This is a genomic window from Stutzerimonas stutzeri (genome assembly GCF_024448715.1).
In the GTDB taxonomy this organism is placed as follows: Bacteria; Pseudomonadota; Gammaproteobacteria; order Pseudomonadales; family Pseudomonadaceae; genus Stutzerimonas; species Stutzerimonas stutzeri_AR.
This window is the reverse complement of record NZ_JAMOHZ010000004.1, coordinates 56,142-169,664: the sequence shown is the minus strand read 5'-3', so window position 1 is coordinate 169,664 and position 113,523 is coordinate 56,142. Positions and strand designations below refer to the sequence as shown.

Genomic DNA, 113,523 nt, shown 5'->3' with positions numbered 1-113,523 from the left:
ACGCCTTAACGCCAATCGCGACGACCTGCTACTGATCTCCCAGGTGCCAGCGGATATGGACCTGGAGTTTCTGCCTTTTCTGGATAACGCAATCATCGCCGTCGCCCCGCCCAGTCATCCGCTGTGCCAGAGGCAACAGCTATGCCTGCAGGACCTTACCGCGTGGCCACTACTGATACGCGAGCCTGGCTCAGGTACTCGGCGCGCTGCCGAACAGTATTGCGACCAGAAGCGCGCGCACTTCCCGCAGACCATGGAGCTGGGTTCGCTGGAAGCCCAGCGCGAAGGCGTGCTTGCCGGTCTGGGGCTGGCACTGCTACCCCGACATGCCGTGCTGCGCGAGTTGGAAAGCGGCGCACTTCACGAGCTCGCGGTCGAAGAACTGCCGCTGATGCGCAGTTGGTGCCTGGTGCATCCTCGTGGCAAATACCTGTCTCCCGTGGCGCAGACCTTCTTCGCTTTCACCCGTAGCGAGCGGCAACGCATCAATGACTTGGAGCGTCAATTCAGCGGGGCCGGCCAGCCCTGAACGTGCGTGAGGCGATCATCAGCGGTCAGTTCGCGGAAAGCGAGCCGGTGCGCCAAGACGATATGGCACGCCTGTTCAACGTCAGCGAGATCCCGGTATGCGAGGCACTCAAGCGCCTGGAAGCCACAGCAGGCGCTCAACGGCGCCATGCTGGCGTTCGGTGGCCATAAGGGCTCAGCGTGAGCGGACGCTGCACGACGGCGTGGACAATCCGATGCGCTGCATGCCGACCTCGTGGCGCTATTGAAACAATCCGCATGAGCCGTTGCAGGGCGCGGTGTTGATCAAACCGGTGCGCGGCCGTTAGCGACACTCAGCCGAGGACGGCAGTAGCGGGCTGGCCACCATAAGGTCAGGGAACTCCATCAGTTGCGCATGCAATTGCCGTTGCTCGTCATAACTCTCGATCGCGCGGCGGAAGTACATGCGGCGCTCGTCCTGCTGTTTGCGGCGGGCACGGGCATCGAGATTGACGTAGTTGTGCTGGGCCATGCTGTTCTCCCGAGAAAGGTACTGGGAGGTTCAGCATCGACGCTCTGGGTGACGCTATGGCGTCAGGCTGATGACGCTGCGATGACGATCAACGTGGCGCAGCGAAGGCGCTCAATCTTCGTGAGGTTTCACCGATTTGGGTGACAGACGCAAGCTGCGCAGGCTGCGCTTAACGCTTTTGAGGTGATTTACCAGACTCGGCCCACGCGCCATGGCGACGCCCATCGCCAGCACGTCGATCACCACCAGATGGGCGATACGCGAGGTCAACGGGGTGTAGATTTCAGTATCTTCCTGGACGTCGATGGCCAGGTTGATAGTCGCGAGTTCCGCCAGCGGTGTCTGGCTTGGGCATAGCGTGATCAGCGTAGCGCCCGATTCGCGCACCACGTTGGCGGTTATCAGCAGATCCTTGGAGCGGCCCGACTGGGAAATGCAGATCGCCACGTCGGTAGGTTTCAGCGTGACCGCCGACATCGCCTGCATGTGCGGATCGGAATAGGCCGCCGCGCTGAGTAGCAGACGGAAGAACTTGTGCTGTGCGTCGGTCGCCACCGCGCCGGATGCACCGAATCCATAAAACTCCACCCGCTCGGCCTTGGCCATCGCCGCGACGGCGCGCTCCAGGGCATCCGAGTCCAGCCGTTCGCGCACTTCCATCAGGGTATGCAGGGTCGTGTCGAAGATTTTCAGCGCGAAATCGGTGATCGAATCATTTTCGCTGATGGCGAACTGGCCGAAGCTGGCACCGGCGGCGAGACTCTGCGCCAGCTTCAGTTTGAGATCCTGAAACCCCAGGCAACCAATGGCGCGACAGAAGCGCACGATAGTCGGCTCGCTGACACCAACTACGTGGGCCAGGTCGGCCATGGAGCTGTGCATCACGGCAGCTGGATCGAGGAGCACATGGTCGGCGACTTTTAGCTCCGACTTGCGTAGCGAACTTCTCGATTGAGCGATGTGTTGCAGCAGGTTCACGTTCCGGACTCGCTATGATCAATAGCTGGCAAGAGTGGTCGAACGCTGCGGGTGCGCTCGCATCCGTCTTGCCGGCTGGCTGTAGTGGGCTTGTAGTTATACTACATGGCTCGCCGCATCGCCCACCTTTGAGTCTGTTCACCTTCTAGGAGTGACGCTGTGTCCATTTCCTGCGACATGCTGGTATTTGGCGGTACCGGCGATCTGGCGCTACGCAAACTCATCCCCGCGCTGTATCACCTGCACCGCGAAGGCCGACTGCACGAAGACGTTCGCATCCTCGCCCTCGCTCGTCAGGATATCGATCGCAATGCCTACCTGACCTTGGTCGAGCGCCACTGCCGTGCCGAAGTCGCACGAAGCGATTTCGAAGCTACCGTCTGGCAGGCGTTCAGCCAGCGTCTCGATTACTTCGCCATGGATGCGGTCCAGCGCGGCGAATTTGTCCGTTTGGCGCACCACCTCGGCCAGGCTGAAGGACGCGTGCGGGTGCATTACCTGGCAACCGCACCCAATCTGTTCGAACCCATCGCCTCGAACCTGGAAAGCGCAGGACTCGCCGGCGAGAACGCACGCATCGTGTTGGAAAAGCCCATCGGCCATTCGCTGGATTCGGCGCTGGAGATCAACGAAGCGATAGGCGCGATATTCCCCGAGTCTCGGATCTATCGGATCGACCATTACCTGGGCAAGGAAACCGTGCAGAACCTCATGGCGCTGCGCTTCGCTAACGCACTGTTCGAACCGATCTGGCGCAGCAGCCATATCGACCACGTGCAGATCACCGTCGCCGAGACGCTCGGTGTGGAGAATCGCGGCAGCTACTACGACCACGCCGGCGCCATGCGCGACATGCTGCAGAATCATCTGTTGCAGCTGCTCTGCCTGGTGGCGATGGAGGCACCGGTGCGCTTCGATGCCAAGTCGGTGCGCGGCGAGAAGGTCAAAGTGCTGGAGGCGCTCAAGCCGATCACCGGCAACGACGTACAGGACAAGACCGTGCGCGGCCAGTACGGCGCCGGGCAGATTGGCGGCCATGATGTACAGGCGTATTACTTCGAGAACGACGTCGACAATGACAGCGACACCGAAACCTTCGTTGCGGTGAAGGCCGAAATCGATAACTGGCGCTGGGCCGGTGTGCCCTTTTACCTACGCACCGGCAAACGCATGGCGAAGAAACGCTCGGAGATCATCATCTACTTCAAGTCGGTGCCGCACATGCTGTTCCAGAAGGGCGAAACCAATCGCCTGGTGATAAGCCTGCAACCGGAAGAGAGTATCAGCTTGCAGTTGATGGCCAAGGCACCCGGCAAGGGCATGCAGCTGGAGTCTGTGGAGCTGGACCTGAACCTGGCACACGCATTCAATCGTACGCGCCGCTGGGAGGCCTACGAGCGGCTGCTGCTGGACGTAATCGAAGGCGATTCGACGCTGTTCATGCGCCGCGACGAGGTAGAGGCGGCCTGGAACTGGGTCGACCCGATCCTGCGCGGCTGGCAGAGCCATTACCGCAAACCACGACCTTATCCGGCCGGAACCGATGGCCCGGAACAGGCACGTCAGCTGATCGAACATCAAGGTCGCCAGTGGTGGCGCTGAGCCATCCGCATGCAGCCAATCGCGGCGCCCGAGGCGGATTCCTTGTGACCGAGCTAGAGCGGCTCGTACCAAGTAGATCCAACTAACGCATCGGGCGCCCAACAACTAATCGACGAACTTCACAACATCGCAGCTCAATTGCCCTGCCATAAAAATTTCACCGACTGGCATGAAGTCGCTATCTCCACGAAACGGATTGCCTATATCTGCCGACGATATCGGCCACAGAAGCCGTTAGTTCTGCCGCTCCATTAGCGCGTATTTCAGACGTAACTTCCGTTACTTCAACTGGCAGCGAGACGGGCTGCGATCCGCCGCCGAACCGGTGAACTCAAAACCTGCCAGAAGCCCCATTCCATCAGGGTTTACCTATTTATGGCCGCTTCCAGCTGCTCTTCGAATGGGTTCGAATCCACCTGTTTCACTGCGCTAATTACTTGGCTCTTGATCCCGTCGAGACTGGGATGGATATGTAGTCGAAATCACGGCGAGATTCAGCGCATGACGAGATAGTTCAACTCTCACGATAAACGGCGAACTTCGGGGATATCAGCGGCGAATCACTGCCTATGATCGGCGACTTGGGTTGAGAATTATTTTTCGATGTGTTTATTCTAATAAAGGATTTCAATCAACAACCCCAAAGGACTTGTTTTGAGTGTTCCTACCGTAACGCTCCGTCGCCCAACCGACGGCGACGGTTATCCCCTCCATGAGCTGGTAGCGCGCTGCCAACCTCTGGATACCAATTCGGTGTATTGCAACCTTCTGCAATGTTCCGATTTCGCCGATACCTCCATTGCCGCCGTCGATGCGGATGGCCATTTGGTAGGTTTCATTTCCGGTTACTGCCCGCCTTCCCGCCCGGACGCTCTGTTCGTTTGGCAGGTCGCGGTAGACGCCTCGATGCGCGGCCAGGGTCTGGCTCTGCGCATGCTGATGGCCCTGATCACACGGGCCGCCAGAGAACAGGGCGTGCGTTACCTGGAAACCACCATCTCGCCGGACAACGGAGCATCACAGGCGCTATTCAAGAAGGCCTTCGCCAAGCTCGAGGTCGACTACAGCACCCGCACCTTGTTCGCTCGCGCCGAACATTTCGCCGGCAAGCACGAAGACGAAGTGCTTTACCGCGCCGGCCCGTTCGCTGCACCTAATTCAGAAGAAGAACTTGAGGAAAACGCATGAAAACTTTCGAACTGCACGAATCTGGCGTTCGCAGCTACTGCCGCTCCTTTCCAGTGGTCTTCAAGCAGGCTCGTGGCGCTGAATTGATCACCCGCGAAGGCAAGCACTACATCGACTTCCTCGCCGGTGCCGGCACGCTCAACTACGGCCACAACCATCCGGTGCTCAAGCAGGCGCTGCTCGACTACATCACCGCCGACGGAATCACCCATGGCCTGGACATGTATTCCGAGGCGAAGGAGAACTTCCTCTCCACCTTCGATCGGCTGATTCTCAAGCCGCGCAACATGGACTACGTCATGCAGTTCACCGGCCCGACCGGCACCAACGCGGTGGAAGCCGCGCTGAAGCTGGCGCGCAAGGTGACGGGCCGCAACAACATCATCAGCTTCACCAATGGCTTCCACGGCTGCAGCATCGGCGCCCTGGCAGCGACCGGTAACAAGCACCACCGCGGTGCTGCCGGCGTACCGCTGACCGATGTCAGCCGCATGCCCTACGCCAATTATTTCGGCGACAAGGTCAACACCATCGCAATGATGGACAAGTTGCTGACCGACCCGTCCAGTGGCGTCGACAAGCCAGCAGCGGTAATCGTCGAAGTGGTCCAGGGTGAAGGCGGTCTGAACGCGGCGTCGGCCGAGTGGGTCCGCAAGCTGGAAAAACTCTGCCGCAAGCACGAAATGCTACTGATCATCGACGATATCCAGGCTGGCTGCGGTCGTACCGGCAGCTTCTTCAGCTTCGAAGAGATGGGCATCAAGCCGGACATGATCACCCTGTCCAAGTCGCTGTCGGGCTACGGTCTGCCGTTCGCCATGGTGCTGCTGCGCAAAGAGCTGGACCAGTGGAAGCCGGGCGAGCACAACGGCACCTTCCGCGGCAACAACCACGCCTTCGTCACTGCCGCCGCCGCCATCGAGCACTTCTGGAGCAATGACGAGTTCGCCAACAGCGTCAAAGCCAAGGGCAAGCGCATCGCCGACGGTATGAACAAGATCGTCCGCCGCTACGGCCCAGACTCGCTGTTCGTCAAAGGCCGCGGAATGATGATCGGCATCAGCTGCCCCGATGGCGACACCGCGGCCGCCATTTGCCGCCACGCCTTCGAAAACGGCCTGGTCATCGAAACCAGCGGCGCCCACAGCGAAGTGGTCAAGTGTCTCTGCCCGCTGATCATCAGCGAAGAGCAGATCGACAAGGCCATGAGCATCCTGGACAAGGCCTTTGCCGCCGTGATGTCCGATCAGGACACCAATCAAGCAGCTTCGTGAGGATTTGAAAAATGATCGTACGTACCCTGGCTGAATGCGAGCAATCCAACCGCAAGATCAAGACAGAGACCTGGGACAGCACCCGCCTGTTGCTCAAGGACGACAAGATGGGTTTCTCGTTCCACATCACCACCATCTACGCCAACACCGAGACGCATATCCACTACCAGAATCATCTGGAGTCGGTGTATTGCATCAGCGGCAACGGCGAGGTCGAGACCATTGCCGACGGCAAGATCTACAAGATCGAGCCCGGCACCCTGTACATCCTCGACAAGCACGACGAGCACCTGCTGCGCGGCGGCACGGAGGACATGAAGATGGCCTGCGTCTTCAACCCGCCGCTCAACGGCAAGGAAGTGCACGACGAAAGCGGCGTCTACCCGCTGGAGGCTGAAACAGTCGCTTGATCTGAGCGAGAACGCAGGGCGGGTTGCACTCGCCCTGCATTGCAGAGGAATTGAAAGGAGACCCTAACGTGAACCCCGTGCAAGCCGACCTGTACCCTTCGCGCCAGCACGACGAACCCAGCTGGCAGGAGCGTCTGGATCCGGTTGTCTACCACACCGATCTAGCCAAAGCTCCGATCGCACCGGACCTGATCGAGCGCTTCGAGCGCGACGGTTATCTGGTCATCCCCAACCTCTTCAGTGCCGAGGAAGTCGCGCTGTTTCGCGACGAGCTCGAACGTATGCGCCAGGACCCGGCCGTCGCCGAGTCCGGTAAGACCATCAAGGAACCCGACAGCGGCGCGATCCGCTCGGTGTTCGCCATCCACAAGGACAACGACCTGTTCGCCCGCATCGCTGCGGACGAAAGGACCGCAGGCATCGCCCGCTTCATCCTCGGCGGGGACATCTATGTGCATCAGTCGCGGATGAACTTCAAGCCCGGCTTTACCGGCAAAGAGTTCTACTGGCACTCGGATTTCGAGACCTGGCACGTCGAAGACGGGCTGCCTCGCATGCGCACCTTGAGTTGCTCGATCCTGCTCACCGACAACAAGCCGCACAACGGCCCGCTGATGCTGGTCCCTGGTTCGCACAAGCATTTCATCCGTTGCGTCGGCGCGACGCCGGAGAACCACTACGAGAAATCCCTGCGCAAGCAGGAGTTGGGCGTGCCGGATCACGACAGCCTCACCGAGCTAGCCGATCGTTACGGAATCGACACGGCCACCGGCCCGGCAGGCAGCGTAGTGTTCTTCGACTGCAACACGATTCACGGTTCGAACAGCAACATCACGCCCAGCGCACGCAGCAATCTGTTCTATGTCTACAACAGTGTAGATAATGCCGCGCAGGCCCCGTTCTGTGGGCTTTCGCCCCGCCCGGCGTTTGTCGCCGAACGCGAGCGTTTCGAGCCGTTGCAGCTCCAGAAACAGAAGTATCTCTGACGTACCCGATCAGGCCCGACTACCGGGCCTGATCTTTGTTGGCGGCCAGATGGCGGCCCAGGGATGAAAATTCACCCCCAAGACGGGAAGTTGAATCGATGCATACCGTAGAAAAGATCGGCGGCACATCCATGAGCCGCTTCGAAGAATTGCTGAACAACATCTTCATCGGCCAACGCGAAGGCGATGCGCTTTATCAGCGCGTCTTCGTCGTGTCGGCCTACAGCGGCATGACCAACCTGCTGCTGGAACACAAGAAGACCGGTGAGCCCGGCGTCTACCAGCGCTTCGCCGACGCCCGCAATGAAGGCGCCTGGCTCGACGCGCTGGAAACCGTCCGTACGCGCATGGTCAGCAAGAATGCCGAACTGTTCGCCAGCGAGTTCGAGCTGCGCGCCGCCAACCAGTTCATCAACTCGCGCATCGACGACGCGCGCGAGTGCATGAGCAGCCTGCAGCGCCTCTGCGCCTATGGTCATTTCCAGCTCGACGAGCACCTGATGAAGGTTCGCGAAATGCTCGCCTCCCTCGGCGAAGCACACAGCGCGTTCAACTCGGTATTGGCGCTCAAGCACCGTGGCGTCAACGCTAAGATGGTCGACCTCACCGGCTGGCACCGCGACGCACCGCTGCCCTTCGAGGAAATGGTCCGCCACAGCTTCGCCGAGGTGGATCTAAGCCGCGAGCTGGTGGTCGCCACCGGTTATACGCACTGCAGCGAAGGCCTGATGAATACCTTCGACCGCGGCTACAGCGAGATCACTTTTGCCCAGATTGCTGCTGCAACCGGCGCCCGCGAGGCGATCATCCATAAGGAGTTTCACCTCTCCAGTGCCGATCCGAATCTGGTCGGTGCCGATAAGGTGGTCACCATTGGCCGCACCAACTATGACGTGGCCGACCAGCTGTCGAACCTGGGCATGGAAGCGATCCATCCGCGCGCGGCCAAAACGCTGCGTCGCGCCGGCATCGAGCTGCGCATCAAGAACGCCTTCGAGCCGGACCACGCCGGCACGCTCATCAGCCAGGACTACAAGAGCGAGCGGCCCTGCGTCGAGATCATCGCCGGGCGCAAGGACGTCTTCGGCATCGAGGTGTTCGACCAGGACATGCTCGGCGACGTCGGCTACGACATTGAGATCAGCAAACTGCTCAAGCAGCTGCGCCTCTATGTCGTCAACAAGGACTCCGACGCCAACAGCATCACTTACTATGCTTCCGGCTCGCGCAAGCTGATCAACCGCGCCGCGCGGCTGATCGAGGAAAAGTATCCGGCCGCGGAAGTGACCGTGCACAACGTCGCCATCGTTTCGGCGATCGGCTCCGACCTCAAGGTCAAGGGCATTCTCGCCAAGACCGTGGCCGCGCTGGCCGGCGCTGGCATCAGCATCCAGGCCGTGCACCAGTCGATCCGCCAGGTGGAGATGCAGTGTGTGGTCAACGAGGAAGACTACGATGACGCCGTCGCCGCGCTGCATCGCGCGCTGATCGAGCCGGAAAACCATGGCGATGTGATTGCCGCGGCATAACCCGACTCGCTTTGCCAATCCCGCACCGGCAAAGAGGTGCCCGGCCTCCTCGCCGGGCGCCATTCAATCAGTGACCGTGGCCAAGAATGAAGCGGCTGATCTGTGACAAGGCGATGATGTGAGCGGCGGCGCCACGGGCGATGGCTTCCTTCGGCATGCCGAACACCACGCAGCTGGCCTCATCTTGCGCGGCCGTCAGCGCGCCGGCTTCGCGCATTTCGAGAAGCCCTCGCGCACCGTCGTCACCCATGCCGGTCATGATCACGCCAATGGCATTCTTGCCCGCTTCCCGCGCTACCGAGCGAAACAACACATCGACCGAAGGCTTGTGCCGATTAACCGGGGGGCCATCCTGGATGGTCACGTGGTACTGAGCACCACTGCGCTTGAGTTGCATATGGCGCCCGCCCGGCGCAATCAGCACTCTGCCGGGCCGCACCCGATCGCTGTTAGCCGCCTCATTGACCTCGCAGCGACAAAGGCGGTTGAGCCGGTCGGCAAAAGCGGCTGTGAATTTCTCCGGCATATGCTGAACGACCACGATGCCAGGGCAATCCTCCGGCAGGCTCGTCAGCACGGTCTGCAACGCTTGGATGCCGCCGGTCGAAGTACCCAGCGCGATAACGCTCTCGGTCGTCTTGGCCATCGCTCGCTGAGCGACAGGGGCAGTTGCAACGGCAAGCTCCGCCGCCCGTACCGGCGCCGAACTCACCCGCGCGCGCGCCGCCGCTTTGACGGCACGGATCAAGGCGGCGGACGACTCGTTGAGAAAATCCTTCAGCCCAATCTTGGGCTTGGTGATGATTTCCACCGCGCCGGCAGCCAGCGCATCTACACTGGTTTGCGCGCCCTTTTCAGTCAGCGTCGAGCAGATCACCACCGGCGTGGGGCGTTCGCTCATGATTTTCTTCAGGAAGGTGATGCCGTCCATGCGTGGCATTTCGACGTCGAGAAGGATCACGTCCGGCCACTGCGTTTGCATTTTTTGCAGCGCGAACAGTGGATCGGATGCCGAGCCGATGACTTCGATCGACTGGTCCTGCCCCAGCACTGCGGCGACCACTTGGCGGACCACTGCCGAGTCATCGACGATGAAGACACTGATTTTTTTACTCACGGCTGTATCCCTTGTTGCGACGGGGCTAATTAGCGCATCGCGTTGACGTGACGGACCCAGACGTTGCCGCTGGCGATGTCGAAAATGACATTTCGATAACCCACCCCGCCCAAGCTCTCAGAAGTGATATGCAGTCCGTGCGCCGCGATCAAGCTGCGTATTGCTTCAATGTTGCGGCCTGCTACCGTTCGTTCTCGATGTTTATAGTTGGCAAACATATCGCCACCGCCAAATAGCTTGACCTCGTATTGCTCGGGTCGGGTGCCCAGCTTTTTTGCCTCTCGGAGCATCAGCTCAAGCGCCTCATCGGCATATTTGCCACTAAGCGTCTGCTCGGCTCGACGCCTCCTGTATGGCAGCATGTAATGACACATCCCACCGAACCGTCGCTCCCGATGCCATAGAACGATGGACACGCAGGAGCCGAGCGTCGTGCGAATGCAAAAATTTTCATCAGCGAATTCGTATTCGCCAGGATGGATGAACAGGTCAATTGCCAAAGTCGTAAATCAAGTCGGCTTGCGGTAGATCGAAGGTCGCACCGCCTCAAGCCCGTCCGCGATGCCATTCAGGCTTTCAGAATGACCAATGAAGAGGTGGCCGCCGGGCTTGAGCAAACCAACAACGCGGCGCACGATCTGGGCCTTGGTCTCCTGCGAAAAGTAGATCATGACGTTGCGCAGGAATATCACATCGAACTGCTCGAGTTTCGGAAGGCTCGTATTCAGGTTGATCTGGCGAAACTCCAAGCGCTCCCGCAAACCCCTTCCCACAAGGAAGGTTCCAACCTGGCTTCCCTTGCCCTTGAGGCAGTACCGCTCCAGCGACGCGCGCGGAATGCCTTCGGTGCGCGCCATGCCGTAGTGACCGCTACGCGCCTTGGCCAGGACATGCGTATTGAGATCCGAACCCATCACCGACCAGCCGTCGCCACCGAACGCGTCGGCCAACACCATCGCGACGCTGTACGCCTCCTCGCCACTCGAGCAGGCCGCGCTCCAGACGCGAAAAGTGCGCCCACTCGCGTGGGCTGGCAGGATCTTTTCGCGCAGGTAATCAAAATGCTTGGGCTCGCGAAAGAAATAGGTTTCGTTGGTGGTCAGCAAGTCGATCGCCCATTGCCACTCTTCTGAATCCTGGCCCAGCAAATCGTAATAAGCCCTGAAGCTCGGACAATCATGCGCCTTGAGGCGCTTGGACAGCCTGCCGTTGACCAGTGCCTTTTTTGAAGGCGCCAAGGTCACCCCGGCCTCGTTGAACATCAATTGCTGGAACAGCCGGAATTCCGAGTCGCTGATGGAAAAAAGGCCACGCCCCGCAACGGCTGCCTCACTCACGGCCGCCCTCCCGGTCGGCCAGGTCCGACAACGCTGCCATCTCTTCGACCGCGAGCACCTTGTCGACATTGAGCAGAATCACGAACCGCCCGCTGACCTTGCCCATGCCGCTGATGAAATCGGCCCGAATCCTGGCGCCGAAGGCCGGCGCCGGCTCGATTTCCGATTGGGGGATATCCAGCACTTCCGAAACTGCATCAACCACGACCCCGAGCTCCTGCTGCGCCCCTTCGTGCTCGATCTCAACGATCACGACGCAGGTGCGCCGATGGATATCGCTGACTCCGCGGCCGAAGCGCGCGGACAGATCAATCACCGGTACCACGCTGCCCCTCAGATTGATCACGCCTCTGACGAAGCGCGGCATCATCGGTACGGTCGTGACATTGCCGTACTCGATGATTTCACGCACCCGCTGGATACCCACCGCGAACATCTCGTCGGCAAGCAGGAAGGTCAGATACTGCTGATCGGCAGCCGCTGCACGCTGCGGCTGCTCGACCTTAGTCAATTCGCTCATAGCCTCCTCCTAGAAGCGCTCGAATTCGGCTTCGTCCGGCTCAGCGACGAGCTTTTTCTTCATTTGCGCGCTGGCGCTCGCTTTGACCAAACCAGTGGAACCCTTTTTGGTCGCAGCGGCCCGAGCCGCCTTCGCGGACCCGGAGGCCGCCTGGCTTTCCAGCTTGAAGAAGCTCATCAGATCCTGCAGTTGCTCAGCCTGGGCACTCATTTCCTCTGCGGTCGCCGAAAGCTCTTCGGAAGAGGACGCGTTCTGCTGCGTCAGTTGGTTGAGCTGTTCCATGGCGTCGTTGATCTGGCCCACGCCGGAGGACTGCTCTTCAGAACCGGCAGAAATTTCCTGCACTAGATCAGCGGCTTTCTTGATCGACGGCACGATGGTGCCCAGCAATTGGCCTGCCTTCTCTGCAAGTTCCACGGACGAGCCGGCGACTTCACCGATCTCGCGCGCGGCCACCTGCGAACGCTCGGCCAGCTTACGGACTTCCGCGGCGACCACCGCAAAGCCCTTGCCGTGCTCGCCGGCGCGCGCCGCTTCGATCGCCGCGTTGAGCGCCAACAGATTGGTCTGGTAGGCGATGTCGTCGATGATCGAGATCTTGGCGGCGATGTTTCTCATCGCTGCCACGGTTTTCTCCACTGCTTCGCCGCCTTCGACGGCGTCTTTCGAGGCCTTGGTGGCGATACCGTCGGTAACTTTGGCGTTTTCGGTGTTCTGCTGGATCGAGGCGGTCATCTGCTCCATCGAGGCGGACGTTTCCTCGACCGAGGCGGCCTGTTCGCTGGATGCTTGCGAAAGACCCTGGCTGGTCGCACTTACTTCTTCAGAAGCGGAGGCCAGGCTGTCAGCGGCGGAGCGGACTTCACCGATGGTCTGGGTCAGCCGGTCGACCATGCTCTGCATCGCAAGCAGCAGCTGGCCGGTTTCGTCCTTCGATGTCGCATCGAGTTTCACCGTCATGTCGCCCTCGGCCAGGCGGTCGGCCGCGTCTACCGCTACCCTGAGCGGACGGGTGATGCTGCGGGTGACTACCCAGGCGGAAAGCACAGCAATCAAAAGAGCACCGGCACCCAGCATGATCATCAGCATCCAGCTGCTGGCATAGCTTTCGGCCGCCGCCTCGCCAGCCTCGTCCATCTGGCCCGCCTGGTATTCCAGCAGTGCATCGACAGCGCCGAAGTAACTGTTCTGCGTAGCCCGCAGGGACCCGGTTAGTACATTCACCGCCGCATCCCTCAAGCCCTGATTGGCATAGCCAAGCAGCTCGTCCTGGGCCGCTTCATACGCTTCACGCGCCTGCGCGATATCCGCGGATAACCGCTGGCCTTCGTCGCTTTCGAGACTCTTCTGGAGCTCGTCCAGGTCCTCTTTGATCTGGACCCGCTGCCGTTTGAGCCGTTCTAGCTCCTCTGCCACGTCACTGCCAGTGAGCAACAGCACGTTACGAATGGCGCGGGCCGATTCGTTGAGGTTGTTCTTGATTGAGTTGGCGACTTCCGTCTTGGGGTAACGGTCGTCGATCACGGTCCTGAGACCGCTGTTCAGCGAACCGAGCGAGCTGAGCCCGACGACGATGATGGTTATCAACAAGGTGATCACCAAGCCGAAGCCCAGCCCCATTTTCATGCCGATTTTCAGATTCTTAAGCACGTTTATTTACCCCATGACCGGACAGCACTGTCCGAAGTGACCGATTTGTACCGTTCGCCCACGAACTGGGCCGAGCGGGTTTCCTGTTCCACTGCCCGCTGTACAAGCGCGGGCACATCGAGAATCAGCGCCACCTCACCACTACCTAGAATGGTGGAGCCGCTAATACCGCTTAAATTGGCGAAGAGCCGCCCGAGAGGTTTGATTACCGTCTGGTATTCACCCAGTAACGCATCCACGATCAGCCCCGCCTTGTGGCCGCCATAACTCACCACCACGATGTTCTCGCGGCGCCCAACTTGCCCATCAAGATCGAAGTAATCGCGTAAGCGAATGAAGGGCAGCACCTCGCCGCGCAGGTTGATGAAGCTGCACTGACGTGTTTCCTTGTGTTGCTCTGCGGTGAGCTCTACGCACTCGACCACGCTTTTGAGCGGCACCACATAGCTCGCATCGCCCACTCCGATGAGAAAGCCATCGATGATGGCGAGGGTCAGCGGCAGGCGGATGCGCAGCGTCGTGCCGCGACCCTCCACTGACTCGACATCCACGGTGCCCCGGAGCGCTTCGATGTTGCGCTTCACCACATCCATGCCCACGCCGCGGCCGGAAAGGTTGGTGACCGCATCGGCTGTGGAGAAGCCTGGTTCGAAAATGAGCTGGAAGATCTCGGCTTCCGTGAGGCCATCGGTACTCTGGATGACGCCGCGCTCCAGCGCTTTGGCCAAAATCTTTCCACGGTTGAGTCCGCCACCATCGTCGCCAACTTCGATGACGATGCTGCCGGCCTCGTGATAGGCGTTGAGCCGCACAGTTCCTTGGCTGGGCTTACCCGAGAGTGATCGTCGGTCGGCCGACTCGATGCCGTGGTCCATGGCGTTGCGTACCAGATGCATGAGCGGATCGGCGATCTTTTCCACCACGGTCTTGTCGAGCTCGGTATCCGCGCCGCTGATTTCCAGCCGGATGTCCTTGCCCAACTCTTGGGACACATCCCGCACCACTCGCTGGAAGCGCTGGAACGTCTCGCCAATGGGCACCATCCGAAGCTCCAGCGAGCCGTCCCGAATCTCCTCGACCAAGCCCGTAACCACAGCCACGGCTTCCTGAGTGGGGGTATCGCCGTTGCGCTGGGCGCAAAGCCCGGCGGCAGCGCTGGCGATAACGAGTTCGCCGACCAGGTTGATCAACGCATCCAGCTTGTCCGCCTGCACCCGAATGTATTGGCTCGCCTGCGCCCGCGTTTCACGGGCCTGTTGCTGCTTGCCCAGTGCGACGCTCAATACCTCAGGCGATACGGCGCCGTTTTCCACGAGCACCTGGCCAATGCGTGGAGCATCTTCGGCAGGAGCGTCGGCCGCTTGCTGGCATGCCAAGCCCGCGTCGAGTTCGGCACGGGTCAGCGCGCCGCTCGCCACAAGTATCTCGCCGAGCCGGGCGTCGTTTTCCGGCAACTGCTGGATCAGCGTTATATAGCGCTCTGCCTCGCTGCCCGGCGGGAGAATACGAAGCTGGCAGTCCTCTCGCACAAACTCGAACACCGCCTCGATCGCAGCTTTATCGGTATCGGCCCTGAGGTCGATTTCGAAGCCCAGGTAGCAGCTCTCGGCATCCATATCATCGGCGGATGGCAGCGCATCGGCTAGCGTGGCGACACTGACGATGTCGCCGAGTGTGCCTAGATAGCGGATGAACCCCATCGGATCCATGCCATGGCGCAGCACGTCTGGGCCGAAGCGCACGGAGATATGCCAGAGGTCAATGCCGCCGCCGCTTCGGGCTGAAGCGACCGCGACAGCCGTGTCATTCACCGCAGGAACAGGCGCGTCCGCTTCCTGATAGTCGGCGAGCGTGAGCAGCAGGATATGGCCCTCGGCTGCCAACGCGGGAGGGACACTGTCGGCATCACAGTCGATGAGCGACGCGATGTGATCACGTGACTTGAGCAGCAGTGCCGCCAGATCCTGATCGAGCGTGATCTCCCCTTCACGCAGTCGGTCGAGCACGTTCTCCACCACGTGGGTGAACGCCACCACGTGATCGAGCGCGAAAAGCCCGGCCGAGCCTTTGATGGTGTGCACGCAGCGAAACAGCGCGTTGAGTTGTTCCGAGTCCTGAGCACCGGCCTCGATTTCAAGCAGGTAGCGCTCCATGTCCTCGAGCATTTCACGGCTCTCGGCGAGGAACGTACTGAAAACGTCATCCAGGTTCATCGGAATTCTCTTTTTTCTGCGGGCATGAACACCGGATCACCGAAGTCAGGCGCGAGGTTGAGAAGCATCAGGGCCTCCAACACAGCTTCGCTGTGATTGACGTAGAACAGCCGACCACCCGCCCGTGCCGCCTCACGTTTGGCGAGCAGCAGGAGCTGAACACCGGCGGTATCCACCTCGCTCACCTGCGCGAGATCGATTTCCTGATCGACGCCGGCCGTGGCGATTGCAAGCAACCGAGGCTTGAGCTCTGCGGCATGGAACACACAGAGCTCACCGGCGAGGCTCGAGCGCCCCTCACCCATGACGCTGATTTCGCAGCTCATGGTCAGGGCATGATCAGTTTGGAGACCGCAGCGAGCATCTGCTGCGGCTGGAAGGGTTTTACCACCCAAGCCTTGGCACCCGCGGCTTGGCCTTGGGCCTTCTTGCCCTCGGCCGATTCGGTGGTGAGCATGATGACGGGCGTGAACTTGTATTCCGGCCTTGTCTTGACCTGCTTGAGGAACGTGATGCCGTCCATTACCGGCATGTTCACATCCGAAATAATCAAATGGACCCGTTGACCGGTGAGCTTGTTGAGCGCGTTCTGTCCGTCCGTCGCTTCGATAACGTCATAACCCGCGCCTTTCAAGGCGATCCCGACGACCTGCCTGATGGATGCCGAGTCATCGACGATGAGTATTGTCTTGGCCATGCCACTTCCACCTTATTAACAGTTATTCAAGCTTGCGCTTGGGATGCCTAGAAAAACGTAATGCCGTCCGTATCGTCGTCGGCGGTCTTGCCACTGTGAGCGCTGTGCTCGTCCGCCATGGCGTAGGAGTTTTCGATCTCCGCGAGCAATGCCTCGACATCCACTGCGCTGGGCTCGATATCCGGAGCCGCCTGGGTGCGAAGGGCATGCGTGGCACTGCCGATGTTGTCGCGCACATGGCACAGAATCTGGCTGGTGCGGTCCTGGAACTGGAGGGCCACCAGCGCCTGGCTCACTCCGGCCTGAATTTGCGCGTTGGTTTCCTGCAGGTGCTGACCCGAGCTGGCAAGGCCTTCGGCCATGTGGCGGAACTCCTCCAGGACCTGGCTGATGGCGCTCTCGGAAAGCTGCACCGATTGGTCGCGCGCTTCGGCTTCGAGGGCTGCATCGCAGGTGCTGCGGATGGCCTCGTTGATGGCGGCGATCTTGACGCCGATGTTTTTGCCGGTCTCGCCGGAGCGGCGCGACAGCTCGCGCACTTCGGTCGCCACTACCGCAAATCCCCGCCCTTGCTCACCGGCGCGCGCCGCCTCGATCGAAGCGTTGAGCGCCAGCAGGTTGGTTTGCGACGCAACAGCCGCTACATCGCCGGCCATATTGTTGAGCTCGTCGATGAATGAGTTCAGATGCTGGATCTGCTCGAGCTGCGCTTGCTTTTCGGTCAGCGCGGTTTTGAGTGCTTGCACTACATTCAGCAAGCGCTCTTCGCTACGTTCGAACAGCGCGCCCATGCCGCGCTCGTCAACTGCCATACCGGAGAAGAGCTGCGTGGCCTGGTCAAGCTCGACGCTCATCCGCGCAAACTGCCCGGAGAGCTCAACGACCGAATCCTCGGTTTGGCTGCGGGCATTCTCGATCTGCCGCTCCCAGACTGGAAACAGACGCTCGGCGAAACCCGAAAGAGTTGGACGGTACAAGCGATTCAAAGCGTCCTGAACCGCATCGATGCTTTGCTGCTGGGATTGCGCAGCACTTGCGAGCAGGCGCTGGACACGGTGTTTTTTCCGCTCGGCCACGACTGCGACCAACCCTAGGAAGGCAGATACAGGAGCGGCAACGACAAGAGGAGCGGTAACGAACAGCACGCCCGAGCCTACGCATGCGCCCGCATAAGGAGATATCAGCCAGGACCCGGCCCGACTCGCCAACATAGGTCTTTTCGCCTTCAACGAGCCAAACGGCGGGGACACATCTAGTTGGCTGGCGCGATAAGAATATGGCTTGCCCTGAGCGGGACGCCCGAGTTTCTCAGTCATAATTCCTCGATTGCTGAGAGGGTGAATACCGAGCCAAGCAGCTCGCCAAAACCCTTAGCGGCAATGCAGCCTAAAACATTAAGAAATATTGGCGCCATTTGTCTGACTCTATGGCGCGCCGATCATCAGAATTGATAGATAAGCTGAAGCACAGCGTGAGTGCGATAACGGATAGGCTTTTCAAGCCAACGTACCGGTAGCCGCATCATTCGGGCGACCGGCCTGCACCCTTCTCGTTGGATAACCGACGTCGCTGTATCTGCAGATGCGCCTCATGGCTCATGCCTTGCACGCCAGATAGGCCAAGCGATTGGGCTCGAGCCCGCCAAAGATTATCGACGTAGCGCACCTGGTGCAGGCGTAACAGCTTGTGATCGCCTCAGTAGTTCGCCATCGACTGACGGGGCGAAGTAATCGCCAAGAACCGCTCCGCGGAAGGTGGGCCGGGCGGCGTTCCGCGTAGGTAGGGTGGGCTTCAGCCCACCGCTTGCTCGCAAACACAGCCCTATCGACGCCTCGCCTGGCCTGTTGTCAGCCGGCTCATCTCTGGTGGGCTGAAGCCCACCCTACAAGGCTTGCTCGCAAGCACAGCCTCATCAACGCCTCGCCTGGGCTGGCGCTCGCCGGCTTCGGTAGCTGGTGGGCTAAAGCCCACCCTACAAACTGAAGCGCACCCTACAAGGTAGTCAGCCTTGCTATTCGCTAGCGAACAGCTTTACGAATTCCTCGGCCGGCACTGGACGACTGATCAGGTAGCCCTGTATCTCATCGCACAGATGCGCTTGGAGGAAATCCCTCTGCGCCTGCGTCTCGACGCCTTCGGCCACCACCTTCAACTCCAGGCTATGGACCATGGCGATGATGGCCCGAACGATCGCCGAGTCTTCGCCGGCCTGGTCCAGCTCAGAAATGAACGAGCGGTCGATCTTGACGAAATCCACCGGGAAGCGCTTCAGGTAGCTGAGCGATGAGTAACCGGTGCCGAAATCGTCGATGGCCAGTTTTACGCCCAGCGCGCGCAGCTGATGACTGATATTGATGGCATTATCGATGTCGTCGAGCAGCTGGCTCTCGGTCAATTCCAGCTCGAGCATATCCGCTGGCAACCCGGTTTCTTCCAGCACCTGACGCACCAGGCTGACGAAGTTACCCTGGCGCAGCTGCTTCGCCGACAGATTCACCGACACCCGGATCGCCGCCAGCCCATCCTGCTGCCACTGACGCGCCTGCAAGCAAGCCTGACGCAGCACGAACTCACCCAGCGGGATGATCAGTCCGGTCTCTTCGGCCAACGCAATGAACTGACCCGGCGCCAGCAAACCCTGCTGCGGGTGGTGCCAGCGCACCAACGCCTCGGCGGCATCCAGGCGACCATCCGCCATGTTCAACCGCGGCTGGTAAAAGACCTCCAGGTGCCCCTCCTCAAGCGCCCGGCGCAGCTGGTTTTCCAGCTTGAGATTTTCCAGGCTGGAGGCCTGCAAGCGCTCGGTGAAGAACTGCAAGGTACTACCGCCCAGGTGTTTTGCATGCTGCATCGCCATGTTCGCCTGCAGCAGCAGGGATGTGGCTTCACGCGCATTGTCGGGCATCAGGCTCACACCGATGGAAGCACTGACCACCAGTTCCTGGCCATCGACAAGCACCGGCTTGCTGATGCGCGATAGCAGGCGGCTGCCGCTATGCGCCAGCGTCGACAGGCTGCCATAGCTCTCAAGCACCACCACGAACTCATCGCCGGACAGGCGCGCAATGGTGTCGGCGTTGGAAAACGTATGCGACAGACGACGGGATATCTCGCGCAGCAACTGATCGGCCGCCTCGTGTCCCAGGCTCTGGTTCAGCACCTTAAAGCGGTCAAGGTCGATATAGAGGACCGCCAACCCGCGGCTGCTGTTGCGCGCCCGTTCGCAGGCAATATGCAGGCGCGTCTTGAGCAGGCTGCGATTGGCCAGCCCGGTGAGTTCGTCGAAGTGCGTCAGGTAGCGCAGGCGCTCCTCCACCTGACGCCGAACGCTGAGGTCGGAGACGAACGCCACGACGTGGCTGACGTTGCCCTGGGGATCGCGGACTACACGCAGTTGTGCCCATTGCGGGTAGACCTCGCCGTTCTTGCGGGTCTCGACCAGCTCGCCCTGCCAGATCCCGTCCCGCAACAGACCGTCGCGAATCGACGCGTATTGCTGGCGGCTGTCCTCGGAACTGGCCAACCGCGCCACGCTATGCCCGATGAGCTCTTCGCGGGTATAACCTGACAACGCACAGCAGGCGTCGTTGACCGCCAGCAGGCGAAACTCGGCATCCAGGATCGCCATGCCCTCACCCGCCGCATCGAATACCGTCGCCGCCAGGCGCTGCTGCTCGTCCTGCCGATGAGTCTCGCTGATATCACGACGAGTGCCGATCATCCGCAGCGCGCGCCCGCTGGCGTCGCGCTGAATGACGCGCCCGCGATCTTCGATCCAGACGTAGGAGCCGTCGGTCTGTATCGCTCGATAACGAACCGTATAGAGGTCAGTCTCGCCCTTGAGGTGGGCGATCACGTCCATGCGCACCCGCTGCAAGTCGTCCGGGTGGACTTCGGACCGCTGCCGATCGATCAGGCGCAACCGGCCGTTCTTACCGATACCGAAAATTACCTCCATGCGTGAATGATGGACCTCGTCATGCTCTAGGTCCCAGTCCCATAGGCCCAGCTCGCTGGCTTCGAGCGCCAAGGTCAGCCGCGTCTCGCTTTCGCGTAGCTCCACGGTGCGCTCGGCCACTCGCTGCTCGAGCCCGTCGAAAGCTTCGCGCAGTTGGCCTTCAGCATGCCGCCGCTGCTCGACTTCGCGTGCCAGTTCGCCGTTCAACAGGGCCGCCTCGCTGCGCATGTTCTGCAGCCGCTTGATCAGTTGCTGGTTGTGAAAACGCTGTTGCAGGCTTGCAGTCAGCAGGCGATTGGTCTGCCAGGCGATCATGCTGAGGGTCAGCAGAACGATCACCGTCAGCACGCCCCAGCCCTGCTGCTGCGCCTGATCACTGCTCAATAGCACAAACGCGGCCGGTAACAGACTGGGTAAGGCAAGCGCGAGGAAGGCGCGAAACGAAACGCCGCTGGTCACGCAGCCAGCGACGATCACTGAGCCGGTCGCACCGAAAAGCAGGGTTTGCTGGACGAAATCGTCGCTAGGCACTAGCGCGACGATCGCATAGCCGAGTGTGATAGCCGTGACGGCGTTGCCGAGCACAAACGCGCGGAGCCAATACGGACGCTGCTGATCCCCGGTATCGGCCTTACAGAATGAGTTCGCCTGTTGCAGCCGCAACAGCGTCAGTAGCAGCGTCCAACCTGACCACAGCGCCAGATTCAGCACTGGCGCCTTGCCCCAGAGAAGCGCGACGAATACCAGACTGGCGAGAATCATCAATATCAGCGATATCTGGGAACCCTGATAGAGCAACCGCGTACGCTCGGTCCGTTGGTCGATCTCCGCAAGGTTAATAGCGGCTTGGTCCTCCTTGGCCAATGGCGCCGATTGGGTTGCCTGGGCGAAATTGATCATTGATGCGTTCTTGTTAGGTCTGGAAGGCGTCTTCTGGCACCGGTCGATGATGGCACGCTGCTAGCCTTCGGTAACAGCCCGCTCCGACCAACGAACGAGAACGGCCGCGCAACCGCGTTACAAAGCACCGTGTAGAGCCGTCAGCCCGCTGCGCATCCGTCTGGTATGTTCAAACCCACCGGCAACCCGTTCGAGACGATGCCGCATCGGCGCCCGTCCGTTGTACGAGCGAGCCATCCGGGTTTGCGGATAGAATAGCGCTCATGCATGACGATCTCTCCCTCCTCCTGAATTCTCTCAACGACGCTCAGCGCCAGGCCGTGGCCGCGCCGCTGGGTCGCCAACTTGTGCTTGCCGGTGCCGGCTCGGGCAAAACCCGCGTGCTGGTGCACCGCATCGCCTGGCTACACCAAGTGGAACGCGCCTCGCTGCATTCGATTCTGTCGGTGACCTTCACCAACAAGGCCGCCGCCGAGATGCGCCAGCGTATCGAACAGCTGATGCAGGTCAACCCGCAGGGCATGTGGGTCGGCACCTTCCACGGCTTGGCGCACCGCCTGCTTCGCGCGCATTGGCAGGAAGCCAAGCTGGCGCAGAATTTTCAGATCCTCGACTCCGACGACCAACAACGGCTGGTCAAGCGGGTAATCCGCGAACTGGGCCTCGACGAGCAGCGCTGGCCGGCGCGCCAGGCCCAATGGTGGATCAACGGGCAGAAGGACGAGGGCCTGCGTCCACGGCATATCCAGGCCAGCGGCGATCTGTTTCTGGCTACCATGCTGAGCATCTATGAAGCCTACGAGGCTGCCTGTGCGCGTGCCGGCGTGATCGACTTTTCCGAGCTGCTGCTGCGCGCGCTGGATTTGTGGCGCGACAACCCAGGCCTGCTTGATCACTACCAGCGGCGCTTCCGCCACATTCTGGTCGACGAGTTCCAGGATACCAACGCCGTGCAATACGCCTGGCTGCGATTCCTCGCCAAGGGCGGCGAAAGCCTGATGGTGGTGGGTGACGACGACCAGTCGATCTACGGCTGGCGCGGCGCGCGGGTTGAGAACCTGCATCAGTTCAGCGAAGACTTCCGCGACGCCGAAACCATCCGCCTGGAACAGAACTACCGCTCCACCGCCTGCATCCTCAAGGCCGCCAACGCCCTGATCGCCAACAACCAGGGCCGCCTCGGCAAGGAACTCTGGACCGAGGGTTGCGAGGGCGAGCCGATCAGTCTCTATGCCGCATTTAACGAACACGACGAAGCACGCTACGTCGTCGAAAGCATCGAGAGCGCGATCAAGAAGGAAGGCCTCGCACGCAGCGAGATCGCCATTCTCTACCGCTCCAACGCCCAGTCGCGGGTGCTGGAAGAAGCGCTGCTACGCGAGCGGATTCCCTATCGTATCTACGGCGGCCAACGCTTCTTCGAGCGCGCCGAGATCAAGAACGCCATGGCGTACCTGCGCCTGATCCAGACTCGCGACAACGACGCGGCGCTGGAGCGGGTGATCAACGTGCCCGCGCGCGGCATCGGAGAGAAGACCGTGGAATGCCTGCGTCAGCTGGCCCGCCAGCAGGAAACTTCGATGTGGGCGGCGCTGCATCAGGCAGTCGGTACCAAGGTGGTTTCTGGCCGCGCGGCCAGTGCGCTGAACGCCTTCGTCGAGTTGATCGACACCCTGGCGTTGAAAGTCGAAGGCATGCAGTTGCACAACATGGCGCAGCTGGTCATCGAGCAATCCGGGCTGCTCGCCTATCACCGCGACGAGAAGGGCGAAAAAGCCCAAGCAAGGGTGGAAAACCTTGAGGAACTGGTCTCCGCCGCACGCGCCTTCGACAATTACAGCGAAGGCGAAGAAGACGAGCAGACGCCACTGGCCGCCTTCCTCGACCACGCCTCGCTGGAGGCTGGCGAGCAGCAGGCCGGCGATCACGAAGACAGCGTGCAGCTGATGACGCTGCACAGTGCGAAGGGTCTGGAGTTTCCGCTGGTATTCCTGGTCGGCATGGAAGAAGGCCTGTTCCCGCACAAGATGAGCCTGGAAGAATCCGGCCGTCTCGAGGAAGAACGCCGCCTGGCCTACGTAGGCATCACTCGCGCCATGCAACAGCTGATCATCACCTACGCTGAGACCCGGCGGTTATACGGCACCGAGACCTACAACAAGATCTCGCGCTTCGTTCGCGAACTGCCGCCGGCGCTGGTCAGCGAAGTGCGCCTGAGCAACACCGTCAGTCGCAGCTTCAACAGCCGCGGTATGGGCGGCGGCTCGATATTCGACGGCGCCAACGTGCCGGAAACGCCGTTCAACCTCGGTCAGCGCGTCCGCCATTCACTGTTCGGTGAGGGCACCATCCTCAATTTCGAGGGCTCCGGTGCTCAAGCCCGTGTGCAGGTGAACTTCGAGGATGAAGGGAGCAAGTGGTTGATGCTCAGTTATGCCAAACTCGAAGCGCTATGACGTATACGTCAACCTGTATCGATACTAATAAAATTCGCCAAAGGAAATAGCCACTCATGAAACGCCGTCACTTGTTTGGTGCCGCCGCTGCCCTGCTTGCATCGCTCAGCCTCGCAGGCTGCAACGACGAGAAGAAAGTCGAACCCACCGCTGAGCCGAAGGCCGCAGCCAGCGAAGCACCCAAGACCTACGACTGGAAGATGGTCACCGCCTGGCCGAAGAACTATCCGGGCCTGGGCACAGCCGCCCAGCGCCTGGCCGACCGCGTCAGCGCCATGAGTGACGGTCGCCTGACCATCAAGGTTTATGCCGCTGGCGAACTGGTGCCGGCGCTGGAGGTATTCGACGCCGTCTCGCGCGGCACGGCCGAACTCGGCCACGGTGCGGCGTACTACTGGAAAGGCAAGGTCCCCACGGCACAGTTCTTCACATCAGTTCCGTTCGGTCTGTCGACCAGCGAAATGAACGCCTGGCTGACCCGCGGCGACGGGCAGAAATTCTGGGACGAAGCCTACGCCCCCTACGGCGTCAAACCCATGGTTGTGGGCAACACCGGCATGCAAATGGGCGGCTGGTTCAACAAGGAGATCAACTCGCTGCAAGACCTTCAAGGCTTGAAGATCCGCACGCCCGGCCTGGGTGGCGAAGTGCTGAGTCGGCTCGGTGCAACGACCGTCAACATGCCGGGTGGCGAGGTCTTCACTGCGCTGCAGACCGGTGCGATCGATGCTACCGACTGGGTCAGCCCGTACAACGATCTCGCCTTCGGCCTGCACAAGGCAGCGAAGTATTACTACTACCCCGGCTGGCAGGAGCCCCAAGCCGTGCTGGAACTTCTGGTCAATCAGAAGGCCCTCGACAGCCTGCCGGACGATCTGCGCGCGATCCTCACCGAAGCCGCCCTCGCCGCCAGCCGCGACATGATCGACGACTACGTCTACAACAACGCCATGGCGCTCGATCAGCTCAAGCAGCAAGGCACCCAGCTGAGGCGTTTCCCCGATGAGGTGCTGGCCGCCATGCACGAGCAGTCCGATGTAGTACTCGGCGAACTGGCTGCACAGAGCGAGCTGAATGGCCGCATTTGGGCCTCGATGAAAGCGTTCCAGGCCCAGGTCAAACCGATGCATGAGATCTCAGAGAAAGAGCTGTACAACTGGCGCTGAGCCAGAGGACCCTCCCGAAGCTTGCCGGCCCTTTGCCGGCAAGCGCAACGAAGCAAAAGCCGGAAACACTCTGCAGCTGGCGCGCGCGGATCGGGCCGTGCAACATCACACCGTATTTTTCATCCAAACCGGGACTACCAAATGCAACGTGTGCTTAGCATCTTCATGGCGCTGTGTATCGGCCTGACTCTCAGTCTCGACGCCAACGCCAAGCGCTTCGGCGGCGGCAAAAGCTTCGGCTCGGCGCCCAGCCATCAGACCCGTCAGGCGCCACAACAGACCCAGGCTGCGCCGAATCAGGCTGGCCGTCAGACTCCGGCCGCCGCCAGCGGCGCCTCGCGCTGGCTCGGCCCGCTGGCCGGTCTCGCCGCCGGCGGTTTGCTCGCCTCCATGTTCATGGGCGATGGCTTTGAGGGCATCCAGTTCATGGATATCCTGATTTTCGGCCTGATCGCCTTTCTACTGTTCCGCTTCCTCGCCGCACGCCGCCGTCAGCAGCAGCCGGCCGTTGCAGGACATGCGCCGATGCAGCGTGAAATGCCAAAGCAGCAGTCGATCTTCGGCGGCAGCGCCGCTCCGGCAGCTACGGCTCCAGTGATCAATGCGCCCGCCTGGTTCAATGAACAGAGTTTCGTTGGCGCTGCGCGCGAGCATTTCATGTCCCTGCAGCAGCACTGGGACGCCAACGAAATGGACAAGATCGCTGAGTTCGTCACGCCGCAGCTGTTCGAGTTCCTCAAGCGTGAGCGTGCCGAGATTGGCGACGCCTACCAGTCCACCTACATCGATGATCTGCAGATCCAGCTCGATGGCGTGGATGATCAGGCCGAGAAGACCATCGCCACCCTGACTTTCGTCGGCGTGTCGAAGAATTCGCGCTTCGATCAGGGCGAGCCCTTCAGCGAAAGCTGGCGCATGGAGCGAGCCCAAGGCGAAAACCAGCCATGGCTGGTGGCGGGAATCCGTCAAAACGCCTGACACGCGCAGAGGTAACTCAAAACCCGGGCTTGTCCGGGTTTTTCTTTTTCGACAGAAGAACGATTGAATGACGATGCCCGCGTTAGTCGGAGGACAAGTCGTTACTTAGAAGGCCCCTTTGAAACGTCCCATGGGGAGGCCCTGAGTCAGTATCCGCCTTGGCCGCGGCCCGGCTGTATGGGCGTTTCAGCGGATGATGTTGGACGCTCTCCTTCGGGCGAAGCCTTCGCTTGTTGGCAGTCAAAGCTGAACCCTGTGAAGAATTAAGCGTCTCATGCTGCTCGCGAAATACTAAAAAGAACGGAGTCCTGCGTGTCAGGCAACCTTGCAACAGGGCCCAGCGCCGGCGGTACGACCCGCGCTCCCACCGCCACCTCCGCACCGAATCTCCAGCCGGTTCGCCAACCATGAGCAGCGTTCGCCTGCCCTCGGTCGATCGTTTGTTGCGCGCACCCGCTTGCGAGCCCTTGCATCAGCGCTACGGCCGCGAAGCCTTGCTCGGCACCCTGCGCGATCTGCTCGACGAGCTGCGTGAACCTGCGCGGCACGGGCAGCTGGCTGCGCTTGAATTGTCCGACGCGGTGCTAGCCGGCCGCGCTGGCGAACGGCTGGCCAGTCAACATCGCAGCCGCGTACGGCGGGTGTTCAACCTCACCGGCACGGTGCTGCATACCAATCTCGGCCGCGCGCTGTTGCCTGAAGAAGCCATCGAGGCAATCACCCTGGCGGCACGCTACCCGCTGAATCTGGAATTCGACCTGAACAGCGGCAAGCGCGGTGACCGCGACGACTTGATCGAAGGTCTGCTGCGCGAATTGACCAGTGCCGAGGCCGTTACCGTGGTCAACAACAACGCCGCCGCCGTGTTGCTGGCGCTCAATAGCCTCGGTGCACGCAAGGAAGGCATCATTTCTCGCGGTGAATTGATCGAGATCGGGGGCGCTTTTCGTATCCCGGACATCATGGCGCGCGCCAGCGTGAAGCTGCATGAGGTGGGCACTACCAATCGCACCCACGCCAAGGATTACGAATCCGCCATCGGCCCGCGCAGCGGCTTGCTGATGCGCGTGCATACGAGCAATTACAGCGTGCAGGGCTTTACCGCCAGCGTCGCCACCGCCGAACTTGCAGCCATTGCTCATAGCCACGATCTGCCACTGCTCGAAGACCTTGGCAGCGGCAGTCTCGTTGACCTGTCGCAGTGGGGCCTGCCCAAGGAACCCACCGTGCAGGACGCGCTGCGCGACGGCGCCGACATCGTCACCTTCAGTGGCGACAAGCTGCTCGGTGGACCACAGGCAGGGCTGATTGTTGGTCGCCGCGAACTGATCCAGAAGATCAAGAAGAACCCACTCAAGCGCGCCCTGCGGGTAGACAAACTGACCTTGGCGGCGCTGGAAGCGGTGCTCAATCTCTATCGTGATCCCGACCGTCTCGGCGAACGCCTGACCAGCCTGCGCCTGCTCAGCCGCCCGCAGAGCGAAATCCGACAGCAGGCCGCGCGGATCGCGCCGGCGCTGGCTGCCGTGCTTGATGAAACCTGGCAGGTCGCCGTTACCGACGCGCTGGGCATGATCGGCAGCGGCGCGCAGCCGGTGGCCCGGCTACCTAGCGCCGCGTTGTGTATTCGTCCGCAACAGCCCAAGCGGCTGCGCGGCCGTAGCTTGCGCAACCTTGAAGAAGCACTGCGCGGCCTGCCGATCCCGATTCTCGGGCGCGTAGCGGATGATGCCCTCTGGCTCGATCTGCGCCAGCTGGACGACGAGCCGGCATTCCTCGAACAGCTGCCGCACCTGCAACGGGAGCTGGCGACATGATCATCGGCACCGCCGGCCATATCGATCATGGCAAAACCGCGCTGCTCAAGGCCCTGACCGGGCAGGACGGCGATCGCCGCCGCGAAGAGCGCTTGCGCGGCATCACTATCGACCTCGGCTACCTCTATGCCTCGATCGGCGAGCGCGATCTCACCGGCTTCATCGACGTGCCCGGCCATGAGCGTTTTGTGCACAACATGCTCGCCGGCGCCTGCGGCATCGATTGCGTGTTGTTGGTGATCGCCGCGGACGACGGTGTGATGCCGCAGACCCGAGAGCACCTGGCGATTGTCGAGTTGCTGGGCATTCGCCGCGCGCTGGTAGCGCTGACCAAGATCGACCGGGTCGAGCCCACACGCGCAGATGAAGTTCGTCGGCAAATCGAAGCACTGCTGACACCCGGCCCGCTAGCCGGCGCGCCTATCTTCCCGGTGTCGAGCACGACTGGCGAAGGTATCGAGGCGCTTCGCGCCGCGTTGATCGAGCAGACGGCAGGTGAGCAAAAGCGCAGCGAAGACGGTTATTTCCGCCTGGCTATCGACCGGGCATTCAGCGTCACCGGCTCCGGCGTGGTAGTCACCGGAACCGCTTTCGCCGGCCAGGTGCGAGTTGGCGATGAACTGACCCTGAGCCCCACCGGACGTAGCGTTCGAGTGCGCGGCTTACACGCGCAGAACCGGGAGGCCCAAGCGGCGCGCGCGGGCCAGCGCGTCGCCCTGAATCTCGCGGGCGAGCGCTTGGCGGTGGCGCAGATCAGCCGCGGCGACTGGTTGCTGGAACCCGCTCTGCAGGCCTCAACCCGGCGCATCGATATCGAGTTCACGCTGTTGCCCAGCGAGGCTCGCGAGCTGCGGCACTGGACGCCCGTTCACATCCATCTGGGTGCACAGGACGTCACCGGCCGCATCGCCTTGCTGGAAGGCGAATGCCTGGCACCCGGCGGGCATGTGCATGCGCAATTGCTGCTCAACGCGCCGGCCCACGCCGTGCACGGCGATCGCGTGGTCCTGCGTGACCAGTCCGCTCAGCGCACGCTGGGCGGCGGTCGAGTGCTCGATCCCTTCGCCCCGCCCCGCAATCGGCACCGCCAGGCGCGCCTGGCTCAGCTGCGGGCACTGGGCGGCGATACGCTGGAAGACATCCTTCCTGCTCTACTGCCGAGCGCCATCAATGGTTTGGAACCGACGCTGCTGGCGCGACAATTCAACCGCCCGAGGGAAACCTGGCGCCTGCCGGACGAGGCGCTGGAAGTCGCCACCCGGCTCGGCCCACGACTGTTCGACCGTGGCGTCTGGGATTATCTGGAGCAAAGCCTGGTAGCCGCACTGCAGCGCTTCCATGAAGAGCAACCGGATGAGCTCGGCCCGGATCGGGATCGTCTGCGCCGCTACGCCCTGCCCCAGCTGGAGCGGCCGGTCTTCATCGCCCTGCTGGAACAGACGCTGGCGGCCGGCACGGTGGAAGCCAGCGGCCCCTGGCTGCACTTACCCGGGCACCGGGTACGGCTGAGTGACGACGAAGAGGCATTGAAGGCACGGTTGTGGCCGCTGCTCAGTTCAGGCCGTTTCGATCCACCCTGGGTGCGTGATCTGGCGCGGGACCTGGAGATCGCCGAAGACCAGGTACGCAATCTGATGCGCAAGCTGGCGCGCATCGGAGCCTTGCAGCAAGTCGTCAAAGACCTGTTCTATCCCGACTCGACCATCCGCCAACTGGCCGATCAGATACTGCTGATAGAACAGCAATCTGGAGTAATCCGCGCCGCCGCTTTCCGCGACCAGATTCAGCTGGGGCGCAAGCGCAGCATTCAATTATTGGAACACTTTGACCGCATCGGCCTTACTCGGCGCTTCGGCAACGAGCGCAAGATCCGGCCGGACAGCGCTCTGGCCTTGGAGGCTGAGTTCAGGTAGGCCGCTAACGATATCTTCTGGCTAGACATTCAACCCGTTCGGAAGACATCTGGAAGGCAATCGCACCCGGTGGTGCGGCCGGGCTTCAAACCCGGTTGGGGACGGCAGCCGTTCCTGGGTGGGTTCGACTCCCACTGCCTTCCGCCATTTTCCCTTCTGCAAGCCCAGGCTACTTATAGGCATGCTCCAGCTCATCAATAAACAAGCGCAGCCTTGTCGGCTTCTTGCTCTAGGTCGTACGCGGTAGTCCAGATCAATATCCTTGCTGGCTAGCGTTCTCGGAATCACTGGCTTTTGCTTCATCCGCGAGCGGTCCGTTCATGCAAATTCGAATTAATCGGCATCGGCCGAGCCGCGAGCCGGCGCAGATGCAACGTAACGACGCCTATCAGTGACGGCTCGATGCGCTGTGGATGGCTCGCCGCTATACACCTGATAAAGAAAACCAATCATTCGGACACCTATAGATACAAATTCTTGGTCTAGCCTAACCAGCACGCGTTAATAGGAGATCGAGCATGTTGGCAACTCTGCTTCCGGCCCTGCGAAAATTGGACTTGCCGTTGCGCCTGCGCTTGTGGGACGGCACCGAGATGGACATCGGACCCGATCCCAGCGTAACGCTGGTCATCAAGGATCCGAATCTGGTTCCGCAACTGGCACACCCAAGTCTTGACCTGCTCGGCGGTGCCTATGTCGAGGGCAAGGTCGATTTGCACGGCCCGCTTGAAGAAGTCATCCGCATCGGGGATGAACTCAGCCGCGCGCTGGGTGACGAACATTCGGTATTGCCGGCACGCGAGGCCCACGACAAGGCCACCGATGCCGAGGCCATTTCCTACCACTACGATCTGTCCAACGATTTCTACCAGCTCTGGCTCGACCGCGACATGGTCTACTCCTGCGGTTATTTCGAAACCGGAACGGAAGATCTCGACCAGGCCCAGCAGGCCAAGCTGCGGCACCTGTGCCGCAAGTTGCGCCTCAAACCCGGCGACCGTCTGCTGGATGTCGGCTGCGGCTGGGGTGGGCTGGCGCGATTTGCCGCCCGCGAATTCGGCGCCGAGGTGCTCGGCATCACGCTCAGCCGTGAGCAGCTGAAGCTGGGGCGCGAACGCGTCGTTGCCGAAGGGCTGGAAGGTCAAGTTCAGCTGGAGCTCATGGATTACCGCGATCTGCCCAAGGATGGCCAGTTCGACAAGGTCGTCAGCGTCGGCATGTTCGAGCACGTCGGTCACGCCAACATGCCGCTTTACTGCAAACAGTTGTCGGAGGTGGTGCGCCCGGGCGGGTTGGTGCTCAATCACGGCATCACTTCGCGGCACACTGACGGTCGGCCTGTAGCACATGGCGCGGGCGAGTTCATCGACCAGTACGTCTTCCCGCACGGCGAATTACCGCACCTGATGGAGATCGGCGCCTGTATCAGCGAGTCGGGGCTGGAGATCGTCGACGTGGAAAGCCTGCGGCTGCATTACGCGCGCACCCTGCAGTTCTGGAGTGAACGGCTGGAGGCGAACCAGGCCGAAGCCCAGCGGATGGTCCCGGAGCGCGCGCTACGTATCTGGCGGGTCTATCTGGCCGGTTGTGCCTATGGCTTTCGCCGCAACTGGATCAACCTGCACCAGATCCTGGCAAGCAAACCGCTGCCGGATGGCTCCCATGAATTGCCATGGTCGCGGGCCGATATCTACCGCTAGCCGAGTTTAAGTGCCGGAGCCCTGTCAGACGGAGCGCCGCTGTCGCGATCAGCGCAACAGAAGCAACGGCGTGGTGGTCGAGCGGATCATGCTGGTCGTGGTGCTGCCAACGAAAAACTGCCGAATCCGCGAATGACCGTAAGCGCCCATCACCAGCAGGTCGATAGCGTGCTCGGCCTGGTAAGCGTGCAGTGTCGGCTCGACTTCACCGGCTCGAATTGCGATATGCACCTCGAAGCCAGCTGCAGTCAGCGCGTCACGCGCGGATTCCAGCGGCGCGCGACTATCGCTGGTGTCCGCGCCCACCATTACCAAGTGAATCGGAATGCCCTTGAACAACGGGCTGGCCGCAAGCATTTCGACGCCCTTAAAGGTGGTTGCGCTGCCGTCGAAGGCAAGCATCACGCTGGTCGGCACGCTGAAACGAGCCGGCGTGACCAGTATCGGCCGGTGCAACGTGCGGATGACGCTTTCCAATTGGCTACCTATCAGCTGCATGTCGGTACCGCTGTCCTCCCCCTGCTTGCCGATCACCAGTAGCCGGGTATCGCCTTCCAAATCATGCAGGCTTTCCACTAGATCGCCATGGCGCTGGCGCACTTCTGGCTGTGCCACGCCAGCATCGATGACGCGCTGCTTCGCCGCGTCGAGCATCATCCGCCCCTCTTCCAGCGCCAGCTTGCTGCGTTTTGCATCTAGTGCAGCGAGCTCTTCGAGCAGGTATTCGCGGCTGCCCAGTCCGATAATGCCGCTGAGATTGCCAGTTGTCGGGTACTGTTGCTGATCGAGTACATGCAGCAACGTCAGCGGTGCTTTCAGTTGCAGACTGGCCCAGGCGGCGCAATCACACACCGCCGCGGCTTGCGGGGAACCATCGATACACGCCAATACCTGATTCATCGTCGTTCTCCTAGTCAGTGATCCATGAGCGTATCGATGGCGTCGGGCTTACCGTGCACACCGAAGCGATCAACGATGGTGGTGCTGGCTTCATTGAGACCCAGCACATTCACCTCAGTACCTTCGCGGCGGAACTTGAGCACCACTTTGTCCAGCGCGGACACGGCGGTGATGTCCCAGAAGTGCGCGCGGGACAGATCGATGGTGACCTTGCCGAGCGCCTCCTTGAAATCGAACGCCGCGGTGAACTTGTCCGACGAACTGAAAAACACCTGCCCGACCACCTTGTAGGTGCGCTCGTTACCTTCGGCATCCAGCCCCGAGTCGATATGCAGGTAGTGGCCGACCTTGTTGGCGAAGAACAGCGCCGCCAGCAGCACGCCCGCCAATACACCGTAGGCCAGGTTATGGGTGAAGACCACCACCACCACGGTGACCACCATGACGATGTTGGTCGATAGCGGGTAGTGCCTGAGATTGCGCAGCGAATCCCAGCTGAAGGTGCCGATCGAGACCATGATCATTACCGCGACCAAGGCCGCCATAGGGATCTGGCTGACCCAGTCGCTGAGAAATACCACCAGCAGCAGCAACACCGAGCCGGCGATCAGTGTCGACAGGCGAGTGCGCCCACCGGATTTCACGTTGATCACCGACTGGCCGATCATTGCGCATCCGGCCATGCCGCCGAACAGGCCGGAAGCGATGTTGGCGACGCCCTGGCCCTTGCACTCGCGGTTCTTGTCGCTGCCGGTATCGGTCAGGTCGTCGACGATGGTGGCCGTCATCAGCGATTCCAGCAGGCCGACCACGGCTAGCGCGGCGGAATACGGGAAAATAATCGTCAGAGTTTCGAAGGTCAGCGGTACTTCCGGCCAAAGGAAGATCGGTAGCGTATCGGGCAGGTCACCCATGTCGCCCACGGTACGGACGTCGAGCCCCAGGTAGATGGCCACGGCGGTCAAACTCAGGATGCAGACCAGCGGTGACGGGATCACCCGGCCGATCTTCGGCACATAGGGGAACAGGTAAATGATGCCCAGGCCGACTGCGGTCATCGCATAGACATGCCAGGTGACGTTCGTCAGTTCCGGCAGCTGCGCCATGAAAATCAGGATCGCCAGCGCGTTGACGAAGCCGGTGACCACCGAGCGCGAGACGAAGCGCATCAGCAAGCCGAGGCGCAGATAGCCTGCACCGATCTGCAGCACGCCGCAGAGCAGGGTCGCTGCCATCAAATACTGCAGGCCATGATCGCGCACCAGCGTCACCATCAGCAGCGCCATGGCGCCAGTCGCCGCCGAAATCATGCCCGGGCGGCCGCCGACGAAGGCGATCACCACGGCGATACAGAAGGACGCATAAAGACCGACCCGCGGATCGACGCCGGCAATGATGGAAAAGGCGATTGCCTCCGGAATCAGCGCGAGCGCGACGACAAGTCCGGCGAGCACGTCACCACGAATGTTGCAGAACCAGTTTTGTTTGATCGAGTGGAGCATCGGAATATCCAAAGCAAAAGGCGCCGCCGCCAGGCCGGAATGCGGTAAGCAGGCTGAAACGAGACCAGTTTTCAAGTTCGAGTATGGGTGCATCCACGCGCATGGGGCGCGGCGCACAGCAGAATACGACCGCACCCATGACAGGCGGTCGTGATCAAAGCGAGGGGCGTTGCGCTATGGCGGACTAGGCAGCCAGGTCATGGAAACAATCGCTCATTTGCACGCTTCGATGCCAACCGGCACCGAAAGGGGCGGCAAGGATACCGAAACCAGCCCGTCGCCGCGACCCACCCTGCCCGAGTGCAGATAACCGACGCGGAAAGCCACCGTTCAAGCACTTTGGCTTACCATGCAAAATCCTCGCAGCGAGCCCACCATGCCTGCCTTCTACAACCGCCACCGCGTCGCCCTGATCGTCCTGCTGATCCTCGCTGGCCTGCTGCTTAGCATGTACTGGGCCGGGCGCATCGCCGAACAGCGTGCCTGGGATGAGCGAAGCCAAGAGGCGCGCGGCCAGCTGGAACTGTACGCCCAGGCCATCCATACCCAGGTCGAACGGTTCCGTTCGGTACCGGCCTTGCTGGCACTGGACAGCGATATCCAGCGCCTGCTGACCGATCCCGGCGACCAATCCCTGCGTGACCAGCTCAATCAGCGCCTGGAGCAGCAGAATCAGGCGGCTGGTTCTTCCGTCCTGTACCTACTCGACCGCAACGGTGACACCCTCGCCGCGAGCAATTGGCGTGACTGGACCAGCTTCGTAGGCAATAACTACGCATTCCGTCCGTATTTTCTCGATGCACTGGCAAACGACTCGGGGCGCTACTTTGCCGTCGGCGTGACCACCGGCATCCCCGGCTATTTTCTTTCCAGCTCGGTGAAGGACGCTGCCGGCAACGTGATCGGGGTACTGGTGGTCAAGCTCGAACTGGAGGACATGCAGCGCGAGTGGGTCGGGCAGTCGGGCATCTTGCTGATTTCCGATTCGCTGGACATCGTCATCCTGGCTAACCGCCCCGTCTGGCGTTTCCGCTATCTGCGCCCGCTCAGCGACGAGGTGCGCAGCCGGCTGGTCGCCGCGCGACGCTATGCCGAGCAGACCCTGCAGCCGCTGCCGAGCGAGAGCCTGCAGCGCATCGCCGAGAATAGCGAACGGCGCCAGGTGGACGGTCCGGACGGCCGTCGAAACTACCTCTGGCAGCGCCTGGAACTACCGGAGGAAAAGTGGACACTGCACCTGTTGCAGGAGCCGCAATTGATTGCCGCCAACGTGCGCAGCTATCGCCTGGCCGCCGCCGGCGTCTGGATGACCCTCGCCTTCCTGCTGCTTTACCTGGCCCAACGCCGCATGACCCGCCGGGTCGAGCAACGTAGCCGCAGCGAGCTGGAGCGTCTAGTGGAAGTCCGCACCCGCGAGCTGAGTACGGCCCAGGACGAACTGGTGCACGCCGCGCGCATGGCGGCGCTGGGGCAGATGTCCGCCGCCCTCGCCCACGAGATCAACCAGCCGCTGACCGCCCTGCGCATGCAGCTGGCCAGCCAGCGCCTGCTGCTCGATAACGGCCGCACCGATGCCGTACGCGAAGGCCTCGGCCAGGTCGAGGGCCTGCTCGAACGCATGGCGGCACTGACCAGCCATTTGAAAACATTCGCCCGTAAGAGTCCCGCCGGGTTACGTCAGCGTTTGAGCCTGGCCGATGTGCTGGAGCAGGCGCTGCAGCTGCTCGGTCCGCGCATTCGCGGCGATAGCGTCGAGGTGCTGCGCCAGGTCCCGGCCGATGCCTGGGTCAGCGGCGACGCCATTCGCCTGGAACAGGTGCTGATCAATCTGCTGACCAACGCCCTCGATGCCATGCTCGACACCGAGGTGCGGCAACTGCGTATCGAGTGCCGTCGTGATCGTGAGGGCTGGACGCTGAGCGTCGCCGACAGCGGCGGCGGCATCGCCAGTGATCATCTTGATCAGGTCTTCGAGCCCTTCTTCACCACCAAACCGGTCGGCCAGGGCCTCGGGCTCGGACTGGCGGTTTCTTACGGGATCGTCCGCGATCTGGGCGGCAGCCTGGAGGCGCACAACGATGCGCTCGGCGCGGTGTTCGAACTGAAACTGCCAGCAGCCGAGTAGACTGGGCGTCTGCAGGAAGGAGTGAATATGAGCGGTCAGGTGATTTTCATCGACGACGAGGCGGCGATACGTCAGGCGGTGCAGCAATGGCTGGAGCTGTCCGGCTTCGCCGTGCGAACCTGCGCCAGCGCGCATGAGGCACTGCGTTTGGTCGACCGGGACTTCCCCGGCGTGCTGATCAGCGACGTGCGCATGCCCGACCTCGACGGCCTTGGCTTGCTGGAGCGGCTAGTGGCACTGGATCCGGAGCTGCCGGTGATCATGGTCACCGGTCATGGCGACGTACCGATGGCTGTGCAGGCGCTGCGTCAGGGTGCCTATGATTTCATCGAGAAGCCCTTCACCCCGGAGCGCCTGCTCGACAGCGTACGCCGCGCCCAGGACAAGCGCCGGCTGGTCTGCGAAAACCGCCAATTGCGTGAACAGTTCACCCGCAAGGGGCGCATCGAATCGATGCTACTGGGCGTCTCGCGAGTCATGGAAAATCTCAGACGCCAGGTACTGGAGCTGGCCGGGACCGACGTCAACGTGCTGATCCGCGGCGATACCGGCAGCGGCAAGGAGCAAGTGGCGCGCTGCCTTCACGATTTCAGCCCGCGAGCGAGCCATTCATTCGTTGCGCTGAACTGCGCGGCCATCCCCGAAACCATCTTCGAAAGCGAACTGTTCGGCCACGAAAGCGGCGCTTTTACCGGCGCCCAGGGCAAACGCATCGGCCGCATCGAGCATGCCGCCGGTGGCACGCTGTTTCTCGACGAGATCGAAAGCATGCCCTTGGCGCAGCAGGTCAAACTGTTGCGCGTGTTGCAGGAGAAAACCCTCGAGCGGCTCGGCTCCAACCGCAGCATCGAGGTGGATCTGCGCGTGATCAGCGCGGCCAAGCCCGACCTGCTGGAAGAAGTACGCGGCGGGCGCTTCCGCGAGGATTTGCTGTATCGCCTGAACGTCGCCGAACTGCGCATTCCGCCACTGCGCGAGCGACGTGAGGACATCCCATTGTTATTCGAGCACTTCTCCAGCCAGGCGGCGCAACGGCATGGGCGCGAGGCGCCACCGGCCAGCCCCGGCGAACTGGCGCAGCTGCTGAGTCACGACTGGCCGGGCAACGTTCGCGAACTGATCAACGCCGCCGAGCGCCATGCGCTGGGCCTGACGCCGCCGCCTTCTAAGAGCACCGCAGCCATTGCAGTGTCCGGTACTTCGCTGGCCGAGCAGATGGAAGCCTTCGAGGCGCAATGCCTTCACAACGCGCTGCAGCAACACAAAGGCAACATCGCCGAGGTGATGAACCAGCTACAGCTACCGCGCCGCACTTTGAACGAAAAGATGCAGCGCCACGGTTTGAGTCGCAACGATTACCTACCGGCAGGTAGCAGCGACTGTTAAAGACGCCGTGGAATGCACGTTTCACTGTAGGAGCGAGCTTGCTCGCGAACGCGTCCCCCTCCCGCGTCAGTAACGGCACGGTGGGCTGAAGCGGAACGCCGCCCGGCCCAACCTACGGGGCTATTGATGCCTCCTATGCGGGACGTGGAAACCATCAGCTTGTAGGGTGGGCTTCAGCCCACCAGAGCGCAGCGCCGGTCGCACAGGCGAGGCGTTATGAGCGGTACCAGAGCAAGCGGTGGGCTGAAGCCCACCCTACGCGGATCTGAGATTTGTGTCTTGTGAGTGGGTCCGGCGGCGTTCCGCTCCCTCAATCGATCCCGTCCAGCTCATCCAGCCGCTGTTGCAGAAAACGCCGTTCCGGCTCCAGCCGCGTCAGTTGCAGGGCGATTCGGTAGGCGCTGCGGGCGTCGTCGATACGGCCCAGGCGGCGGCAGAAATCGGCATGGGCCGAGTGCAGCAGGTGGTAACCCTGCAACTCGCCGCGCGCCAACAAGCTTTCGACCAGCAGAAGCCCGGCGTCAGGACCGTCGCGCATGGCCACGGCCACGGCGCGATTCAGCTCGATCACCGGCGACGGGCTGACCCGCAACAGCACGTCGTACAGCCCGACGATCTGCGCCCAATCGGTCTGCGCGGCGCTGGGCGCCTCGGCATGCACGGCAACGATGGCAGCTTGCAGGATGTAGGGACCAATACGTCGCGATGCCAGCGCACGCTGCACCAGCGCCGAGCCTTCGGCGATCTGGGTCTGATCCCAGAGGCTGCGGTCTTGCTCGTCGAGGCGCACCAGTTCGCCTGCGCCATCGGTGCGCGCCGCGCGGCGTGAGTCATGCAGCAGCATCAGCGCCAGCAGGCCCATCAGCTCCGGGTCCGGCAGCAGTTCAAGCAACAGCCGCCCCAGCCGGATCGCTTCGGCGCTGAGATCGGCGCGGGTCAGCTCGGCGCCGCTGGACGCCGAGTAGCCCTCGTTGAATACCAGATAGATAACGCGCAGCACGTTATCCAGCCGCGCTGGCAGCTCATCGCGAGCGGGCACGCGATAGGGAATCGCCGCATCGCGAATCTTCTGTTTGGCGCGGACGATGCGCTGGGCAATGGTGCTTGGCGAAGCGAGAAAGGCGCGGGCGATTTCCTCAGTCTTCAGGTCGCAGACCTCGCGCAGGGTCAGCGCCACCTGGGCATCGGCCGGCAATGCCGGGTGACAGCAGGTGAAGATCAGCCTTAGCCGGTCATCTTCCAGATCGTCGCGCTCCCAGTCCGGCTCTTCGTTTTCATCCAGCTGATCGGCCAGCAGGTTCAGCGAGGCATTGAACCGCGCCCGTCGACGCAGGCCATCGATGGCCTTGAAACGTCCGGCGGATACCAGCCAGGCCCGCGGGTTGGCCGGCAACCCGTCGCGCGGCCACTGCTGCACCGCAGCAATAAACGCATCCTGCAGCGCCTCTTCGGCCAGATCGAAGTCGCCCAGCAGACGGATCAGGGTCGCCAGCACCCGCCGCGACTCGTTGCGGTAGATGGCCTCGATATCTGTCTTGGTCGGTTCGCCACCACCCGGTGTGACGATCAATGGCCTGTCTCGGCCGCTCAACGGTCAGGCAGCTGGCGCAACGGGCGGACCTCGATGCTGCCCAGTTGTGCCGGTGGGATCTTCGCGGCCAGGCGCAGCGCCTCATCCAGGTCCCGCGCTTCCAGCAGGTAAAAACCGGCCAGTTGCTCGCGGGTTTCGGCGAACGGGCCATCGACCACCGAAACCGAGCCCTCGCGGACGCGCACCGTCTTGGCGGTACGCACCGATTGCAGCGGCTCGCCGGCGATGAAGTGCCCGCTCTCCTGCAGTCGCTCGCCATTGGCTATGCATTGCTCAACCAACGCGGCCCACTGCTCGTCGGTCATCGAATCCACGCGCTGCTCGTCGTAATAGACCAGGCACAGATATTTCATTTCAGTCTCCAGTGATGCCCGCCGGCTGCCGCCCTGGCAGCCGTGATACGGACGAAGGTCAAGATCAGCCAACTGCGCCGGTCTGGGGCTCGGGCTCGATTCCGAAGTCGACCTGGCCGCTGACCATGTCGAACGGCATCGAGAAGTGCTCATGGGCAACCTTCCAGTCGCTGCCCTGCCGACGCCAGCAACGGCTGCCGCGCATCCAGCCGGACTGCATTTCACCCTTCTCGTTGGTGCCGCCGCAATGGCTCAGGAAATGACTATAGGCCAGGTCTCCGCTGGCGTGGATGTTCAGCTCGCTGATCTCGAAGTAGCCCTCGCCCTGACAGAAGTCGAAGCACTTCTGCCAATGCTGACGGTAGACCTCGGCGCCCTTGAACTGCAGCGGGCCGACGGCATCGAAGGCCAGCACGTCGGCTGCGTAGTGGGACATGATGCGATCCAGGTCCTTGGTCCCGATCGCGCGCTCCCACTCATTGGTGAGTTCGCGGATACGGGTTTCGCTGGTCTGGTTTTCAGTTGCGTTGTTCATGCGAGTTACCTCTTGGTTGATAGGCTTTTGCCTGTTAGCTGAAGGTCGGCGTCAGGGCTGACGGGTCAGGGCGGTGCCCGAGGATGCAAGGCACGCACCTCAACGCAGCCCAGCCGCCCGGGAGGAATGCGCGAAGCCAGCCGGATGGCGTCGTTGAGGTCGAGGGCTTCGAGCAGGTAGAAGGCTGCGGGCTGCTCGCAACTGTCGAGCACTGGCCCGTCGCGCAAGGAAAGACGGCCGCCTTCCAGCCGCAGCGTGGTGGTACTCAGAACCGGTTGCAGCGCTTCGCCAATGATCAGCTGGCCGCTGCGCTGCAGGCGCTCACGATAATCGCGGCATTCGGCGTCCAGCGCGGCCTGCGCGCCAGGCAACAAGCCCGTCAGGGCATTCTCATCCAGGTAGACCAGGCACAGATAACGCATCACTGCGTCCTCGACGGCGGTTGCTGTTACCTGATAGTCGATACGAAAACGGAAAAATCGACAGCGCCGACAAATCTTTTTCCTGTGCAGTGCTCAAAGCCAGTCCAAGGGCTTGAACAAACCCATTCAGCGAGACAGGAGGGAGCCATGGCCGGTCAATTGCGCGGTCTGCTACTTCATCTGTTACACAACGGTCGCCTCGGCCTGGCCGCGGCATGCCTGACATTCAGCATCTCAGGAGCGGCGGCACCCATGCACCAATTACTGATCGGCACCTACACCAGCGAGGGCGGCAGCGAAGGGATCTACCGGATGCAGTTCGATGCCGAGCGCGGCTATATAGAGCCCCAACCCTTGCAGGTTGTGCGCACCGACAACCCCTCCTGGCTGACGCTGGACCTGAACCGCAACCGGCTTTACGCAGCGAACGAGAACGGCCCGGGGCAGCCCGATCCGGTGGGACGTGTGAGCGCCTTCATCCTGGCGCCAACCAGCGGGCAACTGTCGCCGCTGGAACAGCAGATCACCCTCGGCGACGAGCCCACGCACCTGAGCCAGAGCCGCGACGGGCGCTACCTGTTCGTTTCCAACTACGGTTCGAACGCCAATCCCGGCGGTAGCCTGGCGGTGATTCCCCTGGCGAAGGACGGCACCCTTTCGCCAGTGACTCAGATCGCCACACACAAGGCCAGCGAGAAGCACCCGAAACGCCAGCAATCGGCGCACGTGCATTCGGCGGTGCTATCGCCGAATGGAAAGAGACTGTTCGTCAGCGATCTGGGCGCCGACAAGATTTTCGTCTATCGCTACGACCCAGCCAAAGCCGAACGACCATTAAGCCCGGCAGACCCCGCGTTTATCAGCCTGCCGGACGGCAGCGGACCGCGGCATTTGACGTTCAGCCCGGACGGCAGCCAGGCCTACGCCACCCTGGAGCTCAGCGCCCAGGTGGCGCGTTTCGATCATGTCGACGGCAGCCTTGTCCAGCGACAGCTGGTCGACCTGGCCGAGGGCGGCGACTCCGCTGCGCATTCGCCGGGCGCCATTCACCTCTCGTCTGATGGGCGCTTCCTCTACGTCAGCGATCGCGCCGAGACGAACCGCATCATCGCGTATGCCATCGAAGAAAACGGCAGCCTGCGCGAGATCCAGCAGCGCGACAGCGAAGGCCGCGAGCCACGGGAATTCGCCATCGACCCAAGCGGCCGCTTCATGATCATCGCCAATCAGAAAAGCGATCAGTTGGTGGTGCTGCAACGTGACCCGGACACCGGCCTGCTCGGTGACACGTTGCAAACGCTATCGATCGGGCGGCCGTCGGACGTCAAGTTCATCGACCGCGCGGGGCTTTAGCCGGCGCACTCACTCAGAGAGCGCTGGCCAGAAAGATCAGCGAGCGCCCATGCGCCAGCGCCGCGGCGGGCTGGTTGTACATGGGCCGCGCCCAGCAGTTGAAGCCGTGGTCGACGCCTGGGTAGGTCTCGATCTGCGCCTGGCCGACTTGGGCCATCTTCTCCTGCACGGCGGCTACCGCATCGCTGTCGATATGCTCATCCTCTTCGGCGAAATGGAACAGCGTCGGGCAGGTGATGCGCTCGGCCTGATCCAGGCGCTTCTCGATGCTGCCGGGGTAGTAGCAGACCGCGGCATCGACGGCGGCATTGGCCGCACTGAGGAACGACAGAACGCCGCCCATGCAGTAGCCCACCGAGGCTACGCGCCCATTGCAGTCATCGCGTCCGCGCAGGGTGTCGGCAGTGCGACGCAGGTCGTCGATGGCCAGGTCGAAGTCCAGCGCCTGCATCAGGGAAAACGCGTGCTCCCAGTCGTCGCCGCCGTAGCCGAGCTTGACGCCTGGCTCGCTGCGCCAGAACAGGTCCGGTGCCAGCACCACGTAGCCATCCAGTGCGTACTGGTCGGCCACAGCCTGAATGTGGTCGTTGACGCCGAAGATTTCCTGAATCAGGACGATGCCGGGGCCGTGTCCGGCCGGCGGCAGGGCCAGATAGCCCTTGAACGTGTTGCCGTCCTGCGCGGGGATGTCGATCCACTGTGAAGTCATGCTCGTCTCCGTTGGTTTGCGGGGTTGCCGACTGCTAGCGATGCCGCATAAAGGCAGCAGGCGATCAAGATTGCGCTCTGATTAGAGCGGGGAAAAATGTCGGACCACAGGGCAGAGCATTGCCCGCCCCGTGATGCACGCTAGCGTTCGGGCTTCTGCTGCCGGCGCCGCTTCAGCGCGTCTTCTTCGCTGACTTCGTCAGCCATGCCCGGCGGCACGTTGTAGGCACCGCCCGGCACATCGTTGCGATCGCCGCCGGCGACTTCGCCGTTGCTGGTGCGATCGCCGCTCTCGTCGTTACGACCTTTAACGGTGTCGAGATTTTCTTTGCCACGCTCGGATGGATTCATGGGACCTCCGTCTGATGGATCATCGGACACTCTCGGTGCCCCTCGAGGTAGGAAGACCAGCAGACGCAGAAGTTGCACCCAAAATAGCTTCACGGATGACCGGCCATTCGGCAGAAACGCTGAACTAATACCGCCCAGGTATGGCCAAAAAACCATCTGGGGTTTTTCCCCACTGCCGCCGTGTGAACTTATGCAATTGACTCGAAGCCTGCCCGTAGACGCCCTGCCCGTTGCACCCGAGACAACGGCGCCCTCCAGGAATCTCTATTTCGCCCTGCTCGATACACCGACCAGCGAGACCGTCCGTGCCAGTGCGGCGGACTACCTCAACAACCAGTTGGAAGCCGCGTCTGCGTGCCCCTGCGACCTGCCGCAGGACCCAGCAGGGCTCGGCGAATGGCTCGACAGCCATACCGCAAAAATCGGCGGCCAGTACCAGACATATCTCGATGGGCGCCGCGCCGGTGCGCCGCGTCGGTACTTTTCCAGCAAGGCCCACGCGCTGCACTTTCTACAGGGCGTAGCGCCAACCAAACTGGTCGACGGCGCCTGGCTCTACGGCCTTCTGCAACGCTGGGACGATGCGCGTTTTACCGCGCTGATCCAGACCTACCTGGAAGAGCTTGGCGAAGGTCAGCCGGAAAAGAACCATGTCGTGCTCTACCGCAAGCTGCTCGCCAGCCAAGGCTGCGACGACTGGCAGAACCTCGATGACGAGAATTTCGTCCAGGGCGCGATTCAGCTGGCGCTGGCCGAACACGCCGAGCAATTTCTGCCCGAGGTGATCGGCTTCAATCTAGGCTATGAACAGCTGCCGCTGCACCTGCTGATCTCGTCCTACGAGCTGACCGAGCTGGGCATCGATCCTTATTACTTCACGCTGCATGTCACCGTCGACAATGCTGACAATGGCCATGCGAAGAAGGCCGTTCAGGCGCTAATGGCCGCCTGGCCGCAGGTCGGCGACGGCGAGGAATTTTATCGACGGGTCATCAACGGTTATCGCCTGAATGAACTGGGTGCCAGCACCCTCTCGGTGATTGCCAGCTTCGATCCCGAGCAAGAGGTATTGAGGGTGCTGGAAAAGAAGGCCGCAGTCGGCCAGTTCGTGCATTCGGACTATTGCCGCTTCGACGGCCGCACCGTGAATCAATGGCTGGCGAAGCCGGAGCTGATTCCGCAATTTCTTGACACCCTGCAGCGTCGCAACTGGATCAAGCGCCATGAAGATCCGCAGAACAGCCGCTTTTGGCAGCTAATTACCGGCGAACAGGGACCGATGTTCGGAGTATTCAGCGCGCACGAGCAACAGCTGATTCACGACTGGATCGCAGGCGACTGGCTGGCAGAGCAAGTGCCGACTCGTGGCAAGCCGCATCCAGTGCTGGCGCAGCGCCAGGCGCAGTTCAGCGGTCGTCGACGTACGCTCGCCGAGCAGCCAACCCGGCCCGCGCTAGCACAGCCGCAGGGCCAGCCAGTCAGCGATTTCGATCAGGAAACCCAGCTGCTCGAGCAGCAATTGGCGCAGCTGCCGACCCGCGAGGCGCGCATACGCCACCTATTGCCGCTGCTGGCACCGACTCGCCACCACAGCGCCGCGGGCCTGCTGGCAACACGCATCTTCACTGGACTGTTCAACTGAGAAGGCGATACCTCGCCAGGGAAATACCATGACTACCGAAACCGCCCAGGACCGTGCACTGCTGCACCTGGCTCATGCAGTGCGCGAGCGCGGCTATCACTTCATCACCCCCACGCCACTTACCCACGAGCGGGTGAACCAGCGGATCGAAAACGAACTCGCTACCGACATGGCCGGGGTTTTTGGCTGGAGCCGGCCATTTCAGCACGAGCTGCTGCCGCCAGCGGTTTTTAGTCTGATGGACCAGGCCGGCGTCCTCGCCCCCTGCGGCACGCGTTGGCGTAGCCGGGTACGGCTGTCGAGCCTCGATGGCCAGTTATTCGTGCATTCGGCGTACCCCACCGATTCGCCGGATTCGGTGTTTTTTGGCCCAGACACCTACCGCTTCGCCAATGCCATCCAAGCGCATCTGAACAATCACCCTGGGAACATCCGTCGCGCGGTGGACATCGGTTGCGGATCGGGCGCCGGTGCGATTCTTACCGCACTGGCGCGACCCCATGCCGAAGTGCTGGCGGTGGATATCAACCCCTCGGCGCTACGCCTGACTCGCATCAACGCGGCGCTGGCTGGCGCTGACAATCTGCGCGCCAAGCACAGCGACCTGCTCAACGATGTCGAGGGCGAGTTCGATCTGATCCTGGCCAACCCGCCCTATCTGATCGACCCCAGCGAGCGTGCCTACCGCCACGGCGGCGGCCCGCTGGGCGCGGGCCTGTCGCTGGCCATCTTCGACAGTGCACTGGAACGCCTGGCCCCGTGCGGCACCCTGCTGCTCTATACCGGCGTGGCGATGGTCGACAATCGGGACCCGTTTCTTCGGGAAATCAGCCAGCGCCTCGAAGGTCGCGGCCTGGAGTGGACCTATCGGGAAGTCGACCCGGACGTATTCGGCGAAGAGCTGCTCGACGGCGTTTACACCGAGTGCGATCGCATCGCCGCCGTGGTGCTGGAAGTGACCCGGCCGGCGGAATGAGTGGCGTGCGGCGCGTTACCCCACACCGCGTGGAAAACGCTTTGCGGTTTTCCACCCTACACCGGCAGCAGCACCAGGCACACCGACAAGGTGATCAGCGAGCCGAGCGTCGAGTACAGCACCACCCGCGACACCCGCGAGCCTTCGCGGCCGTAGAATTCGGCGAGCATATAAGGACCGGTGCCGGTGGGCAGCGCGCTCAGCAGCAACGCCGAATAAGCCCAGAGCGTCGGCAGTTCGAAGACCTGAAACGCCAAGTACCAGGTTATCAGCGGTTGGACCACCAGCTTCAGCGTCACCAGCGGCCAGACCCCAGTGACCTTGCCCGCGGGTTGCGGCTGGGCAAGAAACAATCCTAGCGAGACCAACGCGCAGGGTGCCGCCGCCGCGCCCAGCAACTGAAGCAGCGTTGCCAGCGGCACCGGCAGTGCCACCCCGCTCATCGCCCATAGACCACCGAGCAACGGCGCCACCACCAACGGGTTGCGCAGCAGCGCGCCGCTGACCTTGCCCAGCGTACGGATGAATCCTTGCCCGGCGTGCAAGCCGGTTTCCACACAGGCCAGCGCGATGGCGAACAGCACGCAGACCACGATGATCGACGCCACCATGGCCGGCTGCAGCGCCTCGTCGCCGAGCACCAGCATGCACAGCGGGATACCGATGTAGCCAGTGTTGGCGTAGGACCCGCCAAGCGCATCGAGGCTGGCATCGACCAAGGGCTGCTTCTGCAGCAAGCGGTAACCGAGGGTAAAGCCGAACACACCGAGGCAGCCTACGGCGAAAGCGGTGATGAAACCCGGTTGCCAGAGCTGCGCCCAGGTCGAGGTGGCGACGACGTTGAATAACAAGGCCGGCAACCCCAGCCAGACCACGAAGCGATTCAGCTCCGATGCAGCGGTCGGGCCCATGCGGCCGGTGCGGCGGCACAGATATCCCAGGAAGATCAGCGCGAAGACCGGCAGGACGACATTGACTACGGCGGACATGGTTTCTCAACGGCAGGCGCGCCGGCAGGAGGCTGGGAGCGCGGGGACGGTGGAGGCCGGAACGAGCCGGCGGCAAACCTTAGCAAAAATTAAGGTCTCCGCGGGTTGTCGAATTAGTGATGGGGCTGGGTGGGTTTGCTGCTCGTTTAAACGTTTTGGCTTCAGGCCGTGATTATCGAGCCGTTTGATGGCGCGGTTTCGCCCTGCTGGGCGAGTCACTTTTTCCAGACGCGGAAAAAGTAACCAAAAACGCTGTGCCCCTGCATACGGCCCTGGCTGCGCCGGGGTTCGTTTACTCCATCGCCGCTCCGAGGGTCGCCGTACAAGGGCCATCCATGGCCCATTACGGCTCTCGCCGCATCCATGCGGCTCGCCCCTCTACGCAACGATTCCGCTCACCCTCCTGATGGGGCGTTTCGCGTCGCCTGATATCTAGTGCAAGGAAAACCAAGCAAAAGAGCAAACCCGGATCGTCTGTAAGCTCAAACACGGACGGAAGCACAGCGCTTCGCTTTTTGCTGACGGAAAATCCAGCAGGCGGCACAGAACGCCCCTTTCAGCAGGCCGAATGAAATCGCTGCGTAGAGGGGCGAGCGGCATGGATGCCGCGAGAGCCGTGAAGGGCCATGGATGGCCCTTGCGCGGCGACCCTCGGAGCAGCGATGGAATGGGGGAAGTCGAGCGAAGCGAGACCCGGATGCAGGGGCAAGACCTTTTGGTTCCTTTTGGGGCGACTGCCAAAAGGGACGCGCCCAGCAGGGCGAAACCGCGCCATCAAACGACTCGATAATCAGCTTGAAATCGGGCTTTCAAACCAGCAAAAACAATCAAACTGGCCAATCCGATATCAACCCCAACATCACCAGCACTCCTAGGCGAGGAAAGCCCCCGAATCTGGGCAACTCCAACGCCGCACTTCGCAGCCGTTCACCAAACCTCAGTGCAACATGGTCGACGGACTATACCCATTAGGCTCAGCCCGCATGGCAGCAAACTCCGCCTCGACCCGCCCGCGCATGGCATCGGGCGCCTGGGGGAAACCGCTGCGATCGCTGTAATCCCACTCGGTAACTTCCTGGCTCTCCTCGGCGAGCCCCCTGGCGCAGGCCAGATCCAGCGCGGTAACGCCGACAACGGCACCAGCGGCCAACGCTGCGTTGACCTGCTCAGTGCCGTTTTCGATGCTCAAGCCCAACCCGGCCAAGTCCAGTGCATCGCCGCCGATGCGGCCATATATCCAAGGCTTGGGATTGTCTGTCAGCAAAAGCCCGACACCCGTGGCGATCTCGCGCGCACCGCAGGCGCGAATCAGCCCTTCGTGTTCCGGCACGCCAAGAAAGCGTGCCAGTTTGCCGGGCATCAGCACCTCGGCCAAACCGAGTCCAATGCTGAACCAGCCGAGCCCGCGGGCGAGGCTGCGGGCCGAATGATTGGTATGGGTCACGCGGTGTGGAACGCTCATATTCAGTCCCTCCTTCGGGGCTAGGGAATGCCGGCACGCGGTTCCCTGATCAGGGAACCGCTGCCAAACCCTCAGGGCTTGAGGACGACCTTGATGCAACCGTCGTGCTTGTCGCGGAAGGTCTTGTACATCTCCGGCCCCTGCTCGAGGCTGACGCTGTGGGTGATGACGAAGCTCGGATCGATCTGGCCTTCCTGAATGCGCTTGAGCAGGTCGTCGGTCCAGCGGTTGACGTGGGTCTGACCCATGCGGAAGGTCAGCCCCTTGTTCATTGCCGCGCCGAACGGAATTTTGTCGATCAGCCCGCCGTAGACCCCCGGAATAGAGATGATGCCGGCCGGGCGGCAGACGTAGATCATCTCGCGCAGTACGTGCGGGCGGTCGGTTTCCAGCATCAGCGCCTGCTTGGCACGGTCGTACATGGAATCGATGGAACGCGCAGCGTGCGCTTCCATGCCGACCGAATCGATGCACTTCTCCGGGCCTTTGCCGCGGGTCAGTTCCTTGAGCCGTTCGAGCACGCTCTCTTCATCGAAATTGATGGTGATGGCGCCGCCGGCACGGGCCATGGACAGCCGCTCGGGCACGTTGTCGATGCAGATCACCTGTTCAGCGCCCATCATCACCGCGCTGCGGATGGCGAACTGGCCGACCGGCCCGGCACCCCAGATGGCCACAGTGTCGGTGGGCTGAATGTCGCATTGCGCCGCGGCCTGCCAGCCGGTGGGAAGAATGTCGCCGAGGAACAGTACCTGCTCATCGGTCATCCCGTCTGGAATGACGACCGGGCCGACATCGGCATAAGGCACACGGACGTATTCGGCCTGGCCACCGGCATAGCCGCCGGTGAGGTGGGTGTAGCCGTAGAGCCCCGCAGTGGTGTGACCGAAGACCTTATCGGCCACGTCCTTGTTGCGGTTGGTGCGCTCGCAGACCGAGAAATTGCCGCGTCGGCACTGGTCGCACTCGCCGCAGACGATGGTGAAGGGCACCACTACACGGTCGCCGACCTTGAGCTTCTTATTGGCCGAGCCGACCTCCATCACCTCGCCCATGAACTCGTGGCCCATGATGTCGCCGTGCTGCATGCCGGGCATGAAGCCGTCGTAGAGGTGCAGGTCGGAGCCGCAGATGGCGCAGGAACTGACCTTGATGATGGCGTCGCGCGGATCTTCGATGCTCGGGTCCGGGACGTGATTGTCGCAGCGGATATCGTGCTTGCCATGCCAGCGAAGAGCTCTCATGAAAAATCTCCTGGTTCGGTGTTCGAAAACGCCGCCGTGGTGGTTCTTCCTGATGTCTTCGCCGCGATGCGGCAGCTGCTCCTGACCCGACTGCTGCCATGTGGCAGGGCGCGCGGCGTGCGTGCTATCAAATTTTTAGTAAGCGCCGCGTCGGCAGAGTTGCCTGAAATGTTGTCGTGATGGCCGAATCACCGACGGGCTGTCGTCGTCGAGGCTTTTCGCGCATCGCAAGAAACGACCGAAACCCGCTTTTGTAGGAGCTAGCTTGCTAGCGAAGCTTTTAGGGGACGATTCGCTAGCAGCGACTAGGCGACCACCATGCCTGCGAGGTGCAACGCGGGCATCTGTCGCCTCGACTCAGCCTTTGCCCGGCCGAACCGCGGCGTAGCCGTTGCGATAGCTCGGATATTGCGGCGTCCAGCCCAGCGCCCGCGCACGGGCATTGCTGCAACGCTTGCTGCCGGCGCGGCGCGTCATCATCTGTTCGGCCCAGTGCGTCACGCCGAGCCGCTCGCGTAGCCAGTCGACCACTTCGTGCAGTGGCGCCGGGTCGTCGTCGACGCCCAGATAGCAATCCTGCAGATCGCCACCACGCAGATCGGTCTGTAGCAGACAGGCCAGAAGCGCTGCGGCGTCGTCGCGATGAACACGATTGCCGTACTGTGGCGGTTCGCGATCGACACGCAGGCCAGCGCGGACCTGATTCTGCATCCACGGGCGGGCGGGATCATAAAGCCCAGCCATACGTACCAGCGTTGTCGGGATACCGCTGCCAAGCGCCAATTGCTCGGCTTCGAGCATCACCTGGCCGGTGTAGCCGGTGGGCTCGGTGGGGGACGTCTCGTCGATCCATTCCCCCTGGCTCTGCGCATAGACGCCAGTGCTGGAAAGGAAGATCAACCGCTTGGGACGCTGACCGCGTTGCTGCAGCCAACCAAGAGCGTTTCGCAAGCCTTCGACATAAGTCTGGCGGTAACCGGCTTCGTCATGCTGACTGGCCGATGCCGCGTACACCAGGTAATCCAACCGGCCATTGGGCCAACCACGCGGAACGTCGCTGGCGGATAGATCACCCTTCACTGGCAAGATCGGCACCGGCAGACCCGCGGCCTGACGGCGCAAGCCGTAGACCGTCCAACCCGCTCGGCTCAGCTGCAGACCAAGACGAATACCGACATCGCCGCAGCCGGCGATCATTACTGAAGGACGATTTGCCATGATCGGTTGCTCCGTAACCTTGCAGGCCATTCAATTGGCCCGCCTTGCAGGAGTGTACCGCCGCCCCACAAGTTTTGCCCTGGCTCCGCATGCAGTGAACGACTGCGAGCCAGTTGGTTCGAACACGAGCAAAGGCTATGCTAGCCAGCACTCTGATGGAATAACGCTATGACACTGACCGAACTGCGCTACATCGTCACGCTCGCCCAGGAATCACACTTCGGCCGCGCCGCCGAACGTTGCCACGTCAGCCAGCCCACCCTGTCGGTCGGGGTGAAGAAGCTCGAGGACGAGCTTGGCGTGTTGATTTTCGAGCGGACCAAGAGCGCAGTGCGGCTGACGCCGGTCGGCGAAGGCATCGTGACCCAGGCGCAGAAGGTCCTTGAGCAGGCACAGAGCATCCGTGAGCTGGCGCAGGCGGGCAAGAATCAGCTGGCGGCGCCGCTCAAGGTCGGCGCCATCTATACCGTCGGTCCTTACATGTTCCCGCACCTGATCCCGCAGCTGCACCGCGTGGCGCCAGACATGCCGCTGTATATCGAGGAAAACTTCACCCACATCCTGCGCGACAAGCTGCGCACCGGCGAGCTGGATGCGATCATCATCGCGCTGCCGTTCCAGGAAGCGGACGTGCTGACGCTGCCGCTGTACGACGAGCCGTTCTACGTGCTGATGCCGGCCAACCATCCGTGGTCCAAAAAAGACACCATCGACGCCGAGATGCTCAACGACAAGAGCCTGCTGCTGCTCGGCGAAGGTCACTGCTTCCGCGATCAGGTCCTCGAAGCTTGCCCAACCACTCGCAAGGGCGAGGCGCCGACCCACACCACAGTGGAGTCCTCATCGCTGGAAACCATCCGTCACATGGTTGCCTCGGGCCTCGGCGTGTCGATCCTGCCGCTGTCGGCGGTCGACAGCCATCACTATTCCGCCGGCGTGCTGGACATTCGTCCGCTCACGCCGCCTGTGCCGTTCCGCACCGTAGCGATCGCCTGGCGCGCCAGTTTTCCGCGTCCCAGGGCTATCGAAGTGCTGGCCGACTCCATCCGCCTGTGCTCAGTCGCCAAGCCGCCCGTCGCGAAAGACTGATTCATGAGCGAGCTGGCGGCGGTTCCGGTCACCGCACTCAAAGGCGTGGGCGCGGCGCTGGCCGAGAAGCTCGCCAAGGTCGGCCTGGAAACACTTCAGGATGTGCTCTTTCACCTGCCCCTGCGTTACCAGGACCGCACCCGTATCGTCCCCATCGGTGCGCTGCGGCCGGGCCAGGATGCAGTGATCGAAGGCACAGTGACCGGAGCCGACGTAGTCATGGGCCGGCGCCGTAGCCTGCTGGTGCGCCTGCATGACGGCAGCGGCAGCCTTAGCCTGCGCTTTTACCATTTCAGTCAGGCGCAGAAGGAAGGGCTCAAGCGCGGCACCCAGCTGCGCTGCTATGGCGAAGCCCGACCCGGCGCGTCGGGACTGGAAATTTACCATCCGGAATATCGCGCGCTCAGCGATACCGACGCGGTTGCGGTAGAACAGACCCTGACGCCCATTTACCCGACCACTGAAGGCCTGACCCAGCAGCGCCTACGCCAACTCACGCAGCAAGCACTGGCCCGGCTCGGCCCCCACAGCCTGCCCGACTGGCTACCTGAAGAGCTGTCGCGTGACTATCGCTTGGCCCCGCTGGACGAGGCCATCCGCTACCTGCATCGACCGCCGCCAGACGCCGACCTCGAAGAACTCGCCGAGGGCCGCCATTGGGCTCAGCATCGCCTGGCGTTCGAGGAATTGCTTACCCATCAGCTGTCCTTGCAACGGCTGCGTGAAAGCGTGCGCGCCCAGCATGCGCCGCCACTGCCTGTGGCGCGCCAGCTTCCGCAACGTTATCTGCACAACCTTGGTTTCCAGCCCACCGGCGCGCAGCAGCGCGTTGGCGCCGAAATCGCCTATGACCTCGCCCAGGACGAGCCGATGCTGCGCCTGGTGCAGGGTGACGTCGGCGCCGGCAAGACGGTGGTCGCCGCGCTCGCGGCGCTACAGGCGCTGGAGGCCGGCTATCAGGTGGCGCTGATGGCACCGACCGAGATTCTCGCCGAGCAGCATTTCATCACCTTCTGCAAATGGCTCGAACCACTGGGCCTCGAGGTCGCCTGGCTGGCTGGCAAGCTCAAGGGCAAGGCGCGCGCCGCGGCGCTGGAGCGCATCGCCGCAGGCGCACCGATGGTGGTCGGCACTCATGCGCTATTTCAGGACGACGTGCAGTTCAAGCGACTGGCATTGGTGATCATTGACGAACAGCACCGGTTCGGCGTTCAGCAGCGGCTGGCGCTAAGACGCAAGGGCATCGATGGCCGTCTGTGTCCGCACCAGTTGATCATGACCGCGACGCCGATTCCACGAACGCTGGCCATGAGCGCCTATGCCGATCTGGATACCTCGATCCTCGACGAACTGCCGCCCGGGCGCACCCCGGTCAATACGGTACTGGTGGCCGACAGCCGTCGTCTGGAGGTCATCGAGCGAGTGCGTTCGGCGTGTAATGAGGGGCGCCAGGCGTATTGGGTCTGTACCTTGATCGAAGAATCCGAGGAGCTGACCTGCCAGGCAGCGGAAACCACGTTCGAGGATCTTTCGGCGGCGCTCGGCGGGCTCAACGTCGGGCTGATCCATGGCCGCATGAAGCCGGCGGAAAAAGCCGCGGTGATGGCTGAGTTCAAGGAAGGCCGCCTGCAGCTGCTGGTGGCGACCACGGTGATCGAAGTGGGAGTCGATGTACCCAACTCGAGCCTGATGATCATCGAGAATCCCGAACGCCTCGGCCTCGCTCAATTGCATCAGCTGCGCGGACGGGTCGGCCGGGGCAGCGCCGCCAGCCATTGCGTGTTGCTCTATCACCCTCCATTGTCGCAGATCGGTCGCGAACGACTGGCGATCATGCGCGAAACCTGCGACGGCTTCATCATCGCCGAGAAGGACCTGGAGCTACGCGGTCCGGGTGAAATGCTCGGTACGCGGCAAACCGGGCTGTTGCAGTTCAAGGTCGCCGATCTGATGCGCGATGCCGATCTGCTACCGTCCGTGCGCGACGCTGCGCAGGCGCTGTTGGCACGCTGGCCGCAACACGTCAGCCCACTGTTGGAGCGTTGGCTGCGCCACGGCCAGCAATATGGGCAAGTTTAACGCTCGTCGGTAAAATCAAACCGCACTAAACCTGCGGCTATACTGCGCCGAACGAGAATAAGACGGATCTGCTCATGAACTCGGCTGTCGATACAACAAAAGAAATTTCGCTTCCGCCAATGATCGTCCAGCTTCTGGACAAACTGGCGCTTCCTTATCGCACCTGTGAAGAGCAATCGGGACTGGACCCGGCCAGGCGCGTGCAGGCGGTATTGGTTGACGATGCCATCGGCGCGCTGCTGGTGCTTTATCCTCGCGATCATTTGCTCGATCTGCCAGGCCTGGTGGAACTGACCGGGCGCCAGCTGGTAGCCGTCAAGCCCGACCGGTTGACACGCATGCTGGCCAAGCACGACCTGCAGGTGCTGCCCGGTCTGCCGCCGCTGACCAGCTCGCCCTGCCTGTATGAGGAACGACTGCTGCAACAGCCGGAGCTATTGATCGAGTCCGGCCAGCCAGGTTTGCTGCTGGCGCTTTCCAGCAGTGATTTCAAGACGCTATTGAGCAAAGCCAGCGCCGGGCACTTCGCCGTGCCGCTGAGCGGCATCCGGCCCAACCTCAACCGCCCGGACGACGACAGCGCAGAGATCACCCAGGCGGTGCAAAGCTTCACGGCGCGACGTATCCAGAAGCGCCTGGAAGAAACTATCGAGATTCCGCCGCTGGCGCAGACGGCACAGAAAATCATCAAACTGCGCGTCGATCCCGATGCCACAGTGGATGACATCACCGGCGTGGTCGAAACCGATCCCGCGCTGGCTGCGCAGGTGGTCAGCTGGGCCGCGTCGCCCTACTACGCCGCGCCCGGCAAGATCCGCTCGGTGGAAGACGCCATCGTGCGCGTCCTCGGTTTCGATCTGGTGATCAACCTGGCGCTGGGCCTGGCATTGGGCAAGACCCTGAGCCTGCCCAAGGACCAGCCGCAGCAGGCAACGCCGTACTGGCAGCAGGCGATTTACACGGCAGCGGTAATCGAAGGCCTGAACCGCGCCATCCCGCGCACCCAACGGCCGGAAGCCGGGATCAGCTATTTGGCGGGATTGCTGCACAATTTCGGCTATCTGGTGCTCGCGCATGTGTTCCCGCCGCATTTTTCGCTGATCTGCCGGCATTTGGAGGTCAACCCGCACCTGAACCACAGCGTCATCGAACAGCATCTGTTGGGCATTACGCGCGAGCAGATCGGCGCTTGGCTGATGCGCTACTGGGGCATGCCGGACGAGTTGTCGACCGCGCTGCGCTTCCAGCACGACCCGGATTACCAAGGCGAGCATGCCGGTCACGCCAATCTGGTCTGCCTGGCGATACGCCTGCTGCGCAACCGTGGCATTGGCTCCGGGCTCTACAGCGAGATTCCGCAAGGGCTGTTCGATCGCCTCGGCCTGAGCCGCGAGAAAGCCAACGACGTGGTGAACAAGGTGCTCGATGCCGAAGCCGCGCTGCGCGCCCTGGCGATGCAGATCCATCCGGCGCAGTGACCGCCGTACTGATCCAGGCAGCGCGGCAGCGCCAATCGTGACGCTGCCGCGCGGGAACTGGATATCTCCTAGGTGCCACGGCGCTAGCCGCCGGCGCGAAAGCTCACCCTTGCATCCACCAGACCATCACCAACTTGACTGATGCTGACCTCGGCGAGGCTTGCGCCCGCCGCCTGTAGTTCATCGAACCAGCGCAGCAGTGTCGCGTAGGAAGCGCTGGGCAAGGTCACCTGCAGGCTACCGTCATTGCCGTTGTCGAAGCTTTCGATGGTCAAACCGCTCTGCTGCGCGCTTTGGGTCACCAGACCTTGCAGCTGCTCGGGCGCCAGCGATACAGGATTGCTTCGCGACATCTGCCGGGCCAATTCGGTGTTTTGCTCCAGATAGGCGTACAGCTCACGTTGCTGCTGAAAATACATTTGCGTGTCGCGCACCCGCTGCTGCGCCGGCTGCCAGAGCAGCACATAAAACAGGACCACCAGCAGGAAGGCACCGAGCAGGGTCAGCGACAGACGCTCGCGGGGCTGCAGACGCTGCCAGCGCAGCCACAACGGTGATTCGGCGAGACGTACCTGCATCTGTTGTTTCAGATTCATCCCCGGCCTCCAATCACCACGCGAGCACTGACGGCATCGCCGTCACGGCTGGCCGAGCCCAGTTGAACGCTTTCACCGGTTTCGCCCAAGCGCTGGCGCAGTTGCTCCAGCGCCGCAAAGTCGCTGGCGCGTACCTGCAACGCGAGGTCGCCGCGGGCTTCGTTATAGTCAAGCTGACTGATCGACACCGGAATACCCTCGGCCATGGCCAGCGCCACTTCGTCGAGCAGGCGCATGAATCCGGCCGAGGTGCCAGCGCTCTGGCCGATGTGTTCGTCGAACTGCGCGCGCAAGTTGACGATGCGACGGTCCTCGGGGAACAGCTCGGTATAGAGCGCATGGCTAGCTTCGGCGTAGCGCTCGGCCTGGCCGTCCAGCGACCAGGCCTGGATCAGGTTGAACACCAACTGCACCGCCAGAACCAGCGCAAGCACGATCAGCACCGGCTTCCACTGGCCTAGCCCGCTGCCTGCGGCCTGCACGGCAAAATCGCCCTGGGCCAGATTCAACGCACCCGCGCGTCCCGATGCAAGAAAACGGTAGGGGTCGTCCAGTTGCTGGTAGTCGTCGAGTGGTTCGGGCGCTTCGGCGTGGGTGCCATGGCCGTGACGAGGCGCGGGGCACTGAGCGGCGAGATCCGGCCATTGGTTGCTGTCGAACGCCAGCCTGGCTTCTGGACTGCCACCCAACAGGGCGCGCCCATCGATAAACAGCAACTGGGTGCCGTCGCGTGGCAGCAGATCGGCATCGACATGAATCGCGACAATCGTCAGTCCCAGCGCTTGCAGATCCTCCAGCCAATCGGCCAGCAGCTGGCGGCGGATCGCGATGACCCTGCGGCGGCCGTCTTCCAACGCATCGCCGTGCGTCAGGTGCAGGTCGTCGACGCTCTCCGCAAGCAGTTCCTCCACGGCGTAGGCCAGCGCCTGGCTGATCCAGCGTGCCTTGCGCGTCGGCAGATTCACCGCAAAGTAGCTGCAAACTTCAGCCGGCAAGACCAGCGTCACCGCGGCGAGCGCCCGCTCGGCACAGGTTGCCAACGTTACCCAGCCACCTTCGCCCTCGCCCGATAGCCAGTAGACCTGAGTATCGGGGCCGAGCCGGGCGCCGCAATCGGCGGGCAGAAACAGGCAGTCCATCGGCTATCGATCTCCGTCATTGGTTGGACGAGGCAGCCGCGGCGGCTGTCCCAGGTTTCGCTGAAGCACGCGTACTTCCCCGTTTTCTTCGCGCCGCAGCCGACTCACCAGGGCCAGCCGGCGGTCGGCCAGGCGCACTTCGCTGATGGCCTGGAAGAATTGACTGGTCACCGCGATGTTGGTGCCCTGCAGTTGGACACCGCCAAGCGCCGGTTGCGCCATGAAGGTCGCCACATCGCGAAAACCACCAGCCTGCCGAGCCTGCACCAAACCTTCGGCAGCGCTCGGGCTGAGGTTGTCGGCGAGGCTCGACAGTACCATTGCGCTGGCGGTGTTGACGTTCAATGGGGTATCCGCCGGTAGCACGCTGACATAGGGCGCCAACCGCTGAAAATCCTCGTCGCGCATGTCGAGCAGCAAACGCAGCTCGGACAGATCCTCAAGACGATTCCCGGCCGTGCGGTAAGGGGGATCGAGCAACAGATAGGCATTGTCCTCGGCACCCAGTTCGCCGCTGGGCTGCTGATCGCTGTCCAGCCAATCCTGGAGTCGCTCGGCGTAAGGCTCGGTGATCTGCAGACGCAGCAGCAATCGACGGAACTGCGCCAACGCGGCCGCATTCGGCTGTTGCTCCTGCACCAGGCTGTTGAGGTTGAAGCGACCGGCCAAGTCTTCGATACGGATCTCCACCTGGCCTTGGCCCTCGTCGAGATCGTAGGCCGGCTGCGGCAACGCCCAGGGCTCCAGCAAATGATCGACGGCAGGCACGCCGGTGCCGTTGCCGGTCGCCTGCAGATCGCGACGCAGGATCGACTGCGCCAGGGCTTCGCCGCCCAGGGCGTAGTGCCAGGCCTGACGCGCTTGCGACTGATTGGCGGTGCCGCGGATAGACAACTGCTGACGGGCAATCATGCCGGCGCAGACCACAGTGACGATGGCCACTACCAGCAATACGGTGATCAGCGCGACGCCGCGCTGGGCCTTCATTGCAGTTCATCCTCGGGCACCGGTTCGGGCACGCCCTGGGAATCCGGCTGGACAAAGTCGGGGGCTGCTGTCGGGCCGTCGGGTAGACGCAGCAGGCGTGTAATCGTGCCGTAACGCTGATGATCGAACGAGAACTCTACGGCAGCCGGAAGACGCCGGGCCTGCTCTTCCGGGTTGCCACGGCCAAAATCGAACGGCGGCCATTCCTCGTGCCAGCTGTTTTCCGCGTCCAGGTAGCGCAAACGCAACTCGAGCACATCGTCCAGCACCCGCTGCACGCGCGGCTGGCTGTCCACATCGCGATCGAGCACGACCCAGTAAAGCCGCTCCAGGTTGTCCCCGGTGAGGCGCCAACGCACCCGTTGGAGATTGGCGCGACGCATCCCGGTGGGGTTGCGCCAACCGCTGCGGGTCAGCTCAAGGGCGACGCCGTCCTCGACACCCGCCAACTGGCCAATGAAGGCATTCTGCTGGTCGCCATAACCATCGCGAACCGGCCGCGGCACGGCCTGGATCAGGTCGCGTTCGAGGCTCCAGATCGCGCGGCTGAGCTGGCGCAGCTGAGCATCCTGCGCGCGCACCACTTCATCGCTGCGCAACACGGCTTCGAGCATCCGGTAGGTCGCCAGGCCCAGCAGTGCGAACAGGGCGATGGCAATCAACAGCTCCAGCAGGGTGAAGCCCGCCACGGCGCGACGCATCACGGATCGACCCCGACGAAGCCGGTGAGGCTGGTTACCGCGCGCTCGGCGATCGAACCATCGCCGCCGCGCGATTCGGCCGCCGCAACCCAGACGCGGATACGCAACAGGCCGGGCGTTCCGCTGGTTTCCACTTCGCTGAGCGTCTGCCACTGCCGACCAGCGAACTCCAGTTCCTGGTCTTCGCGACCGATGTCCGGGGCCGGTTGTTGCAGTTGCAACTCGGTGAGGCGGTTGTCGGCGATCCAGCCCGCCAGGGTCAGCGCTTCCAGCCGTCCGGCGTTGTTCACGCTACGGCCGGCGGCGGTCAATACGACCGCCGCGACAATGGCGAAGATCGCCAATGCGACCAGCACCTCCAGCAGGGTGAAACCGCGCGATCGCGGCAGGTCTTTGCTCATCGGCGCTCTTCCAGCGGTTCGGCACGGGGCATGCGGAAACCGTCGCTGGAGACGATCCAGCTGCTACCTCCCGGTCGTTGGTCAGACAGTGTCAGGGTAAACGGCGATAACTCGCCGCTCGACAGGATCAACAGCTGCGGCTGCACGCGTGGCGCACGTTGGCGCTCGCGGTCTTCGTCGTCGGAAAGGCCAATAGGATCGTCCTCGCGCTTGACCGGCGCCACCAACTTCAGCGGTGTGCCATCGAGTTCCAGTTCCAGACGTATCCACTCTGGCGGCTGGTGCGCCTCGCTGTCGCCGGCATCGCGCCAGCGCGTCTCGGCCTCGTCGTAATGCATCACCCGATAGCCGTCGCGATTGATCAACAGGCCGTATTCACGGCTATCGAGCACGGCTTCGTCGGCCATCAGGCTGATCAGCGTCGCCAAACGTTGCGCTTCGTCGCGTATATCGCGCGATGAGCTGGTGCTGCCGATGGACAACACAGCCAGGCCCACCAGGCTGCCGAGGATGACGATCACTACCAGCAACTCGATCAGCGTGAAGCCGCCGTCCCGGCGCGCCCGAGGCATCGATTAAAGGTCCCAGCTACCGATATCCGCGTTCAGATCCGAACCGCCCTGCTTGCCATCGGCACCGTAGGAGTACAGGTCGAATTGCCCTTGAGTGCCCGGCGACAGGTATTGGTAGTCGTTGCCCCAAGGGTCCTTGGGTACACGCTTGAGGTAACCGTCGCGGTTCCAGTTCTTCGGCTGCGGGTTGCCGCCGGGTTTTTCCACCAGCGCATCGAGACCTTGCTGGGTGCTGGGGTAGGAGTAGTTATCCAGCTTATACATGTCGAGGGCGGCGCCGATGGCCTTGATGTCCCCCTTGGCCACGGTCACCTTGGCCTGATCCGGTCGGTTCATCACCTGCGGCACCACCAGCGCGGCGAGAATCCCGAGGATCACCACCACCACCATGATTTCGATGAGGGTAAAGCCACTCTGTTTGCGTTCGTTCAACGTCATGCTCACTAGCCCACCAGTTGATTGAGAGAAAGGATCGGCAGCAGGATCGCCAGGACGATCACCAATACCACAGCACCCATGAATACCAGCATGAAGGGTTCGAAAAGCCCCACCAGTAGCGAGACCTGCGCCGCCAGGTCGTTTTCCTGATTGCGCGCGGTGCGGGCGAGCATCTGATCGAGCTCGCCGGATTTCTCGCCGCTGGCGATCATGTGCAGCATCATCGGCGGGAATTCGCCGGTGGCATCCAGCGCGCGGGTCAGACTGCCGCCTTCGCGCACCCGCTGCGCAGCCTCGATGACCTTGTCGCGAATGCGCAGGTTGGCGATTACCGCGGCGGCGATGCCCAGCGCGTCCACAAGTGGCACACCGCTGCGGGTGAGGATTGCCAAGGTCGAGGCGAAACGCGCGGTATTGGTCGCCCGGGCCAGGCGCCCCACCAGCGGAATGCGCAGGATGAAGGCGTGCCAGCGGCGCTTGATCTTCTCGTCGCGCAGCGCCTGGCGCATGGCTACGCCAGCCGCGACGATTACGATAAGCATCAGCCAGCCCCAACGCTGCACCGCCTCACTGACGGCGATCAGCCCGGTGGTCAGCGCCGGTAGTGCCTGGCCGGTATTGACGAAAACCTTGACCACATCCGGCACCACATAGCCCAGCAGAAGCACCACGATGGCCAGCGAGGCCACCAGCAGGATCACCGGATACAACAGCGCCAGCTGAATCTTCTGCCGTGATTGCTGGCGTTGATCGGTGTAATCGGCCAGTTGGTCGAGCACCAGCCCGAGATGGCCGGCGTGCTCGCCCGCCGCGACAGTGGCGCGGTACAGCTCGGGAAACGCCGACGGATACTCGCGCAGCGACCCGGCCAGGCTGTGGCCCTCCATCACTCGCGCCCGCACCGCCAGCAGCATTGATTTGATCTTCTGCGACGTCGATTGCGCAGCCGCGGCACGCAGGGCTTCTTCGATGGGCAGCGCGGCTTGGACAAGGGTGGAAAGTTGACGGGTCACCAGCGCCAGATCACGTGCCGAAAGCCCACGACCGAAGGCGAAGCCACCGCCGCCGCTGTCCTCCTTGGCCTTGGCCTGCTTGACCTCCAGCGGGGACCATTGCTTCTCACGCAGCAATTGACGAGCCTGGCGCGGGCTATCGGCCTCGATCAGGCCTTTTTGCTCGCGACCGCGCGGGTCAAGGGCCAGGTATTCGAAGGCGGCCATCAGGCATGGCCTCCGCAAAGCCGGCCATCGCTCCCGTAGCCCGATCCGTTTAGCGCATGCCAATCAATGGCGTTCATCTCATTCCTCGCGCGTCACGCGCAACACTTCTTCGATGGTGGTCACGCCTTCACGCACTTTGCGCAGACCGTCTTCGCGAATGCTCGGCCCGAGGCGTCGGGCATGGCGAAGCATGTCCTGCTCGGGCGCACGGGTATGGATCATGCTGCGCAGGGCGTCGTCGAACATGACCAACTCGTAAATACCGGTCCGCCCGCGATATCCCAGCTGGCGGCAGACGTCGCAACCCTCGGCGTGATACAGCGTCGGCGCCTCGCTCGGATCGAGGCCGAACAGGGCACATTCGGCTTCGTCGGCGATGTAGGCGCGTTTGCAGTCATTACACAGCACGCGGACAAGGCGCTGGGCCAGTACGCCGAGCAGCGACGAGGAAATCAGGAACGGCTCGACGCCCATATCGACCAGTCGCGTCACCGCACCAATGGCGCTGTTGGTGTGCAGCGTCGAGAGCACCAGGTGGCCGGTAAGCGAGGCCTGCACGGCCATGTCGGCAGTCTCCTGGTCGCGGATTTCGCCAACCATCACCACGTCCGGGTCCTGACGCAAAATGGCGCGCAAGCCACGGGCGAAGGTCATGTCGACCTTGGTGTTGACCTGAGTTTGGCCAATGCCCTCGAGGTTGTATTCGATCGGGTCCTCGACGGTGAGAATGTTGCGCGTGCGGTCGTTGAGGGTGACCAGGCTGGCGTACAGCGTTGTGGTCTTGCCCGAGCCGGTCGGACCGGTGACGAGGATGATGCCGTGCGGCTTCTGCACCGCCTGTTCCATTACTTTCCGGTCGCGGTCGCTCATGCCCAGATGGCGTAGGGTCAGGCGCCCTGCCTGCTTGTCGAGCAGACGCAGCACCACCCGCTCGCCATTGGCCGAAGGCAGCGTCGAGACGCGGATGTCCACTTCGCGACCACCGACGCGCAAGGAAATACGACCGTCCTGGGGGATGCGCTTCTCGGCGATGTCGAGCCGCGCCATGACCTTGATCCGCGACACCAGCAACGCCGCCAGCTCGCGCTTAGGCTGCACCACTTCGCGCAAGATGCCATCGATGCGGAAGCGGATTACCAGGCGTTTCTCGAAGGTTTCGACGTGGATATCCGAGGCGTTTTCCTTGATCGCCTCGCCGAGAATGGCGTTGATCAGACGAATGATCGGCGCATCGTCTTCCTGTTCGAGCAGGTCCTCGGTTTCCTGAATCTGGTCGGCCAGGCTGTGCAGGTCCATCTCGTCGCCCAACCCCTCGACCATCAGCATCGCCGCTGACGAGTCGTGCTGGTAGGCCGCGCTCAACGCTTGCTCGAATTCCTCCTGCGCCAACCACTGCATCGCCAACGGACCGCCGGCGACGCGCTGCGCCTCCTGCAGCGCAGTGAGCGGTGCGCCCTCGCGCGCGCATAGGCGCAGGCCTTCGGGGCGATCCAGCAGAATCACTCCATGACGCCGAGCGAAGGCGAAGGGCAGGCGCCGCTGAACAGGGTCCTCCAGCAGAGCGGTCATCTCGTTCACGTCCAATTCGGCCATGCTGAATTTCTCACGAGTAATGCAATCGAAGTTCGTCGGCGTCCAAAGCCGGCGCAACCAACAGCTTTGGACTACAAGGAATGCATGACATTGCAAACCTTCGACAGTTTTTTCCAGGCTGTCGAACCGGGTCAGCCGCAAAACGGCACCTAGGTCGAATATAGACAACGCCTCGGACGAATACCCCGTCTATGGCCCGCCATTCATGATTGCGTCGCGCATAACCTGGCATGAAGCCTTAGACGAAGGTCTAACCCAATACCAGCAAGGCCTGTAGCGTTACAAAGCAACCTAACGGTCACGTTTTGAACGGGCCGACACCGCAACGTTCCGATTAAAACGGTTGTTTGATTTGCCAAGCCCTTGCAGAATGCCGCGCCGCAACGGTCTCAACCAGCAGTTACACCCGGTCGCCATACGCAGTGGCCGGGCGAAAAGTAATGCCAGCGTGCAATAGCCGGGTTACCAGGCAGCCCGCTGGTTACGATCAAGCAGGAGAACAAGAACAATGCACATTGGTGTTCCTCTCGAAACCAGGCCCGGTGAAACGCGCGTCGCCGCGACACCGGAAACCATCAAGAAGCTGATCGGCCAAGGGCATCAGGTCACTGTGCAGAGCGGTGCAGGCGTACACGCCAGCGTCCCGGACAGTGCCTTTGAAGCGGCAGGCGCAACCATCGCCGATGCCGCTGCGGCGTTCGCAGCAGAGATCCTGCTGAAGGTGAACGCACCGAACGAAACCGAACTGGCGCAGATGCAGCCAGGAACGGTTCTGATCGGCATGCTCAATCCCTTCGACAACGACAACATCGCACGCATGGCCGAACGCGGTATCACCGCCTTCGCCCTAGAAGCGGCGCCGCGTACCTCGCGCGCGCAAAGCCTCGACGTGCTGTCATCCCAAGCCAATATCGCCGGCTACAAGGCGGTGATGGTCGCGGCAAACCAGTACCCGCGCTTCATGCCGATGCTGATGACCGCCGCCGGTACGGTCAAAGCCGCACGGGTGTTGATTCTCGGTGCCGGCGTCGCCGGTCTGCAGGCCATCGCCACGGCCAAGCGTCTGGGCGCGGTGATCGAAGCCTCGGACGTACGCCCGGCGGTGAAGGAGCAGATCGAGTCCCTTGGCGCCAAGTTCGTCGACGTGCCGTGCGAGACCGACGAGGAGCGCGAATGCGCCGAAGGCGTCGGTGGCTATGCCCGTCCCATGCCCGCGAGTTGGATGGCGCGCCAGGCCCAAGCCGTGCACGAACGTGCCAAGCAGGCCGATATCATCATCACCACCGCGCTGATTCCGGGCCGCAAGGCGCCGACGCTGCTGCAGGAAGAAACCGTGCAGCAGATGAAGCCCGGCTCGGTGGTGATCGACCTCGCCGCCTCCCAGGGCGGCAACTGTCCATTGACCGAAGCCGACCAGGTGGTGGTCAAGCATGGCGTGACCCTGGTTGGCTACACCAACCTGGCGACCCTCGTGCCGGCGGATGCTTCGGCGCTATACGCCCGCAACCTGCTGGACTTCCTCAAGCTGGTGATCGATGGCGAAGCCAGGTTTCAGCTCAATCTCGAAGACGACATCGTCGCCGCGTGCCTGATGTGCCGCGACGGTCAGGTCGTGCGCACCAACGGTTAAGGGAGCCCGAACATGGACATGATTTCTGATGGCATCTACAACCTGATCATCTTTGTGCTGGCGATCTACGTCGGCTACCACGTGGTCTGGAATGTCACCCCCGCGCTGCACACCCCGCTGATGGCGGTGACCAACGCCATCTCGGCGATCGTCATCGTCGGCGCCATGCTGGCCGCCGCCCTGACCGTCACCCCGATGGGCAAGTTGATGGGCACCCTGGCGGTGACCCTGGCCGCCGTGAACGTCTTCGGTGGCTTCCTGGTTACCCGGCGCATGCTGGAAATGTTCAAGAAGAAGGAGCGCGCAGGCGCTAAGGCGGAGTCCAAGCCATGAGCATGAACCTGATCACCCTGCTCTACCTCATCGCTTCGGTGAGTTTTATCCAGGCTTTGAAAGGCCTGTCGCACCCTACCACCTCACGCCGCGGCAACCTGTTCGGCATGATCGGAATGGGTATCGCCGTGGTCACCACGGTGTTTCTGGTATTCAAGCTCGGCGCGCAGCTGGTCGAGAGCGCCAGTCCCTGGGCCGGCCTGGGCTTCATCATTCTCGGCCTGCTGATCGGCGGCACCATCGGCACGCTGATGGCCAAGCGCGTCGAGATGACCAAGATGCCCGAGCTGGTCGCTTTCATGCACAGCATGATCGGCCTGGCCGCGGTGTTCATCGCCATCGCGGCGGTGCTCGAACCGCAGTCGCTGGGCATCGTCCAGGCCATCGGCTATCCGATTCCGGCCGGTAATCGCCTGGAGCTGTTCTTGGGTGCAGCCATCGGCGCCATCACCTTCTCCGGTTCGGTGATCGCGTTCGGCAAGCTCTCCGGCAAATACAAATTTCGCCTGTTCCAGGGCGCACCGGTGGTGTTCGCCAACCAGCACAAGATCAACCTCGCCATCGGCGTGGCGATTCTGGTGCTGGGCCTGATCTACACCTTCAGCGGCAACTTTACCGCGTTCATGCTGCTGGTGGCGCTGGCCTTCGTGATCGGCGTGCTGATCATAATCCCCATCGGCGGTGCCGACATGCCGGTGGTGGTATCGATGCTCAACAGCTACTCGGGCTGGGCGGCGGCCGGTATCGGCTTCTCACTGAACAACTCGATGCTGATCATCGCCGGCTCGCTGGTAGGTTCTTCCGGCGCGATCCTCTCCTACATCATGTGCAAGGCGATGAACCGCTCGTTCTTCAACGTGATCCTTGGCGGCTTCGGCGGCGCGGCAGATGCCGGCCCGGCCAAGGGCAGCCAGGAACAGCGTCCGGTCAAATCCGGTTCGGCCGACGATGCCTCGTTCCTGCTGGGTAACGCCGACACCGTGATCATCGTCCCCGGCTACGGCCTGGCGGTGGCCCGCGCTCAGCATGCGCTGAAGGAGCTGACCGAGAAGCTGGTCGAAAGGGGCGTGACCGTGAAGTATGCGATCCACCCGGTGGCCGGCCGCATGCCCGGACACATGAACGTGCTGCTCGCCGAGGCCGAGGTGCCCTATGACCAGGTGTTCGAGATGGAGGACATCAACTCCGAGTTCGGTCAGGCCGACGTGGTGCTGGTGCTCGGCGCCAACGACGTGGTCAACCCGGCGGCGAAGAACGATCCGAAATCGCCCATCGCCGGCATGCCGATCCTCGAGGCCTACAAGGCCAGGACAATCATCGTCAACAAGCGCTCTATGGCCAGCGGCTATGCCGGCCTGGACAACGAACTGTTCTACATGGACAAGACCATGATGGTCTTCGGCGATGCCAAGAAGGTGGTCGAGGATATGGTCAAGGCTGTGGAATAACAGCACCTTGCAATACCAAAACCCCTCCCGGCCTGGCCGCGAGGGGTTTTGTTTTTTGCGAAGGATTCAGAGACCGAACACCTTGGCCAGATGCGCTTCGTAGCGCTGGATGTCCGCTTCGATGGACGGCCGCTTCATCACATCAACGCTGAGGAAGGTGGGCAACCCGCTCATGCCGAGAAACTCGTTGGCCTTGTGGAACGGGAAATAGACGGCATCGACGCCCTTTCCTTCGAAGAAGTCGCTCGAATCATCGAAGGCCTGCTGCGGCGCATTCCAGGTCGCGGAAATCATGTACTGCTTGCCGTGCAGCAACCCGCCGCTGCCGTATTTTTGCGAGGCATCGGAGCGCGTACGGCCGTCGTTGGCGTAGAGGCTGCCATGACCTTCGGTGAATACCTCGTCGAGGTACTTCTTCACTGTCCAGGGCGCGCCCATCCACCAGCCGGGCATCTGATAGATGACTACGTCCGCCCAGAGGTACTTGGCAACTTCCTCGGCCAAGTCGTAGCCGGCATCGATCTGCGTCTGCTTGACGTCGAAGCCGGCACGGTCGAGAAAGCTCAACGCGGTTTCATGAAGGGTGGCGTTGTAGCGGCCATCGGAGTGGGCGAACTGTTTTCCGCCGTTGAGCAGCAATACGTTTTTCATAGAAGTAGGTGACCTGATCAGTTACGAATGGCGAGCAGCCTAACGATTACTAATCCGGCGAAACAGAGCCTTCGCGACAAAAGCGAATTGACTGAAAGTCACGAATACTCGGTCGGCTCATGCGATAGCTTTCTCAGCCAGACACTTCCCGTACGGAGCAAAACCTCATGGGCGACGCCTGCGCCTTCATCCTCCACGCCTACACGCGACCGGACAAAGCCGAAGAATTCGAGGCGCTGTTCAAAAGCTATGTCGCCCCGAGCCGGGCCGAAGACGGCTGCATCGAATATCACATGTTGCGCGATGGCGAGGACCCGACGCTGTTCATCTTCTACGAGGTCTGGCAATCGCCCGAACATCTGCAGGCGCACAGCGCGCTGCCGCACATGCGTCGCTTCCACGAACAGCGCATGGATTTCCTGACACGTGACTTCGAGATTCGCCCGATCGAAATGATCAGCCCGTCATCCGCAACGGACTGAGTAGCGGCCTTGCGATGAACAGTTCAGCCAATAGAGCAGCAGTACAGTTGGTTGCCGTTCGAAACTGAACCGGCACAATCCATATCGCCTGTGACTGTTACGCAACAGCGCGGCACGCGACTCTATCTGCCCATAACCCATCCCCGCGAAGCAGCGGGAAGGAGAGGCACATGGAGCGCGTACTGCCCCGCACGCTCACCCTGCGTATCGGCACGGCACCGCTACGCCGATTGCTGCAACTGTTGCGGCTCTGGCAGCAACGCGCACGCACGCGCCGCCAACTGGCCGCACTCGACGATCGTCAGCTGGCCGACGTCGGCATCAGCCACAGCGAACGCATGGACGAGCTGACTAAGCCCTTCTGGCGCTGACGCCGTGCTTCCCAGCCGAAGTCCCGGGGCCTAAGCTGAACGGCACCCTGATGCGGCGGTCGAAAGAGCGTCGGCGGGAAGCCGCGTCTAGCCTGGAGAATCTTATGAACAAGTATTTATTGCCGTTTGCCGCTGCCGCCTGGCTGATAGCGGGTACCGCATCGGCTGGCAGCATCACCGGCACCATCGACGCCATCGGCGCTTCGCTGGTCAACACCGTCGAAGGCACCTCCGACATCACCTCGGACCTGGGCGACGACAAGCTGGTGCTCGATGCGCGTGACGATGCGGCCCGCTTCGTCGCCAGCAATGGCGAGACGCGTGGCGCCCAGCTGGAGGCAGCGCTCGGCCACATCCGCAGCCAGGCGCCGAGCCTTGAGGCTAGCGATCTGGAACTGGCCAGCGCGATCCTGGCGCTTTAATCGGTCACACCGAATCCTGGTCCGCGACGCTGGCCGTCGGGCTGGCGTTTCGCTAGCCTTGGCAGCTGATTTTTCGGCACCGGGATTTACATGCGTTCGCTCTACCTTGTACTGGCCGGCTGCTGCTTCTGTGGCAGCGCGCAGGCATTCGACAGCATCTTCGCTGGCACCGTCGCCTCCACCTATGTCGCCAGCCAGGTCACCACGGCCCCCTTCGACAACAAGCTGATTCTCGATTCGCGTGACGAGGCGGCCCGCTTCGTCGCCAGCCAAGGCGAAATCCGCGGCGCGCGGCTGGAAGCGGCGCTGCGCTGGCTGCGTGAACAGCAGCCACAACTTGCCGCAAGCGACCTTGAACTGGCCGAGGCAATCCTCGTCCAATGACCCACCCGATTCACGAGACTCCATCATGAACCTGAAGCTGATCGCCGCGCCTTTTGCGCTGGCCATCCTGACCACCAGCGCTCAGGCGCAAGCCCTGGTCGCGACGAGCAATATCGTCGTCAACGCGCTGGACCGCAGCATCAATTTCACTTCGGACGTCACCAGCCGCATCAGCGATATGAAGATCGTCAGCGAAGCCCGGGACGAGGCCGCAGGCTTCGTTGCCAGCGGTGGCGCGATCCGTGGCGCGAGGCTAGAGGCCGCCTTCGGTAGCCTACGCAGTAAATTCCCCGAAGCCCGACAAGCCAGCGATCTGGCACTGGCTGAAACCATCCTCGCTCAGTGAAATCATCTCGCGCCTGGTGGCTAGCCGTTGCGCTCACTGCGCTCACCAACCTTTGTCAGGCCGACCTGCGGCTGACGCTGGAAGACAGCGATCTGCAACCGGCCGAGAGAGCAGCCAGTCAGGAGCTGCTGGACGAAGCGGTGGCCGCTCTGCCGCCACGGATGATCCAACGACTCGACCGAGACGTCCGTGTTCGTTGGCATGATGGCTTGACCCATAACGTCTATGGCAGCGCGGGCGGCGATCTGCTGTTACTCAACCGCCGCCTGCTGCCCGGGCTGACCGATGGCAGCGCCGCTGATCAGCGCACCGAGCGCCCACACGGGACGGTGCGGCGAGAATTGCTGGCGACGCTGGTCCACGAGATCGCGCACCTGTATGACCGCGCCCAGCTCTGGTCGCAGGAAGACCATCGGCAACTGGCGCTCTGCGGCCAGCGCGCTGCCAGCCTCGGCTTGGTCGGGCTGCCGGACCGCTGCCGCGGCCAGACTGAACGCCGCTTTACGCTCAGCGACGACCCGCGCCTGCTCGACCTGGCGGGCTGGCCCCAGCGCGTCGGTCAGCGCGGCGAAAGAGAAGCCGAGAACGCCCAGATTGCTCGCAGCCCGGACACCTACGAGTTGACCAATCCGTTGGAATTCGTCGCGGTGAACCTCGAATATTTTCTCCTCGACCCCAGCTATGCTTGCCGTCGCCCTTCGCTGCACCGCTACTTCCTTGAGCATTTCGGCTGGCAGCCCGCCGACGTAGCGGATTGCGAGCCGGGCCTGCCGATACTCAACGCCGGCCACGATTTCGCCCGCACGCCGCTGGTGAAGCTCGTCCCGGAGCGGGTCTACGAAGTGGACTATCTGTTCGCAGAGGCCAACGACGCCTGGGTCAGCCGCTGGGGCCATAGCATGCTGCGCCTGGTCATCTGCGCACCGGGCCGACCGCGCGGGCCGGATTGCCGACTGGATCTCGACCATCATCTGGTGCTGTCTTTCCGCGCCTTTGTCGGCGACGTGCAACTGTCGAGCTGGGACGGCCTCACCGGCGTCTATCCGTCGCGTCTGTTCGTCCTGCCGCTGGGCCAGGTAATCGACGAGTACACCAAGGTGGAGTTACGTAGCCTGGCCTCGATCCCGCTCAAGCTGCAACGCGACGAGATCGACATGCTGGTTGAACGCAGCGCAGAGATGCACTGGAGCTATGACGGTGACTATTACTTTCTGTCCAATAATTGCGCCGTGGAAACCCTCAAGCTGCTGCGCAGCGGCACGGCCCGCCCCGAGCTCGCCGCGCTGGACAGCATTTTGCCCAGCGGCCTTCTGGAAATTTTGATCAACCGCGACCTGGCCGATGCCAGCGTGCTGGACGACCCGCGCGAAGCGCTGCGCCTGGGCTATCGTTTCGATTCCTACCGCGACCGCTATCAGGCCATGTTCGCCGTGCTCCGCGAACGCCTGGGGCTGCCGCAAAAGAATGTCGAACAATGGCTGGAACTCAGCGCCGAGCAACGCCGCCCCTGGATCGACAAGGCTGATCTGCGCACCAGCGCGGCGTTGCTACTGGTGGAACAGGCAGCCCTGCGCCGGCACTTGTTGCTAGCGCAGGAGGAGCTGAAGAAGCGCTATCTGAGCGGCCGCGAACGCGGAGACGATAGCTTGGCCAAGGCCGACGACGCCTTGCAGGGGATCCTCGCTAACAGTGGCTACCTCAGCCGCCCGGCCGAGCTGCTCAATGGCAGCGGTTACGGCCTGCCGCAGGCCAATGAGTGGCAACGATTGGAACAGGAAAGCAGCCAGCGTCAGGAACGGCTCAGTCAGCTCACCGAGACCTTGAATGCGGAAGTGCGCCTATTGCTGGGCGAAGAGCGCCGTCTGGAGCTCGAAAGTGTAGAGGCCAACCTTGCGCAGATCGGCGAACATTTGCGGGCGTTGCACAAGGCTGGCGGTGGTTTGCAGTTGCCCTGACGCGGCGCGAGCAAGACATCGATTGCTCACATGCTCCGCGTGGAGCGCTGCTCTGGACGCAAGAGCGTGAGCGTAGGAACGACCAATCGTTTCGCTCCACGCCATCTAGAGTTCAGCTAAACCCACTGCGGTGAGCTGAAGCGGAACGCCGCCCGGCCCACCCTACTGCGCCACGCCGGCGAACCGTAGGTTGAGCTGAGAACAGCGACGGAGACTTTCTCTGGGCGAAAAAAAACCTCGAACTTCATTGGGGGAGGGGGAAGTTCGAGGTCCAAATCCGGACCGCTAAGGCGAGGTCCAGATGATCTGCCAACACTTAACACAACAAGGAGCATCGAAGGGCTTCTACACCCTTCGTAGCCTAAGACTGGGTATTTGCACCCAAGTTCATCGGAATTTTAATTTTTTTTGCTTATGTTTATCGAAGCGCTTTACCACGGAGATTCGCTGAACAATTTGCGCTGTCGATGCACCATGACGCCTAGCCGACATCAGTGCGCCTCGTCCCAGTTGTCGCCGATGCCGGCCTCGACCAGTAGCGGCACATCCAGCTCGGCCGCCTGGCTCATCAGCGGGCAGATGCGCTCACGCACCTGCTCGATCAGATCCTCGCGCACCTCCAGCACCAGTTCGTCGTGCACCTGCAGAATCACCCGCGCATCCAGCCCGCTCTCCTGCAACCAGTTGTCGACGCTGATCATGGCGCGCTTGATGATATCCGCCGCGGTGCCCTGCATCGGCGCATTGATCGCGGTGCGCTCGGCGCCTTTGCGCATGGCGCCGTTCTTCGAGTTGATCTCCGGCAGGTACAGCCGACGCCCGAACAGGGTTTCGACGTAGCCTTGTTCCGCCGCCTGGGTACGGGTGCGTTCCATGTAAGCGAGCACGCCGGGGTAGCGGGCGAAGTAGCGGTCGATATAGGCCTGTGCTTCCCCGCGGCTGACGTCGATCTGCTTGGCCAGGCCGAAGGCGCTCATGCCGTAGATCAAGCCGAAGTTGATCGCCTTGGCGCTGCGCCGCTGGTCGTTGCTGACCTGATCCAGCTCCACGCCGAACACCTCGGCAGCGGTGGCGCGGTGCACGTCCAGGTCGTTCTGGAAGGCGTAGAGCAAGCCTTCGTCCTGCGCCAGGTGCGCCATGATGCGCAGCTCGATCTGCGAGTAGTCGGCCGCCAGCAATTTGTAGCCCGGCGCCGCGACGAAGGCCTGGCGGATGCGTCGGCCCTCGGCCGTTCTGATCGGGATGTTCTGCAGGTTCGGGTCGCTGGAGGAAAGGCGCCCGGTCGCTGTCACTGCCTGGTGATAGCTGGTGTGAATGCGGCCGGTGCGCGGATTGATCTGTTGCGGCAGCTTGTCGGTGTAGGTGCCCTTGAGCTTGCTTAAAGAGCGGTGCTGCGTGATCACCTTGGGCAGCGGGTAGTCACGCTCGGCCAATTCGGCCAGCACGCTTTCGGCCGTCGAAGGCTGGCCACCGGCGGTTTTCGACAGCACCGGGCAACCCAGCTTGTCGTAGAGAATCGCGCAGAGCTGCTTGGGCGAACCGAGGTTGAATTCTTCACCGGCGATATCGTAGGCCTCACGCTCCAGCTCGATCAGCCGCTCGCCCAGCTCGACACTTTGCAGCCCGAGCAGATTGGCATCCACCAGCGCACCGTTGCGCTCGATTCGCGCCAACACCGGCACCAGCGGCATCTCGATCTCGTTCAGTACCTTGAGCAGCGACGGCGTGGCTCCGAGCTTGGCCAGCAAAGTCTGGTGCAGGCGCAGCGTGACGTCGGCGTCTTCGGCGGCATAAGGCCCGGCCTGCTCGATGGCGATCTGGTCGAAGCTCAGCTGTTTGGCGCCTTTGCCAGCAATGTCCTCGAAACGGATGGTGCCGCGGCCCAGATATTTCAGCGCCAGGCTGTCCATGTCATGGCGCGTGGCGGTGGCGTCGAGCACGTAGGATTCGAGCATGGTGTCGAAGGTCATGCCGCGAATTTCGATGCCGTAGTGCATCAGCACGTTCATGTCGTACTTGCCGTGCTGGCAGATCTTGCGCTTGGTCGAATCTTCCAGCAGCGGCTTCAGGGCGGCGAGCACCGCATCACGGTCGAGCTGCTGCGGCACGCCCATGTAGCTGTGGCACAGCGGTACGTACGCGGCTTTCCCCGTCTCGATCGCAAAGGAAACGCCCACCAGTTGCGCCTTCTGGGCATCGAGACTGGTGGTCTCGGTATCGAAGGCGAAACAGTCGGCGCTCTCCAGCTTGGCCAGCCAGGCGTCGAATTCGCCCTGATCGAGAATGGTGTCGTACTCGGCTTCTGCCTGGATCGAACAGCCCTCCGGCTGCACCTCGCAATTCTCGCCGGCAGCTTTTGCTTCGCGCAGCAGCTCGTCGAGCCAGGCCTTGAATTCCAGCTCGCGGTACAACGCGATCAGCGCTTCGCGGTGCGGCTCGCCGGGCATCAGATCGGCGACCTGTACATCCAGCGGCACATCAATCTTGATCGTCGCCAGCTCGTAAGACATAAACGCCGCGTCGCGGTGCTCCTCGAGCTTGACGGCCAGCGACTTGGCGCCGCGGATTGGCAGGTCGCAGACTTTTTCGAGGTTCTCGTAAAGCCCCTTGATGCCGCCGGGAATGCCGTTGAGCAAGCCGCAGGCGGTCTTCTCGCCGACGCCGGGCACGCCCGGGATGTTGTCTACCTTGTCGCCCATCAGCGCGAGAAAATCGATGATCAGCTCGGGGCCGACACCGAACTTGGTCCTGACGCCTTCGATGTCATAGACGCTGCCGGTCATGGTGTTGACCAGAGTCACATGCGGGCAGACCAGCTGGGCCATGTCCTTGTCGCCAGTGGAGATAACCACATCGCGTTTGAGCGCCGCGCATTGGCGCGCCAACGTACCGATCACGTCGTCAGCCTCCACGCCATCTACGCACAACAGCGGCATGCCGAGGGCGCGAACGCTGGCGTGCAACGGCTCGACCTGACCACGCAAATCATCCGGCATCGGCGGGCGGTGGGATTTGTATTCGGCGAACAGAGTGTCGCGGAACGTCGGCCCCTTGGCATCGAAGACCACTGCAAACGGGCTGTCCGGATATTGCTTGCGTAGCGACAGCAACATGTTCAGCACACCCTTGACCGCGCCGGTGGGTTTACCGGTGGAGGTGGTCAGCGGCGGCAGGGCGTGGAAGGCGCGATAGAGGTAGGACGAACCGTCCACCAGAACGAGGGGCGCTTGGCTCATGAGCAGGATCAACCTTTTCGGCGGGCCCGCAGCTAGAATGCATCGGACCATCTGACGACAAAGGGGCAAGGTTATCATGCGAGCAGTCAAACCTCTGATGCTGGCCAGCCTGCTGGCGCTCGTGCCGCTCACCGGTTTTGCCCAGGAGTCGGTCGAGGGCGAGCCCGACGTGACCATCCGCCAGGAAGGTGATCGCACCGTCGAGGAGTACCGGGTCAATGGCTTCCTCTATGCTGTGAAGATCACGCCCAAGACCGGCAAGCCATACTTTCTCGTCCGCGCTGATGGTGACAGTAACTTCATCCGCGCCGACCGCCCGGACATGCTGATTCCGGCCTGGGAAATCTTCAGCTGGTAACGCAGCGCAAAACGTAACGGAAGGCACGTCATGTCTGTATTCACGCCTCTGCAACGCGAAGAGCTGGAAGCCTTTCTCGCACCTTATCAACTGGGGCGCCTACGCGACTTCGAAGGCATCGCCGCCGGTAGCGAGAACAGCAATTTCTTTATCAGCCTGGAACAGGGCGAATATGTCCTGACGCTGGTCGAACGCGGCCCGACCCAGGATCTGCCGTTCTTTATCGAACTGCTCGATGTGCTGCACCGCGCCGGTCTGCCGGTGCCCTATGCATTGCGCACCGAGCGCGGCGAAGCGCTGCGCTCCCTGGCAGAAAAACCCGCAATGCTGCAGCCGCGGCTACCGGGCAAACACGTCACCTCACCTAATACCCATCACTGTGCCGAGGTGGGACGGCTGCTGGCGCGGCTGCATCTGGCGACCCGCGAGCACATCCTCGAACGCCGCAGCGATCGCGGCCTGGACTGGATGCAGGAAGAAGGTCCCAGCCTCGCTATGTCGCTGAGCGAAGACCAGTTGCCCTTGTTGCGTGATGGCCTCGCCGAAATCGCCGAATTGAAACCGAAAATTCTGGCCCTGCCGCGGGCCAACCTGCATGCCGACCTGTTCCGCGACAACGTTCTGTTCGAGGGCAGTCACCTCACCGGCGTGATCGACTTCTACAACGCCTGTTCGGGGCCGATGCTCTACGACATCGCGATCACGGTTAACGACTGGTGCTCGCACCCCAACGGCGAAATCGACGAAGAGCGCAGCCGAGCGCTGCTGGCCGCCTATTCCGCCCTGCGCCGCTTCACCCCAGCCGAAGCCGAGCTGTGGCAGCCCATGCTGCGCGTCGCCTGCGTGCGTTTCTGGCTCTCGCGTCTGATCGCCGCGCAAAACTTCGCTGGGCAACCGGTGTTGATCAAGGACCCAGAAGAATTCCGCCGCCTGCTCGCCGCCCGCCAGCAGTTTCATAGCGCGCTGCCATTCGCGTTCTAGACGGGCCTGCCGCAACCGAGCAATGCCATCGCAACCCTCATCTCGTTGCTGCTGGCTCTTGCAGTGATCGCTAGTGAAATCGACTTTGCGACGCGAAATCTATCGGCTCCGCTTGCTGTCGAATCCAATAGCTACGGCCGTAGCTACAAGGGCAGAGCGAGGAACCTATTCCATGTCGTCAGCGTCAAGTAATCCCCGCCGGTGCTCGTCGCCACGGCTGGTAAGATGCCGGCTTCAGCCATCGGCTCAGTTGCGGATCGATTCCGTCTGCAGCATTCGCCGTTCAAGGAGCTGGCACGACACTTCCGCACGACTGTACAAACGCGCGCTGCCACTGATGCTGCGCTCACTATCCTGATGCGCCTGACCTGCCTGGCCCGGTGGCATTGTTTTCAGGGAAACAACAATGACCTCACGCTATGTAATCAATGCCTCCGTCAGTCCCAAGGGCAGCCTGGAAACGCTGTCTCAACGGGAAGTCCAACAACTGAGCGAAGCCAGCTCGGGCAGCACCTACACGCTGTTCCGCCAGTGCGCCTTGGCGATCCTCAACACTGGGGCGCGCATCGACAACGCAAAGACCATCCTCGAGGCCTACGACGACTTCGAGGTCCGCATCCATCAGCAGGACCGTGGCGTGCGGCTGGAGCTGCTCAACGCACCCGCCGATGCCTTCGTCGATGGCGAGATGATTGCCAGCACGCGGGAAATGCTCTTCAGCGCATTGCGCGACATCGTCTACACCGAAAGCGAACTGGGCAGCCCACGCATCGACCTGAGCAGTTCCCAGGGAATCACCGATTACGTCTTCCACCTGCTGCGCAATGCCCGCACGCTGCGGCCCGGCGCGGAACCGAACATGGTGGTGTGCTGGGGCGGGCACTCGATCAGCAGCGAGGAATACAAGTACGCCAAGCGGGTCGGCCACGAGCTGGGCTTGCGCAAACTGAACATCTGCACCGGCTGCGGCCCGGGTGTGATGAAAGGTCCGATGAAGGGCGCAACCATCGCCCACGCCAAGCAGCGCATCGTAGCCGGCCGCTACTTGGGTCTGACAGAGCCAGGCATCATCGCTGCCGAGGCGCCGAACCCGATCGTCAACGAACTGGTGATCCTGCCTGACATCGAAAAGCGTCTGGAAGCCTTCGTCCGTGTCGGTCACGGCATCATCATCTTCCCCGGCGGCGTCGGCACTGCCGAGGAATTTCTCTACCTGCTGGGCATCCTGCTGCACCCGGACAATCGCGACGTGCCCTTCCCGGTCATCCTCACCGGCCCGGAAAGCGCCGCGCCCTACCTGCGGCAATTGCGCGAATTCGTCGGCGCCACCCTCGGTGAAGAGGCCCAGCAGCACTACCAGATCGTCATCGACGACCCGGCCGAGGTGGCGCGGCAGATGGTCGAGGGGCTGAAGGCGGTCAAGCAGTTCCGTCGCGAGCGCAACGATGCGTTCCATTTCAACTGGCTGTTGAAGATCGAAGAAGGTTTCCAGCATCCATTCGATCCGACTCACGAAAACATGGCCAGCCTGCAACTGACCCGCGACGTGCCACCGCATCTATTGGCGGCAAACCTGCGCCGCGCCTTTTCCGGCATCGTCGCAGGCAACGTCAAAGACAAAGGTATCCGGCGCATCGAGCAATACGGCCGTTACGAGATACATGGTGACGCGGCGATCATGAAGCCACTGGATAACTTACTGCAGGCCTTCGTCGAACAGCACCGCATGAAGTTGCCCGGCGACAGGCCATACGTGCCCTGCTATCGGGTGGTCACCTAAGAAACGGGGCGTGACTGACAGGTAGCGCTGCGCTCCCCGCTGCAGCTCCGGTAAGCACTTCCGTGATGGCTGATCGATCAGCTCATCCTTACGCCATTACTGCAAACGCAGGGCTGAACATTATTGAAAGCCCTGCTTAGCAATTCATGACTAACGTCTGCCCATCGGCCGGAATAAGTAGCTGATGGGCCACGCCAGCGCCAATTGCAGCAGTCGCCAATTCCTCTCGGGTAACAGGACAGTGGCTGATAGCCTCAAGATGGTTGGCCACTACCCTGCCCCGACTCAATCGCGTGAATTCAAGCACCTCATCGACACCCATGATGATGTCGCCGCCGATATCGAAACGCGCTCCTCCTGCGGGAACAACGCTGACCTGAGGTTGATGCTGCAGGACAAACTCTCGAACCGCCGCAGTGAGAACGGTGTCGCCCGCCAGATACAGGCTGGGCTCGCCGGGTATCTCGATCAGATAGCCAACGCCGTGCTCCATCAACTTCCCGATCAGGCCATTACCATGAGTGCACCTGACCGTACGAATAAGCCCATCCAGGAATGGGCTTGGCTGCTCATGATCATCTGGAAGTGGCTGGACATTCAGGCCTCGTTCCGCGAGATGCGGCGCATCATGAGGGGTACAGATGACGGGAATCTGCCGCTCTCTAAGCCAGTGCTTGGCGGCCCGGTCGAGGTGGTCGAAATGGCCTTTCTGACAGTGCGTGATCAAGCAGTGGGTTACGCCTTCGAGCGCGTCAGCTGCCGAATCAGGTAGCTCAACCACAGGGTTTCTCTGCCGTGCGGACAACACCCGTAGTGGAGGAAGCGCTCCTTTTTTCGCCAGCATGGGATCGACGAGAACGCGGTAAGGACCCAGTTCGAGAATAATTGTGGCGTTGCGGATCTGCTGAATTTTCATCATGAAGCCCCTCAGGTAGGACTTCATGGTGCCGAACAACAACTGCAGCCATAATGGCCAATTTAGACATATTTGGTTCATTTCAAGCCATGTCCAGAACGCTTCGAGTAGGCCTTCTCCTGTTCCCCGGCTGCATGCCTGCCGGCCTGCTCGCTTTTGCAGATATGCTGCATGCCGCCAACCGTCGAACCGGGCTACCGCTTTTTGAAGCGCGCTTCATTGCCTTGCAGAGCGGCCCGATTGCATGCGCACATGGCTTGGTTCTGCAAGCAACACATGCCCTCAACGACGGTGCACTCGAAGCCATATTGATACCCGGATTCTGGGCAGAATCAGCACAACATATCGATAAGACACTGGCTGCTAATGCTGACCTCGTGGCCGCCTTATCCAGACAAGGAAAGCGTTGCCAGCTGTGGAGCTACTGTGTGGGTGTTTGCCTGACAGCTGCGAGTGGCCGCCTGAACAACCAGTGCGCGACCGTAACCTGGTGGCTGGCTGACACGATGCTCAAGCGTTATCCAAAGATCCGCTGGCAGAGCGAGAAAAATTGCATTTTCAACGAGAGCAACGCCACCGCTACGGGAGTAAACGGCTATCTGCCGATCGCACAATCGTTGATTGAGCGACACGTCAGTCCCGCGGTTTTTCGCGACCTCATAAAATTGATGGTGCTCCCACGTCCCGCACTGTCGCATGACGCATTTCAGGCCATAAGTCTCATCGAGCAACCCAGCAGGCTGCTGCGTCAGGTTCATGCCCTGGTGGAACGACTGCCAGCCGAACAAATCACCCTGCTGAAGCTGGCTATAGAACTTGGCATGTCCGAACGCTCACTGGCACGCAAGATAAGAGGTGAGACGGGAGTGCCTGCGGCCGCCTATGCACGGCGCATTAAGTTGAGTCAGGTGAGCGAACGTCTCACTCTGACCTCCGCGTCGGTCAGCTCCATCAGCGCCGAGTTGGGTTTTAGCAGCGACTCCAATATGCGGCGAATGTTCAAGGAACTGACCGCGCTCACCCCGGCGAAGTACCGACAGCGGTTTTCGCGCTGCTAGGATCCCAAGCGTCGATCATGGTTACTTTCCACCTCCAGCTACCACAACCCCAAAAGCTGGCACTATGATGGCCTTTCGCACTGTAATGATGCGTTGTTAGCGTAGTTATGTGCGCTTCTTTACGTGGCGAAGCGCTGTGCATCCGGCAGCCAATCATCATGTGATCCGACCAGTACCCGTAAATCAAATGGAAACATATTGGGTTCGCTTTTTGCAGGAAAGCATTAGCATTTTTGAAATAAGGGCTATGCATGACACTTTGCAGCGATGAGATGGCGCTCAGCAGGCCAGAGCGTAGCTGGCTGCCGTGGTTCGGCAATACCAGCAAATTGCGCATGGGTTGGGCCTGCTGGGTCAATTCGAATCGCTACGAACAGCTTGAGGGGATCTTTGAAAGCCTGTCGGCCACGAGAGTAAAGCTGCTTCAGCAATGGTGCGACAACCAGTGGACGACGCTGGAAGCGATCGGCCAAGCAGTGGCGGTGGACCTCTCGGGCGTCAGCCGCGAACAACTGGCCCTTCTCAAAAGCAAAATGCCGGACGCGACGGAGTTGTTTCTGCTCGATGCGTCCGGAAAACTCATCAAAAGCAGCGTCTCTGACTCCACACCGGACAATCTGAATGCCAGTGCCGTACGCACCGGTCTGCGCCAACGTTTTCTGCACGGCCCATATGTCGATCCGCGCACCCGGTTGCTGGGCGCGTCGACATCCAGTTTCCATGACGCCGTAACGCTGATGTTTTACCAACCGCTAGCTTGTGGCGGTTGCCTTTGCGCGCGAGTCCCCAATGACGTACTTGGTGATTTGATTCAGCGAGAAGCAGGACATATTTACCAAGAGTCAGGGGACAACTACATTTTTATGGTCGAGTCGCGCTTCGACTCGTCCATCGAGCCGGGCCGAGCGTTATCGCGATCGCGCTTCGAGGACAACACCTTCAGCCATGGCGACAACCTGAAAGACGGTATCCGTACGGCATGGAGCACGGTGAGCGTCCGCGAGCATACCGAGTTCGAGGTTCGCTTTACTGACCCGGCGACCGGCCAGCTACACCCCGGTGTTCGCGAGACGATCCGCAAGGGACAAAATACTTACGTCTGCTACCCAGGGTACGCCGACTATCGTCATATCCCGGTCATCGGCAAAGGTGTGACTTTCAGTCTTTCCGGCTCGCCCGATCGCTGGGGAATGATGTGCGAAGCCGATCTCGAGGAGGTATACCGATACCGCTCGCTCAGCTATGACCTGATGAAGCAGTTCCTTCTCCTCATGGTAATGATTGCCGGCACACAAGTCGGTCTGGCCTGGTCCGAACTCCAGCAGCCTTTCGCTGGCCTGATCGAACTGGGCGTATTAACCGCATCGGCGTGGTGGTTCTGGCGCAACGGCACCAAGAAGCTGGCACGTCGAATGGGTCGTATGACCGAAATCATCCGCAACATTGCGGAGGGGGAAGGCAATCTGCGGCAGCGACTGGACACTACGCGTTTCGTACCCGACGAGACCGGCGAGCTCGGACGCTGGGTGAACAGCTTCATCGATAACCTAGACACCATTGTCGGACGGCTCAAACAGGCCAGCCAACATGCGCTGCACAACAGCGAACAGATGCTCAAGCATAACCAGGGGGCCAGCGATACAGCGGAGGAAGTCACGCTGACTATCAATCAAATGTTGGGCATGATCGAGGCCCAGCTGCAGACGGTCAGTAGTGCTTCGGATACCGCTGCGCAAATGAAACAGACCATGGGGCATGTAGTCGAGTCGGCTCGTGAACGTTTGGAAACCGTCAGTACTGGCACGCAGAAGATTCGAGATATTGTTGAAAGCTCGGCTCACAGCGTACAGCAGCTTGACCGGCGCTCCAGTGAAATCGTCGGAATGGTCTCGCTGATTACCGACATCACCAGCCAGACCAATTTATTGGCGTTGAACGCTGCAATCGAAGCCGCACGAGCCGGTGAACACGGACGCGGTTTTGCAGTGGTAGCCGATGAGGTGCGCGCGCTGGCATCGCGGACAGCCAACGCCGCCGAAGAGATAAGCAAGGGTATTACGTCGATCCGTGACGCTACTCGCGAGGCAGTGGCTCTGATGGAGCAAGGCGTTGCCGACGTCGACGAGCAGATGAAACAGGCCAGTACTGCTTCAGATGGTAACGACACGCTGCATCAAACAGTGGAGGAACTGTTCGAGGTAATCGCAGTGATGGATATCAACAGCAAAGAGCACGGCCGCCAGGCCGGACATGTGGCGCAGACCACCCAAGCGATGGCCGAGGTAATTCGAACCCTGCGCTACAGCTCTGACCAGGTCAAGGAAACGGCAGCGAGGCTGAATCAGTTATCCGACACGTTCCGAGTGAGCTCGGATCGTGCGTGACGCTAACGCTGCGGGTTGATTCAGCCAAGTCTGTTGCAACCCAGCCACACGCTTAGCGCAGCATTCGACAATCGAATCAGCGCTGCTCATCTGCCCAGTCGCCACTCATTTTCAGCGGCTCGCGCAGAAAGGTGAGCGCTCGCTGAAACATAGGATGGCAATCGCCATAAGGGGGTCGTCGACAGTTGAAACGACCTTACCTGACCAAGATAGTCGGCATTCAAAAGCCCAATTGCCACCAATCACGGCGTCGCTGATGCCAGCCTCTTCCGCCAACTCACGTAATGCAGCTTCGCTGGTTAACCGGCAAGCCGGGAGAGCGCCATCGTCTGCTTTCTGGCTGGTTTCTCCGGTTGGACAGTGTCAGCTCTTGGCCACTATCGGATCCGTACTCCTCGAGACGGATGCAGCTCCGTTATGCAACCGATTAGCCGTCATGGTCTGGCGCGAGGTGCCAGCCGCACAACCAGCGCGCCGATAGACGCCACGGTCGCTAGCACAACCACTCCGCTCCAGCCCCACTCGGCAAAGACCACACTCCCCACTCCGGCGCCGGTCGCCATTCCGATAAACACGCCTGTGAACAGCGCTGCATTCAAGCGACTGCGTGCAGGCGGATCGATGCCGTAGACAATCGTCTGATGGGCGACCAGCGTCGCCTGAATACCGAAGTCGAAACCGATGGCGGCTACCACGATCAAGCCCAGCTGAGCATCAACTGGAACTACATTTGCCAGGCCTAATGCGGCGAAAGAGATTGCAGTCAATGCCGCGCCAAGGCGAGTCACACGCTCGGGCCCACTGCGATCGGCCAGCCGGCCAGCTAATGGGGCGGCCAAGGCACCAGCAGCACCTGCAAGCCCGAACGCACCGGCCGCCGCACTGCCCAACCCGAAGTTGGCATGAAGCATCACGGCGAGTGTCGACCAGAATGCACTGAACGCGACCGACAACAAACCTTGGGAAATTGCAGCGCGACGCAAGGCTGGATACCGGGACCAGAGGTTTGCCATCGACCCGAGCAGCGCGCCGTATCCCAGCGATGTAGTCGGTGCGAATCGCGGCAACCCGCGCCAGGCGCCAACGCCGACCAGCGCAATGGAGACCGCCGCCAACCCGTATACCGCACGCCAACCGAACTGATCGGCAATCAAGCCGCTCAGGACCCGGGAGAGCAGGATACCCAGCAGCAGACCGGTCATGACCGTTCCGACAACCTTCCCACGTTGCGCCTCTGGCGCGAGGGTCGCGGCAGCCGGAACGATGTCTTGGGCCATTGTGGCGGCGAGACCAATCGCCAGGCTGGCGATAAGCAGGGTGCCGCCCCCCGGCGCGATGCTGCTGAGCAACAAGGCCAACATGAGCATGAAGGCCTTCGCAAGAATGATCTGACGTCGATCGTACCGGTCTCCCAACGGCGCCAACAGGAAGATGCCCAGCGCATAGCCAAGCTGCGTAAGCATCGGGATCATCCCTATCGCATACTCGCCTGCCTGGGTGTCCGCTCCCAGTACTGCCAATATTGGCTGGCTGTAATACAAGGTGGCGACGCTGAGGCCAGCGCCTGCAGCCAATAAAAAAACGAGCCCGCGTGAAGGCGCGAACGCGCTCTGTTCAAGCGCGGGAGAGAGATGTGCAGAGGTCATGGCGATTTCCGAGTGATCTGAACGGTAGCGTCATTCTCATCGCGTATTGAAAAGCTCTGTAGTAGCCTCAAATCTGTTATGCGAGCAGCGTATGAACGAACCTGTTGTACCCGGTCTTGATCGCATCGAATTGCTGCGTACCTTCATCCGCATTGTCGAGGCCGGCAGCCTATCGGCTGCCGCCGCGCAGCTGAGCACGACCCAACCCACCGTTAGCCGTCGCCTGCAGACGCTGGAAAGGTCGCTTGGCCTGCAGCTGCTCAACCGCTCGACCCACGGTATGCAATTAACCGGTGACGGAGAGCGGTGCTACACCTACGCCAAACAGGTACTGGAAAGCTGGACGGAGATGGAAGCCGAGCTGCTCGGCGCCCGCGAGGACCCTCGCGGAACGCTCCGCGTGCAGGTACCGCACGCCTTCGGGCAGGACCAGTTGATCGCCCCGCTAGGGGAATACCTGCACCAGTATCCGAACGTGAGCGTGGAATGGGTGCTGCATGATCGCAGGCCCGACTTCGTGGCCGAGGGGATTGATTGTGCGATCCAGGTCGGCGTCATCGAGGATCCTTCGGTGATCGCCATCCGCCTCGGCGAGGTGCCCCGGATTGTGGTCGCGGCGCCGAAACTGTTGGGCAGCGAGCCGTTACCTGGCTCGACCGAAGAACTCCAGCGGTTGCCCTGGCTGGCTCTACGGACCTATTACACCGACGAGGTTGTACTGACTTGCTTGGCGGATGGGCGCTCTCACCGTTTTTCGATCCAGCCCCGAGTGAGCACTGACAGCCTCTACGCTCTGCGTAGCGCAGCGCTCGCCGGGCTCGGCGCTTGTGTCAGCTCAGCTTGGATCGTCGCCCGAGATCTTGACGAGGGCCGCTTGATTCAATTGATACCGCAGTGGCAGGCACCACCTTTGCCTGTCTACCTGATCTACCCACATGCGCGCAGCGATCCCGCCAAGCTGCGCTTATTCGCCGAATTGATCCGTAGCCGCATGCCAAACCTCGTTGGGCTGCGGGCGGCAGGAGCGAACGCACTGGATCCGAACAGTCGCCGCTAACGCAGCAACTGGGTTAAGCCTTACGTAAAGCTCCATGCCAGTCCGCTTTTGGCCCAAGCGTAGACACGTGTCCGCCACCCGGCCAGGACTATGTCATCAGCGTACGGATCAGAGCTCGCACCTGTAAGACAGACGAATCTCAATGCTCAAGCCACCGTCGGCGGGCATGCTGATAAGCGTCCTGATCGCCATAGCCCAGGCGCGAGGCAATCTCGCCAGCGGCCAGGCCCTGCAATTCGAAGTGCTGCTCCAGCTCCGCCCGCACCAGATCGAGCAACTGGCGGAAGCTCAACCCCTGATCATCCAGACGTCGGCGCAAGGTCCGCGCACTCTGATGCAACGCTGCGGCCTGCTCTTCCAACCGCGGAATTCGGCCTTCGGCCAGCGCTTCACGCATGTTGCGCGCCAGTTTCCCGGCCCAGCCGCTGAGCTGTCGCTGGCGTCCCAGGCGGCGTTCCAGTTCCTGACAAATGATCTCGTGCATCCCGGCGTGGCGAGTCAGTAGCGGTATGGCAAGGTCATCCAGAGCGAAGCACAAGCGATTGCTTGCACAACCGAAATGCACCGAATCACCGAACGCCTCGTTGTAATGCGCGTGATATGCGGGACGGGGGTGACTGAACTCCACTCGCGACGGCTGCAGCAAGTGGTTACTGGCCTCGCGCATCACGGTCAGGCTCATTACGAAGTAGTGCTCGATGGTGAAGCGAGCAAGGTCGTTTGGCGCATCGATCGTCACCTGGACGCCTGCATCCCGCTCAGTTTCGACGTAATCGATGGTGTCCATGTCAGACGCCAACCGGCCATAGCGCGCCCAGAGCCGCATGGCGTCCCCCACGTCAGCGCAGTAGCTGGCCGATATCGCCAGGACGTGCCGATCCTGTGCAGTGAAATGCGCAAACAGATGCAGGCCGATAGCAGCGTCATGCTGCTGCGCTTCCGCCAGTAACTCTTCCAGGGCAACCATGCTGTAGTCCCCTTCGCGATGCCGGCGCATGGCTTGTAGGTGACGCTCCAGAACCAAGCCCAACGCGCCGCGGTGGTAGCGCTGCGGATTGGCCACTTCTCGGGGATTTCTGTCCATTTCACGCATGACGCGGGCCAAGCCCCTGTTTTCTTATGTTGATGCCGCGCCTTGATGCGCAAACCAACAAGAGAGTGCCATGAACTCCGAACTGTTAGCCAATAATCCAACCCCCGTGGTGGTCGCCATTTTCGTTGCCTTCATGCTGCTGGAAATGGCCTGCGCCCGCTTCCGTCAACCCGCCTCCAGCCGACGCGACGCCATGCTGGAAATCTTCGGCTCGGGCATCCTGCTGCTGATCACCTTTCCGTTGATCATGATCGCCACTCACCAATTGCTCGGGCATTTCGCACCCCAATTACAGGGCCGCCTTGCGGACGTGCCGTGGTACGCCGCACTCGGTCTGTTTCTCGTGCTCGACGACATGACGCAATACTGGTGGCACCGCCTGACGCACCGCGTGCCTTTCCTGTACGCCCTGCACCGCGCGCACCATTCGGCGCCGTATATGAGCATCCGCATCGTCTACCGCAACAACAGCTTCTATTACATGCTGATGCCCGGCATCTGGCTGACCAGCGCACTGGTCTTTATGGGGCTGGCCAACTTTTACTATGGCTATCTGATCGTGAAGATGTTGGTGATATTTGGCGCGCACAGCAGCGTGCCCTGGGACGACAGGCTCTACCGAATCCGGGCCTTGCGCCCGTTCATGTGGCTGCTGGAGCGGACCATCTCCACGCCGTCCACCCATTCAGCCCACCACGGCCTGAACGCCGAGGACGGAATAACCAACTACAAGGGCAACTTCGGCAACCTGCTGTTCTTCTGGGACGTGCTGTTTGGCACTGCCAAGATCACCCGCCGCCGCCCGCCAGCCTACGGCATCGAAGATATGCGGCCGGTGAGCTGGCAACAAGAGGTGTTCTGGCCTTTGATGCGCGACGCGCAACCGAACGCTCAGCCGCAGGACAATACGGAGATAGCACGATGAATCTGAATGTCACCCTGATCGCTGGCTCCAGCCAGCCAACCAGCCAGTCCGCCAAGGTTGCGCGCTACTTGGCCGAGCGCCTGCAGGTGCTGGAAATCTGCGCAGAAGCCCAAGTCGTCGATCTTGGCCGCGCTCCCCTGCCGCTGTGGCCGGCGCCACCGGTAGACGAGGCTTGGGAAGAGCATGCCGAACAGTTGCAGCGCGCCGATGCGCTGGTGGTCATCACACCCGAGTGGCACGGCATGGCCTGCCCAGCGCTGAAAAACCTGTTCCTATATGCGGGTTATCGCGAGTTGGCTCACAAACCGGCGCTGCTGGTCGGTGTGTCCGCGGGCCTGGGAGGCGCCTACCCGCTGTCCGAGCTACGCGCTTCCAGCTACAAGAACTCGCGGATCTGCTACTTGCCCGAACAACTGGTGATCCGCCAGGTCGATCAGGTCATGAACAGCGCAAAGGGCACCAGCGAAGACGACATTCGCATCCGCCGCCGCGCTGACTGGGCTCTGCGTGTGCTTGGCGAATATGCCCACGCGATGCAAGGCCTGAGGGATCGCATCCAGCTTGAACACAGTGACTTCCATAACGGAATGTGAGATCGACGGGACGAGCATCATTTCGGGTCGAAAACAGCCTTCCAATAGCTGCTTGCGGCCCAAAAGCTCCATCGTCGCGGCCAGATAGTTAGTGAACTGCACTTAGACAACGCGCATCCATGCAGAACCTAACCCACCTACAAGCCATCATTACTAACGACCCAGTACGCATGCGGATTCTTCGCTTGGTAAAGGAGCTGGGACTGCCGGATTGTTGGGTGGCTGCTGGTTTTGTGCGTAGCGCGATATGGGATCAACTGCATCAACGCTCTCATTCGAACCTGCCGGCCGATATCGACGTGATCTGGTTCGACCGCGAGCGTGCTAGTGCGCAAACAGATGCAGCATTCGAAGCCGTTTTGCGATGCATGGACAGCACGCTTGATTGGTCGGTGAAAAACCAGGCACGTATGCATCTTCGCAACGCTGACCTTCCTTATGACTCGGCAACCGATGCCATGAGCTATTGGCCAGAGACAGCCACTGCAATCGCTGTAAGGCTTACCGAGCATGGCATCGAGGTAGCTGCCCCATTCGGCCTGGACGACCTTTTCAACCTGATAGTCCGGCCCACCACAGGATTCGAGAGAGCGAAGCGCGACGAGTATTTGAATCGCCTGCGGTTGAAGAATTGGCTCGCGACCTGGCCAGATCTTAAGATTCATGCGCCAGACTGACGCTTTGCGCTAATCAGCCGAATTGCCACTTCCGAGTCGTCGCCTCACCCGCACTTCGAATTCCCGCAGTTCAAACACGTAGCGCAACCGTCCATCTGCACCACCGCCTGGGTGCTGCACTTGCTACACAGCTGCGCGCCGGCGGGGAAGCCGTCGCCCGGTTCCAGCGCCGCGGCGCCCTGGCTGGCTTCGTAGGCGGCGCGTTTTTCAGCCAGGTACTTGCGCTGGGTTTCGTCCAGCGACTGGCCTTCGAGCATGCCGATGGCAATGAGATGGCGTTCCACCACGCCGCCGATTTCAGCCACGATGGAAGGCATGTAGACGCCGCCTTTCTTCAGATAGCCGCCACGCGGATCGAAGACCGCTTTCAGCTCCTCCACCAGAAAGGTGCAATCGCCGCCCTTGCGGAACACGGCGGACATGATCCGGGTGAGCGCGACGATCCACTGAAAGTCGTCCATGTTCTTCGAGTTGATGAAGATCTCGAATGGCCGGCGCTGTTCATGGGGCGTGCTGGCATTGAGGACCACATCGTTGATAGTGATGAACAGCGCATGCTCAAACAGCGGCGACTTGATCCGGTAGGTGATGCCAATCAGCGCCTCCGGGCGCTGCAGGCTTTCGTCCATCTGCACGACCGAGCCGGCTTTTTCCTCGACGACGGCGTGGCGTTCGAGGGCCTCGTCCACCACCTTGAAACCCTTGATGCGCTGCTCGATCTTGATCGCCATGGCTCCCCCGGACTTCAGCGAGGCCAGACACATCGTCAGCCCTCACGCTTGTCGATCCCTAGTCAGTATTTCCCGTAATAACCTTCCTTCAACGCGTCGAACAGATTGGCGGCGGTGTTCACTTCGCCATCGTATTCGACCTCTTCATTGCCCTTGAGCTCCACCACGCTGCCGTCCTCGAGCGTGAAACGGTAAAGCGTCTTTGCCAGATCCGCTTCCTTGACCAGCACACCCTGAAACGCCGCAGGGTTGAAGCGGAAGGTAGTGCAACCCTTCAGGCCCTGCCGCCATGCGTAGCGGTAGATGTCCTTGAACGCCTCGAAGGGATAGTCAGTGGGCACGTTGGCCGTCTTGGATATGGATGAGTCGATCCATTTCTGCGCGGCGGCCTGGATGTCTACATGCTGGGTCGGGCTGACGTCATCGGCGGTGATGAAATAGTCCGGCAGCTTGCGCCCCGGATCGACGACGCCCGGCTGCGCTCTGTCGTTGATCCGGCTGCGGTAGGCCAAAAGTTCGTAGCTGAACACCTCCACCTTCTCTTTGGCCTTGCGGCCTGGGCGAATCAGATTGCGTGCATAGTGATGAGCGAAGCTCGGCTCGATGCCATTCGAGGCGTTGTTCGCAAGGCTCAGGCTGATGGTGCCGGTGGGTGCGATGGAGCTGTGGTGGGTGAAGCGCGCGCCCAGCTCGGCCAGCTGTTCGGTCAGTTCGGGCGCGTACTCGGCGATCTTCTGCATATAGCGTGAATACTTGGCGTGCAACACGCGCCCTGCGACCCGGTCGCCGATCTGATAACCGTCTTCCCTCATTTCCGGTCGCTTGCGCAGCATCTCGGCGGTCACTTCGAAGATTTCGGCCAACAGCGGCGCCGGCCCCTTTTCCATCGACAGCTCCAGCGCCTGTTCCCAGCCGACCAGTGCCATCTCCCGCGCGACTTCTTCGGTGAATACGCAGGCCTCGGCGCTGCCATAGCGCAGTTTGAGCAGCGTCAGGGCCGAACCCAGGCCAAGGAAGCCCATGCCGTGGCGCCGCTTGCTCTCGATTTCGTAGCGCTGCTGAGCCAGAGGCAGGCCGTTGATCTCCACCACGTTGTCCAGCATCCGGGTGAACACACGCACCACTTCACGGTATTTGTCCCAGTCGAAGCGGGCATCGACGCCGAACGGATCGATAACGAAATGGGTCAGGTTGATCGAGCCCAGCAGGCACGAGCCGTACGGCGGCAATGGCTGTTCGCCACAGGGGTTGGTCGCCCGGATGTCTTCGCACCACCAGTTGTTGTTCAGCTGATTGACCCGGTCGATGAGGATGAAGCCCGGCTCGGCATAGTCGTAAGTGGACACCATGATCATGTCCCACAGATGACGCGCCTTGGCCCGCCCGTAAACCCGGCAAGCGACCAGACCATCTTCCCGGACGATGTAACCCTCATGCACTGGCCATTCGCGCCAGATCACCTGCTGCGGATCGTCCAGGTCCAGTTCGGCCTTTTCCTTGAGATGCAGCGGGAAGAGCAGCGGCCAGTCATCATCGGCTTCGACTGCCTGCATGAACTCGTCGGTGATCAACAGGCTGAGGTTGAACTGGCGCAGGCGACCGTCCTCGCGCTTGGCGCGGATGAACTCGCGAACATCAGGATGACCGACATCGAAGGTGCCCATTTGCGCGCCGCGTCGGCCACCGGCAGAGCTGACGGTGAAGCACATCTTGTCGAAGATATCCATGAACGATAGCGGCCCACTGGTATGCGCGCCGGCACCGGAGACAAAGGAGCCGCGCGGGCGCAGCGTGCTGAATTCATAACCGATGCCGCAGCCCGCCTTGAGCGTCAGACCCGCTTCGTGGACCTTGCCGAGGATGTCGTCCATCGAGTCGGTGATGGTGCCGGATACCGTGCAATTGATGGTGGATGTGGCGGGCTTGTAGTCCTGCGCGCCAGCATTGGAAATGATCCGCCCGGCGGGGATGGCACCGTTGCGCAGCGCCCAGAGAAACCGCTGATACCAGTGCTCGCGGGTCTCGCCGGTTTCGACGCCTGCGAGGGCGCGGGCGACCCGCTGCCAGGTGGCGTCAATGTCGGCGTCGACCGCGGTGCCATCCTTGCGGGTCAGGCGGTATTTCTGCGCCCAGATATCTTCCGATGCCGCCTGCAGGGCCATGCTGGAGGTGGTTCCGTTAGCTGCCGCGATGGGCCCGCCCGTCTTCGCCATGCGCCGCGCATCCTCGTGTCGTTGAATAGAACACCAGAACACGAAGCATAGTCACCGCTACGAAAAGCACCCACCCACATCCACTTGGCCGACCGGCAACGGCAGAGGCGGGTCGATACCCGGTTGGCTCGATGTCGGGAAGCGAGGCGATGCAGTAACCGGCGGAAAAAGCGCCACCGGCATGCGGTTAACGGGTCGTCAGAGCGACTCCAGACATTCAGCGAGCGACGTGCCGAGATTATCGATCAGCCGCTCGTAACCCTCGGCAGTAGCATCGATGCCGTTGCCCATGGCGTCCAGCTCGGCCAGTCTCACCGGCAGTTCTCTAATCAGACTGTCGGCCAGCCGTGGGCGGGTCGGTGGCTCGTGGAATACACAGCTCGGCCCGGCCTGCTCCAGCCGCTGGCGCATTTCGGCCACGTGGCGCGCGCCGGGCTGGGCTTCACCACCGGCGCTGAAAACACCGCTGTGCTTGAGGCCGTACGCCGCCTCGAAATAATCGTAGGCTTCATGGAAAACGAAAAAGGGTTTGGCGCTGGTACTGTCTAGGCGCTTGAGCAGGCGCTTGTCGAGCGCGCTCAACCGCTGCTTGAAAGCGGCAAGATTGGCCTGGTAGCGCTGCGCATTGGCCGGATCGATGGCGGCTAAATCCCCGGCCATTTTTTCGGCAATGACCAGCGCGTTGGCCGGTAGCAGCCATAAATGCGAGTCGAGGCTGCCAGGGCGGTGCGCATGGTCGTGCTCGTCATGTTCCGCCGATGCATGCTGTTCGTGGGACTCGTGTGGGTGATCACTATGCGATTCGTGCGCGTGATCGCCGTGCTCAGCGTGTGCGTTGTGTCCGGATTCAACATGTGTGTCGCCGAAATGGCGCAGGGTCAAGCCCGGCAGCGATTGCACGACAAGGCTTGGCCCCTTGCGGCCCTCCAGCACCGGCGCGAGAAAACCCTCCATGTCCGGGCCGATCCAGTAAAACAGGTCGGCGCTACGGATGTGCCGTACGTCGGAAGGCCGTAGCGCATAGTGATGGGCGGAAGCGCCGGCAGGGAGCAGCACCGCCGGTTCGCCCACACCATCCTGGACGGCAGCAGCGATCAGCTGCAGAGGTTTGATACTAGTCAGCAAATCCACCTCGGCGCGAGCCGGGGCACTGGCGAAGAAGGTGATGGTTAGAAGCAGTGGTAACGAAAAAAGACGGTACACGGGCAACACTCGATCGGACTGAATGGGTAACATAATAACGTCTCTCCACTACCTCGTCTTCGCATATGCCTAAAACACCGCTGGCCTGCACGCCCCACGATCACGAACACTGCGTCAGTCACGCGCTGACCGAAGCCGATACGCTCTGTGCGCGCTCCGGTGTACGCCTCACCGCGCTGCGCAAACGTGTCCTGGAGCTGGTCTGGCAAAGCCACAAGCCGCTCGGCGCTTACGACATTCTTGCCCAACTGACTGAGCAGGATGGCCGCCGCGCCGCGCCGCCGACCGTTTATCGTGCGTTGGATTTCCTCTTGGAAAATGGTTTGGTGCATCGCATCGCATCGCTCAACGCTTTCATCGGTTGCAACCATCCGGAACACCCGCATCAGGGGCAGTTCCTGATCTGTCGCAATTGTCATACCGCCATCGAGCTGGAACACCCAGCCATCAGCGATGCGATCACGACCGCGGCGGCCAGCGTCGACTTCAGCGTTGAGGGACAGACGGTCGAAGTGGTTGGCCTTTGCGCGCCGTGCCGGAGCGCCGCATGAGCGAAGCGCTTATCCGCCTGGATGACGTTCACGTGCGGTTTGCCAAGCAGGCCGTGCTCGAAGGCGCTCAGCTGCAGGTGCATCGCGGCGAAATCGTTACGCTGATCGGGCCCAACGGCGCAGGCAAGACCACGCTGGTGCGTGCCGTGCTCGGCCTGCTTCAGCCAGACAGCGGCACGGTCTGGCGCAAACCGAAATTGCGCGTCGGCTATATGCCGCAAAAGCTCCATGTCGACCCTACGCTGCCACTGTCGGTGCTGCGCTTTTTGCGCCTGGTACCCAAAGTGGACCGCGCCAGCGCTCTGACTGCGCTGGCCGAAGTCGGCGCCGAGCATGTTATCGACAGCCCGTTGCAGACCGTCTCTGGCGGCGAAATGCAGCGTGTTTTGCTCGCCCGGGCGTTACTGCGCAAACCCGAGCTGCTGGTGCTGGACGAACCCGTGCAGGGCGTCGATGTGTCCGGCCAGGCCGAACTCTATCGGCTGATCGGCCGTTTGCGGGATCGCCATGGTTGCGGTGTGTTGATGGTTTCCCATGATCTGCATTTGGTCATGAGCGCCACCGACCAGGTCGTTTGCCTGAATCGCCATGTCTGCTGCTCGGGCCATCCGGAACAGGTCAGCAACGACCCTGCTTTCGTCGAGCTGTTCGGCCAGGATGCCCGCAGCCTGGCGATTTACCACCACCAGCATGACCACAGCCACGACCTGCACGGCAGCGTGGTGCTCAAACCTCACGTTCACGGCCCCAATTGCAAGCACTAATCAACATGCCAGATTTTCTATTGAACGCCTTGCTCGCCGGCCTGGCCCTGGCCCTGGTAGCCGGCCCGCTCGGCTCTTTCGTAGTCTGGCGGCGCATGGCCTATTTTGGCGACACCCTTTCCCATTCGGCCCTGCTAGGCGTCGCGCTGGGGCTAATGCTGGAGGTCAACCTGACCTTGGCGGTGATCGTCTGTTGCGTGCTACTGGCGGTGTTGCTGGTGACCTTGCAACAACGCCAGCCGCTGGCATCGGACACTTTGCTCGGAATCTTGGCGCACAGCACCTTGTCGCTGGGGCTGGTTTCGCTGAGTTTCATGCAGGATGTGCGTATCGACCTGATGGGCTACCTGTTCGGCGATCTGCTGGCTGTGAGCCCGACCGATCTCGCCTGGATCGTCGCCGGCAGCGCACTGGTCCTGCTCATTTTGGCGCTGTTGTGGCGGCCGCTGCTGGCGGTCACCGTGCACGAGGAGCTGGCTAAGGTCGAAGGCCTGCCGGTAGCAGGAATCCGTCTGGCGCTGATGCTGCTGATTGCAGTGGTGATTGCGGTGGCGATGAAGATCGTCGGCGTTCTGCTGATCACCTCGCTGCTGATCATTCCCGCCGCGGCTGCCCAGCGCCATGCACGCACACCGGAACAAATGGCCTTCGGCGCCAGCCTGCTGGGCTTGCTGGCGGTGTGCTGTGGGTTGGCGCTGTCCTGGTATCAGGACACGCCAGCAGGGCCGTCAATCGTGGTGTCGGCGGCGGGACTGTTCCTACTGAGCTTCACCTGGCCACGCCGCTGAAACTGAAAGCCCGAACGTAGGCGGATGCAACCCGCCATTTAACGCTAGCCGGTATAACCACAGACATGAACCCGACCGCGCCCCTGCGCTATCTCCAAGGCTATCCGGACGCCCTGCAACAGCAGGTCCGACGTCTGATCGCCGAACAGCGCCTGGGCGATTATCTCGCCCAGCGCTACCCCGAGCGCCATCAGATTCAGAGCGACAAGGCGCTGTATGAATTCGTCCAGAAGCTCAGGCAGGCACACCTGAAAAGCGCGCCGGGCGTCGACAAGGTGCTCTACGACAATCGCCTCGACCTGACTCACCGCGCCCTTGGCCTGCACACCGCCGTATCGCGCGTGCAGGGCGGCAAGCTGAAAGCGAAGAAAGAGATCCGCGTCGCCGCGCTGTTCAAGGAGGCGGCACCGCAATTCCTGCAGATGATCGTCGTGCATGAGCTGGCGCACTTGCGCGAGAGCGATCACAACCGCGCTTTCTACAAGCTCTGCGAATACATGATGCCCGGCTATGCGCAGACCGAATTCGACCTGCGCTGCTACCTGCACTGGCGCGAACTGGCTTAACGACATGCCTCGGCAAAATAAAAAGGCGGCCCGGGATCAACCGGACCGCCTTTTGGCGTTACTGCGATCAGGCCGGCACTTGATCCGCTGCAGGCTGACGCGCCCAGATGCGGTGTTGCGCCAGTGCTTGCGCGAACGCCGCAAACACCGTGGTCACATCTGCATCGTCGCCTGTCACCAGGCCGGCATCTTCCGGCAGGTTGAGCGCCGTGAGCAGTTGCCGGGCATCGCCCAGCACTGCGATCGGCTTGAGGTGCTTGTAGGCTTCCAGCAGGTAGTGCTTGGCCACGCCGTTCTTGGCCATGGCCTGCACGCTCTGCGCCCCGCCCGGCACGAAGACCGCGTCGAAAGCAATGGACGGCATGCCGTCCATTGCTGCATCGGGCGTCAGCATCGTGCCGTCGGCGGTCTTGACCGGAGCCGGCGACGGACCGATCAGCTTGGCCATGGCGCCCTCGTCTGCAAGCTTCTGCTTGAAGGCGTCGATGGCCTTGCCGTCCACGCCGTTGGCGATGAGGATCGCCACCTTGCGCGACTTGATGTTGCCCGGCAGATGATTCATCAGGCTCAGCGCCGGTGAGCTGGCCGGGGTCGGCTGCTTGAGGCTCGCGGTCGGCGCTGTAGGGGGCGTCACACCGATGTTTTCCGCAACCCGGCGCGCCAGCTCCAGGTCGATATTGGCGAGAATCTCGTTGACCTGACGCTCGCGGATGAAGACGCGCTCCACCTTGCCCAGCTCGAAGCTGTAGGCACCAATGATGTGCTCCTTTTCCGGGGCGCTCATGCTGTTCCAGAACAGCGTGGCCTGGGAGAAATGGTCTGCGAAAGACGGGCTGCGCTGGCGAACCTTGTGGCCTTCCATACGTTCCGGATAGCTCTCGAAACCGCCGCCGCTGGCTGCCGGCGGGGTTTCCTTGGGCCAGCCGCTGTCGATGGAGTTGGGCTCGTAGTTGGCGCGGCCCTTGTTGATCGTCTGACGGTGGAAGGCATCACGCTGGTTGTTGTGCACCGGCGCAATCGAACGGTTGATCGGGATTTCGTGGAAGTTCGGCCCGCCGAGGCGCAGCAGCTGGGTGTCGGTGTAGGAAAACAGCCGGCCCTGCAGCAGCGGGTCGTTGCTGAAATCGATGCCCGGCACGATGTGACCGATGTGGAAAGCGGCCTGCTCGGTCTCGGCGAAGAAGTTGTCCGGGTTGCGGTTGAGGGTCATTTTGCCGAGCTTCTGCACCGGCACCAACTCTTCGGGAATGATCTTGGTCGGGTCGAGCAGGTCGAAGTCGAACTTGTGCTCGTCGGCTTCTTCCACGACCTGCACGCCCAGCTCCCACTCGAAGTAGTCGCCCATCTCGATGGACTCCCACAGGTCGCGGCGGTTGAAGTCCGGATCCTTGCCCGCCAGCTTCAGGGTCTCGTCCCAGACCAGCGAGAACGCACCGGCCACCGGCTTCCAGTGGAATTTGACGAAGCGGCTGGTGCCCTCGGCATTGATCAGGCGAAAGGTGTGCACGCCGAAGCCTTCCATGGCGCGCAGGCTGCGGGGGATGCCGCGATCGGACATGGCCCAGATGACCATGTGCGCCGACTCGGGCGTCAGGGAAACGAAATCCCAAAAGCTGTCGTGCGCCGACTGGCCTTGCGGAATCTCGTTGTGCGGCTCGGGTTTGACCGCATGCACGAAGTCGGGAAACTTGATCGCGTCCTGGATGAAAAACACCGGCATGTTGTTGCCAACCAGATCGAAGATGCCCTCGTCGGTGTAGAACTTGGTGGCGAAGCCGCGCACGTCGCGCACGGTATCGGCCGAACCGCGTGATCCCTGCACGGTTGAGAAACGCACGAACACGGGCGTCTCCTTGCCCTTGCCGGAGAGGAACGACGCCTTAGTCAACGCGCTGTGGTCGTCGTAGCTGACGAATACGCCATGGGCTGCGGAGCCCCGCGCGTGGACGATGCGTTCCGGGATGCGCTCGTGATCGAAGTGCGTCAATTTCTCGCGCATGATGAAGTCTTCGAGCAACGAGGGGCCGCGTGTACCGGCCTTCAGAGTGTTCTGGTTGTCGGCAATCTTCACGCCCTGATTGGTCGTCAGCGCCTCACCGGTGGCGTCACTGCGGGACACCTCGAGGTCATCCAGTTTGGCGTTGTGATTCTTGCGATCGACGGTGTCGGTACCGGCGAGCTCGCTGTGCTTTGGATCTTTGTCCGTCATCTTGGGCCTCGGTTGAGCAGGGTGTGCTTAACCGCGAAGGGACCTGGCCGCTCCAGTGCGGCCGGATAGTTGATCGATTCACGGCGTACCGGTTAGTGACCCGTCAAAGCTGTGCAAGGTTGCGCGTTCCGATGATTTGCTCGGCCTATCGGCTCAATGGCTTGTCTCAATGAACTGCAGCCTCGCTACGCCGTCCGGTTGCAAACGCGTAGAATGCACGCCTTTCGCCGACCATCCCGGCACTTACGACCGCACCCACAAGGTTCGCCCGTGATCGAATTTCAGCAAGTCCATAAAACCTATCGCGTCGCCAGCGGCCGCGGCGCTGGTCGTGAAGTGCCCGCGCTCAAGCCGACCGAGCTGATTATTGGCGCCGGTGAGGTGTTCGGCCTGATCGGCCATTCCGGCGCGGGCAAGAGCACCTTGCTGCGCCTGATCAATCGCCTGGAAGAACCGTCCGGCGGACGCATTCTGGTCAATGGCGAAGATGTCACCGCGCTGGATGCCAATGGCCTGCGCCGCTTCCGCCAGCGGGTTGGGATGATCTTTCAGCACTTCAACCTGTTGATGTCCAAGACCGTCTCCGACAACGTCGCCATGCCGCTGCGTCTGGCGGGCAACCATTCGCGCAGCGAGATCGACGACCGCGTCGCTGCCCTGCTCGAGCGCGTCGGCCTGAAAGACCAGGCGCGCAAGTATCCAGCGCAACTTTCCGGCGGTCAGAAGCAGCGCGTCGGCATCGCCCGCGCGCTGGCTACCGAGCCGGACATCCTGCTCTGCGACGAGGCCACCAGCGCCCTCGACCCGCAGACCACCGCCTCGGTGCTGCAATTGCTGGCGGAGATCAACCGCGAGCTGCGCCTGACCATCGTGCTGATCACCCATGAGATGGATGTGATTCGCCGCGTCTGTGACCGCGTCGCGGTGATGGACGGTGGCGCCATCGTCGAGCAGGGCCCGGTGACCGAGGTGTTCCTGCATCCCAAGCACCCCACGACCCAGCGATTCGTGTTGGAAGACGAGGCCGTCGACGAAAACGAGCAGCGTGATGACTTTGCTCATGTGCCGGGTCGCATCCTGCGCCTGACCTTTCAGGGTGATGCCACCTACAAGCCGCTGCTGGGCACGGTGGCGCGTGAAACCGGTGTGGATTTCAGCATCCTCTCGGGGCGCATCGATCGCATCAAGGACACGCCCTACGGCCAACTGACCCTGGCCTTGGTCGGCGGCGACATGGCAGCCGCGCTGGCGCGTCTGGATGCTGCTGACGTTCACGTGGAGGTGGTGCGCTGATGGAAGCCTTGCTGACAAACGTCGACTGGTACGAAATCTGGCTGGCAACGCTGGACACGCTGCTTATGCTCGGCGGCTCGCTGCTGTTCACCATTGTTCTCGGCCTGCCGCTAGGTGTGCTGCTATTTCTCAGTGGCCCGCGTCAGCTGTTCGAGAATCGCCCGCTGTACGCTTTTCTCTCGTTCGTGGTGAACGTGCTGCGATCGCTGCCGTTCATCATCCTGCTGATCGTTATGATTCCCTTCACCGTGCTGATCACCGGCACTTCGCTGGGCGTTGCCGGGGCGATTCCGCCGCTGGTGGTGGGCGCTGCACCGTTCTTTGCGCGCCTGGTGGAAACCGCATTGCGCGAAGTGGACCGCGGCATCATCGAGGCGACTCAGGCGATGGGCGCCACGACTCGGCAGATCATCTTCAGCGCGCTGCTACCTGAAGCACGTCCGGGAATCATCGCCGCCATTACCGTTACGGCAATCACCCTGGTGTCCTACACCGCCATGGCTGGCGTGGTGGGCGCCGGCGGGCTCGGCGACCTGGCAATCCGCTTCGGCTACCAGCGCTTCCAGACCGACGTCATGGTGGTCACCGTAATCCTGCTGTTGGTGCTGGTGCAGGTGCTGCAGAGCGTCGGAGACAAACTGGTTACGCATTTTTCCCGCAAATAACTGCCAAACCGGTTTGATAACTACTGTGCTCGGCGTTGGTTCGTCGAGTCGAAAAGGAGCCTTCCATGAAAAAACTGCTTGTCGCCTTCGCCGCTGTTGCGGCCTTTTCCGCCCAGGCCGCTGACGAACTGAACGTCGCCGCCACCGCCGTCCCGCACGCGGAAATTCTCGAATTCGTCAAACCGCAACTTGCCGAGCAAGGCGTGGAGCTGAACGTAAAAGTCTTCACCGACTACGTGCAGCCGAACATCCAGGTTTCCGAGGAGCGTCTGGACGCCAACTTCTTTCAGCACCAGCCATACCTGGACGAATTCAACAAGGGCAAGGGTACCGAGCTGGTCAGTGTCGTCGGCGTACATATCGAGCCCTTCGGTGCGTATTCCAGCAAGCTGAAATCGCTGGACGAGCTATCAAATGGCGCCACCGTGGTCATCCCCAACGACGCCACCAATGGCGGTCGCGCTCTGCTGCTGCTGCAGAAAGCCGGCGTGATCACCCTGAAAGAAGGTGCCGGCATCACCGCCACGCCGAGGGATATCGCCGAAAACCCGAAGAACATCAAGATCCGCGAACTGGAAGCCGCGACCCTGCCGCGCGTCCTGACCCAGGTCGACCTGGCGCTGATCAACACCAACTACGCGCTGGAAGCCAAACTCAACCCCACCGAAGATGCCCTGATCATCGAAGGCAGCGACTCGCCCTATGTGAACATCCTCGTCGCCCGTCCAGACAACAAGGACAGCGCCGCCATGCAGAAGCTGGCAAAGGCGCTGCACAGCGACGCGGTGAAGCAGTTCATCAAAGAGAAGTACAAGGGCGCGGTCGTACCGGCGTTCTAAGTCTTTGCAGACAACTGGCGGCAACAGCCGTCAGCCCCGCCAACGAAAAGGCCCGCAATATGCGGGCCTTTTCGTTTAAGCCAATAGGACGAGCCGTGCAGGTGAAACCCATCGGTCTGGATCGCCGCGCCGTTACTTCTGCGCGAGCACTACGGGCAATTGCTCGGCAAGTTTCTCGGGGCGCAGCGGGGCGCGGATAAAGCCGCGTAGGCGACCATCGGGGCCGATGAGTGCAAGGTTGCCGCCGTGATCGACGGTGTAGTTTTCCTTCGAGGTATCGGCCGGGATGAACGGGACACCGACGGCGTTGGCCAGGGTCTGGATGTCATCCAGCGGGCCGGTCAGACCGATAAAGTTGGCGCCGAAATAGTCCAGGTACTTCTTCAACTGCTCCGGGGTGTCACGCTCGGGATCGACGCTGACCAGAATCGGCTGCATCCGCTGTTTCGCTTCTTCGGGCAGTTTGCTGCGCAGCTGCCGCAGTTCCGCGAGGGTTGCGGGGCAGATGTCCGGGCAGAAGGTATAGCCGAAAAATAGGAGGTTCCAGCGCCCTTCGAGCTGGTCCATCGATACCGATTCGCCGTCCTGGTTGGTCAGCGTCAGGTCTGGCACATCACGCCCCTGCGGCAGCATGACGATGCCTGCATCCAGCAGCTCGGCAGTGCCGAGCTGCTGCTCAGTATTGAGCACCTTGTAAACCGTCAGACCGATGACCAGCGCAACCAACGCCACGAGGATGAATACGGTTTTCTGGATGCGTGTCATGAAGGTCCTTGGCGGGTGGCTAGATATTTAGCAGCAGATAATGATCAACCAGCAGCGCGATGAACAGCGCGAACAAGTACCAGATGCTGAATTTGAAGGTCTTGATGGCCGCATGAGGCCGACTGTCGCGGTAGAGCACGATAGCCCAGAACAGGAAGCGTGCACCCAGCAGCACAGCCGCAGCCAGGTACAGCGGCCCACTCATATGGATGGCGAACGGCATGAAGCTCACCGCCAGTAGCACGGCGGTATAGAGCAGGATGTGCACCTTGGTGTAATGCTCGCCGTGGGTCACCGGCAACATAGGGACATTGACCTTGGCGTATTCCGCCTTGCGGTGGATCGCCAGCGCCCAGAAGTGCGGCGGCGTCCAGGCAAAGATGATCAGCACCAGCAGCAATGGCTCGGCGGTCACCTGGCCCGTCACCGCGACCCAGCCGAGCAACGGTGGCGCAGCGCCGGCCAACCCGCCGATGACGATGTTCTGCGGCGTGGCGCGTTTGAGAAAACCGGTGTAGATCACCGCATAGCCAATCAGCGAAGCCAACGTCAGCCAGGCCGCAAGTGCATTCGTGAAGGCGAGTAACAAGCCCATGCCAGCCACGCTGAGAAATAGCGCGAACAGCAGCGCGGCAGCAGGCGAGACTCGCCCTTCGGCTAGCGGTCGTTTGTGGGTCCGCGCCATGACCGAATCGATGCGGCGGTCCACCACATGGTTGACTGCCGCCGCACCACCGGCACAGAGCGCGATCCCGAGATTGCCGAATAGCAGCACCGTCCAGGGCACGCCGGCGCGGGTGGCGAGGAACATGCCCACCAGTGAGGTGATGAGCATCAGCAGCACCACTTTCGGCTTGGTCAGCTCGAGATAATCGCGCCAGCTTGCCTGGGCGCCGCGTTCGCTGAGTAGAGTCGCCATGGGGATTCTCCTTGGTCAAGCGCGGGGCAGGTCGAGCCCGCCCGTGGTATTCGAATGGGTTCGTGGCGTCGCGTGCGGCTGAGCCATGGCATGAGGCCGGTGCGCCACGTAGAGGTGATGGTTGACCAACACGCAGACCAGCAGCAGCAGCGCGCCACCGGCGTTATGGGCAACGGCCACTGCCAGTGGCAGATTGAGCAGTACGTTGCTGATACCCAGCCCGATTTGCAGCACCAGCGCCCCCAACAACAGCCCGGCCAGACGCGTCAGGCCATGGCGCCAGAGCTGCCAGGCGAGTGCCAGCAGCACCAACGCCACGCTCAACGCGCCAAGACGGTGGGTAACGTGGATGGCGGTGCGCGCCTCGCCGTAAAGCATGCCGCCAAGGTAATTCGGGCCGATGTCATGCTGGGCCAGATTAAAGGCATTAGCGAAATCCATCTGCGGCCACCATTCGCCGTGGCATGTAGGGAAATCAGTGCACGCGACGGCCGCATAGTTGCTGCTGACCCAGCCGCCAAGTGTGATCTGGCCGATCACCAACAACAGCGCACCGGCGGCCAGCGCGCGCAGCCTGGCCGGCATCACGGGCACGTCGATGCGCATGCCCGACAACCGCAGGCTCAGCAGAAACAACAAGCTCAAGGTGGTGAAGCCGCCAAGCAGGTGTGCAGTAACCACTTGTGGCCAGAGCTGCAGGGTGACCGTCCACATACCGAACGCGGCCTGGGCGATTACGACCGCCAGTAGCAACAGGGGGAGCTTTAACGGCTGGCCCGGCTGCGCGCGCCGCTGCACCGCTTGTACGGCAAGCCCGAGAATCACCAGTCCCAGCGCGCCTGCGAAGTAACGGTGCACCATCTCGTTCCAGCCCTTATGCACCTCCAACGGCGCTTCGGGAAAACGCAGCGCGGCGAGGCTCTGCTTGTGCTCGCTCATTGGCACGCTAAGGAAGCCATAGCAGCCGGGCCAATCAGGGCAGCCGAGCCCGGCATGGGTCAGCCGCGTATAGGCACCGAGCAGGACCACCACAACGGCCAAAAGCGTGGCGGCGAGAGCGAGACGGTATCCGGGTTTTGCCATCTTGTTCTCCTTGGGCAGCCTGATTGGGACTACAGCGAGGCGGCCTAGTGCCTTGGTTCAGCCGATTTGGGAGATTTTCAACAAGTGCCTCAGATCGTCGAGGATGGCCTTGCCGTTGGCTTTCGCGTCGTAGCGCAGGACCAGATTGCCGTGCGGATCGACGATCCACAGCTGCGCGCCGCCGGGCGCCTCGGGGTGATGGGCATATACCGCTGGGTCCAGGGAATAGCGCTGCAGTTGCGGGTATTCACGCTGAAGACGCTGATCGTAATCTGCGGTCAGCGCCTGCCCGCTGGCGAGCGCATGGCTGGCGCGTCCGGCTTCACGCGCCAGGCCGATGTTGATCTGCCGCGCCAGATAGACAAGTTGCTGGCAATCCTCGGCGCAGCCTTCCGGCGCCGTAACCAGCAGTTCCCAGCGAGGCTCGGCCACTGCCGGCACGGTCACGCCGAGCGCATCGCGGCCCTGGCCGGTTGCGACCAGAGCGCCATCGTAGGTTCGGGTTTCCGGCACCCAGAAATTGAAACGGTACATCGCCGAGGCCAGCAGCATGGGGCCGACCACCACGGCCAGGATCAGCAGCAGCTGGAGCCGCCCGCGACGCCGTTGGGCAGGATAGATCGTCGGATTCATTGCATTCACTGCTTTCTCCCCCGTGCCTGATGCACGCCGAAGTAAATGAACAACGCCAGCAACGCTGCCGCCAGCGCAAACCACTGCACGGCGTAACCCAGATGCTGCTGCGGACGCATACTGGTGATCGGCCAGTCGGCGCGGTAGGCCGTCGGGCCCGGCTCTAGCCGTAACTCGTAGGCGACACCGTCGCGGCCGAGCAACTGCCAAAGCGCCTCGACATCGACGTGATTGATCAACCGTGGCCAACCCTCCGCCATTCGGCTGTTGAGAATGAAGGGCTTTCCGCTGGGTGCGTAGGTCCAGGCAGCCAGCTTCAGCGGGCGATCCGGCGTGTCGAATTTCGGTGGGATTCGCCGATCCGGCCAGGGTATCCAGCCACGATTCACCAGGACCCAGCGACCGCTGGGCTGATCCTGAAAGGGTTGCAATAGCTCGACGCCGACCTGTCCGTCGCGCGTGCGGCTGTCCAGCAGAAAGCTGTGCTCGGAATCGAAGCTGCCCTGCAAATAGATTCGACTGTAGGCGGGATCGGCAAGCTGTTCGATCTGCTCGGGCCCCACGGGCGCTGCCTGTTGGCGAGCCTCCTGGCGCGCCAGCATGTCGCGCTTCTGCTCCCCGCGCTCCAGCTGCCAAAAGCCCAGCCAGACCAGCACCGGTAGCAAGGTCAGCACCACCAACGTTGGCACCAGACCGGGTTTGAAGCCGTTCATGCCATGCCCTGCGGCGTATCGATCCGGCTGGCTATACTGCACCCCCACTTCCCCCAGTTCACCTGTCACGGCGGACCCGCTCATGCTCAAGGCGGCGATTGTTCTGTTATTAGTAGCCACGCTGGTCAGTCTGTTCAGTGGTTTGTTCTTTCTGGTCAAGGACGAAGGTCGTTCGTCTCGTATGGTCACTGCACTATTCGTTCGCGTCTCGCTTTCGGCCCTGACGATTGCGCTGATCGCCTGGGGTTTCTATACCGGCCAGTTGCAGCCGGGGTTCGGTTAAGACACATCGGTAAAACCATGATGGGTTTCTTCCCATCGTACGATCCCTGTCCACTGTTGCGACCATCGGCGCTTTTGCGCGAATAGCCGCCAGCCCCGATCCCGGTGCTACAGCACATAAACGAAGATGAACAGGCCGATCCACACCACATCGACAAAATGCCAGTACCACGTCGCGGCCTCGAAACCGAAGTGCTGCTCCGGCGTGAAGTGGCCGCGAAAACTACGCACCAGCATCACCGTCAGAATAATTGCGCCCATCGTCACGTGAGCGCCGTGAAAGCCTGTGAGCATGAAGAAGGTTGCGCCGTAGATGCCCGAGCCAAGCGTCAGCCCGAGCTCGGTATAAGCGTGCACATACTCCTCAGCTTGCAGGGCTAGAAACGAGGCGCCGAGGAGCACGGTCAAACCCAGTCCGAGCTTGAGGTGCTTGCGATTCCCCTTGCGCAGTGCGTGATGCGCCCAGGTCACGGTAAAGCTGGAGCTGACCAGCAAGAGGGTGTTGATCAACGGCAATCCCCAAGGACTGATGGTGCCTTCAGGCGCTGGATAGAGCTGGGGATCCGGGTTGTTCAGCAGCGGCCAGGTGTATTCGAAATTGGGCCAGAGCATGTTGCTGACGCCTTTGTCGCCACCGCCACCGAGCCAGGGGCCCGCCCAATAGCGGACGTAGAAAAGAACGCCGAAAAAGGCAAGAAAGAACATCACCTCAGAGAAGATGAACCAGCTCATGCCCCAGCGGAACGAGCGATCCATCTGCGCGCTGTAGAGCCCGGCACGGCCCTCGCGCACTACCGAGCCGAACCAGCCGAACATCATGTAGGCGATCAGCAACGCGCCGATGAAGAAGATCAGCGGGCCATTGGATTCTGCGCGCTCGGCCTTGAGGTCGTTGAACCAGGTGCCGAGACCATAAACAGTGACCAATAGCGCGATCGTGGCGATGATCGGCCATTTGCTCTGGGCTGGAACGTAGTAATTCTCGTGCGTGGTGGTCTGTTGGCTCATTGCAGACTCTCCTTCGCCGCCACCGCGGACGCCTGATCAACGACGGCGACAGGGGGTTGGCGAGACGTGATGTCGAACAGGGTGTAGGCGAGCGTCAGGTGACGCACGTCGGCGGGCAGATCACGATCGACGATGAAGCGCACCGGCATCTCGATGCGTTCACCGGGTTGCAGCACTTGTTGGGTAAAGCAGAAGCACTCGGTTTTGTGAAAAAAAGCGGCCGCCTTGGATGGCGACACACTGGGCACCGCCTGCGCCGTCATCGGCTTGTCGGTGGGGTTGTAGGCAACGAAGCGCATTTCCCGGCTGGAACCGGGATTCACGCTGATCTGATCGGCCACTGGCTTGAATTCCCAGACCATTCCCGCGGCATTGGTGGCAAGGAACTGCACCCGCACTTGGCGAGCCTCGTCCACCGTCTGCGTACCCTCGTAGGCGCCAGCGGTCTTGCCGTTAATGCCGAATGCCTTGCACATCACGTCGTAGATCGGCACCAGAGCGAAGCCGAAAGTGAACATTGCTACGACGACGAGCAGCAGACGGCGCACCAAGCGGGCGGTGGGCAGGGAATCGCTCATCGCATCTTCCTCGCATTGGGCCGTTTACCGAGCAAAACAGGCTTCGGCTTGGCACTCTTGCACTGGTGGGCTGAAGCCCACCCTACTCGGCTCGAAGTATGAATCTTTTGTAGGGTGGGCTTCAGCCCACCAGTGCAGCCAGTGGCCAACTCTCGAGCAGCCGCAGCGCACGCCATTGAAGCCACCATTCGTCCAGCTTCCAGCCTGCAGCCTTCAACGGCCCTAACGCTACTCATGCTTGGGCCCCGTGCGGTGCTCGTGCAGTTCCTCCACGCTCGGCGGCACGCTGAAGGTATGGTAGGGCGCGGGCGATGGCACGCTCCACTCCAGTCCCTCGGCACCGTCCCAGGGTTTGGCCGCAGCAGCCGGGCCGCCGCGGATGCACTTGATGACGATGAACAAGAACAAGAGCTGAGTGGTACCGAACATGAAGGCGCCGATGCTCGAGACCATGTTGAAGTTGGCGAACATCATGTTGTAGTCGGGGATCCGTCGCGGCATGCCGGCCAGCCCGACGAAGTGCATCGGGAAGAACGCCAGGTTCATGCCGATGAAACTCATCCAGAAATGCAGCTTGGCCAACGTCTCGTCGTACATATGCCCGGTCCACTTGGGCAGCCAGTAGTAGGCCGAGGCGAAGATGCCGAAGATCGCACCGGGCACCAGCACATAGTGGAAGTGCGCCACCACGAAATAGGTGTCGTGGTACTGGAAGTCCGCCGGGGCGATGGCCAGCATCAACCCGGAGAAGCCGCCGATGCTGAACAGGATGACGAAGGCCACGGCGAACAGCATCGGCGTCTCGAAGGTCAACGAGCCACGCCACATGGTCGAGACCCAGTTGAACACCTTCACCCCGGTCGGCACTGCAATCAGCATGGTCGCGTACATGAAGAACAGCTCGCCGGTCAGCGGGATGCCGACGGTGAACATGTGGTGCGACCAGACGATGAACGAGAGGAAGGCGATAGCGCCGGTGGCGTAGACCATCGAGGTGTAGCCAAACAGCGGCTTGCGCGAGAACGCCGGAATGATCGAGCTGACGGCGCCGAACGCCGGCAGGATCATGATGTACACCTCGGGATGGCCGAAGAACCAGAACACGTGCTGGAACAGCACCGGGTCGCCACCGCCCGCCGCACTGAAGAAACTGGTGCCGAAATGGATGTCCATCAGCATCATCGTTACCACACCGGCCAGCACTGGCATCACTGCGATCAGCAGGAAGGCGGTAATCAGCCAGGTCCAGACGAACAGCGGCATCTTCATCAACGTCATGCCCGGCGCGCGCAGGTTGAGGATGGTGGCGACCACGTTGATCGCGCCCATGATCGAGCTGATGCCCATCAGGTGGATGGCGAAGATGAAAAAGGTCACCGACTCAGGCGCATACGTGGTCGACAACGGCGCATAGAAAGTCCAGCCGAAGTTGGGCCCGCCACCCTCCATGAACAAGGTGCTAACCAGCAGGGTGAAAGCTGCCGGTAGCAGCCAGAAGCTGAAGTTGTTCATCCGCGGCAAGGCCATGTCCGGCGCGCCGATCATCAGCGGAATCATCCAGTTGGCCAGGCCGACGAAGGCTGGCATCACCGCGCCGAAGACCATTATCAGGCCATGCATCGTGGTCATCTGGTTGAAGAATTCCGGCTGCACGATTTGCAGGCCCGGCTGGAACAATTCGGCGCGGATGACCATGGCCATCGAACCGCCCAGCAAGAAGGCGCAGAAGCTGAACCATAGGTACATCGAACCGATGTCCTTGTGGTTGGTCGTCAGCACCCAGCGCATGAGGCCCTTGGCTGGGCCGTGGTGATGGTCATGCCCGACATGACCATGATCGTCGATCACTGCACTCATCGCCTGATCCTCTTACTGGGTGGCTTCTTCGGCCTGTTTGAAGACGAGCACGTCTTTCGGCGTGACCATGTCGCCCTTGTCGTTGCCCCACGCGTTACGTTCGTAGGTCACCACGGCAGCGAGGTCGACCTCCGACAGCTGAGGCCCGAAGGCTGGCATCGCGGTACCCGGCGAACCTTTGACGACGATACTCAGGTGGTTTTCCGCCTCGCCAGTGGCGATAGGCGAGCCTTTAAGCGCCGGGAACATCGGCGGCAGGCCTTCACCGGTCGGCTGGTGGCAGGACGCGCAGTTGGTCTGGTAAACCGTCTCGCCGCGGGCGACCAGCTCTTCGAGCGTCCATTCCTTGCTGGTCAGCTCGGCGAGTTTGGCCGCCTCGGCCTTCTTCTCGCCCAACCAGGCGGCGTAGTCTTCCTGCGACTTCACATCCACGACCACCGGCATGAAGCCGTGGTCCTTGCCGCACAGTTCGGTGCACTGGCCGCGGTAGATGCCGGGCTCGTCGATGCGGGTCCAGGATTCGTTGATGAAGCCGGGGATCGCGTCCTTTTTCACTGCCAGGTCTGGCACCCACCAGGAATGAATGACGTCCGCCGAGGTGATCAGGAAGCGCACCTTGGCGCCGACCGGAATCACCAGCGGTTGATCTACCTCAAGCAGGTAGTGCTCACCCTTGGGCGCAAGATTGTTGATCTGGTCGCGCGGCGTGGTGAGGTTGCTGAAGAATTCGACATCCTCGCCCAGGTATTTGTAGTGCCACTTCCACTGATAGCCGGTGACCTGGATATCGACGTCCGATTCGGACGCGTCGTAGATGTGGATCAGCGTACGGGTCGCTGGCACTGCCATGCCGACGAGGATCAGCAGCGGAATAATGGTCCAGAGCACCTCGACCTTGGTGTTCTCGTGGAAGTGCGCCGACTCCAGCCGCTTGGAGCGGCGGTGAGCGAACATCGACCAGAACATCACCGCGAACACCAGCACGCCGATGATCACGCAGATCCAGAAGATGGTCATGTGCAGATCGAAAACGGAGCGACTGACTTCTGTGGCACCGGAGCGCATATTCACGTCCCAGGCCGCCTGGGCCTGACTGAATAGCGACCACAGCCCAATCCCCATCCAGACTCGTGGATGTCGCGACATTGCGGGTTCCCCTTATGGTTCTTGTTATCCCGCCGACTGCTTCGGTCCGGTCGGGAACGAGCAACACCCTCGCATCAACGACCTGATCAGGCTCCGATCTGGCTCCCCCCAATTCCTGGTTGCCAGGCTTCGCTTTGCATGGACAGTCGGATTCAATCGGTACGCTTACGATCGGAGTATAGACAGCGATCCCGGACTGGCAATTTCGTCAGATTCTCCATCGGGTTCAGGCACTGGCTTCGGCTTCTGCGGGGTGATCGTTCTTCTTCACACCGCGAATATTCATTGCTGCCAGACACACCTGCAGCGTAATCAGCGCCCACGCCTCGGCGTGCCAACCCCAAATCACCCAGAGCAGGTTGCTCAGCAGAAAGCACCAGAAGCCCACCGTACGTCGGCCCGGCTTCAGCGAGCCGATCAGCCACGCCGCTAGAACCGTGACCACCATTGCCGGCCATTGCAGCAGGTCGATCCAATCCACATTGCCTCCGAGAATGCGTATGCGCGCCGGGCCATACCGGCACAGAGATTGGTGCTCGGCGCGCTGCGTATAGTTCCGGCGAGCCGCCTTGTGTTTCCTGTGTCCTTAGCGCTGTAGGTGGGCTTTAGCCCACCGAAGGTGTTTCGCTACCGAGAGGCGATATCCTCCGGCATGGGCCTGGAGACGTTCTGCTCTGGCGTATTGACTGGCTCGGCGCCAAGTTTCGGTGGGCTGAAGCGGAGCGCCGCCCGGCCCACCCTAGGAATGCCTGGCAGGCGGGCGCGATGAATGTGCGGGGTCCCCACCCATTCGCCGCGGCAGTTTCAGAGCAGATTCATCTGCTGTCCCGGCGGGGCGAAACGGCTGCAGTCGAGGCCGTAGTTTTGATCGCGGCGGTTGTAGCCCAGCCGCTTGCAGGCTAGCTGGAAGCGCTGGGCGAGCAGCTGCGCGAACTGCCCTTCGCCGCGCATGCGACTGCCGAAGCGGCTGTCGTAGTCCTTACCGCCACGCGATTGCCGCACCAGGCTCATGACATGGGCGGCACGCTGCGGGAAGTGCTCCTGCAGCCATTCATCGAACAGCGTTGCGACTTCATGGGGCAGCCGCAGCAGCACATAGCCGGCCGAGCGCGCGCCGGCGTCCCGTGCGGCTTCGAGCATGCGCTCCAGCTCCATATCGTTGATCATCGGAATCATCGGTGCGCACATCACGCTGACCGGCACGCCCGCTTCGTGCAGGGCGCGCAATACCCGCAGCCGCGCCGAGGGCGATGCCGCGCGTGGCTCCATGACGCGTTTGAGCTCGTCGTCCAACGTGGTCAGGCTGACCGAGACACTGACCAGCCGCTGTTCGGCCAGCGGCACAAGCAGATCAAGATCGCGCAACACCAGCGAGCCCTTAGTGATGATGTGCACCGGGTGCTTGAAGCGCAGCAGGATCTCCAGCGCTTGGCGTGTCAGTCGCTGCTCGCGCTCCAGCGGTTGATAGGCATCGGTGTTAACGCCGAGGGCGATGGGTTGCGGCACGTAGCCGGGCTTGCTCAGCTCCTGCTCCAAGCGCTCGGCAAGGTTGGTCTTGGCGATCAGCCGCGTCTCGAAATCGATCCCCGGCGACATATCCCAATACGCATGACTGGGCCGCGCGAAGCAGTAGATACAGCCGTGTTCACAGCCGCGATAGGGATTTACCGAACGATCGAAACCTACATCCGGCGACTGGTTGCGGGTGAGCACGCTCTTCGCTGTCTCGAAACGCACCTCGGTGGCGCGGGTCGGCGGTACGTCCTGCTCCCAGCCGTCGTCATACGCCTCGCTGCGGGTAGGGGCGAAACGATTGTCAGGATTGATCGCGGTGCCGCGGCCGCGCGGCGTGCTTTTCGGCGGCAACATGGGAGACTCCAAAAGCTGTATATAGATACAGTATCAGACCCGAGCGATTCATCGCCAACCCCGCCATGCCCGCCCGTCGCCGTGCCGCCCCGCAACCCATACAAATCAAAGCCGCGTAGGGTGGATCACGCTCCATCGATCCACCGCACAGGGATGTCGCTTCAGCTTGGTGCGCGACGCACCTGCACCGTCGTGTAGCCATCGCCGTGGTCGCCGCTCAGCTGGATAACGCCGCGCTGCGCCAGTTCGTGTGCGCGCCAGTAGAGAAATAGGTCGGTGGGAAAGAACCCATCGCAATGGCCCATGACTTCGGCCATGGCACGGGCCAAGGGCATCTCGGCGTGGCTGCACGCGTCCGTCAGTTCGCGGTCGATTCGCTGATGATCTTCGCCGACGGACCGCCCATCGATCCAGCGCCGTATCGCTGCGTTTTCCGCCATGGCGGCGCGCCACTGGCTGGCGAGGCCGGCGATCCTGACTGGCTCGACATCACGTGGCTGGTTCAGCGCTGCAAGATCGTCCAGCGGGCGCATGGACACCGCCATTCGCATGCCGACCCGGCTGTCACCGGTGCCACAAACAATTTCATAGAAGGGCAGCGAGGAGCCTTCCAACGCCGCCGCCACGCGGGCCAGCATCAGCTGTTCGGAGGCACTGTCGCCGTGCCAGACGCTCACCGAACGTGACTGGCTGCTTAGTCTCGCCAGCCACTCGGCATCGTCGACAATCCCGGAGAAATCTGGGCGAGGCTCCAATCCGACAGGCCAGACGCCTTCCCAGAACGCCACGCGCTCCGCACAAGGTGGGGATTCGATATCGACAAGCGGCCCGACGGCGAGGTCATCACGCAGGACACGGATCTCGTCGCCCTCGTCCAGTAATTGCCGGACGCTGTCAGCCGCGAGGTCGCCACAGGTGAGATGCCACATGGCGGATCTCCCGTCGATCAGTCGGGTTTTTTCTTCAGCTTCGGATTAGGGAAGAACTGCACGGCCTGCACCTGCGGGTCGGCGGGTTTCGGCTTGGCCTGGTTGACCCGCGTGCCCAGCTCAGAGGGCACCGATTGGCCCTGCGCATTGAGGGTATCGGCGTAGCCGCACTCGACGCACTCGCGATGCGGAACGCCATCGACATCCCACATCTTGATGCTGTCGGTGGCGCTGCACGCCGGGCACACCGCACCGGCGATGAAGCGTTTGGTGGTCGTTACCTTCGCATCGCCGCTCATGCCACTTCCTCGGTCAGGCCGAGGTGACGCAGCAGCGCGTCGGTAGACGGCTCGCGGCCTCGGAAATCGACGAACAACACCATCGGCTCCTGCGAACCGCCACGGGCGAGAATCGCCTCGCGGAAGGCGCGACCGGTTTCGGCGTTGAACACGCCTTCTTCCTCGAAACGCGAGAAGGCGTCGGACGACAGCACCTCGGCCCACTTGTAGCTGTAATACCCGGCCGCGTACCCGCCAGAAAAAATGTGCGCAAAGCTGTTGGGGAAGCGGTTGCTGGCTGGCGGACGCATCACCGAGACCTCGTCGCGAATGCTTTCCAGCACTTCGAGCACGCTGCGACCGTCGCCGTGGGTGGCGTGCAGTTCGAAGTCGAACAGCGAAAATTCCAGCTGACGCACCATCATCAGCCCGGACTGGAAATTCTTTGCTGCCAGCATCTGGTCCAGCTTGTCCTGCGGCAGGCGCTCCCCGGTCTGGTAATGGCCGGAAATGAGCGCCAGACCTTCCGGCTCCCAGCACCAGTTCTCCATGAACTGGCTGGGCAGCTCCACTGCATCCCAGGCGACGCCATTGATGCCCGAAGCACCGGCGTGCTCGACGCGAGTCAGTAGGTGATGCAGTCCGTGGCCGAACTCATGGAACAGTGTGGTCACTTCGTCATGGGTCAGCAGCGCCGGGCGCTCGCCCACCGGCGGGGTGAAATTGCAGACCAGGTTGGCTACTGGCGTCTGCAGGGTGCCCAGACAGGTGCGACGCTTGTCGCGAGCCCCATCCATCCAGGCGCCACCGCGCTTGTTAGAGCGGGCGTAGAGGTCGAAGAAAAAACGCCCGACGTGCTCGCCCTTCTCGCGAATCTCGAACAGGCGAACGTCCGGGTGCCAGCTGTCGAAGCCTTCCAGCTCGTGGATTTCAATCCCGTACAGGCGCTGGACGATGGCGAAAAGGCCGGACAGCACCTTGTCGATGGGGAAGTATTCGCGCAGCTCTTCCTGGTTCAGGCTGTAGCGTTGCTGGCGCAGCTTCTCGCCGAAGTAATTGACATCCCAGCTCTGCAGATCGGTAACGCCCTGTACTGCGGCGAAGGCGCGCAGCTCCTTGAGGTCGCGCTCGGCGAACGGCTTGCTGCGCTTGCCCAGGTCCCGTAGGAAACCCAGCACTTGATCCGTGCTCTCGGCCATCTTGGTGGCCAACGACAGCTCGGCGTAGTTGCCGAAGCCCAGCAGCTTGGCCAGTTCCTGACGCAGGTCGAGAATTTCTTCCATCACCGGACCGTTGTCGAACTGACCGGCATTCGGACCTTGATCGGAGGCCCGGGTGGAATAGGCGACGTAGACTTCTTCGCGCAGCGCGCGGTCATCGGCGTAAGTCATCACCGCGTAATAGCTGGGGAATTCCAGGCTGATCAGCCAACCGTCGAGCTCCTTGGCTTTTGCAGCTTCGGCCATCTGCGCCTTCGCCGAGTCGGTGATGCCGGCCAGCAGACTCTCGTCAGTGACGTGCTTGGTCCACGCCTGTGTTGCATCGAGCAGTTGATTGGAAAACTTACTGCCCAGCTCGGCGAGCTTCATGCGGATCGCGCCGAAACGCTGCTGCTCGGCTGGCGGCAGATCAATCCCAGAAAGGCGGAAGTCGCGCAGCGTGTGTTCGATGATGGTGTTCTGCGCCACATCGAAGCCGTCGGCTTCTGGGCTCAGCGATAAGGCCTGGTAGGCAGCGAACAGATCGGCGTTCTGCCCGAGTTCGGTGGCGTACGCTGAAAGCTTGGGCAGGCAGGCCTCGTAGGCGGCCCGCAATTCGGGATTGTTACGCACGGCATTGAGGTGGCTGACCGGGCTCCAGGCGCGGCTGAGACGCTCGTTCAGCTCGTCCAGGCCGACCACCAGATTGGACCAGTCGAGGCTTTCAGCCGGGCGGCTGAGCAATTCCTGCAAAGCGACGCGGTTGTCGCCGAGGATGATGTCTACCGCCGGCTCGACATGCTCCGGGCGAATCTCCGAATAGGGCGGCAGGTCGAAATCCCGAAGCAGCGGGTTGGTATCGGTCACGGCAGTTGCCCCTTTTGAATGGTTAATCAGCAACGCATGTTAAAGACAAATGCCCGACCGCGCAGCCTGGAAACGAGGCGATAGAACCGCTCTATCCCAACGAAACGGCGCAGCTTGCGGGCATCCGTACCGGCTATTGGACAGCCGCCTGCTCGGGCAATTCGGGGCGTCGCGCATAGCGCTGAGCAAGTACCGTGCAGACCATCAGCTGTATCTGATGAAAGATCATCAGCGGCAGGATGATCATTCCCACAGCGTTGGTGGCGAACAGAACCTGCGCCATGGGCACGCCGGTGGCGAGGCTCTTCTTCGAACCCGCGAAAATGATGGTGATGCGGTCCTCCAGGTCGAAGCCCAGCCGCTTAGCGAGAAATTGCGTCAGCCACAGC

At 61.8% G+C, this 113,523-nt stretch carries 106 protein-coding genes and 1 tRNA gene (2 of these 107 running past the window's edge); 50 read left to right on the top strand and 57 right to left on the bottom strand.

Features of this window, described 5'->3' with window-relative positions; genetic code table 11:
• Positions 1–529, top strand: the 3' portion of a protein-coding gene (locus NAV33_RS10345) for a LysR family transcriptional regulator (RefSeq protein ID WP_272887306.1). It extends 419 nt beyond the left edge of the window; 529 of the gene's 948 nt are visible here — the last part of the coding sequence; the start codon falls outside the window, past its left edge; the stop codon is at positions 527–529.
• A 2-nt stretch (positions 530–531) separates the two neighbouring features.
• The gene (locus NAV33_RS10340) at positions 532–699 is read left to right on the top strand and encodes a GntR family transcriptional regulator (RefSeq protein ID WP_423836664.1); all 168 of its coding nucleotides are present in this window, start codon (positions 532–534) and stop codon (positions 697–699) included.
• A gap of 133 nt (positions 700–832) precedes the next feature.
• Here NAV33_RS10340 and NAV33_RS10335 read toward each other — a convergent pair whose 3' ends face one another.
• Entirely contained in the window at positions 833–1,021 is a 189-nt protein-coding gene (locus NAV33_RS10335; RefSeq protein WP_255979631.1) for a PA3496 family putative envelope integrity protein, read from the bottom strand.
• A 111-nt stretch (positions 1,022–1,132) separates the two neighbouring features.
• Positions 1,133–1,999: a transcriptional regulator HexR gene (hexR, locus tag NAV33_RS10330; protein WP_255979629.1), complete on the bottom strand. Its 867-nt coding sequence runs from the start codon at positions 1,997–1,999 to the stop codon at positions 1,133–1,135.
• A 159-nt stretch (positions 2,000–2,158) separates the two neighbouring features.
• Between hexR and zwf the strand changes: the two genes are divergently transcribed.
• The 6 genes from zwf (at position 2,159) to NAV33_RS10300 (ending at position 8,988) form a co-directional block, all read left to right on the top strand.
• Positions 2,159–3,601 carry a glucose-6-phosphate dehydrogenase gene (gene zwf, locus NAV33_RS10325; protein WP_255979627.1) on the top strand — a complete coding sequence of 481 codons (1,443 nt, stop codon included), beginning with the start codon at positions 2,159–2,161 and terminating at the stop codon, positions 3,599–3,601.
• Positions 3,602–4,255: 654 nt separating this feature from the next.
• Complete coding sequence (gene ectA / locus NAV33_RS10320; RefSeq protein ID WP_255979625.1) at positions 4,256–4,789, top strand: diaminobutyrate acetyltransferase; 534 nt, start codon at positions 4,256–4,258, stop codon at positions 4,787–4,789.
• Positions 4,786–6,063, top strand: coding sequence for a diaminobutyrate--2-oxoglutarate transaminase (gene ectB / locus NAV33_RS10315; protein ID WP_255979623.1), 1,278 nt, complete (start codon positions 4,786–4,788; stop codon positions 6,061–6,063). Before ectA ends, ectB begins: the two co-directional genes overlap by 4 nt.
• An 11-nt stretch (positions 6,064–6,074) precedes the next feature.
• Positions 6,075–6,473, top strand: a complete 399-nt coding sequence (locus tag NAV33_RS10310) for an ectoine synthase (RefSeq protein ID WP_255979622.1) — start codon at positions 6,075–6,077, stop codon at positions 6,471–6,473.
• Between the two features lie 77 nt (positions 6,474–6,550).
• The gene (gene thpD / locus NAV33_RS10305) at positions 6,551–7,459 is read left to right on the top strand and encodes an ectoine hydroxylase (protein WP_255980219.1); all 909 of its coding nucleotides are present in this window, start codon (positions 6,551–6,553) and stop codon (positions 7,457–7,459) included.
• 98 nt (positions 7,460–7,557) lie between these two features.
• Positions 7,558–8,988: an aspartate kinase gene (locus NAV33_RS10300; protein ID WP_255979620.1), complete on the top strand. Its 1,431-nt coding sequence runs from the start codon at positions 7,558–7,560 to the stop codon at positions 8,986–8,988.
• Positions 8,989–9,055: 67 nt separating this feature from the next.
• Here the strand turns inward: NAV33_RS10300 and NAV33_RS10295 are convergent, their stop codons facing one another.
• The 9 genes from NAV33_RS10295 to NAV33_RS10255 form a co-directional block, all read right to left on the bottom strand.
• On the bottom strand, positions 9,056–10,105 hold the full coding sequence (locus NAV33_RS10295) for a protein-glutamate methylesterase/protein-glutamine glutaminase (protein WP_255979618.1): 1,050 nt from the start codon (positions 10,103–10,105) through the stop codon (positions 9,056–9,058).
• Positions 10,106–10,134: 29 nt separating this feature from the next.
• Positions 10,135–10,467, bottom strand: coding sequence for a chemotaxis protein CheD (locus NAV33_RS10290; RefSeq protein ID WP_255979616.1), 333 nt, complete (start codon positions 10,465–10,467; stop codon positions 10,135–10,137).
• 147 nt (positions 10,468–10,614) lie between these two features.
• A complete protein-coding gene (locus NAV33_RS10285; protein ID WP_255979614.1) occupies positions 10,615–11,442 on the bottom strand; it encodes a CheR family methyltransferase in 828 nt (275 codons plus the stop codon).
• The gene (locus NAV33_RS10280; RefSeq protein WP_255979612.1) at positions 11,435–11,962 is read right to left on the bottom strand and encodes a chemotaxis protein CheW; all 528 of its coding nucleotides are present in this window, start codon (positions 11,960–11,962) and stop codon (positions 11,435–11,437) included. Before NAV33_RS10280 ends, NAV33_RS10285 begins: the two co-directional genes overlap by 8 nt.
• A gap of 9 nt (positions 11,963–11,971) precedes the next feature.
• Positions 11,972–13,612 (bottom strand): methyl-accepting chemotaxis protein, encoded by a 1,641-nt coding sequence (locus NAV33_RS10275; RefSeq protein ID WP_255979610.1) that lies wholly within the window; start codon positions 13,610–13,612, stop codon positions 11,972–11,974.
• Positions 13,613–13,614: 2 nt separating this feature from the next.
• On the bottom strand, positions 13,615–15,831 hold the full coding sequence (locus NAV33_RS10270) for a chemotaxis protein CheA (RefSeq protein WP_255980217.1): 2,217 nt from the start codon (positions 15,829–15,831) through the stop codon (positions 13,615–13,617).
• Positions 15,822–16,151 (bottom strand): STAS domain-containing protein, encoded by a 330-nt coding sequence (locus NAV33_RS10265; RefSeq protein WP_255979608.1) that lies wholly within the window; start codon positions 16,149–16,151, stop codon positions 15,822–15,824. The genes NAV33_RS10270 and NAV33_RS10265 overlap by 10 nt, the downstream gene beginning before the upstream one ends.
• A gap of 2 nt (positions 16,152–16,153) precedes the next feature.
• Positions 16,154–16,522 (bottom strand): response regulator, encoded by a 369-nt coding sequence (locus tag NAV33_RS10260; RefSeq protein ID WP_131649386.1) that lies wholly within the window; start codon positions 16,520–16,522, stop codon positions 16,154–16,156.
• A 47-nt stretch (positions 16,523–16,569) separates the two neighbouring features.
• Complete coding sequence (locus tag NAV33_RS10255) at positions 16,570–17,313, bottom strand: methyl-accepting chemotaxis protein (RefSeq protein ID WP_255980215.1); 744 nt, start codon at positions 17,311–17,313, stop codon at positions 16,570–16,572.
• Here NAV33_RS10255 and NAV33_RS10250 point away from each other — a divergent pair.
• The gene (locus NAV33_RS10250) at positions 17,209–17,616 is read left to right on the top strand and encodes a hypothetical protein (protein WP_255980254.1); all 408 of its coding nucleotides are present in this window, start codon (positions 17,209–17,211) and stop codon (positions 17,614–17,616) included. The two genes, NAV33_RS10255 and NAV33_RS10250, sit on opposite strands and share 105 nt — an antisense overlap.
• A 917-nt stretch (positions 17,617–18,533) precedes the next feature.
• Here NAV33_RS10250 and NAV33_RS10245 read toward each other — a convergent pair.
• Positions 18,534–21,380, bottom strand: a complete 2,847-nt coding sequence (locus tag NAV33_RS10245) for a putative bifunctional diguanylate cyclase/phosphodiesterase (RefSeq protein ID WP_255979606.1) — start codon at positions 21,378–21,380, stop codon at positions 18,534–18,536.
• Positions 21,381–21,643: 263 nt separating this feature from the next.
• On the opposite strand from NAV33_RS10245, the gene uvrD reads away from it, so the two are divergent.
• From uvrD to cfaB, 7 genes are all read left to right on the top strand, one after another.
• On the top strand, positions 21,644–23,836 hold the full coding sequence (uvrD, locus tag NAV33_RS10240) for a DNA helicase II (RefSeq protein WP_255979604.1): 2,193 nt from the start codon (positions 21,644–21,646) through the stop codon (positions 23,834–23,836).
• A 56-nt stretch (positions 23,837–23,892) separates the two neighbouring features.
• Entirely contained in the window at positions 23,893–25,002 is a 1,110-nt protein-coding gene (locus NAV33_RS10235) for a TRAP transporter substrate-binding protein (protein ID WP_255979602.1), read from the top strand.
• A gap of 141 nt (positions 25,003–25,143) precedes the next feature.
• On the top strand, positions 25,144–25,980 hold the full coding sequence (locus NAV33_RS10230; protein ID WP_255979600.1) for a Tim44 domain-containing protein: 837 nt from the start codon (positions 25,144–25,146) through the stop codon (positions 25,978–25,980).
• A gap of 407 nt (positions 25,981–26,387) precedes the next feature.
• Positions 26,388–27,797 carry an L-seryl-tRNA(Sec) selenium transferase gene (selA, locus tag NAV33_RS10225; protein WP_255979598.1) on the top strand — a complete coding sequence of 470 codons (1,410 nt, stop codon included), beginning with the start codon at positions 26,388–26,390 and terminating at the stop codon, positions 27,795–27,797.
• Positions 27,794–29,710 carry a selenocysteine-specific translation elongation factor gene (gene selB, locus NAV33_RS10220; RefSeq protein ID WP_255979596.1) on the top strand — a complete coding sequence of 639 codons (1,917 nt, stop codon included), beginning with the start codon at positions 27,794–27,796 and terminating at the stop codon, positions 29,708–29,710. The genes selA and selB overlap by 4 nt, the downstream gene beginning before the upstream one ends.
• A gap of 51 nt (positions 29,711–29,761) precedes the next feature.
• Positions 29,762–29,857: transfer RNA gene (locus NAV33_RS10215), tRNA-Sec, on the top strand.
• Positions 29,858–30,228: 371 nt separating this feature from the next.
• Complete coding sequence (gene cfaB, locus NAV33_RS10210) at positions 30,229–31,410, top strand: C17 cyclopropane fatty acid synthase CfaB (RefSeq protein ID WP_255979594.1); 1,182 nt, start codon at positions 30,229–30,231, stop codon at positions 31,408–31,410.
• 48 nt (positions 31,411–31,458) lie between these two features.
• On the opposite strand, the gene NAV33_RS10205 is transcribed toward cfaB, so the two are convergent.
• Positions 31,459–32,310 (bottom strand): universal stress protein, encoded by an 852-nt coding sequence (locus NAV33_RS10205; RefSeq protein ID WP_255979592.1) that lies wholly within the window; start codon positions 32,308–32,310, stop codon positions 31,459–31,461.
• A gap of 14 nt (positions 32,311–32,324) precedes the next feature.
• Positions 32,325–33,812: a SulP family inorganic anion transporter gene (locus NAV33_RS10200; protein ID WP_255979590.1), complete on the bottom strand. Its 1,488-nt coding sequence runs from the start codon at positions 33,810–33,812 to the stop codon at positions 32,325–32,327.
• 376 nt (positions 33,813–34,188) lie between these two features.
• Here NAV33_RS10200 and NAV33_RS10195 point away from each other — a divergent pair, with 376 nt between their 5' ends.
• Both NAV33_RS10195 and NAV33_RS10190 read left to right on the top strand, forming a co-directional pair.
• Positions 34,189–35,937: a sensor histidine kinase gene (locus NAV33_RS10195; RefSeq protein ID WP_255979588.1), complete on the top strand. Its 1,749-nt coding sequence runs from the start codon at positions 34,189–34,191 to the stop codon at positions 35,935–35,937.
• Positions 35,938–35,964: 27 nt separating this feature from the next.
• Positions 35,965–37,323 (top strand): sigma-54-dependent transcriptional regulator, encoded by a 1,359-nt coding sequence (locus NAV33_RS10190; protein ID WP_255979586.1) that lies wholly within the window; start codon positions 35,965–35,967, stop codon positions 37,321–37,323.
• A 310-nt stretch (positions 37,324–37,633) separates the two neighbouring features.
• On the opposite strand, the gene NAV33_RS10185 is transcribed toward NAV33_RS10190, so the two are convergent.
• The 4 genes from NAV33_RS10185 to NAV33_RS10170 form a co-directional block, all read right to left on the bottom strand.
• Positions 37,634–38,893, bottom strand: coding sequence for an RNA polymerase sigma factor (locus tag NAV33_RS10185; RefSeq protein ID WP_272887304.1), 1,260 nt, complete (start codon positions 38,891–38,893; stop codon positions 37,634–37,636).
• A 17-nt stretch (positions 38,894–38,910) separates the two neighbouring features.
• Positions 38,911–39,267, bottom strand: coding sequence for a YciI family protein (locus NAV33_RS10180; RefSeq protein WP_255979585.1), 357 nt, complete (start codon positions 39,265–39,267; stop codon positions 38,911–38,913).
• Positions 39,268–39,331: 64 nt separating this feature from the next.
• Positions 39,332–39,802, bottom strand: coding sequence for a YybH family protein (locus NAV33_RS10175; RefSeq protein ID WP_255979583.1), 471 nt, complete (start codon positions 39,800–39,802; stop codon positions 39,332–39,334).
• A gap of 65 nt (positions 39,803–39,867) precedes the next feature.
• The gene (locus NAV33_RS10170; protein WP_255979581.1) at positions 39,868–40,224 is read right to left on the bottom strand and encodes a YciI family protein; all 357 of its coding nucleotides are present in this window, start codon (positions 40,222–40,224) and stop codon (positions 39,868–39,870) included.
• Positions 40,225–40,371: 147 nt separating this feature from the next.
• Between NAV33_RS10170 and NAV33_RS10165 the strand changes: the two genes are divergently transcribed.
• A complete protein-coding gene (locus NAV33_RS10165; RefSeq protein WP_255979579.1) occupies positions 40,372–41,577 on the top strand; it encodes a lactonase family protein in 1,206 nt (401 codons plus the stop codon).
• Positions 41,578–41,590: 13 nt separating this feature from the next.
• On the opposite strand, the gene NAV33_RS10160 is transcribed toward NAV33_RS10165, so the two are convergent.
• Positions 41,591–42,286, bottom strand: coding sequence for a dienelactone hydrolase family protein (locus NAV33_RS10160; RefSeq protein WP_255979577.1), 696 nt, complete (start codon positions 42,284–42,286; stop codon positions 41,591–41,593).
• A 140-nt stretch (positions 42,287–42,426) separates the two neighbouring features.
• Entirely contained in the window at positions 42,427–42,636 is a 210-nt protein-coding gene (locus NAV33_RS10155) for a hypothetical protein (protein WP_255979575.1), read from the bottom strand.
• A 190-nt stretch (positions 42,637–42,826) separates the two neighbouring features.
• On the opposite strand from NAV33_RS10155, the gene NAV33_RS10150 reads away from it, so the two are divergent.
• Both NAV33_RS10150 and NAV33_RS10145 read left to right on the top strand, forming a co-directional pair.
• Positions 42,827–44,278 (top strand): iron-containing redox enzyme family protein, encoded by a 1,452-nt coding sequence (locus NAV33_RS10150; protein WP_255979573.1) that lies wholly within the window; start codon positions 42,827–42,829, stop codon positions 44,276–44,278.
• 28 nt (positions 44,279–44,306) lie between these two features.
• A complete protein-coding gene (locus NAV33_RS10145) occupies positions 44,307–45,254 on the top strand; it encodes a methyltransferase (protein WP_255979571.1) in 948 nt (315 codons plus the stop codon).
• Between the two features lie 56 nt (positions 45,255–45,310).
• On the opposite strand, the gene NAV33_RS10140 is transcribed toward NAV33_RS10145, so the two are convergent.
• The 4 genes from NAV33_RS10140 to NAV33_RS10125 form a co-directional block, all read right to left on the bottom strand.
• Positions 45,311–46,243 (bottom strand): AEC family transporter, encoded by a 933-nt coding sequence (locus NAV33_RS10140; protein ID WP_255979569.1) that lies wholly within the window; start codon positions 46,241–46,243, stop codon positions 45,311–45,313.
• 937 nt (positions 46,244–47,180) lie between these two features.
• A complete protein-coding gene (locus NAV33_RS10135; RefSeq protein ID WP_255979567.1) occupies positions 47,181–47,705 on the bottom strand; it encodes a transcriptional regulator in 525 nt (174 codons plus the stop codon).
• A gap of 71 nt (positions 47,706–47,776) precedes the next feature.
• Positions 47,777–48,949 (bottom strand): zinc-dependent alcohol dehydrogenase, encoded by a 1,173-nt coding sequence (locus tag NAV33_RS10130; RefSeq protein ID WP_255979565.1) that lies wholly within the window; start codon positions 48,947–48,949, stop codon positions 47,777–47,779.
• Positions 48,950–49,306: 357 nt separating this feature from the next.
• On the bottom strand, positions 49,307–50,167 hold the full coding sequence (locus tag NAV33_RS10125; RefSeq protein WP_255979563.1) for an NAD-dependent epimerase/dehydratase family protein: 861 nt from the start codon (positions 50,165–50,167) through the stop codon (positions 49,307–49,309).
• A gap of 168 nt (positions 50,168–50,335) precedes the next feature.
• On the opposite strand from NAV33_RS10125, the gene NAV33_RS10120 reads away from it, so the two are divergent.
• From NAV33_RS10120 to NAV33_RS10110, 3 genes are all read left to right on the top strand, one after another.
• On the top strand, positions 50,336–51,256 hold the full coding sequence (locus NAV33_RS10120) for a hydrogen peroxide-inducible genes activator (protein WP_255979561.1): 921 nt from the start codon (positions 50,336–50,338) through the stop codon (positions 51,254–51,256).
• A gap of 3 nt (positions 51,257–51,259) precedes the next feature.
• Positions 51,260–53,335 (top strand): ATP-dependent DNA helicase RecG, encoded by a 2,076-nt coding sequence (recG, locus tag NAV33_RS10115; protein ID WP_255979559.1) that lies wholly within the window; start codon positions 51,260–51,262, stop codon positions 53,333–53,335.
• A 74-nt stretch (positions 53,336–53,409) separates the two neighbouring features.
• Entirely contained in the window at positions 53,410–54,813 is a 1,404-nt protein-coding gene (locus tag NAV33_RS10110; RefSeq protein ID WP_255979557.1) for an aminoacyl-tRNA deacylase and HDOD domain-containing protein, read from the top strand.
• An 83-nt stretch (positions 54,814–54,896) separates the two neighbouring features.
• Here NAV33_RS10110 and NAV33_RS10105 read toward each other — a convergent pair whose 3' ends face one another.
• From NAV33_RS10105 to gspE, 9 genes are all read right to left on the bottom strand, one after another.
• Positions 54,897–55,409, bottom strand: a complete 513-nt coding sequence (locus tag NAV33_RS10105; protein WP_255979555.1) for a type II secretion system protein M — start codon at positions 55,407–55,409, stop codon at positions 54,897–54,899.
• Entirely contained in the window at positions 55,406–56,548 is a 1,143-nt protein-coding gene (gene gspL / locus NAV33_RS10100) for a type II secretion system protein GspL (RefSeq protein ID WP_255979553.1), read from the bottom strand. The genes NAV33_RS10105 and gspL overlap by 4 nt, the downstream gene beginning before the upstream one ends.
• Positions 56,549–56,551: 3 nt before the next feature.
• Positions 56,552–57,535 (bottom strand): type II secretion system minor pseudopilin GspK, encoded by a 984-nt coding sequence (gene gspK / locus NAV33_RS10095; RefSeq protein ID WP_255979551.1) that lies wholly within the window; start codon positions 57,533–57,535, stop codon positions 56,552–56,554.
• Positions 57,532–58,236 (bottom strand): type II secretion system minor pseudopilin GspJ, encoded by a 705-nt coding sequence (gene gspJ, locus NAV33_RS10090; RefSeq protein WP_255979549.1) that lies wholly within the window; start codon positions 58,234–58,236, stop codon positions 57,532–57,534. Before gspJ ends, gspK begins: the two co-directional genes overlap by 4 nt.
• Complete coding sequence (gspI, locus tag NAV33_RS10085) at positions 58,236–58,637, bottom strand: type II secretion system minor pseudopilin GspI (protein ID WP_272887303.1); 402 nt, start codon at positions 58,635–58,637, stop codon at positions 58,236–58,238. Before gspI ends, gspJ begins: the two co-directional genes overlap by 1 nt.
• Positions 58,634–59,209: a type II secretion system minor pseudopilin GspH gene (gene gspH / locus NAV33_RS10080; protein ID WP_255979547.1), complete on the bottom strand. Its 576-nt coding sequence runs from the start codon at positions 59,207–59,209 to the stop codon at positions 58,634–58,636. Before gspH ends, gspI begins: the two co-directional genes overlap by 4 nt.
• 3 nt (positions 59,210–59,212) lie before the next feature.
• Positions 59,213–59,647, bottom strand: coding sequence for a type II secretion system major pseudopilin GspG (gene gspG / locus NAV33_RS10075; protein WP_255979545.1), 435 nt, complete (start codon positions 59,645–59,647; stop codon positions 59,213–59,215).
• 5 nt (positions 59,648–59,652) lie between these two features.
• On the bottom strand, positions 59,653–60,867 hold the full coding sequence (xcpS, locus tag NAV33_RS10070; protein ID WP_255979543.1) for a GspF family T2SS innner membrane protein variant XcpS: 1,215 nt from the start codon (positions 60,865–60,867) through the stop codon (positions 59,653–59,655).
• A gap of 78 nt (positions 60,868–60,945) precedes the next feature.
• Positions 60,946–62,460: a type II secretion system ATPase GspE gene (gspE, locus tag NAV33_RS10065; protein WP_423836663.1), complete on the bottom strand. Its 1,515-nt coding sequence runs from the start codon at positions 62,458–62,460 to the stop codon at positions 60,946–60,948.
• A 508-nt stretch (positions 62,461–62,968) separates the two neighbouring features.
• Here gspE and NAV33_RS10060 point away from each other — a divergent pair.
• Genes NAV33_RS10060 through NAV33_RS10050 form a run of 3 tightly spaced genes read left to right on the top strand, consistent with a single transcriptional unit; the run spans position 62,969 to position 65,871 of the window.
• Positions 62,969–64,090, top strand: coding sequence for a Re/Si-specific NAD(P)(+) transhydrogenase subunit alpha (locus NAV33_RS10060; protein ID WP_255979541.1), 1,122 nt, complete (start codon positions 62,969–62,971; stop codon positions 64,088–64,090).
• Positions 64,091–64,102: 12 nt separating this feature from the next.
• The gene (locus tag NAV33_RS10055) at positions 64,103–64,423 is read left to right on the top strand and encodes an NAD(P) transhydrogenase subunit alpha (RefSeq protein WP_021209089.1); all 321 of its coding nucleotides are present in this window, start codon (positions 64,103–64,105) and stop codon (positions 64,421–64,423) included.
• Positions 64,420–65,871, top strand: coding sequence for an NAD(P)(+) transhydrogenase (Re/Si-specific) subunit beta (locus tag NAV33_RS10050; RefSeq protein WP_255979539.1), 1,452 nt, complete (start codon positions 64,420–64,422; stop codon positions 65,869–65,871). The genes NAV33_RS10055 and NAV33_RS10050 overlap by 4 nt, the downstream gene beginning before the upstream one ends.
• 66 nt (positions 65,872–65,937) lie before the next feature.
• On the opposite strand, the gene NAV33_RS10045 is transcribed toward NAV33_RS10050, so the two are convergent.
• A complete protein-coding gene (locus NAV33_RS10045; RefSeq protein WP_255979537.1) occupies positions 65,938–66,522 on the bottom strand; it encodes an NAD(P)H-dependent oxidoreductase in 585 nt (194 codons plus the stop codon).
• Positions 66,523–66,689: 167 nt separating this feature from the next.
• On the opposite strand from NAV33_RS10045, the gene NAV33_RS10040 reads away from it, so the two are divergent.
• The 6 genes from NAV33_RS10040 to NAV33_RS10015 all read left to right on the top strand — a co-directional run bounded on the left by NAV33_RS10040 (position 66,690) and on the right by NAV33_RS10015 (position 70,482).
• Positions 66,690–67,004 carry a putative quinol monooxygenase gene (locus NAV33_RS10040; protein WP_255979535.1) on the top strand — a complete coding sequence of 105 codons (315 nt, stop codon included), beginning with the start codon at positions 66,690–66,692 and terminating at the stop codon, positions 67,002–67,004.
• 170 nt (positions 67,005–67,174) lie between these two features.
• A complete protein-coding gene (locus NAV33_RS10035; protein WP_255979533.1) occupies positions 67,175–67,375 on the top strand; it encodes a DUF1127 domain-containing protein in 201 nt (66 codons plus the stop codon).
• 104 nt (positions 67,376–67,479) lie between these two features.
• Entirely contained in the window at positions 67,480–67,797 is a 318-nt protein-coding gene (locus NAV33_RS10030; RefSeq protein ID WP_255979531.1) for a DUF2388 domain-containing protein, read from the top strand.
• A 90-nt stretch (positions 67,798–67,887) separates the two neighbouring features.
• Positions 67,888–68,181 (top strand): DUF2388 domain-containing protein, encoded by a 294-nt coding sequence (locus NAV33_RS10025; protein WP_255979529.1) that lies wholly within the window; start codon positions 67,888–67,890, stop codon positions 68,179–68,181.
• A gap of 25 nt (positions 68,182–68,206) precedes the next feature.
• Positions 68,207–68,527, top strand: a complete 321-nt coding sequence (locus NAV33_RS10020; RefSeq protein ID WP_255979527.1) for a DUF2388 domain-containing protein — start codon at positions 68,207–68,209, stop codon at positions 68,525–68,527.
• Positions 68,524–70,482 (top strand): DUF4105 domain-containing protein, encoded by a 1,959-nt coding sequence (locus NAV33_RS10015; protein ID WP_423836662.1) that lies wholly within the window; start codon positions 68,524–68,526, stop codon positions 70,480–70,482. The genes NAV33_RS10020 and NAV33_RS10015 overlap by 4 nt, the downstream gene beginning before the upstream one ends.
• Positions 70,483–70,973: 491 nt before the next feature.
• On the opposite strand, the gene polA is transcribed toward NAV33_RS10015, so the two are convergent.
• Positions 70,974–73,718 carry a DNA polymerase I gene (gene polA / locus NAV33_RS10010; protein ID WP_255979525.1) on the bottom strand — a complete coding sequence of 915 codons (2,745 nt, stop codon included), beginning with the start codon at positions 73,716–73,718 and terminating at the stop codon, positions 70,974–70,976.
• 76 nt (positions 73,719–73,794) lie between these two features.
• On the opposite strand from polA, the gene NAV33_RS10005 reads away from it, so the two are divergent.
• The 3 genes from NAV33_RS10005 to ppnN all read left to right on the top strand — a co-directional run bounded on the left by NAV33_RS10005 (position 73,795) and on the right by ppnN (position 76,837).
• The gene (locus NAV33_RS10005; RefSeq protein ID WP_255979523.1) at positions 73,795–74,076 is read left to right on the top strand and encodes a DUF2782 domain-containing protein; all 282 of its coding nucleotides are present in this window, start codon (positions 73,795–73,797) and stop codon (positions 74,074–74,076) included.
• A 30-nt stretch (positions 74,077–74,106) separates the two neighbouring features.
• Positions 74,107–75,057, top strand: coding sequence for a homoserine kinase (locus tag NAV33_RS10000; RefSeq protein ID WP_255979521.1), 951 nt, complete (start codon positions 74,107–74,109; stop codon positions 75,055–75,057).
• A 406-nt stretch (positions 75,058–75,463) separates the two neighbouring features.
• Complete coding sequence (ppnN, locus tag NAV33_RS09995; RefSeq protein WP_255979519.1) at positions 75,464–76,837, top strand: nucleotide 5'-monophosphate nucleosidase PpnN; 1,374 nt, start codon at positions 75,464–75,466, stop codon at positions 76,835–76,837.
• Positions 76,838–76,973: 136 nt separating this feature from the next.
• On the opposite strand, the gene NAV33_RS09990 is transcribed toward ppnN, so the two are convergent.
• Positions 76,974–77,753 carry an MBL fold metallo-hydrolase gene (locus tag NAV33_RS09990; RefSeq protein WP_255979517.1) on the bottom strand — a complete coding sequence of 260 codons (780 nt, stop codon included), beginning with the start codon at positions 77,751–77,753 and terminating at the stop codon, positions 76,974–76,976.
• A gap of 53 nt (positions 77,754–77,806) precedes the next feature.
• On the opposite strand from NAV33_RS09990, the gene NAV33_RS09985 reads away from it, so the two are divergent.
• Positions 77,807–78,811 (top strand): GlxA family transcriptional regulator, encoded by a 1,005-nt coding sequence (locus tag NAV33_RS09985; protein WP_255979515.1) that lies wholly within the window; start codon positions 77,807–77,809, stop codon positions 78,809–78,811.
• A gap of 251 nt (positions 78,812–79,062) precedes the next feature.
• The gene (locus NAV33_RS09980) at positions 79,063–81,195 is read left to right on the top strand and encodes a methyl-accepting chemotaxis protein (protein ID WP_255979514.1); all 2,133 of its coding nucleotides are present in this window, start codon (positions 79,063–79,065) and stop codon (positions 81,193–81,195) included.
• A gap of 434 nt (positions 81,196–81,629) precedes the next feature.
• Here the strand turns inward: NAV33_RS09980 and NAV33_RS09975 are convergent, their stop codons facing one another.
• Positions 81,630–82,841 carry an MFS transporter gene (locus tag NAV33_RS09975; protein WP_255979512.1) on the bottom strand — a complete coding sequence of 404 codons (1,212 nt, stop codon included), beginning with the start codon at positions 82,839–82,841 and terminating at the stop codon, positions 81,630–81,632.
• Between the two features lie 91 nt (positions 82,842–82,932).
• Here NAV33_RS09975 and NAV33_RS09970 point away from each other — a divergent pair, with 91 nt between their 5' ends.
• Positions 82,933–83,898, top strand: a complete 966-nt coding sequence (locus tag NAV33_RS09970; protein ID WP_255979510.1) for a LysR family transcriptional regulator — start codon at positions 82,933–82,935, stop codon at positions 83,896–83,898.
• Between the two features lie 139 nt (positions 83,899–84,037).
• On the opposite strand, the gene NAV33_RS09965 is transcribed toward NAV33_RS09970, so the two are convergent.
• On the bottom strand, positions 84,038–84,991 hold the full coding sequence (locus tag NAV33_RS09965) for an AraC family transcriptional regulator ligand-binding domain-containing protein (RefSeq protein ID WP_255979508.1): 954 nt from the start codon (positions 84,989–84,991) through the stop codon (positions 84,038–84,040).
• Between the two features lie 70 nt (positions 84,992–85,061).
• Between NAV33_RS09965 and NAV33_RS09960 the strand changes: the two genes are divergently transcribed.
• From NAV33_RS09960 to NAV33_RS09950, 3 genes are all read left to right on the top strand, one after another.
• Complete coding sequence (locus tag NAV33_RS09960; RefSeq protein ID WP_255979506.1) at positions 85,062–85,916, top strand: sterol desaturase family protein; 855 nt, start codon at positions 85,062–85,064, stop codon at positions 85,914–85,916.
• Complete coding sequence (locus NAV33_RS09955) at positions 85,913–86,509, top strand: NADPH-dependent FMN reductase (RefSeq protein WP_255979504.1); 597 nt, start codon at positions 85,913–85,915, stop codon at positions 86,507–86,509. Before NAV33_RS09960 ends, NAV33_RS09955 begins: the two co-directional genes overlap by 4 nt.
• Before the next feature lie 119 nt (positions 86,510–86,628).
• Positions 86,629–87,186: a nucleotidyltransferase family protein gene (locus NAV33_RS09950; protein ID WP_255979502.1), complete on the top strand. Its 558-nt coding sequence runs from the start codon at positions 86,629–86,631 to the stop codon at positions 87,184–87,186.
• A 44-nt stretch (positions 87,187–87,230) separates the two neighbouring features.
• On the opposite strand, the gene NAV33_RS09945 is transcribed toward NAV33_RS09950, so the two are convergent.
• The 3 genes from NAV33_RS09945 to NAV33_RS09935 form a co-directional block, all read right to left on the bottom strand.
• Entirely contained in the window at positions 87,231–87,917 is a 687-nt protein-coding gene (locus NAV33_RS09945) for an NrdJb (protein WP_255979500.1), read from the bottom strand.
• 62 nt (positions 87,918–87,979) lie between these two features.
• Positions 87,980–90,130: an adenosylcobalamin-dependent ribonucleoside-diphosphate reductase gene (locus NAV33_RS09940; protein ID WP_255979498.1), complete on the bottom strand. Its 2,151-nt coding sequence runs from the start codon at positions 90,128–90,130 to the stop codon at positions 87,980–87,982.
• 198 nt (positions 90,131–90,328) lie between these two features.
• Complete coding sequence (locus NAV33_RS09935) at positions 90,329–91,333, bottom strand: zinc ABC transporter substrate-binding protein (protein WP_255979496.1); 1,005 nt, start codon at positions 91,331–91,333, stop codon at positions 90,329–90,331.
• A 65-nt stretch (positions 91,334–91,398) separates the two neighbouring features.
• Here NAV33_RS09935 and zur point away from each other — a divergent pair, with 65 nt between their 5' ends.
• The 4 genes from zur to NAV33_RS09915 all read left to right on the top strand — a co-directional run bounded on the left by zur (position 91,399) and on the right by NAV33_RS09915 (position 94,002).
• Positions 91,399–91,884 (top strand): zinc uptake transcriptional repressor Zur, encoded by a 486-nt coding sequence (zur, locus tag NAV33_RS09930; protein ID WP_255979494.1) that lies wholly within the window; start codon positions 91,399–91,401, stop codon positions 91,882–91,884.
• On the top strand, positions 91,881–92,648 hold the full coding sequence (gene znuC / locus NAV33_RS09925) for a zinc ABC transporter ATP-binding protein ZnuC (protein WP_255979492.1): 768 nt from the start codon (positions 91,881–91,883) through the stop codon (positions 92,646–92,648). The genes zur and znuC overlap by 4 nt, the downstream gene beginning before the upstream one ends.
• 5 nt (positions 92,649–92,653) lie before the next feature.
• Positions 92,654–93,436: a zinc ABC transporter permease subunit ZnuB gene (gene znuB, locus NAV33_RS09920; protein ID WP_255979490.1), complete on the top strand. Its 783-nt coding sequence runs from the start codon at positions 92,654–92,656 to the stop codon at positions 93,434–93,436.
• Between the two features lie 65 nt (positions 93,437–93,501).
• Entirely contained in the window at positions 93,502–94,002 is a 501-nt protein-coding gene (locus NAV33_RS09915) for a M48 family metallopeptidase (protein ID WP_255979488.1), read from the top strand.
• 67 nt (positions 94,003–94,069) lie between these two features.
• Here NAV33_RS09915 and katE read toward each other — a convergent pair whose 3' ends face one another.
• Positions 94,070–96,211, bottom strand: coding sequence for a catalase HPII (katE, locus tag NAV33_RS09910; protein WP_255979486.1), 2,142 nt, complete (start codon positions 96,209–96,211; stop codon positions 94,070–94,072).
• 270 nt (positions 96,212–96,481) lie between these two features.
• On the opposite strand from katE, the gene NAV33_RS09905 reads away from it, so the two are divergent.
• From NAV33_RS09905 to NAV33_RS09895, 3 genes are all read left to right on the top strand, one after another.
• Complete coding sequence (locus tag NAV33_RS09905) at positions 96,482–97,504, top strand: methionine ABC transporter ATP-binding protein (RefSeq protein ID WP_255979484.1); 1,023 nt, start codon at positions 96,482–96,484, stop codon at positions 97,502–97,504.
• On the top strand, positions 97,504–98,169 hold the full coding sequence (locus NAV33_RS09900; RefSeq protein WP_255979482.1) for a methionine ABC transporter permease: 666 nt from the start codon (positions 97,504–97,506) through the stop codon (positions 98,167–98,169). Before NAV33_RS09905 ends, NAV33_RS09900 begins: the two co-directional genes overlap by 1 nt.
• Before the next feature lie 65 nt (positions 98,170–98,234).
• Positions 98,235–99,008 (top strand): MetQ/NlpA family ABC transporter substrate-binding protein, encoded by a 774-nt coding sequence (locus NAV33_RS09895; protein WP_255979480.1) that lies wholly within the window; start codon positions 98,235–98,237, stop codon positions 99,006–99,008.
• A gap of 132 nt (positions 99,009–99,140) precedes the next feature.
• Here the strand turns inward: NAV33_RS09895 and NAV33_RS09890 are convergent, their stop codons facing one another.
• Genes NAV33_RS09890 through NAV33_RS09870 form a run of 5 tightly spaced genes read right to left on the bottom strand, consistent with a single transcriptional unit; the run spans position 99,141 to position 103,121 of the window.
• Positions 99,141–99,773, bottom strand: coding sequence for an SCO family protein (locus NAV33_RS09890; RefSeq protein WP_255979478.1), 633 nt, complete (start codon positions 99,771–99,773; stop codon positions 99,141–99,143).
• A gap of 19 nt (positions 99,774–99,792) precedes the next feature.
• Complete coding sequence (cyoE, locus tag NAV33_RS09885; protein ID WP_255979476.1) at positions 99,793–100,692, bottom strand: heme o synthase; 900 nt, start codon at positions 100,690–100,692, stop codon at positions 99,793–99,795.
• Between the two features lie 15 nt (positions 100,693–100,707).
• Entirely contained in the window at positions 100,708–101,775 is a 1,068-nt protein-coding gene (locus NAV33_RS09880) for a COX15/CtaA family protein (RefSeq protein WP_255979474.1), read from the bottom strand.
• A gap of 57 nt (positions 101,776–101,832) precedes the next feature.
• Positions 101,833–102,408, bottom strand: coding sequence for a hypothetical protein (locus tag NAV33_RS09875; protein ID WP_255979472.1), 576 nt, complete (start codon positions 102,406–102,408; stop codon positions 101,833–101,835).
• Positions 102,409–102,413: 5 nt separating this feature from the next.
• Complete coding sequence (locus NAV33_RS09870) at positions 102,414–103,121, bottom strand: SURF1 family protein (protein WP_255979470.1); 708 nt, start codon at positions 103,119–103,121, stop codon at positions 102,414–102,416.
• Positions 103,122–103,203: 82 nt separating this feature from the next.
• Here NAV33_RS09870 and NAV33_RS09865 point away from each other — a divergent pair, with 82 nt between their 5' ends.
• A complete protein-coding gene (locus NAV33_RS09865; protein WP_255979468.1) occupies positions 103,204–103,404 on the top strand; it encodes a twin transmembrane helix small protein in 201 nt (66 codons plus the stop codon).
• A 107-nt stretch (positions 103,405–103,511) separates the two neighbouring features.
• Here NAV33_RS09865 and NAV33_RS09860 read toward each other — a convergent pair whose 3' ends face one another.
• From NAV33_RS09860 to NAV33_RS09815, 10 genes are all read right to left on the bottom strand, one after another.
• The gene (locus NAV33_RS09860; protein WP_255979466.1) at positions 103,512–104,411 is read right to left on the bottom strand and encodes a cytochrome c oxidase subunit 3; all 900 of its coding nucleotides are present in this window, start codon (positions 104,409–104,411) and stop codon (positions 103,512–103,514) included.
• Positions 104,408–104,989, bottom strand: coding sequence for a cytochrome c oxidase assembly protein (locus NAV33_RS09855; protein ID WP_255979464.1), 582 nt, complete (start codon positions 104,987–104,989; stop codon positions 104,408–104,410). Before NAV33_RS09855 ends, NAV33_RS09860 begins: the two co-directional genes overlap by 4 nt.
• A 228-nt stretch (positions 104,990–105,217) precedes the next feature.
• The gene (gene ctaD / locus NAV33_RS09850; RefSeq protein ID WP_255979462.1) at positions 105,218–106,846 is read right to left on the bottom strand and encodes a cytochrome c oxidase subunit I; all 1,629 of its coding nucleotides are present in this window, start codon (positions 106,844–106,846) and stop codon (positions 105,218–105,220) included.
• 12 nt (positions 106,847–106,858) lie between these two features.
• Positions 106,859–107,992, bottom strand: coding sequence for a cytochrome c oxidase subunit II (gene coxB, locus NAV33_RS09845; RefSeq protein WP_255979460.1), 1,134 nt, complete (start codon positions 107,990–107,992; stop codon positions 106,859–106,861).
• A gap of 226 nt (positions 107,993–108,218) precedes the next feature.
• On the bottom strand, positions 108,219–108,473 hold the full coding sequence (locus NAV33_RS09840; protein WP_255979459.1) for a hypothetical protein: 255 nt from the start codon (positions 108,471–108,473) through the stop codon (positions 108,219–108,221).
• 323 nt (positions 108,474–108,796) lie between these two features.
• Positions 108,797–109,861 carry a PA0069 family radical SAM protein gene (locus NAV33_RS09835; protein ID WP_255979457.1) on the bottom strand — a complete coding sequence of 355 codons (1,065 nt, stop codon included), beginning with the start codon at positions 109,859–109,861 and terminating at the stop codon, positions 108,797–108,799.
• A 161-nt stretch (positions 109,862–110,022) separates the two neighbouring features.
• Positions 110,023–110,790 carry a DUF1835 domain-containing protein gene (locus NAV33_RS09830; RefSeq protein ID WP_255979455.1) on the bottom strand — a complete coding sequence of 256 codons (768 nt, stop codon included), beginning with the start codon at positions 110,788–110,790 and terminating at the stop codon, positions 110,023–110,025.
• Positions 110,791–110,807: 17 nt separating this feature from the next.
• The gene (locus tag NAV33_RS09825; protein WP_255979453.1) at positions 110,808–111,089 is read right to left on the bottom strand and encodes a YheV family putative zinc ribbon protein; all 282 of its coding nucleotides are present in this window, start codon (positions 111,087–111,089) and stop codon (positions 110,808–110,810) included.
• Positions 111,086–113,134, bottom strand: coding sequence for an oligopeptidase A (gene prlC / locus NAV33_RS09820; RefSeq protein WP_255979451.1), 2,049 nt, complete (start codon positions 113,132–113,134; stop codon positions 111,086–111,088). Before prlC ends, NAV33_RS09825 begins: the two co-directional genes overlap by 4 nt.
• A 133-nt stretch (positions 113,135–113,267) precedes the next feature.
• On the bottom strand, positions 113,268–113,523 hold the end of the coding sequence (locus NAV33_RS09815) for a bile acid:sodium symporter family protein (protein ID WP_255979449.1). 734 nt of this gene lie beyond the right edge of the window; only the last 256 of its 990 coding nucleotides appear in the window; its start codon lies beyond the right edge, outside the window; it ends in the stop codon at positions 113,268–113,270.

Excerpts from the sequence above, each read along its gene's own strand:
- NAV33_RS10335 (WP_255979631.1), bottom strand. The coding sequence starts at position 1,021 with ATGGCCCAGCACAACTACGTCAATCTCGATGCCCGTGCCCGCCGCAAA.
- ectB (WP_255979623.1), top strand. The coding sequence starts at position 4,786 with ATGAAAACTTTCGAACTGCACGAATCTGGCGTTCGCAGCTACTGCCGC.
- NAV33_RS10310 (WP_255979622.1), top strand. The coding sequence starts at position 6,075 with ATGATCGTACGTACCCTGGCTGAATGCGAGCAATCCAACCGCAAGATC.
- NAV33_RS10300 (WP_255979620.1), top strand. The coding sequence starts at position 7,558 with ATGCATACCGTAGAAAAGATCGGCGGCACATCCATGAGCCGCTTCGAA.
- NAV33_RS10290 (WP_255979616.1), bottom strand. The coding sequence starts at position 10,467 with ATGCTGCCATACAGGAGGCGTCGAGCCGAGCAGACGCTTAGTGGCAAA.
- NAV33_RS10280 (WP_255979612.1), bottom strand. The coding sequence starts at position 11,962 with ATGAGCGAATTGACTAAGGTCGAGCAGCCGCAGCGTGCAGCGGCTGCC.
- NAV33_RS10265 (WP_255979608.1), bottom strand. The coding sequence starts at position 16,151 with ATGAGCTGCGAAATCAGCGTCATGGGTGAGGGGCGCTCGAGCCTCGCC.
- NAV33_RS10260 (WP_131649386.1), bottom strand. The coding sequence starts at position 16,522 with ATGGCCAAGACAATACTCATCGTCGATGACTCGGCATCCATCAGGCAG.
- NAV33_RS10250 (WP_255980254.1), top strand. The coding sequence starts at position 17,209 with ATGCTGGATCTGCTCGAGCTGCGCTTGCTTTTCGGTCAGCGCGGTTTT.
- NAV33_RS10255 (WP_255980215.1), bottom strand. The coding sequence starts at position 17,313 with ATGGGCGCGCTGTTCGAACGTAGCGAAGAGCGCTTGCTGAATGTAGTG.
- NAV33_RS10245 (WP_255979606.1), bottom strand. The coding sequence starts at position 21,380 with ATGATCAATTTCGCCCAGGCAACCCAATCGGCGCCATTGGCCAAGGAG.
- uvrD (WP_255979604.1), top strand. The coding sequence starts at position 21,644 with ATGCATGACGATCTCTCCCTCCTCCTGAATTCTCTCAACGACGCTCAG.
- NAV33_RS10235 (WP_255979602.1), top strand. The coding sequence starts at position 23,893 with ATGAAACGCCGTCACTTGTTTGGTGCCGCCGCTGCCCTGCTTGCATCG.
- NAV33_RS10230 (WP_255979600.1), top strand. The coding sequence starts at position 25,144 with ATGCAACGTGTGCTTAGCATCTTCATGGCGCTGTGTATCGGCCTGACT.
- selA (WP_255979598.1), top strand. The coding sequence starts at position 26,388 with ATGAGCAGCGTTCGCCTGCCCTCGGTCGATCGTTTGTTGCGCGCACCC.
- selB (WP_255979596.1), top strand. The coding sequence starts at position 27,794 with ATGATCATCGGCACCGCCGGCCATATCGATCATGGCAAAACCGCGCTG.
- cfaB (WP_255979594.1), top strand. The coding sequence starts at position 30,229 with ATGTTGGCAACTCTGCTTCCGGCCCTGCGAAAATTGGACTTGCCGTTG.
- NAV33_RS10205 (WP_255979592.1), bottom strand. The coding sequence starts at position 32,310 with ATGAATCAGGTATTGGCGTGTATCGATGGTTCCCCGCAAGCCGCGGCG.
- NAV33_RS10200 (WP_255979590.1), bottom strand. The coding sequence starts at position 33,812 with ATGCTCCACTCGATCAAACAAAACTGGTTCTGCAACATTCGTGGTGAC.
- NAV33_RS10195 (WP_255979588.1), top strand. The coding sequence starts at position 34,189 with ATGCCTGCCTTCTACAACCGCCACCGCGTCGCCCTGATCGTCCTGCTG.
- NAV33_RS10190 (WP_255979586.1), top strand. The coding sequence starts at position 35,965 with ATGAGCGGTCAGGTGATTTTCATCGACGACGAGGCGGCGATACGTCAG.
- NAV33_RS10180 (WP_255979585.1), bottom strand. The coding sequence starts at position 39,267 with ATGAAATATCTGTGCCTGGTCTATTACGACGAGCAGCGCGTGGATTCG.
- NAV33_RS10175 (WP_255979583.1), bottom strand. The coding sequence starts at position 39,802 with ATGAACAACGCAACTGAAAACCAGACCAGCGAAACCCGTATCCGCGAA.
- NAV33_RS10170 (WP_255979581.1), bottom strand. The coding sequence starts at position 40,224 with ATGCGTTATCTGTGCCTGGTCTACCTGGATGAGAATGCCCTGACGGGC.
- NAV33_RS10165 (WP_255979579.1), top strand. The coding sequence starts at position 40,372 with ATGGCCGGTCAATTGCGCGGTCTGCTACTTCATCTGTTACACAACGGT.
- NAV33_RS10160 (WP_255979577.1), bottom strand. The coding sequence starts at position 42,286 with ATGACTTCACAGTGGATCGACATCCCCGCGCAGGACGGCAACACGTTC.
- NAV33_RS10155 (WP_255979575.1), bottom strand. The coding sequence starts at position 42,636 with ATGAATCCATCCGAGCGTGGCAAAGAAAATCTCGACACCGTTAAAGGT.
- NAV33_RS10150 (WP_255979573.1), top strand. The coding sequence starts at position 42,827 with ATGCAATTGACTCGAAGCCTGCCCGTAGACGCCCTGCCCGTTGCACCC.
- NAV33_RS10145 (WP_255979571.1), top strand. The coding sequence starts at position 44,307 with ATGACTACCGAAACCGCCCAGGACCGTGCACTGCTGCACCTGGCTCAT.
- NAV33_RS10140 (WP_255979569.1), bottom strand. The coding sequence starts at position 46,243 with ATGTCCGCCGTAGTCAATGTCGTCCTGCCGGTCTTCGCGCTGATCTTC.
- NAV33_RS10135 (WP_255979567.1), bottom strand. The coding sequence starts at position 47,705 with ATGAGCGTTCCACACCGCGTGACCCATACCAATCATTCGGCCCGCAGC.
- NAV33_RS10130 (WP_255979565.1), bottom strand. The coding sequence starts at position 48,949 with ATGAGAGCTCTTCGCTGGCATGGCAAGCACGATATCCGCTGCGACAAT.
- NAV33_RS10125 (WP_255979563.1), bottom strand. The coding sequence starts at position 50,167 with ATGGCAAATCGTCCTTCAGTAATGATCGCCGGCTGCGGCGATGTCGGT.
- NAV33_RS10120 (WP_255979561.1), top strand. The coding sequence starts at position 50,336 with ATGACACTGACCGAACTGCGCTACATCGTCACGCTCGCCCAGGAATCA.
- recG (WP_255979559.1), top strand. The coding sequence starts at position 51,260 with ATGAGCGAGCTGGCGGCGGTTCCGGTCACCGCACTCAAAGGCGTGGGC.
- NAV33_RS10110 (WP_255979557.1), top strand. The coding sequence starts at position 53,410 with ATGAACTCGGCTGTCGATACAACAAAAGAAATTTCGCTTCCGCCAATG.
- NAV33_RS10105 (WP_255979555.1), bottom strand. The coding sequence starts at position 55,409 with ATGAATCTGAAACAACAGATGCAGGTACGTCTCGCCGAATCACCGTTG.
- gspL (WP_255979553.1), bottom strand. The coding sequence starts at position 56,548 with ATGGACTGCCTGTTTCTGCCCGCCGATTGCGGCGCCCGGCTCGGCCCC.
- gspK (WP_255979551.1), bottom strand. The coding sequence starts at position 57,535 with ATGAAGGCCCAGCGCGGCGTCGCGCTGATCACCGTATTGCTGGTAGTG.
- gspJ (WP_255979549.1), bottom strand. The coding sequence starts at position 58,236 with ATGCGTCGCGCCGTGGCGGGCTTCACCCTGCTGGAGCTGTTGATTGCC.
- gspI (WP_272887303.1), bottom strand. The coding sequence starts at position 58,637 with ATGAGCAAAGACCTGCCGCGATCGCGCGGTTTCACCCTGCTGGAGGTG.
- gspH (WP_255979547.1), bottom strand. The coding sequence starts at position 59,209 with ATGCCTCGGGCGCGCCGGGACGGCGGCTTCACGCTGATCGAGTTGCTG.
- gspG (WP_255979545.1), bottom strand. The coding sequence starts at position 59,647 with ATGACGTTGAACGAACGCAAACAGAGTGGCTTTACCCTCATCGAAATC.
- xcpS (WP_255979543.1), bottom strand. The coding sequence starts at position 60,867 with ATGGCCGCCTTCGAATACCTGGCCCTTGACCCGCGCGGTCGCGAGCAA.
- gspE (WP_423836663.1), bottom strand. The coding sequence starts at position 62,460 with ATGGCCGAATTGGACGTGAACGAGATGACCGCTCTGCTGGAGGACCCT.
- NAV33_RS10060 (WP_255979541.1), top strand. The coding sequence starts at position 62,969 with ATGCACATTGGTGTTCCTCTCGAAACCAGGCCCGGTGAAACGCGCGTC.
- NAV33_RS10055 (WP_021209089.1), top strand. The coding sequence starts at position 64,103 with ATGGACATGATTTCTGATGGCATCTACAACCTGATCATCTTTGTGCTG.
- NAV33_RS10050 (WP_255979539.1), top strand. The coding sequence starts at position 64,420 with ATGAGCATGAACCTGATCACCCTGCTCTACCTCATCGCTTCGGTGAGT.
- NAV33_RS10045 (WP_255979537.1), bottom strand. The coding sequence starts at position 66,522 with ATGAAAAACGTATTGCTGCTCAACGGCGGAAAACAGTTCGCCCACTCC.
- NAV33_RS10040 (WP_255979535.1), top strand. The coding sequence starts at position 66,690 with ATGGGCGACGCCTGCGCCTTCATCCTCCACGCCTACACGCGACCGGAC.
- NAV33_RS10035 (WP_255979533.1), top strand. The coding sequence starts at position 67,175 with ATGGAGCGCGTACTGCCCCGCACGCTCACCCTGCGTATCGGCACGGCA.
- NAV33_RS10030 (WP_255979531.1), top strand. The coding sequence starts at position 67,480 with ATGAACAAGTATTTATTGCCGTTTGCCGCTGCCGCCTGGCTGATAGCG.
- NAV33_RS10025 (WP_255979529.1), top strand. The coding sequence starts at position 67,888 with ATGCGTTCGCTCTACCTTGTACTGGCCGGCTGCTGCTTCTGTGGCAGC.
- NAV33_RS10020 (WP_255979527.1), top strand. The coding sequence starts at position 68,207 with ATGAACCTGAAGCTGATCGCCGCGCCTTTTGCGCTGGCCATCCTGACC.
- polA (WP_255979525.1), bottom strand. The coding sequence starts at position 73,718 with ATGAGCCAAGCGCCCCTCGTTCTGGTGGACGGTTCGTCCTACCTCTAT.
- NAV33_RS10005 (WP_255979523.1), top strand. The coding sequence starts at position 73,795 with ATGCGAGCAGTCAAACCTCTGATGCTGGCCAGCCTGCTGGCGCTCGTG.
- NAV33_RS10000 (WP_255979521.1), top strand. The coding sequence starts at position 74,107 with ATGTCTGTATTCACGCCTCTGCAACGCGAAGAGCTGGAAGCCTTTCTC.
- ppnN (WP_255979519.1), top strand. The coding sequence starts at position 75,464 with ATGACCTCACGCTATGTAATCAATGCCTCCGTCAGTCCCAAGGGCAGC.
- NAV33_RS09990 (WP_255979517.1), bottom strand. The coding sequence starts at position 77,753 with ATGAAAATTCAGCAGATCCGCAACGCCACAATTATTCTCGAACTGGGT.
- NAV33_RS09985 (WP_255979515.1), top strand. The coding sequence starts at position 77,807 with ATGGCCAATTTAGACATATTTGGTTCATTTCAAGCCATGTCCAGAACG.
- NAV33_RS09980 (WP_255979514.1), top strand. The coding sequence starts at position 79,063 with ATGACACTTTGCAGCGATGAGATGGCGCTCAGCAGGCCAGAGCGTAGC.
- NAV33_RS09975 (WP_255979512.1), bottom strand. The coding sequence starts at position 82,841 with ATGACCTCTGCACATCTCTCTCCCGCGCTTGAACAGAGCGCGTTCGCG.
- NAV33_RS09970 (WP_255979510.1), top strand. The coding sequence starts at position 82,933 with ATGAACGAACCTGTTGTACCCGGTCTTGATCGCATCGAATTGCTGCGT.
- NAV33_RS09965 (WP_255979508.1), bottom strand. The coding sequence starts at position 84,991 with ATGCGTGAAATGGACAGAAATCCCCGAGAAGTGGCCAATCCGCAGCGC.
- NAV33_RS09960 (WP_255979506.1), top strand. The coding sequence starts at position 85,062 with ATGAACTCCGAACTGTTAGCCAATAATCCAACCCCCGTGGTGGTCGCC.
- NAV33_RS09955 (WP_255979504.1), top strand. The coding sequence starts at position 85,913 with ATGAATCTGAATGTCACCCTGATCGCTGGCTCCAGCCAGCCAACCAGC.
- NAV33_RS09950 (WP_255979502.1), top strand. The coding sequence starts at position 86,629 with ATGCAGAACCTAACCCACCTACAAGCCATCATTACTAACGACCCAGTA.
- NAV33_RS09945 (WP_255979500.1), bottom strand. The coding sequence starts at position 87,917 with ATGGCGATCAAGATCGAGCAGCGCATCAAGGGTTTCAAGGTGGTGGAC.
- NAV33_RS09940 (WP_255979498.1), bottom strand. The coding sequence starts at position 90,130 with ATGGCGAAGACGGGCGGGCCCATCGCGGCAGCTAACGGAACCACCTCC.
- zur (WP_255979494.1), top strand. The coding sequence starts at position 91,399 with ATGCCTAAAACACCGCTGGCCTGCACGCCCCACGATCACGAACACTGC.
- znuC (WP_255979492.1), top strand. The coding sequence starts at position 91,881 with ATGAGCGAAGCGCTTATCCGCCTGGATGACGTTCACGTGCGGTTTGCC.
- znuB (WP_255979490.1), top strand. The coding sequence starts at position 92,654 with ATGCCAGATTTTCTATTGAACGCCTTGCTCGCCGGCCTGGCCCTGGCC.
- NAV33_RS09915 (WP_255979488.1), top strand. The coding sequence starts at position 93,502 with ATGAACCCGACCGCGCCCCTGCGCTATCTCCAAGGCTATCCGGACGCC.
- katE (WP_255979486.1), bottom strand. The coding sequence starts at position 96,211 with ATGACGGACAAAGATCCAAAGCACAGCGAGCTCGCCGGTACCGACACC.
- NAV33_RS09900 (WP_255979482.1), top strand. The coding sequence starts at position 97,504 with ATGGAAGCCTTGCTGACAAACGTCGACTGGTACGAAATCTGGCTGGCA.
- NAV33_RS09895 (WP_255979480.1), top strand. The coding sequence starts at position 98,235 with ATGAAAAAACTGCTTGTCGCCTTCGCCGCTGTTGCGGCCTTTTCCGCC.
- NAV33_RS09890 (WP_255979478.1), bottom strand. The coding sequence starts at position 99,773 with ATGACACGCATCCAGAAAACCGTATTCATCCTCGTGGCGTTGGTTGCG.
- cyoE (WP_255979476.1), bottom strand. The coding sequence starts at position 100,692 with ATGGCGACTCTACTCAGCGAACGCGGCGCCCAGGCAAGCTGGCGCGAT.
- NAV33_RS09880 (WP_255979474.1), bottom strand. The coding sequence starts at position 101,775 with ATGGCAAAACCCGGATACCGTCTCGCTCTCGCCGCCACGCTTTTGGCC.
- NAV33_RS09875 (WP_255979472.1), bottom strand. The coding sequence starts at position 102,408 with ATGAATCCGACGATCTATCCTGCCCAACGGCGTCGCGGGCGGCTCCAG.
- NAV33_RS09870 (WP_255979470.1), bottom strand. The coding sequence starts at position 103,121 with ATGAACGGCTTCAAACCCGGTCTGGTGCCAACGTTGGTGGTGCTGACC.
- NAV33_RS09865 (WP_255979468.1), top strand. The coding sequence starts at position 103,204 with ATGCTCAAGGCGGCGATTGTTCTGTTATTAGTAGCCACGCTGGTCAGT.
- NAV33_RS09860 (WP_255979466.1), bottom strand. The coding sequence starts at position 104,411 with ATGAGCCAACAGACCACCACGCACGAGAATTACTACGTTCCAGCCCAG.
- NAV33_RS09855 (WP_255979464.1), bottom strand. The coding sequence starts at position 104,989 with ATGAGCGATTCCCTGCCCACCGCCCGCTTGGTGCGCCGTCTGCTGCTC.
- ctaD (WP_255979462.1), bottom strand. The coding sequence starts at position 106,846 with ATGAGTGCAGTGATCGACGATCATGGTCATGTCGGGCATGACCATCAC.
- coxB (WP_255979460.1), bottom strand. The coding sequence starts at position 107,992 with ATGTCGCGACATCCACGAGTCTGGATGGGGATTGGGCTGTGGTCGCTA.
- NAV33_RS09835 (WP_255979457.1), bottom strand. The coding sequence starts at position 109,861 with ATGTTGCCGCCGAAAAGCACGCCGCGCGGCCGCGGCACCGCGATCAAT.
- NAV33_RS09830 (WP_255979455.1), bottom strand. The coding sequence starts at position 110,790 with ATGTGGCATCTCACCTGTGGCGACCTCGCGGCTGACAGCGTCCGGCAA.
- NAV33_RS09825 (WP_255979453.1), bottom strand. The coding sequence starts at position 111,089 with ATGAGCGGCGATGCGAAGGTAACGACCACCAAACGCTTCATCGCCGGT.